General features: G+C 73.0%; 107 protein-coding genes and 2 pseudogenes (1 of these 109 only partly in view). 52 read left to right on the forward strand and 57 right to left on the reverse strand.

Features of this window, described 5'->3' with window-relative positions; genetic code table 11:
- On the reverse strand, window positions 1–839 hold an 839-nt coding region (locus AB0K12_RS29860; protein WP_364568333.1), incomplete at its 3' end, for a hypothetical protein.
- A 291-nt stretch (window positions 840–1,130) separates the two neighbouring features.
- On the opposite strand from AB0K12_RS29860, the gene AB0K12_RS29865 reads away from it, so the two are divergent.
- The 3 genes from AB0K12_RS29865 to AB0K12_RS29875 are packed head-to-tail and all read left to right on the forward strand — an operon-like array spanning window position 1,131 to window position 4,470.
- Window positions 1,131–1,841 carry a carotenoid biosynthesis protein gene (locus tag AB0K12_RS29865; protein ID WP_364568336.1) on the forward strand — a complete coding sequence of 237 codons (711 nt, stop codon included), beginning with the start codon at window positions 1,131–1,133 and terminating at the stop codon, window positions 1,839–1,841.
- A complete protein-coding gene (gene crtI, locus AB0K12_RS29870) occupies window positions 1,829–3,319 on the forward strand; it encodes a phytoene desaturase family protein (protein WP_364568339.1) in 1,491 nt (496 codons plus the stop codon). The genes AB0K12_RS29865 and crtI (AB0K12_RS29870) overlap by 13 nt, the downstream gene beginning before the upstream one ends.
- Window positions 3,316–4,470: a glycosyltransferase family 2 protein gene (locus AB0K12_RS29875; RefSeq protein ID WP_364568341.1), complete on the forward strand. Its 1,155-nt coding sequence runs from the start codon at window positions 3,316–3,318 to the stop codon at window positions 4,468–4,470. The genes crtI (AB0K12_RS29870) and AB0K12_RS29875 overlap by 4 nt, the downstream gene beginning before the upstream one ends.
- On the opposite strand, the gene AB0K12_RS29880 is transcribed toward AB0K12_RS29875, so the two are convergent.
- Window positions 4,421–5,017 carry a glycerol-3-phosphate acyltransferase gene (locus AB0K12_RS29880; protein WP_364568344.1) on the reverse strand — a complete coding sequence of 199 codons (597 nt, stop codon included), beginning with the start codon at window positions 5,015–5,017 and terminating at the stop codon, window positions 4,421–4,423. The genes AB0K12_RS29875 and AB0K12_RS29880 overlap by 50 nt on opposite strands.
- Here AB0K12_RS29880 and AB0K12_RS29885 point away from each other — a divergent pair.
- Window positions 4,992–5,699: a spheroidene monooxygenase gene (locus tag AB0K12_RS29885; protein WP_364568346.1), complete on the forward strand. Its 708-nt coding sequence runs from the start codon at window positions 4,992–4,994 to the stop codon at window positions 5,697–5,699. The two genes, AB0K12_RS29880 and AB0K12_RS29885, sit on opposite strands and share 26 nt — an antisense overlap.
- 5 nt (window positions 5,700–5,704) lie before the next feature.
- Here the strand turns inward: AB0K12_RS29885 and AB0K12_RS29890 are convergent, their stop codons facing one another.
- From AB0K12_RS29890 to AB0K12_RS29905, 4 genes are read right to left on the reverse strand one after another with little or no spacing between them, the layout of a single operon-like run.
- Window positions 5,705–6,655: a phosphate acyltransferase PlsX gene (locus tag AB0K12_RS29890; RefSeq protein ID WP_364568349.1), complete on the reverse strand. Its 951-nt coding sequence runs from the start codon at window positions 6,653–6,655 to the stop codon at window positions 5,705–5,707.
- Window positions 6,652–7,554: a phytoene/squalene synthase family protein gene (locus AB0K12_RS29895; protein ID WP_364568352.1), complete on the reverse strand. Its 903-nt coding sequence runs from the start codon at window positions 7,552–7,554 to the stop codon at window positions 6,652–6,654. Before AB0K12_RS29895 ends, AB0K12_RS29890 begins: the two co-directional genes overlap by 4 nt.
- Window positions 7,551–9,005, reverse strand: a complete 1,455-nt coding sequence (crtI, locus tag AB0K12_RS29900; protein WP_364568354.1) for a phytoene desaturase family protein — start codon at window positions 9,003–9,005, stop codon at window positions 7,551–7,553. Before crtI (AB0K12_RS29900) ends, AB0K12_RS29895 begins: the two co-directional genes overlap by 4 nt.
- On the reverse strand, window positions 9,002–10,228 hold the full coding sequence (locus tag AB0K12_RS29905; protein WP_364568356.1) for a polyprenyl synthetase family protein: 1,227 nt from the start codon (window positions 10,226–10,228) through the stop codon (window positions 9,002–9,004). Before AB0K12_RS29905 ends, crtI (AB0K12_RS29900) begins: the two co-directional genes overlap by 4 nt.
- A 244-nt stretch (window positions 10,229–10,472) precedes the next feature.
- Here AB0K12_RS29905 and AB0K12_RS29910 point away from each other — a divergent pair, with 244 nt between their 5' ends.
- Together AB0K12_RS29910 and AB0K12_RS29915 are read left to right on the forward strand one after the other, a co-directional pair.
- Window positions 10,473–10,814, forward strand: coding sequence for a metalloregulator ArsR/SmtB family transcription factor (locus tag AB0K12_RS29910; protein ID WP_345385380.1), 342 nt, complete (start codon window positions 10,473–10,475; stop codon window positions 10,812–10,814).
- 68 nt (window positions 10,815–10,882) lie between these two features.
- Window positions 10,883–12,535, forward strand: a complete 1,653-nt coding sequence (locus AB0K12_RS29915; RefSeq protein WP_364569043.1) for a SulP family inorganic anion transporter — start codon at window positions 10,883–10,885, stop codon at window positions 12,533–12,535.
- Between the two features lie 118 nt (window positions 12,536–12,653).
- Here the strand turns inward: AB0K12_RS29915 and AB0K12_RS29920 are convergent, their stop codons facing one another.
- The 4 genes from AB0K12_RS29920 to AB0K12_RS29935 form a co-directional block, all read right to left on the reverse strand.
- Window positions 12,654–14,327: an FAD-binding dehydrogenase gene (locus AB0K12_RS29920; RefSeq protein WP_364568359.1), complete on the reverse strand. Its 1,674-nt coding sequence runs from the start codon at window positions 14,325–14,327 to the stop codon at window positions 12,654–12,656.
- Between the two features lie 93 nt (window positions 14,328–14,420).
- On the reverse strand, window positions 14,421–14,996 hold the full coding sequence (locus tag AB0K12_RS29925; protein WP_364568362.1) for a transposase: 576 nt from the start codon (window positions 14,994–14,996) through the stop codon (window positions 14,421–14,423).
- Between the two features lie 71 nt (window positions 14,997–15,067).
- Window positions 15,068–16,243, reverse strand: coding sequence for a tartrate dehydrogenase (locus tag AB0K12_RS29930; protein WP_364568365.1), 1,176 nt, complete (start codon window positions 16,241–16,243; stop codon window positions 15,068–15,070).
- Window positions 16,240–16,959, reverse strand: a complete 720-nt coding sequence (locus AB0K12_RS29935) for a GntR family transcriptional regulator (RefSeq protein ID WP_364568368.1) — start codon at window positions 16,957–16,959, stop codon at window positions 16,240–16,242. Before AB0K12_RS29935 ends, AB0K12_RS29930 begins: the two co-directional genes overlap by 4 nt.
- Before the next feature lie 69 nt (window positions 16,960–17,028).
- Between AB0K12_RS29935 and AB0K12_RS29940 the strand changes: the two genes are divergently transcribed.
- Genes AB0K12_RS29940 through AB0K12_RS29955 form a run of 4 tightly spaced genes read left to right on the forward strand, consistent with a single transcriptional unit; the run spans window position 17,029 to window position 21,003 of the window.
- Window positions 17,029–18,351: an MFS transporter gene (locus AB0K12_RS29940; protein WP_364568371.1), complete on the forward strand. Its 1,323-nt coding sequence runs from the start codon at window positions 17,029–17,031 to the stop codon at window positions 18,349–18,351.
- Window positions 18,348–19,316, forward strand: a complete 969-nt coding sequence (locus tag AB0K12_RS29945) for an NAD(P)-dependent oxidoreductase (protein WP_364568374.1) — start codon at window positions 18,348–18,350, stop codon at window positions 19,314–19,316. Before AB0K12_RS29940 ends, AB0K12_RS29945 begins: the two co-directional genes overlap by 4 nt.
- The gene (locus AB0K12_RS29950; RefSeq protein WP_364568377.1) at window positions 19,313–20,686 is read left to right on the forward strand and encodes an acyclic terpene utilization AtuA family protein; all 1,374 of its coding nucleotides are present in this window, start codon (window positions 19,313–19,315) and stop codon (window positions 20,684–20,686) included. Before AB0K12_RS29945 ends, AB0K12_RS29950 begins: the two co-directional genes overlap by 4 nt.
- Complete coding sequence (locus tag AB0K12_RS29955) at window positions 20,683–21,003, forward strand: DUF4387 domain-containing protein (RefSeq protein WP_364568380.1); 321 nt, start codon at window positions 20,683–20,685, stop codon at window positions 21,001–21,003. Before AB0K12_RS29950 ends, AB0K12_RS29955 begins: the two co-directional genes overlap by 4 nt.
- Here AB0K12_RS29955 and AB0K12_RS29960 read toward each other — a convergent pair.
- From AB0K12_RS29960 to AB0K12_RS29980, 5 genes are read right to left on the reverse strand one after another with little or no spacing between them, the layout of a single operon-like run.
- Entirely contained in the window at window positions 20,973–21,530 is a 558-nt protein-coding gene (locus AB0K12_RS29960; RefSeq protein ID WP_364568383.1) for a DUF488 domain-containing protein, read from the reverse strand. The genes AB0K12_RS29955 and AB0K12_RS29960 overlap by 31 nt on opposite strands.
- 34 nt (window positions 21,531–21,564) lie before the next feature.
- Complete coding sequence (locus tag AB0K12_RS29965) at window positions 21,565–22,173, reverse strand: response regulator transcription factor (protein WP_364569046.1); 609 nt, start codon at window positions 22,171–22,173, stop codon at window positions 21,565–21,567.
- Window positions 22,173–23,267 carry a sensor histidine kinase gene (locus tag AB0K12_RS29970; RefSeq protein WP_364568386.1) on the reverse strand — a complete coding sequence of 365 codons (1,095 nt, stop codon included), beginning with the start codon at window positions 23,265–23,267 and terminating at the stop codon, window positions 22,173–22,175. Before AB0K12_RS29970 ends, AB0K12_RS29965 begins: the two co-directional genes overlap by 1 nt.
- 4 nt (window positions 23,268–23,271) lie before the next feature.
- Complete coding sequence (locus AB0K12_RS29975; protein WP_364568388.1) at window positions 23,272–23,961, reverse strand: ABC transporter permease; 690 nt, start codon at window positions 23,959–23,961, stop codon at window positions 23,272–23,274.
- The gene (locus AB0K12_RS29980; protein WP_364568391.1) at window positions 23,958–24,671 is read right to left on the reverse strand and encodes an ABC transporter ATP-binding protein; all 714 of its coding nucleotides are present in this window, start codon (window positions 24,669–24,671) and stop codon (window positions 23,958–23,960) included. Before AB0K12_RS29980 ends, AB0K12_RS29975 begins: the two co-directional genes overlap by 4 nt.
- Window positions 24,672–25,022: 351 nt before the next feature.
- Between AB0K12_RS29980 and AB0K12_RS29985 the strand changes: the two genes are divergently transcribed.
- The gene (locus AB0K12_RS29985; protein ID WP_364568394.1) at window positions 25,023–27,305 is read left to right on the forward strand and encodes a transglycosylase domain-containing protein; all 2,283 of its coding nucleotides are present in this window, start codon (window positions 25,023–25,025) and stop codon (window positions 27,303–27,305) included.
- 2 nt (window positions 27,306–27,307) lie between these two features.
- On the opposite strand, the gene AB0K12_RS29990 is transcribed toward AB0K12_RS29985, so the two are convergent.
- The gene (locus tag AB0K12_RS29990) at window positions 27,308–28,228 is read right to left on the reverse strand and encodes a LysR substrate-binding domain-containing protein (RefSeq protein WP_364568397.1); all 921 of its coding nucleotides are present in this window, start codon (window positions 28,226–28,228) and stop codon (window positions 27,308–27,310) included.
- An 80-nt stretch (window positions 28,229–28,308) separates the two neighbouring features.
- Here AB0K12_RS29990 and AB0K12_RS29995 point away from each other — a divergent pair, with 80 nt between their 5' ends.
- Window positions 28,309–29,010, forward strand: a complete 702-nt coding sequence (locus AB0K12_RS29995; protein ID WP_364569049.1) for an aspartate/glutamate racemase family protein — start codon at window positions 28,309–28,311, stop codon at window positions 29,008–29,010.
- Here the strand turns inward: AB0K12_RS29995 and AB0K12_RS30000 are convergent.
- Complete coding sequence (locus AB0K12_RS30000; protein WP_364568400.1) at window positions 29,007–32,030, reverse strand: BTAD domain-containing putative transcriptional regulator; 3,024 nt, start codon at window positions 32,028–32,030, stop codon at window positions 29,007–29,009. The two genes, AB0K12_RS29995 and AB0K12_RS30000, sit on opposite strands and share 4 nt — an antisense overlap.
- Before the next feature lie 300 nt (window positions 32,031–32,330).
- On the opposite strand from AB0K12_RS30000, the gene AB0K12_RS30005 reads away from it, so the two are divergent.
- Window positions 32,331–33,431, forward strand: coding sequence for a ThiF family adenylyltransferase (locus AB0K12_RS30005; protein ID WP_364568403.1), 1,101 nt, complete (start codon window positions 32,331–32,333; stop codon window positions 33,429–33,431).
- Window positions 33,428–34,618 (forward strand): hypothetical protein, encoded by a 1,191-nt coding sequence (locus AB0K12_RS30010; protein WP_364568406.1) that lies wholly within the window; start codon window positions 33,428–33,430, stop codon window positions 34,616–34,618. Before AB0K12_RS30005 ends, AB0K12_RS30010 begins: the two co-directional genes overlap by 4 nt.
- Before the next feature lie 19 nt (window positions 34,619–34,637).
- Here AB0K12_RS30010 and AB0K12_RS30015 read toward each other — a convergent pair whose 3' ends face one another.
- The 6 genes from AB0K12_RS30015 to paaZ form a co-directional block, all read right to left on the reverse strand.
- Window positions 34,638–36,056: a dihydrolipoamide acetyltransferase family protein gene (locus AB0K12_RS30015; RefSeq protein ID WP_364568409.1), complete on the reverse strand. Its 1,419-nt coding sequence runs from the start codon at window positions 36,054–36,056 to the stop codon at window positions 34,638–34,640.
- Complete coding sequence (locus AB0K12_RS30020; protein ID WP_364569052.1) at window positions 36,053–37,102, reverse strand: alpha-ketoacid dehydrogenase subunit beta; 1,050 nt, start codon at window positions 37,100–37,102, stop codon at window positions 36,053–36,055. Before AB0K12_RS30020 ends, AB0K12_RS30015 begins: the two co-directional genes overlap by 4 nt.
- Before the next feature lie 11 nt (window positions 37,103–37,113).
- Window positions 37,114–38,211 (reverse strand): pyruvate dehydrogenase (acetyl-transferring) E1 component subunit alpha, encoded by a 1,098-nt coding sequence (gene pdhA, locus AB0K12_RS30025; protein WP_364568412.1) that lies wholly within the window; start codon window positions 38,209–38,211, stop codon window positions 37,114–37,116.
- A 276-nt stretch (window positions 38,212–38,487) separates the two neighbouring features.
- Window positions 38,488–39,015: an Lrp/AsnC family transcriptional regulator gene (locus AB0K12_RS30030; RefSeq protein WP_364568415.1), complete on the reverse strand. Its 528-nt coding sequence runs from the start codon at window positions 39,013–39,015 to the stop codon at window positions 38,488–38,490.
- 168 nt (window positions 39,016–39,183) lie between these two features.
- Window positions 39,184–39,975 (reverse strand): enoyl-CoA hydratase-related protein, encoded by a 792-nt coding sequence (locus tag AB0K12_RS30035; protein ID WP_364568418.1) that lies wholly within the window; start codon window positions 39,973–39,975, stop codon window positions 39,184–39,186.
- Window positions 39,972–42,017 (reverse strand): phenylacetic acid degradation bifunctional protein PaaZ, encoded by a 2,046-nt coding sequence (paaZ, locus tag AB0K12_RS30040; RefSeq protein ID WP_364568421.1) that lies wholly within the window; start codon window positions 42,015–42,017, stop codon window positions 39,972–39,974. Before paaZ ends, AB0K12_RS30035 begins: the two co-directional genes overlap by 4 nt.
- Window positions 42,018–42,121: 104 nt before the next feature.
- On the opposite strand from paaZ, the gene paaA reads away from it, so the two are divergent.
- The 4 genes from paaA to paaD all read left to right on the forward strand — a co-directional run bounded on the left by paaA (window position 42,122) and on the right by paaD (window position 44,987).
- On the forward strand, window positions 42,122–43,084 hold the full coding sequence (gene paaA, locus AB0K12_RS30045) for a 1,2-phenylacetyl-CoA epoxidase subunit PaaA (protein WP_364568424.1): 963 nt from the start codon (window positions 42,122–42,124) through the stop codon (window positions 43,082–43,084).
- Complete coding sequence (gene paaB / locus AB0K12_RS30050; protein ID WP_355423729.1) at window positions 43,081–43,374, forward strand: 1,2-phenylacetyl-CoA epoxidase subunit PaaB; 294 nt, start codon at window positions 43,081–43,083, stop codon at window positions 43,372–43,374. Before paaA ends, paaB begins: the two co-directional genes overlap by 4 nt.
- A 12-nt stretch (window positions 43,375–43,386) precedes the next feature.
- Window positions 43,387–44,367: a 1,2-phenylacetyl-CoA epoxidase subunit PaaC gene (gene paaC, locus AB0K12_RS30055; RefSeq protein ID WP_364568428.1), complete on the forward strand. Its 981-nt coding sequence runs from the start codon at window positions 43,387–43,389 to the stop codon at window positions 44,365–44,367.
- A gap of 134 nt (window positions 44,368–44,501) precedes the next feature.
- The gene (gene paaD / locus AB0K12_RS30060) at window positions 44,502–44,987 is read left to right on the forward strand and encodes a 1,2-phenylacetyl-CoA epoxidase subunit PaaD (RefSeq protein ID WP_364569055.1); all 486 of its coding nucleotides are present in this window, start codon (window positions 44,502–44,504) and stop codon (window positions 44,985–44,987) included.
- A 16-nt stretch (window positions 44,988–45,003) separates the two neighbouring features.
- Here the strand turns inward: paaD and AB0K12_RS30065 are convergent.
- Window positions 45,004–45,924: pseudogene (locus tag AB0K12_RS30065) on the reverse strand (transposase).
- 149 nt (window positions 45,925–46,073) lie between these two features.
- Between AB0K12_RS30065 and paaE the strand changes: the two are divergent.
- The 3 genes from paaE to AB0K12_RS30080 are packed head-to-tail and all read left to right on the forward strand — an operon-like array spanning window position 46,074 to window position 48,828.
- The gene (paaE, locus tag AB0K12_RS30070) at window positions 46,074–47,156 is read left to right on the forward strand and encodes a 1,2-phenylacetyl-CoA epoxidase subunit PaaE (RefSeq protein WP_364568431.1); all 1,083 of its coding nucleotides are present in this window, start codon (window positions 46,074–46,076) and stop codon (window positions 47,154–47,156) included.
- Window positions 47,157–47,197: 41 nt separating this feature from the next.
- On the forward strand, window positions 47,198–47,953 hold the full coding sequence (locus tag AB0K12_RS30075) for an enoyl-CoA hydratase/isomerase family protein (protein WP_364568434.1): 756 nt from the start codon (window positions 47,198–47,200) through the stop codon (window positions 47,951–47,953).
- Window positions 47,950–48,828: a 3-hydroxyacyl-CoA dehydrogenase family protein gene (locus tag AB0K12_RS30080; protein ID WP_364568437.1), complete on the forward strand. Its 879-nt coding sequence runs from the start codon at window positions 47,950–47,952 to the stop codon at window positions 48,826–48,828. The genes AB0K12_RS30075 and AB0K12_RS30080 overlap by 4 nt, the downstream gene beginning before the upstream one ends.
- A gap of 37 nt (window positions 48,829–48,865) precedes the next feature.
- Here the strand turns inward: AB0K12_RS30080 and AB0K12_RS30085 are convergent, their stop codons facing one another.
- Window positions 48,866–49,495, reverse strand: a complete 630-nt coding sequence (locus AB0K12_RS30085; protein WP_364568440.1) for a TetR/AcrR family transcriptional regulator — start codon at window positions 49,493–49,495, stop codon at window positions 48,866–48,868.
- A 126-nt stretch (window positions 49,496–49,621) separates the two neighbouring features.
- Here AB0K12_RS30085 and AB0K12_RS30090 point away from each other — a divergent pair, with 126 nt between their 5' ends.
- Window positions 49,622–49,780 carry a hypothetical protein gene (locus AB0K12_RS30090; protein WP_364569063.1) on the forward strand — a complete coding sequence of 53 codons (159 nt, stop codon included), beginning with the start codon at window positions 49,622–49,624 and terminating at the stop codon, window positions 49,778–49,780.
- Window positions 49,774–49,956, forward strand: a pseudogene (locus AB0K12_RS30095) (TetR family transcriptional regulator); the annotation flags it as partial. The gene AB0K12_RS30090 and the pseudogene AB0K12_RS30095, both read left to right, overlap by 7 nt.
- Window positions 49,957–49,997: 41 nt before the next feature.
- On the opposite strand, the gene AB0K12_RS30100 reads toward AB0K12_RS30095, so the two are convergent.
- The 3 genes from AB0K12_RS30100 to AB0K12_RS30110 all read right to left on the reverse strand — a co-directional run bounded on the left by AB0K12_RS30100 (window position 49,998) and on the right by AB0K12_RS30110 (window position 52,049).
- Window positions 49,998–50,228, reverse strand: a complete 231-nt coding sequence (locus AB0K12_RS30100) for a hypothetical protein (RefSeq protein ID WP_364569066.1) — start codon at window positions 50,226–50,228, stop codon at window positions 49,998–50,000.
- Between the two features lie 112 nt (window positions 50,229–50,340).
- On the reverse strand, window positions 50,341–51,285 hold the full coding sequence (gene sigJ, locus AB0K12_RS30105; RefSeq protein ID WP_364568443.1) for an RNA polymerase sigma factor SigJ: 945 nt from the start codon (window positions 51,283–51,285) through the stop codon (window positions 50,341–50,343).
- Window positions 51,286–51,314: 29 nt separating this feature from the next.
- Window positions 51,315–52,049, reverse strand: coding sequence for an SDR family NAD(P)-dependent oxidoreductase (locus AB0K12_RS30110; RefSeq protein WP_364568446.1), 735 nt, complete (start codon window positions 52,047–52,049; stop codon window positions 51,315–51,317).
- A gap of 70 nt (window positions 52,050–52,119) precedes the next feature.
- On the opposite strand from AB0K12_RS30110, the gene AB0K12_RS30115 reads away from it, so the two are divergent.
- Entirely contained in the window at window positions 52,120–52,911 is a 792-nt protein-coding gene (locus AB0K12_RS30115; RefSeq protein WP_364568450.1) for an aminoglycoside phosphotransferase family protein, read from the forward strand.
- A gap of 70 nt (window positions 52,912–52,981) precedes the next feature.
- Window positions 52,982–54,148 carry an alpha/beta hydrolase gene (locus AB0K12_RS30120; RefSeq protein WP_364568452.1) on the forward strand — a complete coding sequence of 389 codons (1,167 nt, stop codon included), beginning with the start codon at window positions 52,982–52,984 and terminating at the stop codon, window positions 54,146–54,148.
- A gap of 61 nt (window positions 54,149–54,209) precedes the next feature.
- Here AB0K12_RS30120 and AB0K12_RS30125 read toward each other — a convergent pair whose 3' ends face one another.
- From AB0K12_RS30125 to AB0K12_RS30145, 5 genes are all read right to left on the reverse strand, one after another.
- The gene (locus AB0K12_RS30125; protein WP_364568454.1) at window positions 54,210–54,980 is read right to left on the reverse strand and encodes an alpha/beta fold hydrolase; all 771 of its coding nucleotides are present in this window, start codon (window positions 54,978–54,980) and stop codon (window positions 54,210–54,212) included.
- A 39-nt stretch (window positions 54,981–55,019) separates the two neighbouring features.
- Entirely contained in the window at window positions 55,020–56,183 is a 1,164-nt protein-coding gene (locus AB0K12_RS30130; protein WP_364568456.1) for a sigma-70 family RNA polymerase sigma factor, read from the reverse strand.
- Entirely contained in the window at window positions 56,180–56,512 is a 333-nt protein-coding gene (locus AB0K12_RS30135; RefSeq protein WP_364568458.1) for a YciI family protein, read from the reverse strand. Before AB0K12_RS30135 ends, AB0K12_RS30130 begins: the two co-directional genes overlap by 4 nt.
- 35 nt (window positions 56,513–56,547) lie before the next feature.
- Entirely contained in the window at window positions 56,548–57,573 is a 1,026-nt protein-coding gene (locus AB0K12_RS30140) for a hypothetical protein (protein WP_364568460.1), read from the reverse strand.
- A gap of 179 nt (window positions 57,574–57,752) precedes the next feature.
- Window positions 57,753–59,459, reverse strand: a complete 1,707-nt coding sequence (locus AB0K12_RS30145) for a potassium/proton antiporter (protein ID WP_364568463.1) — start codon at window positions 59,457–59,459, stop codon at window positions 57,753–57,755.
- 337 nt (window positions 59,460–59,796) lie between these two features.
- Here AB0K12_RS30145 and AB0K12_RS30150 point away from each other — a divergent pair, with 337 nt between their 5' ends.
- The gene (locus AB0K12_RS30150) at window positions 59,797–60,279 is read left to right on the forward strand and encodes a cation:proton antiporter regulatory subunit (RefSeq protein WP_364568466.1); all 483 of its coding nucleotides are present in this window, start codon (window positions 59,797–59,799) and stop codon (window positions 60,277–60,279) included.
- A gap of 13 nt (window positions 60,280–60,292) precedes the next feature.
- On the opposite strand, the gene AB0K12_RS30155 is transcribed toward AB0K12_RS30150, so the two are convergent.
- Both AB0K12_RS30155 and cseB read right to left on the reverse strand, forming a co-directional pair.
- Window positions 60,293–61,555, reverse strand: a complete 1,263-nt coding sequence (locus tag AB0K12_RS30155) for a HAMP domain-containing sensor histidine kinase (protein WP_364568469.1) — start codon at window positions 61,553–61,555, stop codon at window positions 60,293–60,295.
- Window positions 61,552–62,238 carry a two-component system response regulator CseB gene (gene cseB, locus AB0K12_RS30160; protein ID WP_364568472.1) on the reverse strand — a complete coding sequence of 229 codons (687 nt, stop codon included), beginning with the start codon at window positions 62,236–62,238 and terminating at the stop codon, window positions 61,552–61,554. The genes AB0K12_RS30155 and cseB overlap by 4 nt, the downstream gene beginning before the upstream one ends.
- Window positions 62,239–62,404: 166 nt before the next feature.
- Here cseB and AB0K12_RS30165 point away from each other — a divergent pair, with 166 nt between their 5' ends.
- Window positions 62,405–62,920 (forward strand): hypothetical protein, encoded by a 516-nt coding sequence (locus AB0K12_RS30165; RefSeq protein ID WP_364568475.1) that lies wholly within the window; start codon window positions 62,405–62,407, stop codon window positions 62,918–62,920.
- Between the two features lie 4 nt (window positions 62,921–62,924).
- Here the strand turns inward: AB0K12_RS30165 and AB0K12_RS30170 are convergent, their stop codons facing one another.
- Window positions 62,925–63,308, reverse strand: coding sequence for a VOC family protein (locus AB0K12_RS30170; RefSeq protein WP_364568478.1), 384 nt, complete (start codon window positions 63,306–63,308; stop codon window positions 62,925–62,927).
- A 196-nt stretch (window positions 63,309–63,504) separates the two neighbouring features.
- Here AB0K12_RS30170 and AB0K12_RS30175 point away from each other — a divergent pair, with 196 nt between their 5' ends.
- Window positions 63,505–63,930 (forward strand): VOC family protein, encoded by a 426-nt coding sequence (locus tag AB0K12_RS30175; protein WP_364568482.1) that lies wholly within the window; start codon window positions 63,505–63,507, stop codon window positions 63,928–63,930.
- Here AB0K12_RS30175 and AB0K12_RS30180 read toward each other — a convergent pair.
- A complete protein-coding gene (locus AB0K12_RS30180; RefSeq protein WP_364568485.1) occupies window positions 63,887–65,224 on the reverse strand; it encodes an RNA-guided endonuclease TnpB family protein in 1,338 nt (445 codons plus the stop codon). The genes AB0K12_RS30175 and AB0K12_RS30180 overlap by 44 nt on opposite strands.
- Window positions 65,225–65,341: 117 nt before the next feature.
- On the opposite strand from AB0K12_RS30180, the gene AB0K12_RS30185 reads away from it, so the two are divergent.
- From AB0K12_RS30185 to AB0K12_RS30195, 3 genes are all read left to right on the forward strand, one after another.
- Entirely contained in the window at window positions 65,342–66,376 is a 1,035-nt protein-coding gene (locus AB0K12_RS30185) for an aldo/keto reductase (protein WP_364568488.1), read from the forward strand.
- A gap of 229 nt (window positions 66,377–66,605) precedes the next feature.
- Window positions 66,606–68,270: an acetolactate synthase large subunit gene (locus AB0K12_RS30190; protein ID WP_364568491.1), complete on the forward strand. Its 1,665-nt coding sequence runs from the start codon at window positions 66,606–66,608 to the stop codon at window positions 68,268–68,270.
- A 10-nt stretch (window positions 68,271–68,280) separates the two neighbouring features.
- Window positions 68,281–69,252, forward strand: a complete 972-nt coding sequence (locus AB0K12_RS30195; RefSeq protein ID WP_364568494.1) for a tyrosine-type recombinase/integrase — start codon at window positions 68,281–68,283, stop codon at window positions 69,250–69,252.
- Window positions 69,253–69,333: 81 nt separating this feature from the next.
- Here the strand turns inward: AB0K12_RS30195 and AB0K12_RS30200 are convergent, their stop codons facing one another.
- A complete protein-coding gene (locus AB0K12_RS30200; protein ID WP_364568497.1) occupies window positions 69,334–69,729 on the reverse strand; it encodes a RidA family protein in 396 nt (131 codons plus the stop codon).
- A gap of 127 nt (window positions 69,730–69,856) precedes the next feature.
- Here AB0K12_RS30200 and AB0K12_RS30205 point away from each other — a divergent pair, with 127 nt between their 5' ends.
- A complete protein-coding gene (locus AB0K12_RS30205) occupies window positions 69,857–70,831 on the forward strand; it encodes a WYL domain-containing protein (protein WP_364568500.1) in 975 nt (324 codons plus the stop codon).
- An 18-nt stretch (window positions 70,832–70,849) separates the two neighbouring features.
- On the opposite strand, the gene AB0K12_RS30210 is transcribed toward AB0K12_RS30205, so the two are convergent.
- Together AB0K12_RS30210 and AB0K12_RS30215 are read right to left on the reverse strand one after the other, a co-directional pair.
- On the reverse strand, window positions 70,850–72,472 hold the full coding sequence (locus tag AB0K12_RS30210) for a SulP family inorganic anion transporter (protein ID WP_364568503.1): 1,623 nt from the start codon (window positions 72,470–72,472) through the stop codon (window positions 70,850–70,852).
- A gap of 407 nt (window positions 72,473–72,879) precedes the next feature.
- Window positions 72,880–73,482 (reverse strand): TetR family transcriptional regulator, encoded by a 603-nt coding sequence (locus AB0K12_RS30215; protein WP_364568505.1) that lies wholly within the window; start codon window positions 73,480–73,482, stop codon window positions 72,880–72,882.
- Window positions 73,483–73,549: 67 nt separating this feature from the next.
- On the opposite strand from AB0K12_RS30215, the gene AB0K12_RS30220 reads away from it, so the two are divergent.
- The 5 genes from AB0K12_RS30220 (at window position 73,550) to AB0K12_RS30240 (ending at window position 79,198) form a co-directional block, all read left to right on the forward strand.
- On the forward strand, window positions 73,550–75,526 hold the full coding sequence (locus AB0K12_RS30220) for an ATP-binding domain-containing protein (protein WP_364568508.1): 1,977 nt from the start codon (window positions 73,550–73,552) through the stop codon (window positions 75,524–75,526).
- A gap of 103 nt (window positions 75,527–75,629) precedes the next feature.
- Window positions 75,630–75,899, forward strand: a complete 270-nt coding sequence (locus AB0K12_RS30225; protein WP_364568511.1) for a hypothetical protein — start codon at window positions 75,630–75,632, stop codon at window positions 75,897–75,899.
- Window positions 75,900–75,949: 50 nt separating this feature from the next.
- On the forward strand, window positions 75,950–76,546 hold the full coding sequence (locus AB0K12_RS30230) for a CoA pyrophosphatase (RefSeq protein ID WP_364568514.1): 597 nt from the start codon (window positions 75,950–75,952) through the stop codon (window positions 76,544–76,546).
- Between the two features lie 336 nt (window positions 76,547–76,882).
- Window positions 76,883–77,542 (forward strand): lysophospholipid acyltransferase family protein, encoded by a 660-nt coding sequence (locus tag AB0K12_RS30235; protein WP_364568517.1) that lies wholly within the window; start codon window positions 76,883–76,885, stop codon window positions 77,540–77,542.
- 81 nt (window positions 77,543–77,623) lie between these two features.
- Window positions 77,624–79,198 (forward strand): penicillin-binding transpeptidase domain-containing protein, encoded by a 1,575-nt coding sequence (locus AB0K12_RS30240; protein ID WP_364568520.1) that lies wholly within the window; start codon window positions 77,624–77,626, stop codon window positions 79,196–79,198.
- A 12-nt stretch (window positions 79,199–79,210) separates the two neighbouring features.
- On the opposite strand, the gene AB0K12_RS30245 is transcribed toward AB0K12_RS30240, so the two are convergent.
- On the reverse strand, window positions 79,211–80,047 hold the full coding sequence (locus AB0K12_RS30245; protein WP_364568523.1) for an alpha/beta hydrolase: 837 nt from the start codon (window positions 80,045–80,047) through the stop codon (window positions 79,211–79,213).
- Window positions 80,048–80,185: 138 nt separating this feature from the next.
- The gene (locus tag AB0K12_RS30250) at window positions 80,186–80,833 is read right to left on the reverse strand and encodes a PadR family transcriptional regulator (RefSeq protein ID WP_364568525.1); all 648 of its coding nucleotides are present in this window, start codon (window positions 80,831–80,833) and stop codon (window positions 80,186–80,188) included.
- 144 nt (window positions 80,834–80,977) lie between these two features.
- Here AB0K12_RS30250 and AB0K12_RS30255 point away from each other — a divergent pair, with 144 nt between their 5' ends.
- A complete protein-coding gene (locus AB0K12_RS30255) occupies window positions 80,978–81,133 on the forward strand; it encodes a hypothetical protein (RefSeq protein ID WP_364568528.1) in 156 nt (51 codons plus the stop codon).
- A gap of 140 nt (window positions 81,134–81,273) precedes the next feature.
- On the opposite strand, the gene AB0K12_RS30260 is transcribed toward AB0K12_RS30255, so the two are convergent.
- On the reverse strand, window positions 81,274–81,555 hold the full coding sequence (locus AB0K12_RS30260) for a DUF3040 domain-containing protein (protein WP_364568531.1): 282 nt from the start codon (window positions 81,553–81,555) through the stop codon (window positions 81,274–81,276).
- Window positions 81,556–81,688: 133 nt separating this feature from the next.
- Between AB0K12_RS30260 and AB0K12_RS30265 the strand changes: the two genes are divergently transcribed.
- The 5 genes from AB0K12_RS30265 (at window position 81,689) to AB0K12_RS30285 (ending at window position 89,809) form a co-directional block, all read left to right on the forward strand.
- Window positions 81,689–82,729: an Rv2578c family radical SAM protein gene (locus tag AB0K12_RS30265; RefSeq protein WP_364568534.1), complete on the forward strand. Its 1,041-nt coding sequence runs from the start codon at window positions 81,689–81,691 to the stop codon at window positions 82,727–82,729.
- 143 nt (window positions 82,730–82,872) lie between these two features.
- Window positions 82,873–84,747 carry a translation factor GTPase family protein gene (locus AB0K12_RS30270; RefSeq protein ID WP_364568537.1) on the forward strand — a complete coding sequence of 625 codons (1,875 nt, stop codon included), beginning with the start codon at window positions 82,873–82,875 and terminating at the stop codon, window positions 84,745–84,747.
- A 157-nt stretch (window positions 84,748–84,904) separates the two neighbouring features.
- Window positions 84,905–85,027, forward strand: a complete 123-nt coding sequence (locus AB0K12_RS30275) for a hypothetical protein (protein ID WP_345385495.1) — start codon at window positions 84,905–84,907, stop codon at window positions 85,025–85,027.
- Between the two features lie 97 nt (window positions 85,028–85,124).
- Window positions 85,125–88,352, forward strand: coding sequence for a PDZ domain-containing protein (locus AB0K12_RS30280; protein ID WP_364568541.1), 3,228 nt, complete (start codon window positions 85,125–85,127; stop codon window positions 88,350–88,352).
- 158 nt (window positions 88,353–88,510) lie between these two features.
- Window positions 88,511–89,809: a glycosyltransferase family 4 protein gene (locus tag AB0K12_RS30285; protein ID WP_364568544.1), complete on the forward strand. Its 1,299-nt coding sequence runs from the start codon at window positions 88,511–88,513 to the stop codon at window positions 89,807–89,809.
- A gap of 146 nt (window positions 89,810–89,955) precedes the next feature.
- Here the strand turns inward: AB0K12_RS30285 and AB0K12_RS30290 are convergent, their stop codons facing one another.
- The 3 genes from AB0K12_RS30290 to AB0K12_RS30300 all read right to left on the reverse strand — a co-directional run bounded on the left by AB0K12_RS30290 (window position 89,956) and on the right by AB0K12_RS30300 (window position 91,763).
- Entirely contained in the window at window positions 89,956–90,876 is a 921-nt protein-coding gene (locus tag AB0K12_RS30290; protein WP_364568547.1) for a trypsin-like peptidase domain-containing protein, read from the reverse strand.
- Between the two features lie 75 nt (window positions 90,877–90,951).
- Window positions 90,952–91,311: a fluoride efflux transporter CrcB gene (gene crcB, locus AB0K12_RS30295; protein ID WP_364568550.1), complete on the reverse strand. Its 360-nt coding sequence runs from the start codon at window positions 91,309–91,311 to the stop codon at window positions 90,952–90,954.
- On the reverse strand, window positions 91,308–91,763 hold the full coding sequence (locus AB0K12_RS30300) for a CrcB family protein (protein WP_364568552.1): 456 nt from the start codon (window positions 91,761–91,763) through the stop codon (window positions 91,308–91,310). The genes crcB and AB0K12_RS30300 overlap by 4 nt, the downstream gene beginning before the upstream one ends.
- Window positions 91,764–91,835: 72 nt before the next feature.
- Between AB0K12_RS30300 and AB0K12_RS30305 the strand changes: the two genes are divergently transcribed.
- On the forward strand, window positions 91,836–92,549 hold the full coding sequence (locus AB0K12_RS30305) for an HNH endonuclease family protein (protein WP_364568555.1): 714 nt from the start codon (window positions 91,836–91,838) through the stop codon (window positions 92,547–92,549).
- Window position 92,550: 1 nt separating this feature from the next.
- On the opposite strand, the gene AB0K12_RS30310 is transcribed toward AB0K12_RS30305, so the two are convergent.
- Window positions 92,551–93,390 (reverse strand): GDSL-type esterase/lipase family protein, encoded by an 840-nt coding sequence (locus AB0K12_RS30310; protein ID WP_364568562.1) that lies wholly within the window; start codon window positions 93,388–93,390, stop codon window positions 92,551–92,553.
- A 218-nt stretch (window positions 93,391–93,608) separates the two neighbouring features.
- Between AB0K12_RS30310 and AB0K12_RS30315 the strand changes: the two genes are divergently transcribed.
- Window positions 93,609–94,838, forward strand: coding sequence for an isochorismate synthase (locus AB0K12_RS30315; protein ID WP_364568565.1), 1,230 nt, complete (start codon window positions 93,609–93,611; stop codon window positions 94,836–94,838).
- Between the two features lie 127 nt (window positions 94,839–94,965).
- On the opposite strand, the gene AB0K12_RS30320 is transcribed toward AB0K12_RS30315, so the two are convergent.
- Complete coding sequence (locus tag AB0K12_RS30320; protein ID WP_364568568.1) at window positions 94,966–95,586, reverse strand: YigZ family protein; 621 nt, start codon at window positions 95,584–95,586, stop codon at window positions 94,966–94,968.
- Between the two features lie 236 nt (window positions 95,587–95,822).
- Here AB0K12_RS30320 and AB0K12_RS30325 point away from each other — a divergent pair, with 236 nt between their 5' ends.
- The 5 genes from AB0K12_RS30325 to AB0K12_RS30345 all read left to right on the forward strand — a co-directional run bounded on the left by AB0K12_RS30325 (window position 95,823) and on the right by AB0K12_RS30345 (window position 100,787).
- Window positions 95,823–96,158, forward strand: coding sequence for a helix-turn-helix domain-containing protein (locus tag AB0K12_RS30325; RefSeq protein ID WP_364568571.1), 336 nt, complete (start codon window positions 95,823–95,825; stop codon window positions 96,156–96,158).
- Window positions 96,159–96,219: 61 nt separating this feature from the next.
- Complete coding sequence (locus AB0K12_RS30330) at window positions 96,220–96,558, forward strand: transposase (RefSeq protein ID WP_364568574.1); 339 nt, start codon at window positions 96,220–96,222, stop codon at window positions 96,556–96,558.
- Window positions 96,559–96,647: 89 nt separating this feature from the next.
- Window positions 96,648–96,965, forward strand: coding sequence for a hypothetical protein (locus tag AB0K12_RS30335; RefSeq protein WP_364568577.1), 318 nt, complete (start codon window positions 96,648–96,650; stop codon window positions 96,963–96,965).
- Window positions 96,966–97,137: 172 nt separating this feature from the next.
- Window positions 97,138–99,162 carry a hydantoinase/oxoprolinase family protein gene (locus AB0K12_RS30340; protein ID WP_364568580.1) on the forward strand — a complete coding sequence of 675 codons (2,025 nt, stop codon included), beginning with the start codon at window positions 97,138–97,140 and terminating at the stop codon, window positions 99,160–99,162.
- Window positions 99,159–100,787, forward strand: coding sequence for a hydantoinase B/oxoprolinase family protein (locus tag AB0K12_RS30345; RefSeq protein ID WP_364568583.1), 1,629 nt, complete (start codon window positions 99,159–99,161; stop codon window positions 100,785–100,787). The genes AB0K12_RS30340 and AB0K12_RS30345 overlap by 4 nt, the downstream gene beginning before the upstream one ends.
- An 85-nt stretch (window positions 100,788–100,872) precedes the next feature.
- Here AB0K12_RS30345 and AB0K12_RS30350 read toward each other — a convergent pair whose 3' ends face one another.
- The 9 genes from AB0K12_RS30350 to AB0K12_RS30390 form a co-directional block, all read right to left on the reverse strand.
- A complete protein-coding gene (locus AB0K12_RS30350; protein WP_364568586.1) occupies window positions 100,873–101,706 on the reverse strand; it encodes a metallophosphoesterase in 834 nt (277 codons plus the stop codon).
- Window positions 101,707–101,730: 24 nt separating this feature from the next.
- The gene (locus tag AB0K12_RS30355; protein WP_364568588.1) at window positions 101,731–103,227 is read right to left on the reverse strand and encodes a helix-turn-helix domain-containing protein; all 1,497 of its coding nucleotides are present in this window, start codon (window positions 103,225–103,227) and stop codon (window positions 101,731–101,733) included.
- On the reverse strand, window positions 103,224–104,258 hold the full coding sequence (locus AB0K12_RS30360) for a DUF917 domain-containing protein (protein WP_364568591.1): 1,035 nt from the start codon (window positions 104,256–104,258) through the stop codon (window positions 103,224–103,226). The genes AB0K12_RS30355 and AB0K12_RS30360 overlap by 4 nt, the downstream gene beginning before the upstream one ends.
- On the reverse strand, window positions 104,246–105,190 hold the full coding sequence (locus AB0K12_RS30365) for a hypothetical protein (protein ID WP_364568594.1): 945 nt from the start codon (window positions 105,188–105,190) through the stop codon (window positions 104,246–104,248). Before AB0K12_RS30365 ends, AB0K12_RS30360 begins: the two co-directional genes overlap by 13 nt.
- Window positions 105,187–106,494: an MFS transporter gene (locus tag AB0K12_RS30370; protein ID WP_364568597.1), complete on the reverse strand. Its 1,308-nt coding sequence runs from the start codon at window positions 106,492–106,494 to the stop codon at window positions 105,187–105,189. The genes AB0K12_RS30365 and AB0K12_RS30370 overlap by 4 nt, the downstream gene beginning before the upstream one ends.
- 327 nt (window positions 106,495–106,821) lie before the next feature.
- Entirely contained in the window at window positions 106,822–107,601 is a 780-nt protein-coding gene (locus tag AB0K12_RS30375; protein ID WP_364568600.1) for an ATP-binding cassette domain-containing protein, read from the reverse strand.
- Window positions 107,598–108,626, reverse strand: a complete 1,029-nt coding sequence (locus AB0K12_RS30380) for an ABC transporter permease (RefSeq protein WP_364568602.1) — start codon at window positions 108,624–108,626, stop codon at window positions 107,598–107,600. Before AB0K12_RS30380 ends, AB0K12_RS30375 begins: the two co-directional genes overlap by 4 nt.
- Complete coding sequence (locus tag AB0K12_RS30385) at window positions 108,623–109,600, reverse strand: sugar ABC transporter substrate-binding protein (RefSeq protein WP_364568604.1); 978 nt, start codon at window positions 109,598–109,600, stop codon at window positions 108,623–108,625. Before AB0K12_RS30385 ends, AB0K12_RS30380 begins: the two co-directional genes overlap by 4 nt.
- 94 nt (window positions 109,601–109,694) lie before the next feature.
- Window positions 109,695–110,633: a helix-turn-helix domain-containing protein gene (locus AB0K12_RS30390; protein WP_364568605.1), complete on the reverse strand. Its 939-nt coding sequence runs from the start codon at window positions 110,631–110,633 to the stop codon at window positions 109,695–109,697.
- A gap of 72 nt (window positions 110,634–110,705) precedes the next feature.
- Between AB0K12_RS30390 and AB0K12_RS30395 the strand changes: the two genes are divergently transcribed.
- Window positions 110,706–111,737: a saccharopine dehydrogenase NADP-binding domain-containing protein gene (locus AB0K12_RS30395; protein ID WP_364568608.1), complete on the forward strand. Its 1,032-nt coding sequence runs from the start codon at window positions 110,706–110,708 to the stop codon at window positions 111,735–111,737.
- Window positions 111,738–111,768: 31 nt separating this feature from the next.
- On the forward strand, window positions 111,769–111,942 hold the 5' portion of the coding sequence (locus AB0K12_RS30400) for a metalloregulator ArsR/SmtB family transcription factor (RefSeq protein ID WP_364568611.1). The gene runs 147 nt beyond the window's last position; 174 of the gene's 321 nt are visible here — the first part of the coding sequence; its start codon is at window positions 111,769–111,771; the stop codon falls past the right edge of the window.

The raw sequence follows: 111,942 nt of genomic DNA on the forward strand, positions 1-111,942 counted from the left end.
ATGTTCTTCACCTTGGGGTCGGACTCGGTCTCCATGAACGAGTGGTAGAGGTAGCACTCGTTGTACTCGTGGTTCATGAGCATCTCCCACCAGCTCTCGCCCGGGTCGACGAGCGACTCGTAGTGGGTGACGTGCTCTTCCTCGATGAGGCCGATCTCCTGGTAGAGCTGGCGGGCGATGGGCTCCATGTAGGTGGGGCCGACGTTCATGTAGAAGTTCATGGTCTGCTGCTCGGCCGCCATGATCGTCAGGGCGTGCAGTTTGGAGATCGGCGCGGCGGTGGAGCGGTCATAGGGCTCGCGCACGTTGTCGATCGGGTTGCGGTGGTGCATGAACGTCGGCCGGCCCGGCATGACCTCGGTGAGCTGGTCGACGATCTTCTCGGCCTTGCGGTGCTCGATCATCTCGTACAGGTTGGCGTAGCGGTAGAGGTGGTCGAAGTCCTCCAGGACGCCGAACTGGTACGCCTGCTGCAGGTAGGGGTCGGGCTCCATGCGGGCCACCCAGGCGGTCAGGTCGACCGCGACCTGCTCGTACGCGATCGTCGTCTCCAGCACCGAGGCGAGACCGGGCAGCAGCCAGTTGACCGCCTTCTGCTGCTGCGCCTCGATGTAGCGGACCCGGGCCAGCTGCTGCTTGATCTCCATGTCGGGACAGTGCCGGGCCAGGTGGTGGCTGAACATGATCGCCTCGACCTCGATGCCGTTCATCGTGATGATGCGGCACCGCGTGTACGGGTCGGCGTGGTCGGGATCGGTCGGCGTGACGTTCAGCTCCCGCCAGTTGCGCAGCTGCTTGTCCAGCGGGATGCCCCGCTCCTGCAGTGGGTTGAAGGTCATGTGCGTGCGCTCCTTCGCGCTGGGTTCGAGTGAGCAAACGTGGCTTGCCCGGCTACCCGAGGGCTTCCCGGCGCAATCTCTGCGCGCGCCCCGCTGAACCTCCGCGTTCGGTAATGATGCCCGGATACGGCCGGTACGGACGATCCTTGGCCCGCGCCGGATGATCCCTTGACGGGCGGCGGGGCAGGTCCATCCCCGGATACACCGCTACGGGAAGACCGCTACCGGAAGACCGCTACCGGAAGACAGGGCGTGGAAGGGACGACAGGTAGGGCAGTCAGGCCGGCCCGCGTGCTCGGCGCGCTGTCGTTGCTCGCCATGACGGCCGTGCAGGTGGTGTCAGGGCTGGACGCGCGGCCCCACCGGTACGTCACGGTCATCGTGGCGCTGCTCGCGGCGTCCGCGATCGCCTTCGCGGCGGAGACCTGGGGGGCGCGCAGGGCGGTGCGCGCCTTCGGGGCGGCGGTGCTGACCGGGTACGCGGCCGAGCTGACCGGCGTCCTGACGGGGTTCCCGTTCGGCTCCTACCGCTACACGGACGTGCTGTGGCCGCAGATCGGCGGCGTTCCCCTGGTGGTGACGCTGGCCTGGGGCGGCATGGGGCTGGCGGCGTACGCGGTGGGCGCGGCGCTCGCGACCGGCTGGGGCCGCGTGTGCGCGGGGGCGGGCGCGCTGACGGCGTGGGACCTGTTCCTCGACCCGCAGATGGTCAGGCTCGGGCTGTGGACGTGGGCCGAGGACGGCTTCTACCGCGGCATCCCGCTCACCAACTTCGCCGGCTGGCTGCTGGTGTCGGCGCTGGTCATGCTCGCCATCGGGCGCGTGGCCGGCGACCCGCCGCCGGTCGGCGGGCTGCTCGTGCTCTACACGGTCATGGCGGTGATGGAGACGGTCGCGTTCGCGGCGGTGTTCGTCCCCGCCGACCCGCTGGTGGCGGCGGCCGGCGGGCTCGCGATGGGCGCGTTCGCCGCGCCCGCCTGGAGGCGGTCATGGCAGAGGTGACGGTGATCGGCGGCGGCGTGGGCGGCATGGTGTGCGCGCTGCTGCTGGCCAGGCAGGGCCACGAGGTCCGCCTGTACGAGCAGTCGCCGCGGCTCGGCGGCAAGCTGGCCGAGCACCGCAGGGACGGCTTCACCTTCTCGCTCGGCCCTTCGCTGCTCACCATGCCCGGCCTCTTCCGCGAGCTGGGGCTGCGGCGGGAGCTGGTGGAGCCGGAGCCGCTGTGCCGCTACCGGTTCGCCGACGGGAGCGTGCTGGACGCGCGCCGGGACCCCGCGCTGATGGCCGCGGCCGTGGACCGGCTGGTGCCGGGCGAGGGGCGGGCGTGGCACGCCTTTCACGCCTGGGCCCAGGGCTGCCTGCGAGCGGCCGGCCGCACGGTCTTCGCCGGACCGCTGATCCGGTTGCGCGGCGGCGGGCGGTCGGCCGGGGAGGCGCGGCTGTCCGACCTGATGGCGGTGGCGCCGGGGCGGACGCTGGACGGGCTGGCCCGCCACTTCTTCCGCGATCCCCGCCTGCGCCAGTACGTCGGCCGCTACGCCACCTACGCCGGGTCGAGCCCGTACCGCGCGCCCGCCGCGCTGGGCTGCGTACCGGCGCTGGAGCACGGTCAGGGCGTCTGGTACGCGCCTGGCGGCCTCGCCCGGCTGGCCGACGACCTGGTCCTGCTGCTCAAGGCCGCGGGGGTGCAGGTGTTCCTGTCGGAGCCGGTCGCCGCCGTCGAGACGTCGGGCTCCCGCGTCACGGGGGTGCGGCTGGCGAGCGGGCGGCGGGTGCGGGCGGACGTCGTGGTGGCCAACACCGACGCCGCCGCCCTCTACGGGAGCCTGCTGCCCGACCGCCGCCGGCTGCGCGGCATCGCCCGGCTCGGCCTGTCGTCGTCGGCGCTGCTGGTGCTGGCCGGGGTGGAGGGCCGCACGCCAGGGCTGCCGCACCACTCGGTGCTGTTCTCGGGCGAGTACGAGCGGGAGTTCGCCGACATCTTCGACCGCCGGGTGCCGCCCCTGGATCCGACCATCTACGTCGGCTGCTCGGCGGTGGACGACGCCTCCCAGGCGCCATCGGGCTGCGAGAACTGGACGTTGCTCGTCAACGTCCCCGCCCGCAACCCGGCGCGCTGGCCGATGCGGGTGGACACGTACCGGGACCTGGTCCTTGAACGGCTGGCCGAGCGCGGCCACGACCTGTCCGGCCGGCTGCGCTTCGCCGACGTGTTCACCCCGGCCGACCTGCGCGACCGCTACGGCGCGTGGGGCGGCGCCATCTACGGCGCCGCGCACCACGGCCGCCTCGCCCCTTTCCGCCGCCCCGCCAACCGCGGCCCCCGGCGCGGCCTCTATCTGGTCGGCGGCTCCACCCACCCCGGCGGCGGCCTGCCGATGGTGACGATGGGCGCGAGAATCGTCGCCGGCCTGGTCGCACACGACTTCCCCGAAAGCACGCGAACCATCACCGATCCGGCCGCTGAGGGCGGGCGATGAGGGCGCTCACCGCCGAGCTGCCTCGGCGGCGGATGAGCAGGGCGCTCAGCGTCGCGCAGGCGGTTGCGGGGGCTGTTGTCGCGGTGCGGCTCGCGCGGGGACGGCGGCGGGTGGCGGCGCTCGCCCCGGTCACCAAGGCCGCTGGGACGATCTCCGTGGTGGTGCCGGCGCGCGACGAGGAAGAGCGCATCGGGCCCTGTCTGCGGGCCGCGCTCGCCGACCCCGCCGTGTCCGAGGTGATCGTGGTGGACGACGGCTCACGGGACGGCACCGCCAGGGTGGCCGCCGTGCTGGGCGCCAAGGTGATCACCGGGGCGCCGCTGCCGGACGGGTGGGTGGGCAAGCAGTGGGCGCTGCGCCAGGGCGTGTCCGCCGCCACCGGCGAGGTCGTGGTCACACTGGACGCCGACGCGCGGCCGGCGCCTGGGCTGTTCGGGGCGATGGCGGCCGCGCTCGAACGGTACGACCTGGTGAGCGCAGGCCCTCGGTTCGTCTGTGACGGGGTGCTGGAGCAGGCGCTGCACGCGTCGATGCTGGCGACGCTGGTCTACCGGTTCGGCCCCGTCGGGCCGGCGACCCCGCCACCGCCGCATCGCGCCGTCGCGAACGGCCAGTGCATGGCCTTCCGTCGCGGGCAGCTCGCCGCCGTGGACGCCTTCGCCCTCGTACGCGACCGTATGACCGACGACGTGGCCCTGGCCCGCTGCCTGGCCCGCCGCGGCTGGTCGGTGGGGTTCCTGGACGCGGGCGCGCTGCTGGAGGTGGACATGCACGACTCGGTCGCCGAGCTGTGGCGGGAGTGGGGACGCTCGCTGCCGCTGCGCGACGTGACCGGGCCGGGCCGGCAGGCGGCCGACCTGGCCGTCCTCTGGCTGACCTGCGCGCTGCCCGCGCTGCGGGTGATAGCGGGCCGCCCGGCCGGTCTGGATGCCGGGTTGCTGGCGATGCGGCTGCTGCTGGCGTACGCGCTGCGCGGCAGCTACCGGGACCCGGGCGCGGGCCTGCTGCTGTCGCCGCTGCTCGACCCGGCCGCCGCGGCCCGGCTGACCCAGGCGACGCTGCGCCCGGTCCGTACGTGGCGCGGCCGCACGTACCCGAAGCTCACCGGCGGCGCCCGGCGAGTGCGGCCTGAGCGAAGCGCAGCCCAATGAGGCACATCAGCCCACCGGTAGCCGCCACCATCTCGACGGGCGCGAACAGCAGCTGCAGCACCGGCACCCCGAACACCGCCACCCGCGCCCCCACCGCGAACGACCGCGCCGCCCACCCCGCCACCACCAGCACCGCGAGCCCCAGCAGGAACGCCGCAGGACAGATGACGGCCATCCCACCCGCGAACGTCAAGATCGACCGCCCGCCACGAAACCCGGCGAACACCGGCCACGCGTGCCCTGCCATCGCCGCCGCCGTGGCGAGGTACACCGGCACCACGCTGGCCCCCGTGACCGTGCCGACCCCGGTGACGTGGGCCCCGCTGACCAGGAGCGCGACCAGCGCGGCCAGCGTTCCCTTCAAGGTGTCCCCGGCGAAGACCGGCGCCGCCGCCCGCCGCCCGAGCTGCTCCTTGACGTTCCAGTACCCGGGGTTGCGGTCGCCCGAGCGGCGCGGATCGACGCCGTGCCCGCGCGCCACCAGCACCGCGACCGGCACAGAGCCGAGCAGGTAACCGGCGATGACCGCCACCAGCGCCTCACGCATCGCGTCGTTCCACCTCGTCCGGTACGCCGACGCGGGCGCGATGAGCCACATGGCCTTCGACCGGCCGCTGCTGCGCGCCACCCCAGGGCTGCGGTTCTGGCGGCTGCTCGGGACGGGACGCGGGCGGGCCATGTCGCTCGGCGCCGACCTGCGGCGGTGGGCGCTGTTCGCGGTCTGGCGCGGGGAGGCGGATCTGGAGGAGTTCCTGCGGACGTCCCCGATCGCCGCCCGCTGGCGGAAGGAGGCGCGCGAACGCTGGCAGGTTCGGCTGACCCCGCTGTCCTCCCGAGGCACCTGGTCCGGCCACGACCCGTTCCCCGCCACCGATCAGGCCGCTCGGAGCGGCGGGGCGGTGGCGGTGCTCACCCGGGCGTCGATCAGGCCCCGGCGGCTGGTCGCGTTCTACCGGTCGGTGCCGCCGGTGGAGGAGCTGCTGCGGCGGCAGGACGGCTGCCTGGCCTCGATCGGCATGGGCGAGTGGCCGGTGGCCAGGCAGGCGACGTTCTCGCTGTGGCGGGACGCGGACGCCATGCGCGCCTTCGCCTACCGGGGCGCCGCCCACCGCCAGGTCATCGGCCAGGTACGCGCCCACGACTGGTACGCGGAAGAGCTGTTCGCCCGCTTCACCCCCTACGCCAGCGAAGGCGCCTGGGACGGCGCCGACCCCCTGAGCCTTCCCTGAGGCGGTCATGGGACCGGCTCACGGGCTGTGCTGTCGTGCCGGGCCAGGTCGCGGGCGACGACGCAGGCGCGGGCGATGGTGGCAGGGGGTGAGGAACCGTGGGCGACCACGACCGTGCCGCGCAGCCCCAGCAGGGCCGCGCCGCCGTGCGTCTCCGGGTCGTAGCGGCGGGCCACCTCGGCCAGCCGCTCGTAGGACGCGACGCCGGCCTCGGCGACCATGGTCAGCGTCGTGCGTACGCAGCCTTCGACGTTCTTCAGCAGCACGTTGCCGGTGAAGCCGTCGGTGACGATCACGTCCACGACGCCCGCCAGCACGTCGTGGCCCTCGATGTTGCCGTGGAAGCGCAGCGGAAGGCCGGCCAGCAGCTCCTCGGCGCGGCGGGTCAGCCGGTTGCCCTTGCCCGGCTCGGCGCCGATCGACAGCAGCCCCACCAGCGGGTCCGGACGTCCGAGCACCGCCCGCGCGTATCCCGCGCCCAGCAGGGCGAACTGGGCCACCATCGCCGGGCTCGGGTCGGCGGTCGCGCCCGCGTCCACCAGCACGCTCCCGCCGCCGCGCAGCGCGGGCAGCACCACGGCGAGCGCGGGCCGCAGCACGCCGGGGGCGCGGCCGATCCAGCGTACCGCGCAGGACACCGCCGCCCCGGTGGACCCCGCCGTCACGAACGCGGCGCCCTCGCCCCGCCCGGCCAGGGCGCATCCCACGGCGAGGCTCGACCGGGTCAGCGCGGCGGCCCCTGCCCCGCTCCCGGCCATCGGCACGGCCTCGTCGGCGTGCGCGACCGGCAGCTCGCCGAGCGCCCCATGCCTGCGCAGCTCCGCGTTGATGACGTCGCTCGCCCCGACCAGCTCGACCGGCACCCCGTGCTCGCGCCACGCCAGCAGGGCCCCTTCTACCGTCGCGACGGGCCCGTGATCGCCGCCCATCGCGTCGAGCACCACCGGCGGGTTCATGGGAGCGTCACCTGGACGCGGCGTTCGGCGCGCGCGGCCTCGGCGGAGGCCAGGAGGTGGCGGGCGAAGATCGCGGCCTTGCGGTGGCGGGGGACCCGGACGCGGGCCGCCAGCACCTCGTACGATCGCCGCTCGATCTCGTCCAGGATGCCGCCGTAGAGCTCGAAGGCGGCCCGCACGCACGGTCGTGACGACGCGGTGAGCAGGCCGAGCCCCTGGGCGGCGGCGCGGTAGTGGTCGCGGGCGCGCTCCGCCTCGTAGGCGAGCAGCTCGCGGACGGCGGGCCCGGCATGGCGGGCGCCCAGCGCGTCCGGGCGGACGCCGAACTTGTCCAGGTCGGCCATCGGCAGGTAGACGCGGCCACGGGCATGGTCCTCGCGGACGTCGCGCAGGAAGTTCGTGAGCTGGAAGGCCAGGCCGAGCTGGCGGGCGGGCTCGCGGGCCGCCTCGGCACGGCCCGGCTCCGGCTCCAGCACGGGCAGCATCATCGTGCCGATCGCGGCGGCCGAGCCCGCCATGTAGCCGAGCAGGTCGTCGTAGGTGGCGTACCGGGTGACGGACAGGTCGGCGCGCATGGAGGCGAGGAAGACGGCGACGTCGTCGTGGCAGATGCCGAACGAGCGCACGGTGTGCAGGAACGCCGGCAGCACCGGGCCGTCGGCGGGCCCGTCGCCGGCCAGCCCCGCCTCGACCCGGGCGGTCAGCCGGTCGAGCGCGCGGGCGCGGTCGTCGGTCATCGTGAACGAGTCCACGATCTCGTCGGCGTACCGGGCGAAGCCGTACAGGGCGTGCACGTGCCGCCGCTTCCACTGTGGCAGCAGCCGGGTGGCCAGATAGTAGGAGCGGCCGTAGCGGGCGTGCAGGCGGCGGCAGCGCTCGTAGCCGGCGGTGAGCGTCACCGGTGCTCCTCCAGGATGCGTACGGCGGCGAGCCGCCCCGAGATCAGCACCGGCGGCACGCCGACCCCGGGCGCGGTGTACATGCCGGCGAAGTGCAGCCCGGGCACCCGGCGGGCCACGGCCGACGGGCGCAGCCAGGCGGTCTGGGTGACGCGGTGATCCAGCGCGAACGGGGTGCCGGCGCTGTGGCCCCGAGCGGCCCAGGCGGGCGGGTCGAGCACCAGCCTGGGCGCGTCCGCGAGGTCGCCGTAACCGAGCTGGGCCAGGCGCTCCAGCAGCCGCCCCTCCAGCTGGGGGCGCAACCTCCGCCAGTCGGTGCGGCGCAGGTTGGGCGCGGGTTCGAGGACGCTGAGCGTGGCGTGGCCGGGCGGCGCCGCCTCGCCGTCGGGGCGCGGGCAGGTGACCAGCAGGCTCGGGTCCGGCTGCGGCCGGCCCTCCTCCAGCGCGGTGAACGTCTGCCGCCAGTCCCGCCCGAAGTGCAGCGTGTGGTGCGCCTGGTCGGGCAGGACGCCGCCGAGGCCGGCGTGCAGCACCAGGCAGCTCGGCGAATGACGGGGCCGGCGCAGCCGCCAGTCGCCGGCCAGGGCGGGCAGCATCCGGCGGGCCGCCAGCCGGTCGCAGGCCACCACCACGTGGCGGGCGGGCAGCCGCTCGCCGTCCTCCAGCAGCACGCCGGTGACGCCGTCGCCGTCGGTCAGCACCTCCTGGGCGCGGATGCCGTACCGGGCGGTCGCGCCCAGCTTCTCCAGCAGGGACGCCAGGGCGAGCGGGATGGCGTGCATGCCGCCGCGCTCGGGGAAGTAGACGCCGCCGATCGTGTCCATGTGGGCGATGACCGCGTAGATGCCGAGGGCGCGCCGGGGTGACAGGCCGACGTACAGGGACTGGAAGGTGTGGGCCATGATCAGCCGCGGGTCGGTGAGGTGGCGGGCCGCCAGGCGGTCCAGCCGCCGGAACCCGCCCAGCGCGGCCAGCCGCAGCAGCGCGGCCGGCCTGGCGAGGGCGCGCAGCCTGGTCATGTCGGCGTCGATGAACGCCGGCCACTCCACCTTGAACAGCTCGCCGAGCAGCCGGCGGTAGCGGGCGTAGCGGGCCGCCTCGGCGGGGCCGCACAGCGTACGGACCTGCTCGGTCATCGCCTCCGGCGCCGCCCGCACGTCCAGCCGCGACCCGTCCTCGAACACCATCCGGTACGCCGGGTCGAGGCGGCGCAGCGGCACCCAGTCGCGCAGTTCCTCGCCGGCCGCGCCGAAGACGTCGGCGAGCACGTCCGGCATGGTCAGCACGGACGGCCCCGCGTCGAACCGGTACGGCCCCACCCTGGCGACGCCGCAGCATCCGCCGGGCTCCCCGGTGGCCTCGACCAGGGTGACCTCCCGCCCGTCCGCCGCCAGCCGCACCGCCGCCGCCAGCCCGCCGAGCCCGCCCCCGATGACCACGACCCCGCTCATCGCCCGTGCCCTTCCGGCCGCGTCGGGGTGACCGCCGGCTCGGTCGGCGCCGGCTCGGTCGCGGTCGCGGTGGCCGTCGCGGTGGCCGCCAGCTCGGTCAGGGCCTTCCTGGCCTCCGGTGGGAGGCCGGGCGGGTGGGCGAGGGCCGCGACCGCCTCGGCGGCGAGGCCGGCGATGCGCCGCTCCGCCGCGTCCAGGGCACCGCACTCGACGATCAACCGGCGGGCCGCCGCCACGCCGTCCGCGTCCTTGACGTCGTCGAGCGCGTCCGCGCCGCCGGTGCGCCTGCGGGCCTCGGCCAGCAGGTACGTCGCCTTGCCCTGGAGCAGGTCGGCCCCGGCGGGCTTGCCGGTCTCGGCCGGGTCGCCGAACACGCCGCTGACGTCGTCCCTGAGCTGGAACGCCTCCCCCAGCGGCAGCGCGTACGCGCTGAGCAGCCGGCGCGTCGGCGCGCACCCGCCCGCGACCGCATGCCCGAGCAGCAGCGGCCGCTCGACGGTGTACTTGCCCGACTTGTACAGCGAGATGAGCCGCGCCTGCTCCTCCTCGCCGCCATCGGGCCCGCCCTCCCCGGGCGCCTCACGACCGGCGCGGGTCCCGGAGGCGGGGGTGTCCGCCCCGCGTTCCTCGCAGTCGGCGCGAGGCCCGGAGGCGGGGGTGCCCGCGAGACGGGCGCCCGAGGTGCGGGTCAGGTCGAGGTACTGGCCGCCGATCGCTTCGACACGGAGCCTGGTGAGGTGGTCGAGGGCGGCGGGCAGGTGCGGGCCTGACTCCAGGAGCGCCGCGTCGACCCAGGTCAGCGCGAGCAGGGCGAGCAGCGTCGCCGCCGACTCGCCGAACCGGTCAGGGTCGCCCCGACGCCCCCTCGCCCGGTGCAGGCCGGCCAGTGCGACGTGGGCCGCAGGGCGGCCGCGCCGGGTGCCTGCTTCGTCCATCATGTCGTCGAGCAGCAGCGCCGCCGCGTGCACGAGCTCCACGGCGCACGCCGCGGGCAGCACGTCCTCGGGACGCTCCCCGCCCCCGGCCAGGTAGCCCCAGTAGACGAACTCGGGACGCAGCCGCTTGCCGCCCCCGAGCACGAAGGCGACGAGGTGCTCGCGTATCAGGCCGGTCTCCTCCTCGCCCAGGAAGGCGAGCCGGCCGAGCTGCCGTTCGAGCAGGCGCTCCAAGTGCCGGTCGACCAGCTCCTTCACGTGGCCGGTCCGCGCCGTCACCGTGTCCATGCACACAGCTCCTTGTCGCCGTTCGAATGTCTTCAGGAGGAGCTGACCTCATCACACAGAGTGATGACCCGAAGCAACACGGTAACCATCGGACGCCGGTTCCCCACCGGGACACGCCAGCAAAGGCGGCCAAGCATCCCTTATCGCCAGCCGACCCGAACCCGCGAAATTGCGAAATATCGCAATTCATTGGAAACTTATCCCTGTCCCCCGGTGACTCCCAGAGGAAAGGACGCGCGTGCCCATGTCGGTGCCCCTGTACGAAGCCAAAGCGGAGCTCTTCCGCCTGCTCGGGCACCCCGTACGCATCCGCGTCCTGGAGCTGCTGCAGGACGGCCCCAAACCGGTGCGCGATCTGCTGGCCGAGATCGAGGTCGAGCCCACCGGGCTCTCGCAGCACCTGGCCGTGCTGCGCCGCTCCGAGCTGGTCACCGCCCGCCGCGACGGCTCCACCGTGGTCTACGCGATGTCCGGCGGCGACGTGGCCGAGCTGCTGCGCGCGGCCCGGCACCTGCTCCAGGCCAAGCTGTCGGGCCGGCACGAGCTGCTGAACGAGCTGCTCGAGGCGGAGGCCGAGGAGAAGTGAGCGCCGTGCTTTCGTCGGGCTGGGCCCGCCTGCGCTCGATCCTGCCCGCCCGCTCCGACCTGGCCGCCATGGGCCGTCACCCGCGCCGCGACCTGCTGGCCGGGCTGACGGTGGCGATCGTGGCGCTGCCGCTCGCGCTGGGCTTCGGCATCTCCAGCGGGCTCGGCGCGGCGGCCGGTCTGGCCACCGCCGTGGTGGCCGGCGCGCTGGCCGCCGCGTTCGGCGGCTCCGCGCTGCAGGTGTCGGGCCCGACAGGCGCGATGACGGTGGTGCTCGTGCCGATCATGCACGCGCACGGCGCCTCGGGGGTGCTGACGGTCGGCGTGCTGGCCGGGGTGCTGCTGCTCGGCCTGGCGCTGGCGCGGGCGGGGCGATTCATGACGCTGGTGCCCGCCCCCGTGGTGGAGGGCTTCACGCTGGGCATCGCCTGCGTGATCGGGCTGCAGCAGGTGCCCGCCGCGCTCGGCGTGCCGACGCCCGAGGGCGACAAGGTGCTCGCCGTGGCCTGGGAGGCGGTGCTCGCCTTCGCCGCCCGCCCGGACTGGGCCGCTCTCGCCGTGTCCGTCACGGTCGCGGCGGTGATGCTGGTCGGCGGGCGGTGGCGGCCCTCGGTGCCGTTCTCGCTGCTGGCGGTGGCAGCCGCGACGATCGTCGCCGAGCTGGGGAGCCTGCCGGTGGCCCGCATCGGCAACCTGCCCGCCGGGCTGCCCGCCCCCTCTCTCGGCTTCCTCGACGTCCCGGCGCTGCCCTCGCTCATCGCGCCCGCGATCGCGGTCGCCGCGCTGGCCGCGCTGGAGTCGCTGCTGTCGGCCGCCGTCGCGGACGGCATGACCGTCAACCACAAGCACGACCCCGATCGGGAGCTGTTCGGGCAGGGGCTGGCCAACCTGGTGGCGCCGCTGTTCGGCGGGGTGCCTGCTACGGGGGCGATCGCGCGTACGGCGGTCAACGTGCGGGCGGGGGCCGCGTCCCGGCTGGCCTCGGTCGCGCACGCGGTGATCCTGGGCGTGATCGTGTTCACCGCCGCGGGGCTCGTGGCGCGGATCCCGCTGGCGGCGCTGGCGGGCGTGCTGCTGGCCACGGCGGTGCGGATGGTCGAGGTCGGCTCCGTACGCGCGATGCTGCGCTCCACCCGCTCCGACGGCGTCGTGCTGGCGCTGACGGCGGTCGCCACGCTCGCCCTCGACCTGGTCGCGGCGGTCATCCTCGGCCTGATCGTGGCGGGAGCGCTCGCGCTGCGCGCCATCGCGGGGAACGTGCGGCTCGACCCCGTGCCGCTCCACCCCGACCTGCCCGGCGATCACGACGCGCAGGAGCACGCGCTGCTCGCCGAGCACATCGTGGCCTACCGCCTCGACGGGCCGCTGTTCTTCGCCGCCGCGCACCGGTTCCTGCTGGAGCTGTCGGAGGTGGCCGACGTCTCGGTGGTGATCCTGCGCATGTCGCGGGTCACCACGATCGACGCCAGCGGCGCGCTGGTGCTGGGCGACGCGATCACCCGGCTCGAACGGCGCGGTGTCACGGTGCTGGTCTCCGGCATCCGCGACGACCACCACCGGCCGCTGCACGCGCATGGCGTCATCGCCCGCCTGGACGAGGCCGGCCAGGTCTTCGCCTCGACGCCCGAGGCCATCGCCGCGGCCCGCCACCGCCTCCGCGAGTCCGGCATCCTCCCACCGGAGCCGGACACGGCCCCCTCCCAGCCCGAGCCCGCCGGCTAGGCAGGGGGCCCTCGGCCGACCGGCCCGCCGACCACGCAAGGGGGCCCTCGGCCGACCGGCCCGCCGGCCGGGGCAGGGGGCCTCGGTCCGCGCCGGTGCCGAGGCCCGTGACCAGGTGTTACGCGATCGCATCGGCGGCGGCGCGGCCGGCCTGGCGGCCGGAGAAGAGGCAGCCGCCGAGGAAGGTGCCCTCCAGGGCGCTGTAGCCGTGGACGCCGCCGCCGCCGAACCCGGCCGCCTCGCCCACCGCGTACAGGCCGGGGACGGGTGAGCCGTCGGCGGCGAGCGCGCGGGAGTCGAGGTCGGTCTGGATGCCGCCGAGCGTCTTGCGGGTCAGGATGTGCAGCTTGACGCCGATGAGCGGCCCGGCCGCGGGGTCGAGCACGCGGTGCGGCACGGCGGTGCGGGTGAGCCGGTCGCCGAGGAAACGCCGCGAGTTGTGAATGCCCTGCACCTGCACGTCCTTGCTGTAGGGGTTGGCGATCTGCAGGTCGCGGGCCTCGATCTGGCGGCGCAGCTCGGCGGCGTCGAGCAGCGGCTTGTCGGTCAGGTCGTTCATCTTGGCGACGAGCTCTTCGAGAGTGGCGGCCACCACGAAGTCGGCGCCGTGCCGCTTGAACGCCTCGACCGGCGCGGGCGCCCCCTTGCCGAACACCCGGCTGCGCAGCACCGCCTTGCGGTCGCCGTTGGTGATGTCAGGGTTCTGCTCGGAGCCGGACAGCGCGAACTCCTTCTCGATCATCCGCTGGGTGAGGATGAACCACGAGTGGTCGTACGCGGCGATGTCGGGCGTGGTGCGCAAGTAGCGCAGGGTCGCGAGCGTGTCGTAGCCGGGCAGGCAGGGGTCGGGCAGGCGGCGGCCGAGCGCGTCGAACCACAGCGACGACGGCCCCGGCAGGATGCGGATGCCGTGGCCGGGCCAGATGGGGTCCCAGTTCTGGACGCCTTCGGTGTAGTGCCACATGCGGTCGCGGTTGACCATGCGGGCGCCGGCGTCGGCGGTGATGGCGAGCATGCGCCCGTCCACGTACGCCGGAACGCCCGTGATCATGCTCTGCGGCGGGGTGCCGAGCCGCTGCGGCCACGACTGGCGGACGAGGTCGAGGTTGGCCCCGATGCCGCCGCCGGCGACGATGACGGCCTGCGCGGTCAGCTCGAAGGCGCCGGTGACGTCGCGGTTGGAGGCGACCCCGCGCGGCGAGGAGTCGTCGGCCAGGACGCTGCCGCGCACCCCGGTGACGACGCCGTCCTGCACGATCAGCTCGTCCACCCGGTGGCGGTGGTGGAAGCGGAGCAGCCCGGCGCCGGCGGCCCGCTGCGCGGCGCGCACGAACGGCGCCACCACGCCGGTGCCGGTGCCCCAGGCCACGTGGAAGCGGGGCACGGAGTTGCCGTGGCCGTCGGCGCGCAGGCCGCCGCGCTCGGCCCAGCCGACCATGGGCGTCAGCTTGATGCCGTGGCCGTCGATCCAGGAGCGCTTCTCCCCCGCGGCCCACTCGACGTACGCGCGCGCCCACCGTGCCGCCCACAGGTCCTCGTCGTCGAGGCGGTCGAAGCGGGCGCTGCCCTGCCAGTCGTTCCAGGCCAGCTCGAAGGAGTCCTTCACGCGCAGCCGGCGCTGCTCCGGCGAGTCGACGAGGAACAGCCCGCCGAACGACCAGTACGCCTGCCCGCCCAGGTTGGCCGCGCTCTCCTGGTCGACCAGCGCCACCTTGCGTCCCCTGCTGGTCAGCTCGTGAGCCGCGACCAGCCCGGACAGGCCCGCGCCCACGACGATGACGTCCGCGTCCATGGCGGAACTCCTTTCTCCAGCACCCAGGCGGCGTGCTGCTGCTGTGGCGAGGAAATCGTGACTCGTCCGCTCCCTGAAGGGAGCGGCTTCTCGCTAAGCCGCTTCCGCAGCCTGGCGAAGGGCAAGCCCTGCCCTGAGGATGTTGATGGCCGCGTTCACGTCGGCGTGCGCGGCATGCGCGCACGCCGCACAGGCGAACGCGGCCTGAGTGACGCGGTTCTCCTTCACGCAATGCCCACAACGGGCACACGTGCGGGAGGTGCCGGCAGGGTTCACTGCGATCAGCTCTCGACCGGCGCTTTCAGCCGTGTACGCGAGGACCGTCAGGAACACCCCCCAGCCCGCGCCCAGAATGCTCCGGTTGAGGCCCGCCTTCTGCGCGACGTCGCGCCCGGGAGCGTCGATCGTGCCGGACACCGAGCGGGTCATGTTCCTGATACGCAGGTCCTCGTGCACGATCACGTCGTAGCCGCGCACCAGCACGAGCGCGGCCCTGTGCGCGTGGTCCAGGCGCTGGCGGCGGACCTTGCCATGCGATGCAGCGCTGCACCGTCCCGGCCGACACCGCGCCCGTGGCCACGGAGCAGGACGCGACCACAGCGTGCACCACACCACGGGGTATCCGAGGTCGTACGCCGCGCCCGGGGAAGTGCGCACCTGACGAGCCACACGATCATTATCACCGTGTTATCCATCTAACGCGCGACCAACGGAGATCTCTGATGCACGGACCTGACGCGTCATTGCACGCTCGGGCCTTGACAGCCCTCCCGCTCCCGATTCCCCCGTCCTCTGAAGGCGACGGTCCCCTCGGGAGAGGCTGATGGCGTATCGGGGCGGCGTTCCCTGACGCGGGCGGCGACGGCCTGGCCGAGCTCGACGGTGGTGCCGTGGCCGCCGAGGTCGGGGGTGAGCGGGGCGTCGGCGGGGCCGGCGGCGAGGACGTCCTCGATGGCGCGCAGCAGGTGGGCGCCGGCGTCGGGGTGGCCGAGGTGATCGAGCATCATCGAGGCGGACCAGATCTGCCCGATCGGGTCGGCGATGCCGCGGCCCGCGATGTCGGGGGCGGAGCCGTGGACGGGCTCGAACAAGCTCGGGTGGGCGCCGTCGGGGTTGATGTTGGCGCTCGGGGCGATGCCGATGGTGCCGGTGCAGGCGGGGCCGAGGTCGGACAGGATGTCGCCGAAGAGGTTGCTGGCCACGACGACGTCGTAGCGGTCGGGGTGCAGCACGAAGTTCGCGGCCAGCGCGTCGATGTGGCACTTGTCGTGCCTGACCTCGGGAAACTCGGCGGCCATCGCCTCGACGCGCTCGTCCCAGTAGGGCATGGAGATCGAGATGCCGTTGCTCTTGGTGGCCGAGGTGAGGTGGCGGGCGGGCCGCCGCTCGGCGAGCCTGAAGGCGTGGCGCAGGACGCGGTCGACGCCGACGCGGGTCATCACGGTCTCCTGCAGCACGGTCTCGCGCTCGGTGCCCTCGAAGATGCGGCCGCCGATCGAAGAGTATTCGCCCTCGGTGTTCTCCCTGACGACGAGGAAGTCGACGTCGCCTGGCTCGCGGCCGGCCAGCGGGCTGCGCACGCCGGGCATGAGCCGGCAGGGGCGCAGGTTGACGTACTGGTCGAACGTGCGCCTGAACTGCAGCAGGCTGCCCCAGAGCGACACGTGGTCGGGCACGACGTCGGGCCGGCCGACGGCGCCGAAGAAGAGGGCGTCGTAGGAGCCGAGGACGTCCTGCCAGTCGTCGGGCAGCATCGTGCCGTGGCGCTGCCAGTAGGCGGCGCTGGCGAAGTCGAAGTGGTCGAAGCGCAGGTCGAGCCCGAAGACGGCGGCGGTGGCCTCCAGCGCGCGCAGCCCTTCTGGGACGACCTCCGTGCCGATGCCGTCGCCGGGGATCACCGCGATGCGGTGGGTCATGCCTGCTCCTTTCGTGGCCGGGTGCGCAGCGCCGCGAGCCCGCCCTGGGCATCCTCGATGACCAGGCGCTCGGCGGTCGCGGAGTCGCGCTCGCGCAGGGCGCGGACCAGCGCGCGGTGGGTGGCGTAGCGGTCGAGGCCGAAGCGGTGGTCCTCGGCGATGCGCTCCAGGCGCAGGGCGCGGCGCTCGGAGCGGGAGAAGACCTGGGTCTGCTCCAGCAGCCTGATCAGCACCGGGTTGTGGGCGCAGGCGTTGACCGTGTCGTTGAACTCCTGCATGCGGTCGAGCAGCGCGCTCAGGTGGCGCTCGACGTCCTCGCCCTTGCCGTGCCGGGTGACGATGACGATGAGCAGGTCGTCGGCGGCGTCGAGGATCGCGTCGAGGGCGTCGAGCTGCTCGGGCGTGGCGTTCCTCGCGGCGAACCTGGCCACCAGGCCGCGCAGGCCGATCTCGACCTCGGCCAGGTCGTCGATGGCGCGCTCGGCGATCTCGGCGACGACGACCGTGCGGGGGCCGGTGCGCTCGATGAGGCCGTCCTGCTCCAGGCGGCGCAGCGCCTCGCGCACGGGGGTGGGGCTGACCGCTAGCCGCTCGGCCAGGCCGCGCTCGGTCACCTTCTGGCCGGGAGGCAGCGCGCCGCTGCCGATCGCCTCGCGCAGGGCCTGGTAGGCGTGGTCGGCCCGCGTCTCGGCACCGGTGGTGGCGTTGACCTTCATGCGATCACCCTAACATCGCTATGGCAAAACTAGATGCCATCGTTGACTTTTTTGCTATAGCAAGCCATCGTGACTCCTGCCCCCACCCCCGAGGAGGACGTCATGGCCGGCGTCACGCGAGCCGAAGGCCGTCCCACAAGCACCCCAAAAATCACCTTCTATGTGGCTCTAGCGGTCTTCGCGCAGGAGTCCACCTGGAACTTCTACGACAACCGCGTCCCCGAGCTGCTGCGCGACCACGTCGCCAGCGCCGCCGTGATCGGCCTGCTCATGGGCATGGACAACCTGCTCGGCGTCTTCATCCAGCCCTACATCGGCAACAGGTCCGACAACACCCGCACCTCCTGGGGGCGCCGCATCCCGTACCTGGCGGTGCTGATGCCGGTGGGTGCGGGGCTGTTCCTGCTCATCCCGCACGCCACCTCGCTCGGCTGGCTGATCCTGGTGATCTTCCTGTACGCACTGGTGATGAACAGCTTCCGGCCGGTCAGCGAGTCGCTCATGCCGGACTTCATCGCGCCCGAGCGCCGCAGCAGGGCCAACGCCGCTGTGAAGACCGCCTCCGCGCTGACCACGATCGTGGCCGCGCTGGTCAGCCTGCTGCTGGTGGACGACCATCCGAAGCTGGCCTTCGCCGTCCCCGCCGCACTCATGCTGATGGCGGCGGGCGTGCTGGTCTGGCGGGTGCGCGACAGCCACTCCCCCGCCTACCGGGCGGCGCTGGCCGAGGACGCCGAAGCGAGCAAGGCGGCGAACGGTGAGGCGGCCGTCAAAGTGCGGATGTGGTCGATCATCCGTGACGTCCTGGTCGATCCCGACCGGAGCCGGGTGCTGCTGATCGTCGCCGTGTTCGTCTTCGCCTCGGCCTGGTTCTCCTCGCGCTCACTGCTCACCCCGTACGGCGTGCAGGTGCTCGGGCTGTCCGACGGCGAGGCGGGCGGGCTGACGCTGCCGAGCGGCATCGCGTACATCGCGGCCGCCTTCCCCGCCGCGTTCCTCGCCGAGCGGTTCGGGCGGCTGCGGGTGATCGCCGCCGGGATCGCGGTCTTCACCCTGGCCCTGGCCTTCGCGTCCCTGTTCCGCGACCCCACGGTGACCGTGGTCGCGATGTGCGTGGCCGCGGCCGGGGCGGCGGCGTTCACCATCAACGCGGTCGTCGTGCTGTGGAACCTGGCGCCGTCGAGCCGCGTGCTCGGCACGTACAGCGGCCTCTACACGGTCGGCTGGGCGAGCGGCGGCATCGCCGGGCCCGGGCTCGTCGGCCTGGCCGTCGACCTCACCGGCTGGCACCTGCTGCTCCTGCACATCGCGATCCTGTCCGCCGTCGCCGCCGTGCTGGTCGTCCACATCGACCGGCGGCGGCGGACGGCGGGCCTCACGGAAGGCGCATGATGAGCACGATCCTGATCACCACCGACTACCTGGCGCCCGGCGACGAGGTGGACCTGTTCCTGCGCGCCGCCGGCCACGCCACCCGGCACCACCCGCTGCGCGGCCCCCGGAGTGAGGACGAGCTGGTCTCCATCCTGGCCGGCTGCGCGGGCGCGCTGATCGCCAACGAGCCGATGACGGCCGAGGTGTTCGCGCGAGCGCCCGCCCTGCGCGCGGTCGTCCGCACCGGCGTCGGGTACGACTCCGTGGACGTCGAGGCGGCCACCCGCGCGGGCGTCTCGGTGAGCAACCTGCCCGGCGTCAACGCGAACGCGGTCGCCGAGTACACGATGGGCCTGCTGCTGGCCCAGGCGCGCCGGCTGGTCCCCGTGGCGACCGGCGTCCAGGAGGGCCGCTGGCCCCGCGACGACGGCCACGAGCTGCGCGGCAAGACGCTCGGCCTGCTCGGCTACGGCGCGGCGGCCAGGGCCGTGGCGCCGCTCGCGCGGGCGTTCGGGATGAGCGTGCTCTGCACCTCCGGTGTCAAGGACGATCTCGACCCCTCCGTACGCTTCGTGGCCCTGCCCGAGCTGCTGGCCGAGTCGGACTTCCTGTCCGTGCACACGGCGCTCAGCCCCGCCACCAGGAACCTGCTCGACGCCGCCGCGCTCGCCCTGATGAAGCCCACCGCGCACCTCGTCAACACCGCCCGCGGCCCCATCGTGGACGAGGCGGCCCTGGCCGCCGCCGTGCGCGCGGGCCGGCTCGCCGGCGCGGCGCTCGACGTCGCCGAGACCGAGCCGCTCCCGCCCGGCAGCCCGCTGCGCGGCGTGCCCGGCATCACCGTCTACTCCCACCTGGCCGGGCAGACCGCCGAGGCGCGCAGGGCCGCGGGCGTCGACGGCGCCCGCGAACTCGTGGCCGCGCTGCGCGGACATCCCCGCTCCTCGCTCAACGCCCATGTGCTTACAGAAAGGACATCATGACGAGTATCGAGGCGATCAGGGTCCTGGCGCCCAGCGGAATGCTGGGGGCGGGATTCCCGCCGGAGTCCATCGACCGCGGGATCGAGCTCGGGGCCGACGTGATCGCCCTCGACGCAGGATCCACCGACTCGGGCCCCTATTACCTGGGCTCGGGCACGCCCAAGACGACCGCCGCGGCCGTCGCCCGCGACCTGCGGATCCTGCTGCGCGCCGCGGCCGGGGCGGGCATCCCGCTGATCGTCGGCTCGTGCGGCACCAGCGGCACCGACTCGGGGGTGGACTGGGTCGCCGGCATCGCCGGGACGATCCTGCGCGAGGAGGGCCTGAGCCTGAAGGTGGCCCGCGTCTACAGCGAGCAGCGGGCCGACGCGCTGAAGGAGCGGCTCAACGAGGGACGCGTCCACCCGCTGCCACCCATGGGCGACCTGGACGCCGCCACGCTCGACGACTGCACCCACATCGTCGGCATGATGGGGCACGAGCCCATCGTGGCGGCCCTGGAGGCGGGGGCGGACGTCGTGCTCGCCGGGCGGGCCACCGACACCGCGCTCGCGGCGGCGTACCCGCTGATGAAGGGCCTGCCCGCGGGACCGGCCTGGCACGCGGCCAAGATCGTGGAGTGCGGCGGGCAGTGCACCACGAACCCGCGCTCCGGCGGGGTGCTCGCGACCGTCGACCACGGCGGCTTCACGATCGAGCCGCTGGACCCGGCCGTGGCGTGCACGCCGACGTCGGTGGCGGCGCACATGCTGTACGAGACCGTGGACCCGCACCGGATGCGGGAGCCCGCGGGCACGCTGGTGGTGGACGAGGCCACGTACACGGCTCTGGACGAGCGCCGGGTGCGCGTGGAGGGGTCGCGCTTCGAGCCCGCCCCGCACACGATCAAGCTCGAAGGGGCCCGCGTCACCGGCTACGAGACCATGTCGTTCACCGCGATCCGCGACCCGCTCATCCTCGGCGACATCGACGCCTGGCTGGCGCTGCTGCACGAGGTGCTCACCGCCCGCGTACGCCAGACGCTCGGCCTCGACCCCGACGCCTACGTCGTGGACATCCGCCCCTACGGCTACAACGCCGTGCTGGGCGACCTCGACCCCTCGTCCGCACCGCCCCGCGAGGTCGGGGTGATGCTGCTGGTCAACGCGCCCGGCCAGGCGACGGCCACGGCCATCGCCAAGGTGGCGAACCCGCTGATGCTGCACCTGCCGGCGCCCGGCATGGACTACCTGCCGAGCCTGGCCTTCCCCACGTCGCCGGCCGAGACCGAGCGCGGCCCCGCGTACGCGTTCGTGCTCAACCACGTGGTGGCCGTGGACGATCCGACCGAGATGTTCCGCATCGAGCTGCCCGAGGGGGTCTCCCGATGACCGCCGACCGCAGGCCCACACTGGGCGACCTCGCCCTGGAGGTGCGCTCCAAGAACGCGGGCCCGTTCTGGGTGACGATGGAGCTGTTCATGCGCGACGCGGAGGGCTACGCGATCGTCGCCGACGAGGGTTTCCTCAACGAGGAGGTCATCGCCCGCCTCTACGCCCTCGTCCCGGCCGACGTGCGGATCTTCCGCATCCCGGCGCTGAACGTGGTGAAGATCTCCTTCCCCCGCCCGACCCCGCAGGGCAGCCCGCTGGATCGCGACATCCACGCGGGCCAGCATCACGTGCCGCTGGCGGCGCTGGTGCCCTGATCGCCGGACGGCGGGTAGGTCAGCAGCCCGTCGCGGACCCGCGCGTGCTCGTTGAGCTGCGCGGGTCGCACCGACGTGACCGAGATGAGGTGCACGACCTCGACGCCGGCCACGATCAGCGCATCGGTGATCAGCCGGCGGTGGCACCGCCATGGCACGGCCTCGCTGCACATGATCGCCGGTCGCTCGTGCTCGGCCAGCTGGAGCAGTTCGTCGAGGCCGCGCCGGAACTCGGGGGTGGCCATGTGGTCGGCGTAGTCGCGGAACGCCTTGACCTCCCACGCGCCGTTGGGGCTCGGGACGCCCCGCGGCGTGTGCCGCCGCCCGCCCAGCTCGCGTATCCACCGGTAGCCGATGTCGGGGGGCAGCGCGGCGGTGACGGCGGGCTGGTTCCACTGCGGGAACTTGCGCGACGACGGGTACGACCGGACGTCCACCAGGCAGGTGACGTCGTGGGCGCGCAGCATCTCCAGCACCTCGTCGAAGGTGCGGTTGGAGTGGCCGAGCGTGCGGACGCGGTTCGTCATCGTGTCGCCTCCCCCCGAGGAGCACACCTCCACGCTAGCGCGGGGGCCCGATCAGGCCGCGTTCCAGGGCCACGACCACGGCGGCCGCCCTGGTGTCCACGCCGAGCTTGGCGAAGACGTGCTTGAGGTGGGTCTTCACGGTCGTCTCGCTGATCAGCAGGGTCCGCGCGATCTCCTTGTTGGCCGCGCCCCGCGCGACCAGGCGCAGCACCTCCAGCTCGCGCGGGCTCGGGTCCTGCGCGGGCGGGCGGCCGATGAGGGCGGAGGCGACCGAGGGGGCGAGCACGGCGCCGCCCGCCGCCGCGGCCCGCACGGCGCGGTGCAGCTCGTCCCTGGGCGCGTCCTTGAGCAGGTAGCCGGCCACGCCCGCGGCCATGGCCCGCGCCACGTCGGCGTCGGTGTCGTACGTGGTCAGCACGATCACCTTGATCTCCGGGTGGTCGGCGCGCAGCCGCTGGACAGCGCCGAGGCCGTCGAGGCCGGGCATGCGCAGGTCCATCAGCACGATGTCCGGCCTGGACCGCCTGGCCATGGCCAGCGCCTCGAACCCGTCGCCCGCCTCGGCCACCACGTCGATGTCGTCGATGCCGTCGAACATGCCGCGCAGGCCGTCGCGGACCACCGGGTGGTCGTCCACGATCATCAGTTTGAGGGGATGCGCAGGCACAGGGCCGTCCCTTCTCCCGGGGCCGACTCGACCGTCAGCGTGCCGCCCACCCCGTCGGCCCGCTCGCGCATGGCGGCCAGGCCGTAGCCCCGCGTGCCTGCTCCGGGGTCGAAGCCGGTGCCGTCGTCGTACACGTCCAGCGTCACCTCGTCGTCCATGTAGGTCAGCGTGATCGCCACCCGGCCGGCGCGGGCGTGCTTGGCGGCGTTGGCCAGCCCTTCCTGCGCGGTGCGCAGCACGGTGGCGGTCACCTCGGGCGGCAGCGGCCTGGGGGTGCCCTCGACGGCCACGCCGGCGGTCGTGCCGTGGGCGCGTGACCACCGCGCGGCGACCTCCGCCAGCGCCGCCTCCAGCGAGGCGTCCTGGAGCGGGCCCGGGCGCAGCGCGTCGACCGAGCGGCGGGCCTCGCGGAGGTTGTCCCGTGCGAGGTCCTTGGCCAGGGCGATCCTGCGGCGTACGGCCGGCAGGTCGGGCGTGTCCTCGATGGCCTGCTCGGCGGCCTCCAGCTGGGTGATGATGCCGCTCAGGCCCTGGGCGATGGTGTCGTGGATCTCCCTGGCCAGCCTGGCCCGCTCCTCCAGGACGCCGACCGTGCGGTTCTGGGCGCTCTGGCGGGAGACGTACGCGACGAACAGCCCGATCGCCACCACCAGGCCCGAGCTGCCGGCGAGCTGCCACAGGGCGCCGGGGTCGTCGAGGTAGCCCCTGGCGGCGAACGTGCACAGGATCGTCGCCACCGCCCCCGCGTACGACCAGGGCGCGGGCAGCATCAGGTACGGCTGCGGCATCAGCCCGAAGATCACCACGTCGAACGAGCGGTCGGCCGTCACCAGCGCGACGTACAGCCCGCAGAGCACCGCGACGTGCAGGGCCATGGGGGTGAGCCGGCCGAGCCGCTCGGGCCTGCGCCCGACGAAGAACCAGTGCCAGCCGGCCAGCGCGGCGAGCAGCGCCAGCGGCAGCGGGCCAGGGGCGGAGCCGGCCCCGAACGACAGCACCAGGCCGAGCGCCAGGCAGGCGTAGAACAGCACGTGGAAGGCGCGCAGCCAGCGCGCCTCCCAGACGTTCACCTCGTCACTCCCATCGGAACAGCGCCGCGGCCGCAGCCGTGCCCGCGACGATTATCCCGGCCAGGATCATCATCGGGAAGAGCGCGGCGGTGCCGGACCAGGCGCTGGTGAGCGCGTCCACGCCGGGGGTCAGCGGCAGGAAGTCGCCGATCTGCCGCAGCGAGTCGGGCAGCGCCCTGCGCGGCACCGCCGCGCCCGCAAGGAAGATCATCGGGAACATGACCAGCATGCCGACCAGGTTCGCGCCCCTGGCGTTGCCGACGACGGCGGCGATGACGAAGCCGAGCGCGCACACCGTCACCGAGCAGAGGACGAACGCCAGCGCCAGCAGCGGCACGCTGCGCGGCGCCGTGGCCCCGAACGCGGTGATCGCGGTGACGACGAGCAGCGCCGACCCGGCGAGCGCGGCCGTCACCTGGGCCACGAGCTGGGCGCCGAGCAGCAGCAGCGGCGAGACCGGCGTGGTGGCCAAGCGCTTGAGCACCTTGCGCTCCCGGTAGGAGGCCACCACTCCCGGCAGCGCCCCCATGCCGCCGATGGCCGCGATCATCGCGACGTAGCCGGGCACCGCGCCGCTGTCGCCGCGCTTGAGCACCAGCAGCATCAGCGGGAAGGCCATCATGAAGAACACCGAGGCGGGGTCGCGCAGCAGCAGCCGCAGCTCCGTCGTGACCAGTGCGGTGAACGCTCTCATCGGTCCGCTCCTTCCAGCGCGAAGTACGCCTCTTCCAGCGACCCCGTGCGGGTGGCCGCCATGATCTCCTCAGGGGTGCCGGCCGCCTGGACGCGGCCGCGCGCGAGGATCGCGAGGCGGTCGCACAGCGCCTCGGTCTCGTCGAAGTAGTGGCTGACCAGCACCACCGTGGTGCCGGACGCCCGCAGGTCGGTCACCAGCCGCCAGGTCTCGCGTCTGGCCACCGGGTCGAGGCCGGTGGTCAGCTCGTCGAGCACCACCACCTCGGGGTCGCCGACCAGCGCCAGGGCCAGCATGAGCCGCTGCTTCTGGCCGCCCGACAGGTCGCCGTACGCCTGGCGCGCCAGCGGGCCCAGCCCCCAGCGCTCCATCACCTGCCGCCAGTCGGCGGGGGCGCGGTAGAAGGCGGCGTACGCCCGCAGCGCCTCGGCCACCTTCATCCGCTCCGGCAGCGCGCCCTCCTGCAGTTGCACGCCGATCCGCTGCGCCACGGCGCGGCGGCGGCGCGACGGGTCCTCCCCCAGCACCCGCACGCTGCCCCCGTCGGGCCTCCGCAGGCCGATGAGGCATTCGACGGTGGTCGTCTTGCCCGCCCCGTTGTGGCCGGCGATCCCGAAGATCTCACCGGCGTGCACCGTGAACGTCACGCCGTCCACGGCCGGGGTGCTCCCGTACACCTTGCGCAGGTCCTTGACCTCGATGGCTTCCATGCCTCAAGGCTCCCGCCGGCCCGCTCACGGCGGCATCGCCCGTCACGTCACCCGGCATCCTCCGTTCGGGTGAGTTGACACCTGGAGGGGTGACCGCTATTTCTTGGCTAACCGTTAGGGGTAGGCAAAATGTCGCATTTCTCCTGCGGATCTTGTCGCCGGATGAGTGAATAGGGACCTGTGAGTTACGACAGCTACGAACCGGAGCCGTCCGGACGGCCGGACGACGCCCAGGAGCGGCCCCGGCCCGCGGCGCGTCAGAGCAGGCGGCGGCGCCCGTCCAGCCGCCGCCCGTCCACCCCTCCTGCGTCCGCCCTTCCTGCGTCCACCCCTGGTGCGTCCACCTCTCGCGTGTCCGCCCCGAGCCGGGCGGACGCGGCCGGCGAGAAGCCGCGGCAGGGTGACGGCGGCGGGGGGCGGCGTACCGGGTGGCGGCGGTTCGTGCCCGGGTGGAAGGCCGTGGTGCTCGGCATCATGGTCCTGGTGACCGGCCTGTTCGGGATGATCATGGTGGCGTACGCGAACACGCCGCTGCCGACCGACACGCAGGAGCACGCCACCGAGCAGGGCAGCATCCTCTATTACCGGGACGGCAAGACCGAGCTGGCCAGGCTCGGCACCAAGCGCGAGATCGTCCCCATCTCGAAGATCCCCCGGCACGTCCAGGACGCCTTCATCGCCGCCGAGAACCGGTCGTTCCGCACCGACCCCGGCTTCTCGATCTCGGGCATCATGCGCGCGGCGTACAGCACGCTCACCGGCCAGCAGGTGCAGGGCGGCTCGACGATCACGCAGGAGATGGCGCGCGGCTACTACGACGGCCTCAGCCAGGAGCGGACCGTGCAGCGGAAGGTCAAGGAGATCTTCGTCTCGATCCGCGCCAACCAGGAGATGTCGAAGGACGAGATCCTCGCCAACTACCTCAACACCATCTACATCGGGCGGGGCGCGAACGGCATCCAGGCCGCCGCCCAGGCGTTCTTCGACAAGGACGTCGACGAGCTGACCCCCGCCGAGGGCGCCTACCTGGCCGGACGCACCCAGCAGCCGGACCGCTTCGACAAGGCCGAGCAGGACAAGAACTGGGCGCTGACGCGGGAGCGGTTCACGTACACCATCGACGGCATGGCGGAGGTCGACCCGGCGCGGTACGGCGACCTGCCCAAGACGGCGAAGTTCCCCAAGCTGGCCCGGCAGCAGAAGGTGGAGACCTTCAAGGGCGTCAAGGGCTACATGGTCGACATCGTCCAGCGGGAGCTGGCCTCGCGGGGCATCGACAAGAAGGCGCTGAGCATCAGCGGCTACCGGGTGACGACCACGTTCGACAGGAAGCTCATGCTGGCCGCGAAGAAGGCGGTGGAGAGCAACCTGCGCGCGCTCGGCGACAAGCACATCCGCGCGAACATGGCCGCCGTCGATCCGCGCAACGGCCGGGTGATCGCCTTCTACAGCGGCCACGACTACCTCAAGAGCTTCACCAACAACGCCTTCGACGCCTACAAGCAGGCGGCGTCGGCGTTCAAGCCGTACGTGCTGGCCGCCTGGCTGGAGCGGGGCTACAGCCTCAAGAGCCGCGTCTCCGGCAAGGGCCCGGTCACGCTGCCCGGCACCAAGCCGATCCGCAACTCCCACGACCTCGGCGCGGCCGTGACCATCGACCAGGCCACCGCCCAGTCGGTGAACACCGCGTTCGCCACCATGGCGCAGGAGGTGGGGCTCGAGCAGGTCGCGAAGATCGCCGAGGACGCCGGGATCAGCGAGAAGAACCTCGAAGAGGCGATCAAGACCCACGCGTACGGCATGTCCATCGGCGCCGGCCTGGTCACCCCCGTGCAGCAGGCGACGGGGTACGGCATCTTCGCCAACGGCGGCGTGCACCACGACGCGCACGTGGTCGTCGCGGTCAAGACGGCCGACGGGAAGACCGTGATGAAGGAGGTCGACCCTCCCAAGCCGGTCATCAGCCCGGAGAGCGCGGCCGACGCGACGTACGCGATGCAGCAGGTCGTCAGGGCGGGCACCGCCAGGGGCACCGCGCTGCCCGGCGGCCGGCCGATCGCCGGCAAGACCGGCACCAACAACGAGAACAAGGAGGCGTGGTTCGTCGGCTACACCCCGCAGCTGTCCACGGCGGTCGGGATGTACAAGGAGGTGCCGCAGACGAACCCGAAGACCGGCAAGGTCCTGCGGGATCCCAACGGGTACGTGCTGCAGCGCGAGGTCTCGCTGGGCGGCATCGAGGGGGCCGGCACACCCACCAGGATCTGGCGGGACTTCATGGCGGTGGCGATGGCCGGCAAGCCGGTCGAGCAGTTCCCGCCGCCCTCGTTCTCCGGGCAGGAGCACGACCTGGTGACCGCGCCCGACCCCAAGCCGACGAAGGACCCGTCGGACGAGCCCACCGACGGTCCTGACGACGGCGTGAACGACTCCGTGGACGACGGCGTCCCAGACGACGTGGACGACGGCATCGACGACGGCATCGACGACGCCCCCACCGACCCGGCCTGCGCGGACGACCCGGCCTGTTCCGGGCAGCCCGACGGCACGCCGACCGACCAGGGTGACGACCCGCTGAACGACAGCGGCGATCCCGCGCTGCCCGAGGACTCGCTGGGCGAGGCCGGCGGCTGAGGTCAGGCGGTTCGCCGGTCGGCCGTGGTGTCGAGCAGGGCCCGCAGGGCGCCGGCGACCGCCGGGATCTGGCCGGCCTCGCGGTGGTAGGTCAGGTGCAGGGTGCGCGGGCGGAGCTGGAGCGCCGGGCGTACGGCGACGCCGGGGTGGAGGGCGGCGTCCAGCGCGAGCTGGGGCAGCAGGCCGACGGCCAGGCCGCGGGCGATCAGCGCCTGGGCCGCCACATAGTCGTCGGTGCCGTGCCGCACGTCCGGCGCGAACCCGGCCGCGCCGCACGCCTCGCGCAGGTTCGCGGCGCACCGCTCGCAGCCGGCGATCCACTTCTCCCCTGCCAGCACTTTCAGGTCGACCGGCTCGCCGGGCGGGCCCGCATGGGGATGATCCTCAGGCAGCACGAGCCGCACGGGATCACCCCCGACCACCACCCGCACCAACCCGGGCCCCGCGCCCTGCTCCCCTGCGATCGGGGCGGCGGTGTGGGTGAAGGTGACGGCGACGTCCACCTCGCCGGCTTCCAGGAGCGCGAGGGCCTGGGGTGGCTCGGCCTCGCGCAGCCGTACGTCGATGCCCGCGTGGCGGCGGCCGAGCAGGCTGATGGCGTCGGGCACGATCGTCGCCCCCGCGGAAGGGAACACCGCCAGCCGCACCGTGCCGGCCCGCCGCTGGCCGAGCGCGTCGAGGTCCTCCTCGGCGGCCTGCAGCCGGGCGGCGATCGCGTCGGCGTGGCGCAGCAGCGCCCTGCCCGCCTCGGTGAGCTGCACCCCGCGCGGGCGGCGCAGCACGAGCGGCGCCCCCGCCTGTCGTTCGAGGTGGCGCAGGTGCTGGCTGACGGCAGGCTGCGTCCACCCGAGCGCCCTGGCGGCGCCCGCGATCGACCCGGTGCGGGCGATCTCCCGGAAGATGAGCAACCGGTTCGCGTCCATGCCTTAAGTATTACTTGGGTCAGCGCCAAGAAGTTCAAGCCTTCCTAAGAGCAGGAGCACGCGGCAAGGTGGGGCGCGTGATGCGAACCATCGGCCTGATCGGCGGCATGAGCTGGGAGTCCTCCGCCGAGTACTACAAGATCCTGAACGAGGAGACCCGCCGCCGCCTCGGCGGTCACCACTGCGCGAAGAGCGTGCTGCTGACCGTCGACTTCGCCGAGATCGAGGCGATGCAGCGCGAGGGCGCGTGGGACCGCGCAGGCGAGCTGCTGGCGGGCGCGGCCAAGAGCCTGGAGTCGGCGGGCGCCGACCTGGTGCTGCTGTGCACCAACACCATGCACCAGGTGGCGGACGCCGTCGAAGGCGCCGTCGGCGTGCCGTTCCTGCACCTCGTCGACGCCACCGCGCGCCGCGTCGCAGCGGCAGGTCTCACCAGGGTCGGCCTGCTCGGCACCCGCTTCACCATGGAGATGCCCTTCTACCGGGCGCGGATGCGCGATCACGGCATCGACGTCCTGGTGCCGGACGAGCCCGCCCGCACCCTCGTCCACGACGTCATCTACCAGGAGCTGACCCTGGGCCGGGTGGAGCCCGCCTCGCGGGAGGCGTACCGGGAGATCATCGCGGAGCTGGCCGGGCGCGGCGCGGAGGGCGTCATCCTCGGCTGCACCGAGATCACCCTGCTGGTGGGCCAGGACGACGGTCCCGTCCCGGTGTTCGACTCCACCCGGATCCACGTGGAGACCGCCCTCGACCTGGCCCTGAGCGAGCCGTCCGGCTAACCGAGCGCGGCGCGGGAGCGGGCCACCTGGTCGCGGGCGCGGGCCGTCCAGACCGGCTCGTTGAGCGGGTCGAGCCGGTCGAGGCAGGCGGTGAAGTGCTCCAGGGCGGCCCGCTCGTCGCCGCGACGGCGGCTGATCTCGCCCAGCGTGTACGCCACCATCGCCTGCCCCTGCGTGTCCCCGGCGTCCTCGAACATCTCGGCGCACCTGGCCAGCCGGGCGACGGCGGTGTCGTAGTGGCCGAGCGCGGCCTCGGCCTGGGCCAGCCGGCGCAGCGCCACCCGTTCGCCGTAGCTCCAGCGCAGCTCCCTGCTGAGGTCGATGGCGGCCCGGTAGTGGCCGATCGCCTCATCGGCGCGGCCCGTCTCGTAGCAGGCGATGCCGAGCGAGCGCAGGAACCGGGCCCGATGGACGGCGCTGTGAACGGCCCGGTGGACAGCACTGTGGACGGCGCTGTGGCCCTCGGCCATGGCCAGGGCCCGCCGCAGGGTCGCCGCCGCCGCGTCGTAGCGGGACAGGTAGAACTGGATCCCGGCGATCTCGGTCCAGGCGGCCAGCAGGCCGTGCTCGTCGCCGAGCGTCTCGAACCGCTCGGCGGCCATCGTGGCGGCGGCCAGCGCGGAGCCCAGGTCGGACTCCAGCGTGGCGGCGATCCCGAGCAGCGCGTACGCGGCGGCGTGCCGGTCGCCCGTCTCCGAGCCGCGCGCGAGGAGCAGCCTGAACTCCTCCGCGACCGCGCCCGCTCGCCTGCGGTCCACCTCGGCGTCGCCCCGGATCAGGCGCATCCTGATCTCGGTGGCGGTGTCGCCGGCCTCGGCGGCGGCCTCCGCGACCATGCCGAGCAGGCGTACGGCGTCGTCGTGGAAGCCGCGCACGATGAGGAACGGCGCCAGCGCCTGGGCGAGCAGGGCCGCCTCGCGGACGAGACCGGCGCGGGCCGCGGCCACGGCCAGCGCGACGAGCACGGCGCGTTCCGCGGCGAGCCAGGCGCCGCCCTCGGGGCAGGGCGGGGTCCTCGCGGGCAGGCCGGGCGGCGGCGGGGCGAAGGCAGGCGGCAGCTCGCGGGCCGCCTCCGTGGTGCGCGCGCACGCCTCGGCGGTGGCGCGGCGCAGCGCCGCCGTCCTGCTCCGCGCGCTCTCCTCGGTCGCGAACAGCTCGCCGGCGAAGCCGCGCAGCAGGTCGTGCATGCGGTAGCGGGGGCTGGCCGCGGCGTCGGCGTCACCGGCGGTGATCAGGCCGGCGGCGGCCAGCTCCTCCAGGGACGCGTCCACGTCGTGCGCGGAGACGCCGGCCAGCGCGGCCACCGTCCAGGCCGCCACCCCGTCCGCCGGCACCGAACCCAGCAGGCGGAACGCTCTGCGCGCGGGCTCGGACAGCGCGGCGTAGCTCGCCTCGAACGTGGCGCGCACGTCCAGGGGCCCCGAGCGCAGCTCGTTCAGCGGTGAGGCGGTGCGGAGCCGGCGCGCCAGCTCGGCCGGCGGCCAGGCGGGGCGGGTGGCCAGGCGGGCGCCGGCGATGCGCAGCGCCAGCGGCAGCCGCCCGCAGGAGCGCACTATCGCCTCGGCCGCCTCGGGGTCGCCGGCCATGCGCTCCGCCCCCGCCACGCCGGCCAGCAGGTCGCGGGCGTCGGCGAGCGGGGGCACGTCCAGCGCGTACGACGTCGCGCCGGGCAGTGCGGGCAGCGGGCCTCTGGAGGTGACGAGCACGGCGGACCTGGGCGTCCCGGGGATCAGCGGCTGCACCTGGTCCTCGGCGGCCGCGTCGTCGAGCAGCACGAGCACCGCGCGGTCGGCGAGCCTGGCCCGGTAGACCGCCGCCCGCTCCTCGACGCCGGTGGGCAGGGCGGCGAAGTCCACGCCGAGCACCCGCAGCAGCTCGGCCAGCAGGTCGGACGCGTCACGCGGAGCCGCCGACGCCCCTGCCAGCCGCACGAACAACTGCCCGTCGGGATACCGCTCGCGAAGCCGATGGGCGACGTGCACCGCCAGCGTGCTCTTGCCCACGCCCGGCTGCCCCGAGACGGTGACGATCGGCGGCGCACCCCCACCCCCCTTGAGCGCCGCGACCAGCTCAGCGCTCTCCCGCTCACGCCCGACGAATTCGGCGATGTCGGCCGGAAGAAGACAAACCCCCGCCCAGGCGGGCTCCCGGCTCAAGGAAACGCCCGCATCGCGGGAACGGACAACACCACCATCCTCGCCGAGGACGTGGCCGACAGCGGAGGAAACACCCTCACGACGGCCGGCAGCACCCCCAAGCTCACCGACTTCGCCAACGGCGCGGACGGTGCTCGAAGGCATGGGGTCGGCGTCGTTGAGAAGGGCGGTGTGGAGGGTGCGTAAGTCGTGGCCCGGCTCGATGCCCAGTTCAGCGACGAGGGTCGAGCGGGCGCGGCGGTACGCCTCCAACGCCTCGGCGCGGCGGCCGGCGCGGTGCAGTGCGAGCATCAGGCGGTGCCACAGGCGTTCGTTGAGCGGGGCGCTGTCCACCAGCGGGGCCAGCTCGCCCACGAGCTCGTCGTGCAGCCCGAGCCGCAGGCGGACGTCGATCCAGGCGAGCCTGGCGTTCTCGCGGCGTTCCTCCAGCTCGGCGATGCGGGCCTGGACGGTCGCCGCCAGCGGCACGTCCTCGGCGGGCCGGCCGCGCCACAGCGCCAGCGCCCGGCCGAACAGGCGGTGCGCGGCCGCCAGGTCGCCGCGGGCCGCCTCCAGCCGCGCCCGGTGCGCGGCCTCGTCGAAGGTGAGCAGGTCGAGCCGGTCGGGCTCGAGCCGCAGCAGGTAGCCGTACGGCGCCGACTCGACGCCGATCCCGGCGCGGCGCAGCGCGGTCACGTACTGCTGCAGGTTCGGCACGGCGGAGCGGGGCGGGTCGTCCCACACCGAGGCGATCAGCCGGTCCCTGGACAGGACGGTGCCCGGGTGGAGCAGGAAGACGCCGAGCACGGCGCGCGCCCTGGCGGCCAGCCGGATCGGCCGCCCCTCGTCGAGGACCCTGACCGGTCCGAGGATCGTGAAGTCCACCGTCCTCCCTGCCACGATCAGCCGTTTCGTCCTTCTCTATGGCGACTTTATGGGCTTTCTGTCGGCGAGAGGAGGAAGTTGATCGACGACATCCCGCCGGGAAGCCAGGAAGGAGGTGCCGTAGATGAAGATCGAGGTTCGCAAGGTCGAGGCCGTGAAGGCGACGCAGTTCATGACCTGAGGCATCGCCTCTCAGCCGGCCGGGAGGCGGTCCGCCGCCTCCCGGCGGCTCCATCCCGACGACCGATGACGGCCGGCCGCGGCCGATGACGAACGATCCGGTGGGAAACGATGCGGGTGATGGTGAAGGAATGCGCCTGGGAGTCCCTGGGCGACGAGCTCGTGGTCGTGCACGACCCGCGCGAGGCGTACACGCTGGCTGACCCGGGCGGGCGGGTCGCGGCGCTGCTCGATGAGCTGGCCAGGGGGCCGGCCACGGCGGAGGAGCTGAGCGCGGCGCTGACCGCGCGCGGCGTCCCGGTCTCGGCGGACGACGTGCGCGACGGCCTGGCCGGGCTCGACTCCCTGGGGCTGGTGGAGGACGCCGATGAGCGGCTGCTGGGCGATCCCGAGGCCGACGAGCGGCATTTCTCCAATCTGACGTTCTTCGGGGCGTTCGCCCGGCTGGGGACGTCGCGGGCGGAGTTCGTCCGGCGGCTGCGCGCGTCCCACGTGCTCGTGCTCGGCGCGGGCGGCGGCGGCTCGGCCCTCGTGCAGTGCCTGGCCGGGCTCGGCGTCGGCGCGCTGACGCTGGTGGACCGCGACGACATCGAGCCGCGCAACTTCGCCCGCCAGTTCCTCTACCGGCGCGCCGACGTCGGCCGGTCGAAGGTGGAGCGGGCGGCGGAGTGGGTCCGCGCGTACGACCCGGACATCGAGGTCCGCGCCGTGGACCGGTGGATCTCCGGCCCCGACGACCTCAAGGACCTGACGGGCGACGCCGACGTGATCGCCGGCGGCCTGGACGGCGCCCCCGACGCGAACCTCTGGGTCAACGAGGCCGCGTTGCGCGCGGGCGTCCCGCTGGTGGCCGGTGGCATGACGCGGACCCAGCTCATCTACTTCTCGGTCGATCCCGGCAGGAGCGCCTGCCTGCGCTGCGACGAGTCCGACCTGCCTGGCCCCGGCGAGCGGACGACGGCGGCGGTGGCCCAGCGGCTCACCCGCGGGCTGCGGCTGGCGAACGGGCTCACCGGCCCGATGGCGATGCAGGTCGGGTCGCTGGTCGCGTACGAGGTCATGCGGTATCTGACGAAGGTCGAGCCGCCGCGGGCGGCGGGGGCGCGGGTGGTGCTCGACCTGCTGGACGGGCTGGTCCCGGTATGGCGGCCGTTCCCCCGCGACCCCGGCTGCCCGGCGTGCGCGCTGGCCCCGCAGAACGACGGCAGGCGCCTCCCATGACCACCATACGGCTGCGCCCGCTCACGGTGGTCGGGGAGGGCGAGGAGGTGCTGGTCGGCGACCCGGCCACCGGCATGTTCGTGGCGATGCCCGCCGTGGGCGGCGTGGTGGTCGCGGCGCTGCTGCGCGGCGCGACCGAGGAGGAGGCCGCCGCCGAGGCCGCCGCGTTCGCCGGCGAGCCCGTCGATCTGCCCGCGTTCATGGCGACCCTGGCCGAGCTGGGGTTCCTGGATGACCGGCCGGACGACGAGCGCCAGGCCGTCAGGACCGCGCCGATCCAGATGCGGCGCTGGCTGGCGGGGGTGAGCCCGCGCGTGGCCCGTCCCTTCTTCGGGGAGGTCGCGTGGGCTTGTTACGTCGTGCTCGCGCTTTTCTGCCTGGCGGTCTTCATCACCTCGCCGTCGCTGCTGCCGGACCCGGCCGAGGACGCGTTCGTGCTGGACGACGTCGGGTTGAGCACGCTGCTGCTGATGCCCTTCGTGCTGGTCTCGACGGCGCTGCACGAAGGCGGGCACTGGCTGGCCGCCCGTGCGGCGGGGGTCACGGCCCGGTTCGGGGTGGACCGGCGGATGATGCTGCTCGTCCTGGAGACCGACCTGTCGCAGTTGTGGGCGGTGCCGCGCCGCCGCCGCTTCGGGCCGCTGCTCGGCGGGATGGCGGTGGACGTGGTCGTGCTCGCCGCGCTGCTGACCGCCCGCCTGCTGATCGAGAAGGGAGTGTGGTCGCCGGCGCCGGTGGTGGACGCGACGCTCGCCGCCTGGGTGTTCGTGAAGCTGGCGGGCCTGCTGTGGCAGTGCATGATCTTCCTGCGCACCGACCTGTACGGGGTGCTCGTCCACGCCCTCGGCTGCCGCGACCTGTGGCGGATCAAGACGTTGCTGCTGCGGCACGCGTTCGGCCGGCTCACCCGGGCGCAGGCGGCCGAGCTGGTGCGGGCCTCGCCCGCCGACCTCAGGGTGGGGCGGTGGTTCCGGTGGGTGTGGCTGGCGGGGTTCGCCGTGGTGCTGGCCTGGTTCGTGGTCTTCGTCCTGCCGGTGGTGGTGAGCGTGCTGGGGTGGGCGGCCGACCGGTTCGTGCTCGGGCCGCTCGACCCCGCCTTCTGGTACGCGCTGCTGTGCGTCGCCCTCCTGCTCGGCCCGTACGTGCTGGCGGCCGGCCTGGCGGTCCGCGAGCACGTACGGCGCTGACCCCCGGGGGCCGGCGGGGTCAGGTGTCGGCGAGCAGGATGGCCGGGTTCTCCACGCAGTCGGCGACGTGGCGCAGGAAGCCGCCCGCCGCTCCCCCGTCGCAGACCCGGTGGTCGAACGTCAGGGAGAGCTGGGTGATCTTGCGGGCGGTGACGACGCCCCCGTGCACCCACGGGCGGTCGATCACCCGGCCGACGCCCAGCAGCGCCGCCTCCGGGTGGTTGATGATCGGGGTGGAGCCGTCCACGCCGAAGACGCCGTAGTTGTTGAGCGTGAACGTGCCGCCCGTCAGCGACTCAGGCGGCAGCTTGCCCTCCCTGGCCAGGCCGGTGAGCCGGGTCAGCTCGGCGGCGAGCTGGGCGGTGGTCATCAGGTGGGCGTCGCGGACCACCGGGACGACGAGGCCGCGGTCGGTCTGGGCGGCGAAGCCGAGGTTGACGTGGCCGTACCTGACGATCTCCGAGCGGTCGGTGTCCACCGTCGAGTTCAGCTCGGGGAAGCGGCGCAGTCCGTCCACGCAGATGCGGGCCAGCAGGGCGAGCAGGCCGATGCCGAGCTGGGGGCGGGTGCGGCGGAGCGCGTCCCTGGCCGCGACCAGGTCGGTGGCGTCCACGTCCACCCAGGTCGTGGCGTCGGGGATCTCGGTGCGGCTGCGGCTCAGCTTCTCCGCCACGGCCCTGCGCACGCCGCGCAGCGGGATGCGCTCCAGCGGTCGCGGGGCGGCGGGGCTCGCCGCGCCCGCTCGCTCGATGGCCTGCTCGACGTCGCGGCGCAGGATCACCTCGCGGGGGCCGGTGGGGGTGACATGGGCGAGGTCGATGCCGTGCTCGCGGGCGATCCTGCGCACCAGCGGCGAGATGACCCGCGGCGCCTGGCCCGGCGTCCGGGAGTTCGCCGCCTCCTGCCTCAGCGGGCGCAGGCCCGCCGAGGACGTCTTGAGCGGGCGCGCGTCCGCAGCCGAGGGCTGAACCGGGCGCGCCTCTCCCGCGGCACTCTTGAGCGGCCGCGCGTCCTCGGCCGGCGCCTTGAGGGGGCGGGCGTCGGCGGCCGGCGCGTTGAGCTGGGCGGGGCGGCGACGGCGGCGGGAGGTCCCGTGGTGGCCGGTGCCGTAGCCGATGAGGACGTTGCCGCTGCCGGCCCGCTCCTCCTCGCGGTACCGGGACGCCGCCGGATCTTCGGCCGGTGCTGCGCCGCCGATCTCGATGAGGGGCTCACCCACCGACAGGACGGCGCCGGGTGCGGCGTGCAAGGCGAGGACGGTGCCGGCATACGGCACCGGCACCTCCACGGCCGCCTTGGCCGTCTCGACCTCGACCACGATCTGGTCCACCGCGACGGTGTCGCCGACGTCGACCTTCCAGTCGAGCACCTCGGCCTCGGTCAGCCCCTCGCCGAGGTCGGGCAGGCGGAACACCTGCCGCTCGCCGGTGACGGTCATGATGCCTCCCTGCTGAGGTGCAGCAGGTCGGGCCGGTCGTCGAACTGGAGCCGGTCCACCGCGTCGAGCACGCGGTCCACGTCGGGCAGATGGGTGTGCTCCAGTTTGGGCGGCGGGTACGGGATGTCGAAACCGGTCACCCGCAGCACGGGCGCGGCCAGGGAGTGGAAGCACCGCTCCTGTACGCGGGCCGCGATCTCGGCCCCCACCCCGGCGAACCCCTGCGCCTCCTGGATCACCACGCACCGCCCTGTCCTGCGTACGGACGACACCACGGTCTCGTCGTCGAACGGGACGATGCTCCGCAGGTCCACCACCTCCAGCGAGCGGCCCTCCGCGGCGGCCGTCTCGGCGGCCTGGAGGGCGACGGGCACGCCCGGCCCGTACGCGACGAGCGTGGCGTCGCTTCCCTCGCGCCGCACCACGGCCCGCCCGAAGCCGGGAGCGCGCCGCTCGGCGGCCGAGAAGTCGTCCTTGGCCCAGTACAGCTTCTTGGGCTCCATGAAGATCACCGGGTCGGGGTCGTCGATGGCGTCGCGGAGCAGCCAGTACGCGTCCTCGACGGTGGCGGGCGTGACGACCTTGAGCCCTGGGGTGTGGGCGTAGTACGCCTCGCTGGAGTCGCAGTGGTGCTCGACCCCGCCGATGCCGCCGGCGAACGGGATGCGGATCACCATCGGCAGCGACACCCGGCCGCGGGTGCGGTTGCGGGTCTTGGCGACGTGGGAGGCGATCTGCTCGAAGGCCGGGTAGGCGAACGCGTCGAACTGCATCTCGACGACGGGACGGAAGCCGCCCATCGCCATCCCGACCGCGAGACCGACGATGCCGGACTCGGCGAGCGGGGTGTCGAAGCAGCGTTCCTCGCCGAACTCTCCGGTCAGCCCGTCGGTGATACGGAACACGCCGCCGAGCGGCCCGACGTCCTCGCCGAAGACGAGCACCCGCTCGTCCTCGCGCAGCGCGTCGCGCAGGGCGGCGTTGAGTGCCTGTGCCATAGAGGTGGGCTTGGACGCGGCGACGGGTCCGGGTGCGGACACGGGCATGGCGGTCATCGTCACTCCTCCGTGGCGCTCAGCTCGGCCCGCAGCAGCTCGCGCTGCTCGCGCAGCTGCGGTGTGGGCTCGGCGAAGACGTGGTCGAACAGCTCGAACGGGTCGGTCTCCGGGTCGGCGTTCATGCGGTCGCGGACGCGGGCGGCGCACGCGTCGGCGGCCTGCGCGGCGGCTGCGACGCCGGCGTCGTCCAGCAGGCCCCGGCCGCGCAGGTAGGTCTCCAGGCGGGCCAGCGGGTCGGCCGACTCCCACCGCGCGACCTCCTCGGCGTCGCGGTAGCGGGTGGGGTCGTCGGCGTTGGTGTGCGGGTCCATCCGGTACGTGTGCGCCTCGACCAGGAACGGGCCACCGCCCGCGCGGGCCCGCCGGACGGCCTCGGTCAGCACCGACAGCACGGCGACCAGGTCGTTGCCGTCCACCTGCTCGGACGGCACCCCGTACCCGACGCCCTTGTACGCCAGCGCGGGCGCGGCGGTCTGCCTGGCCAGCGGCACCGAGATGGCGTACTTGTTGTTCTGCACCAGGAACACGACCGGGCAGCGCAGCACGCCGGCGTAGTTGAGCGCCTCGTGGAAGTCGCCCTCGCTGGTGCCGCCGTCGCCGATGAAGGCCAGCACGACCGCGTCCTCGCCCTTGCGGCGCAGCGCCTCGGCCATGCCGACCGCGTGGATGGTCTGGGTGGCGAGCGGCGTGCACTGGGGGGCGACGCGGACGGCGGCGGGGTCGTAACCGCAGTGCCAGTCGCCGCGCAGGAGGGTGAGCACCTCGACGGGGTCGAGGCCGCGGGAGACGAGGGCCACGCTGTCGCGGTAGGTGGGGAACAGCCAGTCGTCGTCGCGCAGCGCGAGCACCCCGCCGATCTGGCAGGCCTCCTGTCCCAGGCTGGAGGGGTAGACGGCGAGGCGGCCCTGCTTGGTCAGCGCGGTCGCCTGGCGGTCGAAGCGGCGGCCGATGACCATCCGGCGGTAGGCCTCCGTGAGCTGCTCGCCGGCCGGCATCGGGTACGCGGCGGGGGGATCGACGGCGGTGCCGTCCTCGGCGACGAAACGCACGGGGACGGGCGCGGGGAGGAGACCGTCGACCACCTGGGGATGAGACATGGCGACGCTCGCTTTCTCTGGACGGTGGACAAGAGAAGCGTCCGCGTAGCGAGCCATTCGTTCAAGACATCGGCGACTATAGGCGACAAATGGCCGCAAACCACGCTTCTCGCGGCCATTTGTCGATTTGACCGGAGAGGGAAGCGCGACCAGCCGGACATTTTGCCGCCGCCCGCGTCACCCCTGATCCTCCGGCCTCACACCCCGCCCCGCCGGCTCTCACACCCCGCCCCTCCGGTCCCAACCTGCCGCCCGGCCACGGCCACGTCGCCCTCACTACCCGCGGGCTCGGCTCCAGTGGGCGCCCTGGCCGCGGGCCTCGTCGAAGACGAGCCAGGTCCGGGTGGCGCGGACGCCCGGGATGTCCTGGATGCGTTCGAGCACGACGTGCCGCAGCGCCGCGTTGTCCGGCGTCCTGACCAGCGCCAGCACGTCGTAGTCGCCGCCGACCATGGCGAAGTGCTCGACGTAGGCGATCTCGCGCAGCCGGGCCGACACCTGCCGCCAGGAGTTCTGCTCGATGGTGATCGACACGTAGGCGCTGGTGCCCAGCCCCGCCTTGGCCGGCGCGATCTCGGCGGTGAAGCCGGTGATCACGCCGTCCTCCATGAGCCGGGTCAGCCGCGCGTACGCGCTGGCCCTGGAGATGTGCACGTGCTCGGCGAGGGTGCGCACGGACATGCGGCCGTCGCGCCGCAGCTCGGCGATGATCGCGCGGTCCACGTCGTCGAGCGCCGCGGCGGCCCGTTCAGGCCACTCCTCACCGGCCGGAACGCTCGACGCCGTGGACGGATGGCTCTCCATGCCCCTCACTCCTTGCCAAAGGTCTCCAGGTGGCCGCCTGCCGAAGCGCTGCCCCGGCGAGCGGCCGTCACTCAGCCCGCGGCCCCAGACGGCCGCCCATGCCGCGGCCCAGACGACGGCCCACGCGATGGCTCGGGCGGTGGCTCGGGCAGTGGCTCGGGCAGTGGCTCAGCGGCCGTCGAAGGCGGGGCGGCGTTTGGCCAGGAACGCCTCCACGGCGCCGGCGTGGTCGGCCGTCAGGCCCAGGCGGGCCTGGGCGCGCGCCTCGGCGGCCAGCGTCGCCCCGAGGTCCCGCCCCCACGACTCGGCGATGAGCCGCTTGGACTCGGCGTACGCGAGGGTGGGCCCGGCCGCGAGCCGTCCGGCCAGCTCGCGCGCGGCCGGAGCCAGCTCGTCCTGCGGAACCAGCCGCCCTGAGACGCCCCACTCCACGGCCTGCCGCGCCGTGAACGGCTCGGCGAGCAGCACGAGCTCCCTGGCCCGCGACTCGCCGACCGACCGGGTGAGCGTGGCCGACAGCCCGGAGTCGCAGGTCAGCCCGATCGCGCCGAACGCGGTGCCGAGCACCGCGTCCTCGGCGAACACCCGCAGGTCGCAGGCGAGCGCCAGGGCCAGCCCGGCACCCACGCAGGTGCCGCCGACGGCCGCGACGACCGGCTTGGGCATCGTGGCGAGCAGCCGCACCACGGGCGCGTAGTCCTCCTCGACGGTGTCGAACGCGTGCGCCGCGTCCTCGCGCAGCGCCGCCGCGTGCTCGGCCAGGTCCTGCCCGGCGCAGAACGCCGGTCCCGCCCCGGCCAGCAGCACCGCGCGGACGGACGCGTCACCGGCGACGTCCTCCAGCGCGAGGCGCAGCCGCAGCTTGGTCTTGGCGTCCAGCGCGTTGCGGCGCTCGGGCCTGTTCAGCGTGACGGTCGCCACGGCGCCGTCGCGTTCGAGGAGGACGGCGGCGCCGTTCACCGGGCGTCTCCGTCCCAGGTCTTGGCGACCAGGGTGAGCACGTCGTACGTGGCCACGGGCTGCCCCTCCTGGTTGGTGACGACGGCGTCCCAGCGCACCTCGCCGTAGTCGGCGTTGCTGCGCGGCGTGATCTGCTTGACGGTGAGCGTCACCGCGATGCTGTCACCGGCCTTGACCGGGGTGAGGAAGCGCAGCGCGTCCACGCCGAAGTTGGCCAGCACCGGGCCGGGCGCCGGGTCCACGAAGAGCCCGGCGGCCAGCGAGACGACCAGGTAGCCGTGCGCGACGATGCCGCCGAACAGCGGGTTGCGGGCGGCCGCCTCGGGATCGGTGTGGGCGTAGAAGGTGTCGCCGGTGAACTCGGCGAAGTGCTCGATGTCCTCCAGCGTCACCGTGCGCGGCGCGGAGGCGATCGTGTCGCCGATCCGCAGCTCGGCCAGCGACTTGCGGAAGGGGTGCACGTCGCTCGTGGCGCGGGCGGCGCCGGTCGTCCAGCGTCCTGTGACGGCGGTGAGCAGGTCCGGCGAGGCCTGGACGGCGGTGCGCTGCATGTGGTGCAGCACGCCGCGAATGCCGCCCAGCTCCTCGCCGCCGCCGGCCCGGCCTGGCCCGCCGTGGACGAGGACGGGCAGCGGCGAGCCGTGCCCGGTGGACTCCTTGGCGTCGTCGCGGTCGAGCACCAGCACCCGGCCGTGCCAGGGCGCGAGCCCGAGCACCACGGACCTCGCGACCTCGGGGTCGTGGGTGGCGACGGAGGCGACCAGGCTGCCGCGCCCGCGGGCGGCCAGGGCGACGGCCTCGTCCAGGCCGTCGTAGGCGAGCACGGTGCTGACCGGCCCGAACGGCTCGACGTCGTGCGGCTCGGTGGCGCCCGGCCTGGCCCGCAGCAGGAGCGGGGTCGTGAACGCGCCGCGCGTGGCGTCGCCGTCGAGCAGGGCGCCGCCCGCCGGCTCGCCGTACACGACGTCGGCGCTCGCGCGCAGGGCCTCGACGGCCTTGCGCACCTCCTCGCGCTGGGCGAGCCCGGCCAGCGCGCCCATGCGCACGTCGGGGTTGCGCGGGTCGCCGACGCTCACCTTGGCCAGGCGGGCGGCCAGCGCCTCCTCTACCTGCCCGGCCATGGCCGAGGGCACGAGCACCCGGCGGATGGCGGTGCACTTCTGCCCGGCCTTGACCGTCATCTCGGTGACGACGCCCTTGATGAACAGGTCGAACTCGGGGTCGTCCGCGCGCACGTCGGGGCCGAGGATGGAGCAGTTGAGCGAGTCGGCCTCGACGCCGAGCACGACGCCGCCGTCCAGCACGTTGGGGTGGCGGCGCAGGATGCCGGCCGTGTGGGCGGAGCCGGTGAAGGCGACGGAGTCCTGCACGGTCAGCTCGTCGAGCAGCCCGCCCGCGCTGCCCGCGAGGAGTTGCAGCGCGCCCTCCGGCAGGATGCCGGACTCGATGATCATGCGGACGGCCAGCTCGGTGAGGTACGCAGTCTGGCTCGCCGGCTTGACGATCGAGGGCAGGCCGGCGAGGAAGGCGGGGGCGAGCTTCTCCAGCATGCCCCAGACGGGGAAGTTGAAGGCGTTGATCTGCACGGCCACGCCCGGCCGCGAGGTGTAGAGGTGCTGGCCGACGAACGTGCCGCCCTTGCCGAGCCGTTCGAGGCCGCCGTCCAGGAAGACCGTGTCGTTGGGCAGCTCGCGCACGCCCTTGCTCGCGTAGCTGAACAGGGTGCCGATGCCGCCGTCCACGTCGATGGCGGTGTCGCGGGAGGTGGCGCCGGTGCGTACGGACAGGGCGTACAGCTCCTCCTTGCGCTCCAGCAGGTGTTTGGCGAGCGCCTTGAGCAGGGCGGCGCGCTCGTGGAAGGTGAGCGCGCGCACGGCGGGACCGCCGGTCCGCCTGGCGTACGCGACCATCGCGCCGACGTCGAGGCCGCGGCTGGAGATGCGCGCGACCTCCTCGCCCGTGGCCGCGTCGAGCAGCGGCTCTCCCTCGTCGGCCGCGCGGAACCACCGTCCCGCGGCATAGCTCTCCAACAGCGTGCTCACACTGTCTCCTCTCCCCGGGCGCGACCTTGCGCGGGCACCCCTCTGTGTGCGACCTTATTACTGACCGAGCGATAAGTAAATGAGCCCGAGGCGTCGGAGGAAAGATGACGACCACCCCAGCGGAGCCGGACCTCGAGGCCCGCCTGCAAGCCGGGTTCGACGCGACCATCGCCCGCCACGACCGCATCGAGCCGCGCGACTGGATGCCCGACTCCTACCGCAGGACGCTCATCCGCCAGATCGCCCAGCACGCCCACTCCGAGATCATCGGCATGCAGCCCGAGGGCAACTGGATCGGCCGCGCCCCCTCACTGCGCCGTAAGGCGATCCTGCTGGCCAAGGTGCAGGACGAGGCGGGGCACGGGCTCTATCTGTACTCCGCGTGCGAAACCTTGGGCGTCTCCCGGGCCGAGCTGACGGAGTTGCTGCTCAGCGGGAAGCAGAAATACTCCTCGATCTTCAACTATCCGACGCTCTCGTACGCCGACGTCGGCACCATCGGCTGGCTGGTGGACGGCGCCGCCATCTGCAACCAGGTGCCGCTGTGCCGCACCTCCTACGGCCCCTACGGCCGGGCGATGATCCGCATCTGCAAGGAGGAGTCGTTCCACCAGCGGCAGGGGTACGAGCTGCTGATGACGATGATGCGCGGCACCGACGAGCAGCGGGCCATGGTGCAGGAGTCGGTCGACCGGTTCTGGTGGCCGTCGCTGATGATGTTCGGGCCGCCCGACGCCCAGTCGCCCAACAGCGCGCGCTCGATGGCCTGGGGCATCAAGCGCAACTCCAACGACGAGCTGCGGCAGAAGTTCGTGGACATGACGGTCCCGCAGGCCGAGGCGCTCGGCGTCACGCTGCCCGACCCCGGCCTGCGCTGGAACGACGAGCGCGGCCACTACGACTTCGGCGAGCCCGACTGGGAGGAGTTCGCCGCCGTGCTGCGCGGCGACGGGCCGTGCAACGCCCAGCGCATGGCGCACCGCAGGGCCGCCCACGAGGAGGGCGCCTGGGTACGCGAGGCCGCCATCGCCTTCGCCGAGCGCTCACGGCAGGAGGTCGCCCGATGAGCACCGACCGCCGGGAATGGCCGCTGTACGAGGTGTTCGTCCGCGGCAAGCGCGGGCTCAACCACGTGCACGTCGGCTCGCTGCACGCGCCCGACGACCAGATGGCGCTGCGGCACGCCCGCGACGTCTACACCCGCCGCAACGAGGGCGTCAGCATCTGGGTCGTACGGGCGGACGCCATCACCGCCTCGTCTCCCGATGAGAAGGACCCGCTCTTCGCACCCAGCGGCGACAAGGTCTACCGGCATCCGACGTTCTACGAGATCCCGGGCGACGTCCCGCACATCTGATCGGACCTGCTCATGAGCGACGAACACCGCAGCGAACACCACAGCGGGCACAGCAGCGAACACGGGAACGAACACGGGAGCGAACACGGCAGCATCTTCGACGGCCTGATCGAGGGCGGCGACTCCGCTCAGTGGGCCTTCGGCACCGACTTCGAGGACCCGCTGGCCGGGGTCGACACCACCGTGCCCGAGGGGGTGGACCCGGACGCGCTGGCCGCGTACTGCCTCATGCTCGGCGACGACGCCCTGGTCCTGTCGCAGCGGCTGTCGGAGTGGTGCAGCCGCGCGCCCGACCTGGAGGAGGACATCGCGCTCGCCAACATGGCGCTCGACCTGCTCGGGCAGGCGCGGCTGCTGCTGGCACGGGCGGCGGCGGCCGACCCCGGCGTGGTGCCGGCCCTGCCCGACGGCTCGCCGGTGCCGGCCGAGGACGCGCTGGCGTTCTTCCGCGACGACCGCGACTTCCGCAACGTGCGGCTTTGTGAGGTGCCGAACGGGGACTTCGCGCACGTGGTGGTGCGGCTGCTGCTGTTCTCCGCGGCCCGGCTCGCCCTGTTCGAACGGCTGCGCGACAGCCGGGACCAGGTGCTCGCCGCCGTCGCGGTGAAGGGCGTCAAGGAGGTCGCCTACCACCGCGACTGGGCCGGGCGCTGGTTCCTCACGCTGGCGCGCGGCACCGAGGAGTCGCGCCGCAGACTGCTGGCCGCGCTCGACGCGCTGTGGCCGCTGCGGGCCGAGCTGGTCACCGCCCACCCGCTCGAACTGGTTCTGGCCGACGCCAGGGTGGGCGTGGACCCGTCGTCCCTGGCGGGCGAGGTGGACGCCGTCCTGGACCAGGTGCTCGCGGTGAGCGGCGTCGACCGTCCCCAGCGTGCGCCGCTGGCCGGCGTCGGCGGACGCACCGGCAGACACGGCCTGCACACCGAGGCCCTGAGCAGACTGCTCACCGAGATGCAGGTGGTTGCCCGCGCCCATCCGATGGGGCGCTGGTGACCCCCGCTCGGCCCCGCTCGGGCTCCACGCCGGGCGACGGGCCGCCCGCTGGGCGAGCGCGTGACGGCGCGGACGCGCGGGCAGACGCGCGGGCAGACGCGCGGGCAGACGCGCGGGCGGACGCGGCGGTCGAGGTGGCGAGGCAGGTGCGGGATCCTGAGATGCCGATGCTGACCCTCGCCGACCTCGGCGTGTTGCGCGGTGTCGAGGTGACGCGGGACGCCGGCGGCGGCGAGGTGGTGGTCGCCTCGATCACGCCGACCTACACCGGCTGCCCGGCCATGGCGACCATGCGCGACGACCTCGTGCACCGGCTCAACGACGCCGGGTTCGAGCGGGTGGAGGTGCGAGTGGTGCTGGACCCGCCGTGGTCCAGCGACTGGATCTCCGAACGCGGCCGGGCCGCCCTGCGCGACGCCGGGCTGTCGCCGCCCGGCCCCGCACCCCGGCGTACCGGGCCGGTGCTGCTGACCCTCGGCCCCAAGCGCGCGGCGCCGCGCTGCCCGCGCTGCGGCTCGGCGGACACCCGGCTCACCTCCGAGTTCGGCGCCACCGCCTGCAAGGCCCTCTACCGCTGCACCGGCTGCCTCGAACCGTTCGAGCACGTCAAGGAGATCTAGCGTTGACATCCTCCCCCTAGCAAACGAGGGGGAGTCCCACGGTCGCCCGTGAGGGTTCCTGCTTCACAGCCGGTCGCCCTGTCCGAGAGGACTCTCGTTGAGGTCTTACACCAGCTCCACAGGCGTTTCAGCTCTCCGCCAGCCCGGCGGCGAGCACGTTCCTGGCCGCGTTCACATCCCGGTCATGGACCGCGCCGCAGGCACACATCCATTCCCGGACGTTCAGCGACATCTTCTCCCGCAGGGCCCCGCACTGCGAGCACAGCTTGGAGGAGGGGAACCAGCGGTCCACCGCCACCACACTCCGTCCGTACCAGGCGGGGTTGACGATCTTCTCGCCGGTCGAGAGCGTCGCCGGCGCGGTGATGCCCGCATCCACACCGACGCTCCGCCCGGCGGGCGGGAGCGGGCTGATCTTCTCCTCGACCAGGAGGGACACGAACCAGCGCCCGGCCGCGTCCTTCGACACGGTGACCGTGGACGGCTGCGCACCCTCCGGCAGCCGACGCGACCACACGATCGCCAGCGGCGTGTCCATCTTCGCCAGCCACAACCGGCCCTCACGCCAGTGGAACGCCGAGCGGGTGTACTCCGCCGACACCCGGGACTTCTTCCGGGACTTGAACGTGGGGTACTTGGCGCGCCTGGCGAAGAAGTTCGCGAACGCCGCCTGAAGATGCCGCAGCGCCTGCTGAAGAGGGACCGACGACACCTCCGACAGGAAGTCGTACTCGCCGCTGCGCTTCCACTCCGTCAGGCGCGCGGAGGACTCCACATAGGAGACACAGCGGCCTTCCAAGCGGTAGGCGCGAGTGCGCTCCTCGAGTGCCTTGTTGTAGACAAGACGGACGCAGCCGAACGTCCGGGCAAGCTCGCCGGCCTGCTCGGAAGTCGGATAGAAGCGGTACTTGTAGGCCCGCTTCACGATCTGCGCCACGCCTCACATGCTACCGAACGATCAACCAACAGTCGCGCGTATGTTCGATACGCCGGTTCACCTGACAGCGAATCGGCCGCCCCTGTCCTGCCCCGCAGAAGTCCGATCCCTCCCCCGCCTGAAGGCGGGGGTTTCCACGGAGGTATCTGATGACCATGCCGGCGACCGCGCCGTCCAGGGCCGCCGTCTTCCACCCGCTGACCGTGGCGGCGGTGGACCGGCTGTGCGACGACGCCGCCGCGATCACCTTCGAGGTGCCGCCCGGGCTGCGCGACACGTACGCGTTCAAGGCCGGCCAGTCGCTCACCCTGCGCCGGATCGTCGACGGACGCGAGGAGCGGCGCTCGTACTCGATCTGCGCCCCGGCGGGCGCCGCGCCGCGCATCGGGGTCAGGGAGATCCCCGGCGGCCTGTTCTCCTCCTGGCTGGTCCACGACGTACGGCCGGGCACGGTCATCGAGGTGCAGCCGCCCACCGGCTCCTGGCGGGCCGACCCGGACGGCGGCGAGCGCCACCTGTGCGTGGCGGCCGGTTCGGGCATCACGCCGCTGCTGTCGATCGCCTCGACCGTGCTCGCCCACCCCAGCGCCCAGGTCTCCCTCCTGTACGGCAACCGCACCAGCCGCACGGTCATGTTCGCCGAGGAGCTGGGCGACCTGAAGAACCGCTACGGCCCCCGCCTCCAGGTCGTGCACGCGCTCTCCCGCGAGCCGCGCGACGTCGAGCTGCTGTCAGGAAGGCTCGACGGCGACCGGCTGCGCCGCCTGCTCACCTCGCTCGTCCCGGTCGAGGTGTTCGACCACGTGTGGCTCTGCGGGCCGCTGGAGATGATCGAGCAGGCCAGGCCGGTGCTCGCCGAGCTGGGCGTGCCCGCCGAGCGGGTGCACGTCGAGCTGTTCTACGCCGACGCGCCGCCGCCCCCGCCGCGCAGGGACGGCTCGGCCCCGCCGGGCGCCACCACGGAGCTGACGACCGTGCTCGACGGGCTGCGCACCACCTCGACCGTCTCCCGGGAGACGACGCTGCTCGACGGCGCCCAGGCCACCCGGGCGGACCTGCCGTTCGCCTGCAAGGGCGGCGTGTGCGGGACGTGCCGGGCCGTCGTACGGTCGGGCGAGGTGGACATGCGGCGCAACTACGCGCTCGAACCGTCCGAGCTGGCCGCCGGATTCGTCCTGACCTGTCAGACCTATCCGGTGGGCGAGCACGTCACCGTCGACTACGACGCCTGAACAGGAGCCCACGTGACAACTTCCACCTGCGGGGAGCGGGCATGAGCGGGCCGAGTCTTCTCATCGAGGAGGGCGCGGACCGGGTGGTGTGGCGGCTGAACCGGCCCGAGGTGCGCAACGCCATCGACCGCGAGCTGGTGGCCGCGCTGCACGAGGCGTGCGCCGCCGTCGAGGCGGACCCGAAGGTCGTCCTGCTCGTCGGCGAGGGCGGGACGTTCGCGGCCGGCGCCGACATCGCCCAGCTGCGTGAGCGAGGCCGCGAGGACGCGCTGCGCGGCATCAACTCGAAGATCTTCGACCGGGTCCACCGGCTGCCGATGCCCGCCATCGCCCTCCTCGACGGGTACGCGCTGGGCGGCGGCGCCGAGCTGGCCTACGCCTGCGACTTCCGCATCGGCACGCCCCGCACCAGGATCGGCAACCCGGAGACCGGCCTCGGCATCCTCGCCGCAGCCGGGGCGGCCTGGCGGCTGGCCGAGCTGGTGGGCGAGCCGCTGGCCAAGGAGATCCTGCTCGCCGGCCGCGTACTGACGGCCGAGGAGGCCAGGGACGTGCGGCTGCTGAACGAGGTCGCCGAGCCGGACGACCTGCTGGCGGCGGGGCACCGCCTGGCCGACCGCATCGCCGCCCAGGCCCCGCTCGCGACCCGCCTGATGAAGGCCGTCTTCCACGCGCCCCGCCAGGCGCACCCGTTCGTGGACGACGTGGCGCAGGCGGTGCTGTTCGAGACCGAGGAGAAGCACGCGCGCATGACGGCGTTCCTGGAACGCCGCGAGCGGAAAGGACCGCGCCCATGACCACCGACCACCCGGACCCCGCTCACCCGCCCACCGACCTGCCCGGTGACGTGGGCGTTTATGGTGGGGGGCGCATGGGGGCGGGGATCGCGCACGCCTTTCTCGTCGCCGGCAGTGCTGTCGTCGTCGTGGAGAGCAGCGAGGAGACGGCCGCCGCCGCCCGAGAACGCGTCGCGGGCAGCGTGGGCAAGGCCGCCGCCAAGGGCACGCTCGGTGAGCCGCAGGAGGCCGTGCTGGCACGGCTGCGGATCACGACCGACCCGGGCGACCTGGCGGGTTGTCAGCTGGTCGTGGAGGCCGTGCCCGAGGATGCCGCGCTCAAGGCGGAGGTGCTGGCCGTCGCCGAGAAGCGGGCGCCGGGCGCGGTGCTCGCCACGAACACCAGCAGCCTGTCGCTGACCGGGCTCGCCGCCGGGCTGGGCGCCCCTGGACGCTTTCTCGGCCTGCACTTCTTCAACCCGGTCCCGGTGAGCGACCTCGTCGAGATCGTCGCCGCGCCCACGACCGAGCCCGCGTTGCTGACCCGGGCCCAGGGCTGGGTGGCCGCGCTCGGCAAGACGCCCATCACCGTGACCGACTCGCCCGGCTTCGCCAGCAGCCGGCTCGGGGTGAGCCTGGCGCTGGAGGCCATGCGGATGCTCGAAGAGGGCGTGGCGAGCGCGGGCGACATCGACACCGCGATGACCCTCGGCTACCGGCACCCGGTGGGCCCGCTGCGCACCACGGACATCGTGGGCCTGGACGTGCGGCTGGCCATCGCCGAACACCTGGCCCGCGAGCTGGGCCCGCGCTTCGAGCCCCCGCAGATCCTGCGCGACCTGGTCGCCGCAGGCCACCTCGGCCGCAAGACCGGCCGGGGCTTCTACACCTGGTGACACCGCCCGGCAAGGCCCCCCTGGTCAGGCCGGCCGGTCAGGCCTCGTGCTTGGCCAGGCCGTCGAAGGCGATGGAGGTGATGGCGGCGGCGACCATCGCCTGGTCGTAGGCGCCGTCGGGGCGGTACCACTCGGCGAGCGAGTTGACCATGCCGAACAGCAGGCGGCTGACCAGCGCGGGCGGTACGTCGTCGCGCAGCGCGCCCTCGGCGACCGCGTCGGCCACCAGGGCGGCGAGCCGGTCGTCGAGCCAGCGGCGGCGTTCGAGCGCGGCCAGCTCGACCTCGCTGTTGCCCCGCACGCGCAGCAGCAGCGTGACCGACGGCTGGTGCGCGACGAGCACTTCGACGCTGCGCCGCACGACCTCGCGCAGCCGCTCGTACGCGCTGCGCCCGCCCAGCTCGCGGGACGCCTCGGTCACCACGGCGGTCAGCTCGTCGAGCGCGTCGTCGAGCGCCTGGCCGAGCAGCTGCTCCTTGCTGGTCACGTGGTGGTAGATGGCCGGCTTGGTCAGCCCGAGTTCCTTGGCCAGGTCGCCCATGCTGGTGGCGTCGTAGCCGCGGCGGTTGAACATCTCGACGGCGGCGCGCAGGATCGCGGACTGATCATAGCCGGGACGACCCCGCCGGCGGCGCGGGGCCGGTTCGGCCTGCTCAGTCGTGGTCACAAATGCAGCATCTCACGCGTCCGCCCCACACATCGCCGTGCCCGCCACGTACGGACACCGTGCTCGATCACTTGAGTTACTCACCCCCGCTTCACCCGCCGGCCCGACGCGCCGGACGCCGCCGGGGTGACCGCCATCTGCGACCTGCTCGGGGGGCGACCGCGACAGGTTCGCACCGCCAGGGGCCTGCTGGTGGCCCGGCACGAGACCACCGCCAAAATGATCGGCGAGATGATGCCGATGCCGCTGGCCGACCGCGGGCGCTGGGGGGCGCTGCGATGGTGACGTCCTCGGGGCCCGCGCCCGAGCGCCGCGGGGTGCGGGCCAGGGACACGCGCGAGGCGCTGCTCGACACGGCGGAGCGGCTGTTCTCCGAGCGGGGTGTCGGTGAGGTGTCCAACCGGCAGATCAGCGAGGCGGCGGGCCAGGCCAACAACTTCGCGGTCGGCTACCACTTCGGGTCGAAGGCCGGTTCAGTCCGGGCGATCGTCCGCCGCTACACCTACGACCTGGAGCGGCAGCGGCGGCTGCGGGCCGAGATGGGCGAGTCGGGTGAGCTGCGCGACTGGATCTCGTGCCTGGTCCGCCCGGCCACCGACCACCTGGCGGCGCTGGGCGTGCCGAGCGTGCGGGCCCAGTGCATGGCGCAGATCAACACCGTGCCCCCGATGCGGCAGATCGTCATCGACGAGGCCGTCTCCACGCCGTCCATGCGGACGAGCCTGGCCGGCATGTTCCGGCTGCTGCCCGGCCTCTGGACGGCTCCCGCCACCGCTCCGGCCCCACGCGGCCATGGAGGCCACCCGCCCCGCCTGACCCGCCTGACCCGCCTGACCTGTGAGGCGTCAGCGGTTCGGGAGGAGACCCACGTCGGAGACCGGGCCGAGGTGGTGCAGCTTGTCGGGGTTGGCGACCGAGTGGATCGCCTGCACGTACCCGTCCGCGATCGACAGCTCGACCACGCTCGCCACCCGTCCCTCGGCGTCGCGCAGGACCGCTCCCGGGCGGCCGTTGACCCAGGCGAGCCTGAGTGTGACGCCGAGCGCCCTGAACCGGCGCAGGCCGCCGAGGAGCAGCCGCGCGACCCGCAGGCGGTCGGTCGCGGGCAGCGAGAGCGCGGGCACCTTGCCGCCGCCGTCCCCGTGCAGCACCACGTCGGGGGCCAGCATGTCGAGCAGCGCGTCCAGGTCGCCGCCTGACGCGGCCTCGAAGAACCGCTGGGCCAGCTCGGCGCCCTCCGCCCGCCGCGCGGGGGCGAGCGGACCGCCGGGTTCCCGCGCCCCCTCGGCGATCCTGCGGCGCGCGCGGGCGAAGATCTGCCGGCAGTTCGCCTCGGTCTTGCCGGTGACGCGGGCCACGTCGGGGTAGCCGTACCCGAAGACCTCGCGCAGCATGAAGACCGCCCGCTCCACCGGCGAGAGCGCCTCCAGCAGCACGAGGAACGCCATCGACAGCGAGTCGGACAGCTCGGCGTGCTCGGCAGGCCCTGAGGCGGGGCCTGAGGTGAGCCCCGCACCGAGGCCGGGGACGACGACCGGCTCGGGCAGCCAGTCCCCCACGTACGTCTCCCGCCGCACCCGCGCCGACCGCAGGTGGTCGATGCCGAGCCGGGTCACGGCCGTCGTCAGGTACGCCTTCGGCTCGGCGACCGTGGTGCCCGCCTGGCGGGCCCTGGTGAGGCGGAGGTAGGCGTCCTGGACGATGTCCTCGGCGTCGCCGACGGATCCGGTCATCCCGTACGCGATGGAGAACAGCAGCGGCCGATAGCCCTCATCGTCCGCGCGCGACATATCTGCACCCTTCCCGAAATATCCGGCGCTCACCAGGCCACCGGTCCCAGGCGGTCGATGAAGACGCCGCTCGGCCCGTCGGCGTCGAGGGTGGCGAGCCTGATGATCGGGTCGCTGCCCTGGGTGACGGTGAGCGTGCCGGTGTGGTGGTTCATGTCAGTGGCGGTGTAGGCCCGGTTGGCGACCTCGCCGGGGGTGAGCACGTTGAACTTGATGTGCGGCAGCGCCTGCGCGTACCGGACGGTGATCATGTTGAGCGCGGCCTTCGACGAGCTGTACGCCAGCTCGTGCATCTTCGAGACCGGCTGGTCAGGGTCGGTGACCACGCCGAAGGAGCCGCCGCCGCTGCCGACGTTCACCACGCGCGGGTTGTCCGATGCCTCCAGCAGGGGCAGGAAGGCGTGGGTGACGCGGACCGGCCCGTAGACGTTGGTGTCGTAGACGGCGTGCAGCTCATCGGCCGTGGCCTGGGCGGGCGGCAGCACGTTGCCCGGCGCGCCCGCGTTGTTGACCAGCACGTCCACGTGATCGGTGTGCTCGCGGACCAGGCTCACGGCCGCCGCGACCGACTCGTCGGAGGTCACGTCCAAGGGAATCACCACGACCTCGATGCCGTCGGCGGCCAGTTTCTCGGCGGCCGCGCGGCCCCGCCCGGCGTCGCGGGAGCCGAGGAAGACCTGCCAGCCCATCTCGCCGAGCCGCCTGGCCGTCTCCAGGCCGAGTCCCTTGTTCGCACCGGTGATCACTACACTCGTTCGTTCCATGCACTCAAAGACGAGATGGCCCGCCCGGTTGTGACGGCTGTGAAGGAGGTCACATGGCTGAGGAGAGAGCGTGACGCTGCCGCCCGTACCGAAGCTCGACGTCCAGCGGGCCCTGCGCGACCTGCCCGTGCCGCTCGCCTACGAGGGGCCTTGTCCCGGCGGGCAGGTGGGCGCGGCCTACGTACGCTGGCCCGACGGTCGCCGGTCGGTCCTGACCCGGGGGCCCGACGTCGGCCCGCTGCTTGAGGCGGCGCGGGCGGCGGGGGTGCCGGCGCCCGCGTACGAGCTGGTCCACCCGCCCCTCCTGGTGCAGGAGCTGATGCCAGGGCGCGTCCCCGCGAAGGCCACGGCCGAGCTGGTCGAGCAGATGATCGAGATCAACCGGCGGTGCCGGGGCGTGCTCGCGGGCCGCTCCGACCTGCCGCCGCTGCGGTTGTTCCTGCTGGAGGACGGGCCCGGCTTCTGCCTGCACGGCTCGCTGCGCTCCTACGACGGCCGCACCCGCCGCCTGCTCGACCAGATCGAGGAGGTCGGCAGGGCGTTCCCCGGCGACGTCCTCGACGGCGACGACCTCGTGCACACCGACTTCCACCCGGAGAACGTCCTGGTCGACGCGGACGGCGCCGTCACCGGCGTGATCGACTGGGACGGCGCGACGCGCGGCGACGCCGGCTTCGACCTGTTCACGCTCCGCTTCGACCTCGCGCACCGGGCCCCCGACCTGCACGTGGACGTGCCCGAGCGGGTGGCGCTGCGCTGCTGGGCGCACATGAGCCTGCGCCAGGTGGACTGGGCGATCCGCCACTTCAGCGCCTCCGAGGTGACGCGGTGGCTGGAGGTGGCCGGGCGGCTCAGACCCTGACGAAAGTAAGGGTGCGTGCCCGTCTTTCGAGCATGTCGAGCGGCCTGGGCCCGTCCGTACCGTACTCACCATGATCAGAACCACCGTTGCCCTGCTCGCGCTCACCCTGCCTCTCGACCTGCCCCTCACCGCGTCGGCGCTCCCCGCGCAGGCCGCCAGGACGGCCGAGGTGACCTTCGCGATTCCCCGGCCGACCGGCGCGTACCAGGTCGGGCGGGACGTCCTGCACCTGAAGGACACCGATCGGCGCGACCCCTGGATGCCGTCGGCCCGCTCGCGCGAGCTGATGGTCTCGATGTACTACCCGGCACGTTCCGGCGGCGGCGCGGCCCCGTACATGACGACCGCGGAAGCCGCGGCGCTGCTCACGTCGCAGAAGCTGGACAAGGTGTTCAAGCCCGAGCAGATCACCGGCGTGCGCACCAACGCGCGGACCGGCGCCCGGCAGGCCGCCGGACGGCACCCCCTGGTGATGCTGTCGCCCGGGTTCTCGCTCAACCGGGCCACGCTGACCATGCTCGCCGAGGAGCTGGCCTCGCGCGGCAACGTCGTCGCGCTGGTGGACCACGCCTACGAGTCGTTCGGCACGACGTTCCCCGGCGGCCGCACCCTGACCTGCGCCGCGTGCGACGCGGTCGAGAAGGCCCCGTCCGACGCGGCGAGCAGGCGCATGCTGGCCAAGGTCGCCACGGGCCGGGCGGCCGACCTGTCGTTCGTGATCGACCGGGTCACCCGCGCCTCCGGGTGGAAGCGCGCGGCGATGATCGACAGGAAGCGCATCGGCGCGGCGGGCCACTCGATCGGCGGCAACGCCGCCGCCGCCCTCATGGCCGCCGACCGCCGGGTGCGCGCCGGGGTGAACATGGACGGCACGTTCTTCGCGCCCGTCCCCAAGAGCGGGCTCGCCAAGCGGCCGTTCCTCATGCTCGGCACGAAGGCGGGGCACTCCCCCGGCTCCACCGACACGTCCTGGCCGCGCGACTGGCGGCGGCTGGACGGCTGGAAGCGCTGGCTGACCGTGGCCGACTCCGGCCACTTCACCTTCATCGACCTGCCCGTGCTGGGCGCTCAGGCCGGGATCACCGACCCGGAGGCGCCGCTGCCGGGCAAGCGGTCGGGCGAGATCACCACCTCGTACGTGGGCGCCTTCTTCGACCGGCACCTCCAAGGCGCGAAGCGGCCGCTGCTCGACGGGCCGACCGCCGCCGATCCCGAGGTCACCTTCCAGAACCCGTGATCTCCGCGCGTTTCCCTTGACCGGAACGACTTCCTTGTCTGCCGCCCCCGCCCGAGCCGAGTCAGCCGAGGAAGCCGATCAGATGGGGTGCCAGGACCTCCCAGGAGACGTTGTGGTCCTGGCCGTCGAGCACCGTGTGCCGCGCTTCGGGCAGCGCGTCCAGCAGGGCGCGGGCGGCGGCGTCCGCCCAGGGGCCGGTGCGGGAGCCGGTCAGCACCAGGACGGGAGCGGTGACGGCGGCGAGGCCCGGCGGCAGGCCGCCGTCGCCGAGGACGGCGGCGTCGTACGCGAGCGTGGGCGCGATCTCTTCCATGGACGGCCACATGGGAGCGTGGCGCATGCCCTCGATCGCCTCGGGCGGCATCCCGACCGAGCGCAGGAACAGCGCCATGGCGTCCCCCGGCCGCCCGCCGTCCAGGCAGGCCGCCAGCTCGTCCGCGTACGCGCGGGCGCGGGCGGGCGCGCCGGGGTCGAGCTGGAACGGCGGCTCCCACAGCGCGAGCCCCGTGATCGGCAGGCCGGCCGCGGCGGCACGCAGCGCCAGCACCGCGCCCGACGAGTTCCCGAACACCGCCGCCGCGCCCCCTGCCGCCTTGATGACCGCCGCGAGGTCCTCGACCTCGCGCTCCACCGCGTAGGGCGAGGTGTCGCCGCTGTCGCCCCGGCCCCGCCGGTCATAGTTGATCACCGTACGCTCGCCGGCCAGCAGCCGGGCCAGCGGCTCGTGGACGCCCCTCGTGCAGGACGCCCCGCTCACCAGCACGACGGGCTCCCCTTCGCCCATGACGTCGAACGCCATGGGGGTGCCGTCGGCCGAACGGGTGGTCTTCATGGTCATGCCTTTCGTAGAGGACGACTGTTTCCGCCCTGCCTACGAACGGTCGGCGCGGGCGGCGTGGAGCACGTGGTGGCCGTCGAGGCGGGCTCCGAGCGGCTCGATCATGGCCAGGCCACGGGCGGGGTCGGCCATGCCGGCGGCGATGGCCCTGTTGAGGCGGACGATGTCGGAGGGGACGTGGCGTTCGAGCGCGCCGTACAGGGCGGCGATCTCCGTCCAGGGCGTCTCGGCGAACGACGGCGCGGTCGCGTGGCAGGCGGCTATGGCGGCCTGGATCCGGTACGGCCCCGCGCCCGTGCCGCCCTGCCGCAGCACGTCGTCGAGCAGCGCCACGCCCTCGTCGATCTGCTCGCGCCGCCACCGTGAACGGTCCTGCTCCTCCAGCGGCACCAGCTCCCCGCCGTCCTCGCGGGCCGCGCTCCTGGCGTCGTGCAGGAGCATCAGCGCCAGCAGCCCGCCCGCCTCAGGCTCGCCCGGCAGCAGCCTGTGCACGAGCCGCGCCAGCCGGATCGCCTCGTCCGTGAGCGACCGCCTGATCGGCTCGTCGCCCGCGCCGGCCGCGTACCCCTCGGAGAAGAGCAGGTAGAGCACGCCGAGCACGGCCGGCAGCCGCTCCGGCAACTCCTCGGCCGGCGGCACCTGAAAGGGCAGCCCCGCGTCGCGGATCGCACGCTTGGCGCGGGTGATCCGCTTGGACATCGTGCCCTCGGACACGAGAAACGCCCGCGCGATCTCCGCCGTCGTGAGTCCGGCCAGCGTCCGCAGGGTGAGCGCCACCCGCGCCTCGAACGGCAGGCGCGGATGACAGCACGTGAAGATCAACCGCAACCGATCGTCCTCGACGACGGTCCCCGGGCCGCCGCCGCGCGAACCGGCAGGTCCGCCGGAATCGGGCAGGATGGTGGCGTGCAGGGCGGCCAGTTCGCGGAGCTTCGCGGCGCCTGTCGAGGCGCGGCGGAGGCGGTCGATCGCCTTGTTGCGGGCCGTCGTGGTGAGCCAGGCGCCGGGGGCCGGCGGCACGCCGTCCGCCGGCCACCGGGTCAGCGCCTGGGTGAAGGCGTCCTGGGCGCACTCCTCCGCGAGGTCCCAGTCGCCGGTCTGCCGGATCAGGGTCGCCACGACGCGGCCCCACTCCTCGCCGAACAGGGCCGCCACCGTCTCTTGGACGCCCGCCGGCGCCGGTTCCTGTGGTGTCACGGTTGCAGGGCGCGGAGTTCTATCGTGCCGTGGCGGGCCACCGGGTGGGTCCGCGCGGCCTCCATGGCCTCCTCGCGGGACGCGCACTCGATCAGGCTGAACCCGGCGACGACCTCCTTCGACTCGACGAAGGGGCCGTCGGTCATCAGCACCTCGCCGTCGCGCACCCGCACCGTGGTGGCGTCGGCCGGGGGTTCGAGGCCCCCGGTCGCGATCAGCCCGTCGCCGCGCGCCGCGGCCCACGCCTTGCAGTCGGGCAGGAAGCCCGGATTGGCCAGCATCGCCTGGTAGGACTCTTCGTCCCCGCAGACCAGCAGCAGGTACTTCATCCGGTCAGCCTAGAACCCCCGGCCGCCCGACGGGGTCAGCGGAAATCGGAGATGCGCAGCACCGCCAGCATGTCCTTGGCGCGGGAGCCGTCCGTCGAGAAGGACGCCTCGGCGCCGACCCAGCCGCGGAACGCCCCCGAGTCGTCGATGATCTGCATGAGCGGCTTGACGTGCGAGTTCCCGGTGTAGCAGAACTGGCCCCGCTCCATCGCCAGGCAGGTGCACCAGTGCCAGAGCGTGTCGCGGCGGTCGGTCTTGGAGATCATCGTCAGGTAGTACTGGATGGAGGAGATGTTGGCCTTCGTCCCGCCACCGTACCTGGGGCAGCCGCCCTCTTTCTGGCAGGCGCTGTTGGACGAGGGCTGCAGGTACGTCAGGCACGAGGTGGTGCCGGAGCACTGGCGGAACGACGAGAGCCCGAACGGCTGGTTGGCCGACCTGACCAGCTTGCCGCCCGCCCAGCTCGTCAGGTCCTGCCTGAGCGAGCTGGGGAACGCCTTCACCGAGCTCATCGCGCGGCGAGTGGCGTAGGAGGCGTTGCTGCCGTAGCCGTAGCCGTGCGTGGCGAGCGTGCTGCGCTTGAGGTCGAGGCGGGCGAGCTTGCCGTCGGGCGACTTGCGGACGTACCACTGCTCGGTCCAGGTCTGGGCGATCTTCCACGTGATGGTGAGCACGTCGCCCGCCACCGAGTACGTCCCGGTGCGGCGCTCGCTCGGGCCGCCGGTGAAGCCGCCGGCGGTGAGCACCTTGCACCCGCGCACCCGGGTGGACTTGCCGCCGGCCTTGGTGCTGCAGCTCGCGTCGGGGGCGGTGCCGGTGCTCTGCCTGGCCTTCGGGCTCCGCTGCCACCACAGGTAGAAGCCGGCGTTCACGGTGCCGTTCCTGGCGAAGGTGTAGTTGCCCAGGCGTAGCCAGTTCTGCTGGGAGGCGGCCTTCAGGTGGCCCTGCGAGACCACGAACGTCGACTTGCCGCCCGGCAGGGCCGTGGCGGCGGCCGCCGGTCCGGATGGGAGAAGGGTGAGGCCGAGCAAGAAGGTGAGGATCGCGGCTGCGATGCGCATGTGGCGTCTCCGGGGGGATTACAAGGCGTGTCCGGCTCAGCACGACACCGTAATAGGCCCGGACCGGATATGTCATCGAAACACCGTCACGAGTCCCGCTCGTCACACTCCCCCGGCCCCCGCCCGCCCTCTGTGAGAATGGCGGGCGGGCCCCAACCCCGCGTCTCGGGCAGGCGGGCTCATGTGACGGCGGGGTCGGACTCCGATTCCGTGCCGGGGAGCAGGTCGTCGCCCGGTTCCGGAGGTGGGGGCGCGACCGGGCGGACGTGGCGCCGGCGGCCGCCGGCGAGGCGGGTGCGCCAGCGCAGGCCCGCCCGCCGCCGGCCGGGCGCCGGTGTGGCGGCGGGGGCGGGACGCGGCTCCGGGGACGTCGCGGGTGCGTCGCCGTTGTCGGGCTCGCCGTCCTCGCCGTGCCAGTGGGCGAGGCGGCCGCCCCTGCCGACGGCGCGCAGCCGCCGCTCGACCTCGGTACGGGTGGCGGGCGTGGTGACGATGAGCACCTCGTCGCCCTCCCGCAGCCGGGTGTCCGGCTCGGGGACGAGCGTGTCGCCGCCCCGGATGACGAGGGTGACGATCGACGGCTTCGGCAGCCGCAGCTCGAAGATCTCCACGCCGTGCAGCTTCGAGCCCGGCGGGACTGTCAGCGTGAGCAGCTCGGCCGCGAGGACGTCGAGCGGCGCGGCCTCGATCTCGACCTCCTTGGCCTGGTGCGGCTGGATGACCTTGAGCAGCCTGGCCACCAGCGGCAGCGTGGGGCCCTGCACCAGGGTGTAGAGGATGACCAGGACGAACACGATGTTCAGCAGGTGCCGGCTGCCCGGCACATCGGCCACGATCGGGTAGGTGGCCAGCACGATGGGCACCGCGCCGCGCATCCCGGCCCAGGCGATGAACGCCTGATGCCGCCAGCCCGTACGGAAGAAGGTCAGGCACGCGGCCACGGACACCGGCCTGGCGACCAGCATCAGCACCAGGCCGATGACGATGGCGGGGATCAGCGCGCTGAGCAGCTCGTGCGGGGTGACCAGCAGGCCGAGCATGACGAACAGGCCGATCTGCGCCAGCCAGCCGATGCCGTCGGCGAACGACCGGGTGGCGGCGCGGTGCGGCAGGACGGCGTTGCCGAGGACGAGCCCGGCCAGGTAGGCGGCGATGAACCCGGAGGCGTGCACGGTCCCGGCCGCGGCGAAGGCGATGATGCCCATGCCCACGGTGGCCAGCGGGTACAGGCCGGTGGCGGGCAGCGCGACGTAGCGCAGGGCGAGCGTGCCCGCCCAGGCGCAGGCCAGCCCGATCGCGGCGCCGACCGCCAGCTCGTACGAGATCTGCGTGGCGATCGAGGCGGGGTCGGGCAGGTCGGTGAACGCCGTCGAGAACACCAGCACCAGGATGACCGTCGGCGCGTCGTTGAAGCCCGACTCGGCCTCCACCATCCCGGCCACGCGGCGCGGCAGCGGCAGCGCGCGCAGCACGGAGAACACGGCGGCGGCGTCCGTGGAGGACACGATCGCGCCCAGCAGCAGCGAGAGCTGCCAGTTCAGGCCGAGCAGGAAGTGCGCGCCCGCGGCGGTGATCGTCACGCTGACCGCCACGCCGAGCGTGGCCAGCAGTCCCGCCGGCACCATCAGCCGTCTGATGTCGGACCACCGGGTGCTCAGACCGCCCTCGACCAGGATGATGCCCAGCGCCGACGTCCCCAGGGTCTGCGCGAGCTGCGCGTCGTCGAAGTCGATGCCCAGCACGTCCTCGCCGAGCAGCACCCCGAGCGCGAGGAACAGCAGCAGGCCGGGCAGACCGAGCCGGCTGGCCGTGCGCGCCGCGGCGATGCTCGCCAGCAACACCAGACCACCGGCCAGTAAAACGCCGTAAAGCTGCTGCAGACTCATCGTGAACCCCCACATGGCATCGTTGAAGCAGTTATGTGGCGATCATTACTCATTGCTCGCAAATCATGCTGAATCGGCTGACTCCTCCTGTCGCAGGAACGGCTCCTCCATCTTCACGGGCGGACCGGCCGGTGGGGGGGCGGCGCGGCCGGTGCATTCGCGTGTCGATGGGCGCGGGGTCTGTCGTACCCCGAAAAGACGCCCGAAGCTCCGGAAGTCGCACCTGCCGTCCACTTACGCGAATCTGTCATCCTCGGAAAGGATCGTTCTGGGACGCCGGCGCCACGCGCCGGAGCGTTCCCGAACGGTGCGGCGCAGGACGGACGTGAGGTGGCCGGTGGAGATCGAACAGACAGCGTTGCCAGGGATCGGACTGCGGCACGAGTTCACGACCAGCTCAGGGCGGCGCGTCGCCGTCGTCTCCCACCGCACCGGCCGCCGCGACCTGGTGATCTACGATCCACACGACCCCGACCAGGCGTGCGAGACCGTCACGCTCAACGACGACGAGGCCGACGCGCTGGCCGGGCTGCTCGGCGCGCCGCGCATCATCCGGCGGCTCGACGACCTGCACCGGGAGGTGGAGGGGCTGGTCAGCGAGAAGCTGCCGATCGGCACCGCGTCGCCCTACGCGGGGCGGCCGATGGGCGACGCGCAGGTCCGCACCCGTACGGGGGCCTCCATCGTGGCGGTGGTGCGCAAGGCGCAGATCGTCGCCAGCCCGGCGCCCGGCTTCGTGCTGGACGCGGGCGACGTGGTGGTCGTGGTGGGCAGCGCCGACAGCGTCCAGGCGGTCGCCGGCATCCTCGCCGGCGGCTGAGCACGCCAAGGCGTCAGCCTTCGGGCGGGTGGTGTTCCTCGGACCTAGGCAGGCGCAGGATGGCGATGGCGCCGCCGCCGGCGGCGTTGGTGAGGGTCAGCTCGGCGCCGATCACACGGGCCTGGCCGGCGGCGATCGTGAGCCCGAGCCCGTGGCCGTGCCCGCGTTCCGCGGCACCCGTACGAAAGCGGCGCGGCCCCTCGGCCAGGAGTTCAGGCGGGAACCCCGGCCCCCGGTCGCGGACCTCGATCACCTGATCGGCGGCGACGATCTCGACCGGCGGGGCGCCGTGGCGGTGGGCGTTGAGCACGAGGTTGGCGAGGATGCGGTCCAGGCGGCGCGGGTCGGTCCTCGCCTCGGGCCGCCCCTCGGCCAGCACCCGCGCCTCGACGCCCACCCGGGCGGCCGACTCCGCGGCCAGCTCGGCCAGCGGCACGCGGACGCGATCGGCGACCTCGGCGCCGGTGTCCAGGCGGGAGACCTCCAGCAGGTCCTCCACCAGCGAGCGCAGCACCTGGACGCGGTCGCGTACCAGCTCGGCCGCCTGGCCCTCCTCCAGCAGCCCGGCGGCGGCGACCAGCCCCATCAGCGGGGTGCGCAGGTCGTGGGCGACGTCGGCGGTGAAGCGCTGCTCGGCCTGGAGCCGGTGCTGCAGCGCCGCCGCCATGGAGTCCACGGCGGCCGAGATGTCGGCGATCTCGTCCCGGCCGGGCCGGCGCGGCGGGCCGGTGGTGATGCGGGCGTCCAGGTCGCCGTCGGCGATGCGCCGTGCGGTACGCGCGACGCGCCGCAGCCGCCGGTTGGCCAGCTCGGCGAGGCCCACCGAGACCGGCACCACCCCGGCCAGGGCGAGCAGCGCGGCCTTGATCATGTCGCGGTCGAGCGCGTGCAGGCTGAGCAGGTCGGAGCCCATCGAGATCTGCGCCAGCACGGCGTTCTCGCCGTCGCCGTACGGCTGGACCGCCCACATCCAGGGCTCGTCGCGGTGGTCGGTGCCGTACCAGGTGACACGCCGGCCGGGCCGCAACTGGGCGGCGAGTTCGCGGGGCAGCCCGGCTACGCTCACCAGGTTCGTGGCCGGGTCGGCCAGCGCCTGGTCGAGCGCGATCTCGGCCTCGCCGCGTCCCGTCGCGAGCGAGCGGTCCCAGGTGGCCTGGTGCACCAGCAGCCCGACCACGAGGGCGACGACGGCGCAGGCGAGCGTGACGAGGGCGGCGATCTTCCAGCGCAGCGAGGCGGGGTTGGCGATCCGCCAGGTCGGCGCGGCCCGGTTCACGTGGCGCTCAGCTTGTAGCCGAACCCGCGTACGGTCTCGATGCGGTCCGTGCCGATCTTCCTGCGCAGCCGCTGGACGCACAGGTCGACCACGCGGCTGTCGCCGTCCCAGCCGTAGTCCCAGACCGTGCGCAGCAGCGTGGCCCGTTCCAGCACGATCCCGGGATGCGCAGCGAACTCCAGCAGCAGCCGCAGCTCGGTCGGCGTCAGCTCGACCCGCTCGCCGGCGCGCCTGACCTCCAGAGCGGCGGTGTCGACGGTCAGGTCACCGAACGTGAGCGGGGCAGGCCGCCCGCCGGCGGGCTCGGGCTCCGGCCGGGCGGCGGCGGCCCTGCGCAGCAGCGAGCGGATCCTGGCCACCAGCACCGGCAGGTCGATCGGCTTCACCACGTAGTCATCGGCGCCGCCCTCCAGCCCGGCCACGATGTCGAGGCCGTCGCCGCGGGCCGACAGCATGAGGATCGGCACCTGGCTGGACTCCCTGACCCTGCGGCACAGGCTGATGCCGTCGAGCCCGGGCAGCATGACGTCCAGCAGCAGCAGGTCGTGGCCGCCCGCCAGGGCCGCCTCCAGCCCGCTCAGCCCGTCGGCGGCGGTGCTCACGCGGTAGCCGTAGCGCTCAAGGGCCAGGCCGACCGACTCGCGGATGACGGCGTCGTCCTCGACGAGCAGCAGGGATGTCATGAAAAAGCACGATATCCAGCGAAGTGCACTGTTCTCGGCATCGGCTGCCGCTCGGCCCCGTATCGGCGGTGTATCGGCCGTGTATCACCGGTCTCCCCCGCCCGGGCGGCCATGCTCCCCCGGCAGGGGGAGGCGCCACCGCCGCCGCAACCGGGAGCCTGTCCCCATGACCATGACCTCCACGGCGATCCGCCCGGTGCCGCGCTGGGCGGTACGGGCCGCGCACGCGATCGCCCTCGTCACCGTGCCGTCAGGACTGTGGCGGGTCGCCCTGGTGACAGGATTGCCCATCGGGTACGTCGCCGGCCGGCCTCCCATCCCCGCCGGCGAGTCCGCGTACATCATCGGCCTCAGCGTCGTCAGCGAGCTGGCCGCCCTGCTGACGATCGGGCTGGTGAAGCCCTGGGGCGAGGTGCCGCCCCGGTGGGTGCCGCTGGTGGGCGGCCGGCGCATGCGCCCGCGCGCCGTACTCGCCGCCGCCTACACCGGGGCCACGCTGATCACGCTCTTCTGCGGGTACGCGGCGCTGGCCGCGATCCTGAGGCTCGGCTCGGGTTTCCCGTTCCTGTCGGCCACCGGGCACGCGATCCTGATCGTCTGTTACCTGCCGCTGCTGGCGTGGGGGCCGCTGACGTACGCGGTGGCGTACTCCTACCAGCGCCGTCACCGGCCCGTCCGGTGAGCCGTCAGAGCGGGTCGAGGCGGCGCCTGAGCAGGCAGAAGACGTTGCCCTCCGGGTCGGCGAGCACGTGCCACGGCTCCTCGCCGCTCTGGCCCACGTCGGCGCGGCGGGCGCCGAGCTTCAGCAGGCGTTCGAGCTCGGCGTCCTGATCGCGGTCGGTGGCGTTGACGTCGATGTGCAGACGGTACGTGTGCGCCGGAGGCAGGTCTCCCTGGGGGCTGAGGATGATCGTCGGCTGCGCCCCGCCGAACCCCTCACGCGGCCCGATCTCAATGGCGCCGTCGTCCTCCCGGTCGAGCACCACGAAGTCCAGCACCTCGCACCAGAACCGCGCCAGCAGCTCGGGATCGCGGCACGCGAGCACCAGTTCGCTGATCCGTGACGCCACGCGACAACACCCACCTTCGGTCAGAGACCCCCGAACAGTCCGTTTCCTGGCCTTCGGGCATCAAACGGTCCGGGGATCGTAGCGGAGCGGCCCGCGCGGACGCGACTGGAATTGCGGCGGAAGTAGCGGCCACACCCTGTCCGCTACCCCTGGAACGGTGGTCACACCAGCAAGAACGAGCGACGAAGGAACGTCCATGTCCATCGATGTTGTGACCCACCTGAACTTCCGGGGCGACGCCCGCGCGGCGCTCACCTTCTACCAGTCGGTGTTCGGCGGCGACCTGGCCGTGATCACCTACAAGGACGCCGGGAACGTGACGGAGGAGGCCGAGGCCGACCAGGTGATGTGGGGGCAGGTGAGCGCGGGCAACGGCTTCCGCGTGATGGCCTACGACGTGCCGGGGCACCTGCCGTACGAGCCGGGCGAGAAGCCGTTCTTCGTCTCGGTCAGAGGCGGGGACGTCGAGGAGATCACCGGCTATTGGGAGAGGCTCTCCGACGGCGCCACCGTCGTGCAGCCGCTGGGGCCCGCCCAGTGGGCGACGGTCTACGGGATGGTGAAGGACCGCTTCGGCGTCACGTGGGTGCTGGACGTCCTCCCCCCTTACGACCCCTCCTGACCACGGCTTCCAGGGCGGCGGACGTCCCCCCGCCGCCTTCTTCATCTTCACGAAGGACACGAGTGTTGACATCCTCCCCGCGGCTGGAGCCGGGGGTTCCGACCCTCACGGGTAGGGTTTCCTGCTTCTCCGCCGGTCGCCCGCCGGGCCTGCGCCCTTGAGGTCTTACACCGGCTCCACAGGCGTTTCGCCTCTCCACCAGCCCGGCGGCGAGGATGTTGATCGCGGCGTTGACGTCCCGGTCATGCATCGCGCCGCAGGCGCAACCCCATTCCCGCACGTTCAGCGGCATCTTCTCCTGCAAGGTGCCGCACGCCGAGCACAGCTTCGAGGAGGGAAACCACCGGCCCACGACCAGCAACTCCCGCCCATACCACCGGGCCTTGCACTCCAGCATGCCGCGCATCTGACGCCACGAGGCGTCGCAGATGGCACGGGCGAGCGAATGGTTCTTCACCAAGGTGCGAACGGTGAGGTCCTCGATCACGACCGTTTGGTTCTCACAGACGAGACGAGTGGTGAGCTTGTGCAGAAAATCGGTACGCCGGTCGGCGATGCGGGCATGGACACGGGCGACCTTCAGCCGGGCCTTGGCCCGGTTCGCACTGCCCTTGACCTTGCGTGCCAGGGCGCGCTGGGCTCTGGCCAGCCTGCGGCGGCCGGCGCGCTCATGCCTGGGGTTGACGATCTTCTCCCCGGTGGACAGCGCGGCCAGGGACGTGATCCCCGCATCCACGCCCACCGACTGCTCCACCGGGGCAAGCGAGGCGATCTTATCCTCGACCAGCAGGGAGACGAACCAGCGCCCCGCCGCGTCCTTCGACACGGTCACCGTGGACGGCTCGGCCCCCTCGGGCAGCGGACGCGACCACACGATGGCCAGCGGCGTGTCCATCTTCGCCAGCGTCAACCGGCCCTCACGCCAGCGGAACGCCGATCGGGTGTACTCGGCCGACAGCCGGGACTTCTTCTTGCTCTTGAACGTGGGGTACGTGGCGCGCCTGGCGAAGAAGTTCGCGAACGCCGCCTGAAGATGCCGCAACGCCTGCTGAAGAGGGACCGACGACACCTCCGACAGGAAGTCGAACTCGCCGCTGCGCTTCCACTCCGTCAGGCGCGCAGAGGACTCCACATAGGAGACACGGCGGCCTTCCAGCCGGTAGGCGCGAGTGCGCTCCTCAAGTGCCTTGTTGTAGACGAGACGGACGCAGCCGAACGTCCGGGCAAGCTCAGAGGCTTGCCCGGGAGTCGGATAGAAGCGGTACTTGTAGGCCCGCTTCACAACCTGCGCCACGGTTCACTTCTACCATGCGATCGGCTCAATATCGAGAGCATGTTCGATAAGTGCGGCATCGTGCCGCGTTTCCTCCCCGGGGCTGAAGCCTGGGGTATCCACGCTCAAGGAGTTTTGATGAGAACGCGACCCCTGGGCCGTACCGGCATCCAGGTCTCGCCCTTCGCGCTGGGCACGATGATGTTCGGGCGGACGGGCAACCCCGATCACGACGCGTGCGTCCGCATGATCCACCGGGCGCTGGACGCGGGCGTGAACGTCATCGACACCGCCGACGTGTACGGGCCCGGCGGCGAGTCCGAGGAGATCGTCGGCAAGGCTCTCCAGGGCAGGCGGGCCGACGTCGTGCTGGCCACGAAGGTCAACGGCGTCATGGGCGAGGGGCCCAACCGGGGCGGGAGCTCGCGGCGGTGGATCGTGGCCGAGGTCGAGGAGTCGCTGCGGCGGCTGCGTACCGACCACATCGACCTCTACCAGATCCACCACCCCGACCCTGACACCGACATCGAGGAGACGCTGTCCGCCCTGACGGATCTGGTGCGGGCCGGGAAGGTGCGGGCGTTCGGCCTGTCCAACACGCCCGCGTCGGAGATCGTCGAGGCCCAGTGGACGGCGGAGCGGCGCGGGCTGCACCGGCCGCGGACGGAGCAGGCCACGTACTCCGTGCTCAACCGCGGCATCGAGCGCGAGGTGCTGCCCGCGTGCCGTCGCCACGGCATGGGGGCGCTGGTGTGGAGCCCGCTCGCGATGGGCCTGCTCACGGGCCGCTACCGCAAGGGCGGTTCCGGGCCTTCGGGGGCGCGGCTGCACTGGGTGCCCCGGCACATGACCGACGAGCGCAAGCTCGACGCCGTCGAGCGGCTCATCCCGCTCGCCGAGGAGGCCGGGCTGTCGCTGACGCACCTGGCGATGGCGTTCGCGATCGCCCACCCCGGGGTCAGCTCGGCGATCATCGGCCCCCGGACGATGGAGCAACTCGACGACCTCCTGGCCGGCGCCTCGGTCACCCTGGACGACGACCTGCTCGACCGCATCGACGAGATCGTCCCCCCAGGCACCGACCTCGGCCCCATCGACGTCGCCCACCCCCCGCCCGCCCTCACGGACGTCACCCTCCGCCGCCGCCCCAAGCCTGACCGCCCAGCCGCCTGAGGCATGTGGGCACCCGCCCTGAACCGGCGCGCTGCCTGAGGCCGGTCAGTTCGGGGTTCGGCGTTCGCGGTCCAGGGCACGGCTCCACTGTGCTCCCTGGTGAGAAGCGGGTTCCAGGCGCTGTCAATGCCATGACGACCGGTCACAGGCCCGGGCGGAGGGCGCGGAATGAACCGGCGGCGAGGCGTGCTGTGAGGGGTGCAGTCACAGAGGGAAGAAGGCGTTTCGCATGTCAGCGCAGGCCACGCGACGGACGGCGGCCCAGCTCATCGTGCAGGCTCTGGAGGCGGAGGGCGTCGAATACGTCTTCGGCATCCCGGGCGAGGAGAACATCCATTTCGTCGACGCGCTCAACGACTCCTCCATCCGCTATGTCCTCGTCCGCCACGAGCAGGGCGCGGCGTTCATGGCGGAGATCTACGGCAGGCTGACCGGCAAGGCCGGCGTCGCCTCGGCCACGCTCGGCCCCGGCGCGATCAACCTGCAGCTCGGCGTGGCCGACGCCACGACCAACAGCACGCCGGTGGTGGCGATCACGGCGCAGGTGGGGCTCGACCGCATCTACAAGGAGTCGCACCAGGTGGTGGACCTGGTGTCGCTGTTCAGGCCGATCACGAAGTGGTCGGAGCTGGCGCCGTCGCCGCAGGCGCTGCCCGAGCTGATCCGCAAGGCGTTCAAGACCGCGCAGACCGAGCGGCCGGGCGCCGTCTACCTGGCCATCCCCGAGGACGTCGAGTCGGCGCCGCTGCCCGAGGGGCTCGCGCCGCTGCCGCTCAACGTCGTACGCCCCCAGGACCCCTCACCTTCGCAGGTCGCCCGCGCCGCCGAGATCCTCGCCACCGCGCGCCGCCCGATCGTGCTGGCCGGCCACGGCGCCACCAGGGCGGGCGCGTCCGACGCGCTGGTGCGGTTCTCGGAGAAGCTGGGGCTGCCGGTGGCGACCACGTTCAACGGCAAGGGCGTCTTCCCCGACGACCACCGGCACGCGCTCGGCGCGGTCGGCTTCATGCGCCACGACTACGTGAACTTCGGCTTCGACGAGGCCGACGTGCTCATCACGGTCGGCTACGAGCTGCAGGAGTTCGACCCGGTCAAGATCAACCCGGCCCGCGACAAGAAGATCATCCACGTGCACCGGTTCCCCGCCGAGGTGGACGACCACTACCCGGTGGCGGTCGGCGTGCACGGCGACATCCCGCGCTCGCTGCACGCGCTCGGCGACGCCGTCCACCGCCGCTTCACCATGAACGGCACCGGCGAGAAGATCCGCCGCATGCTGCGCGAGGAGCTGGAGCAGGGGCGCGAGGAGAACGGGTTCCCGCTGTCGCCCCGCCGCGTGGTGAGCGACATCCGCGAGGCCATGGGCCGCGAGGACATCGTGCTGGCCGACACGGGCGCGGTGAAGATGTGGATGGCCCGCATGTACCCGACGTACGAGCCGAACACGATGCTGGTCTCCAACGGGCTGTCGTCGATGGGGTTCTCGGTGCCGGGCGCGCTGGCCGCCAAGCTGGCCCACCCGCGGCGCAAGGTGCTGGCGGCGACCGGCGACGGGGCGTTCCTGATGAACTCGCAGGAGCTGGAGACCGCCGTGCGTGAGCGCATCCCGTTCGTGGTGCTGGTGTGGGAGGACGGCGCGTACGGGCTCATCGAGTGGAAGATGGACCTCGAGCTGGGCCGCGACTCCCACGTGGCCTTCGGCAACCCCGACTTCGTCAAGTACGCCGAGAGCTTCGGCGCCCGCGGCTACCGGATCTCCAGCGCGGACGAGCTGCTGCCGACGCTGCGCAAGGCGCTGACCGACGACGTGGTGTCGGTGATCGCGGTGCCCGTCGACTACTCGGCGAACCTCGGCCTGACCGACAAGCTGGGCGAGCTGACCGGACCCTTCTAAGATCGTCCGGGTGAGCCTGCCCGCCGTATCCGCCGCGGGGGCGCCGCCGGTCGAGCCGGCGCGCGACCCGTACCACGTCTATCTCGACTCCCTGACCAGCCCCGAGTCGCGCCGCACGATGCGCGGCTGCCTCGACCGGCTGGCCCGCCTGCTGACCGGCGACGAGCACGCCACGGGCGCGGGCCAGCCGTGGCATCTGCTGCGGTACGAGCACACCGTGCGCATCCGTACGATGCTCACCGATCAGGGCTGGTCGGCGGCTTACGTCAACAAGCACCTGGTGGCGCTGCGCCGGGTGCTGAAGGAGGCGTGGCGGCTCGGGCAGACCAGCGCCGAGGACCTGGCGCGCGCCTCCGACCTGGCTCCGGTGCGGCAGAGCCGGCTGCCCGCCGGGCACCACGTGCCGCCCGAGGTGGTGGGGGCGGCGCTGGCGGCGTGCGACGACTCCCCGGCGGGCAAGCGAGACGCGGCGCTGATCGCGGTGCTCTACTCGACCGGGTGCCGCCGCGCCGAGCTGGGCGGGCTGTCGCTGGCCGACTACGACCCGGGCGCGCGCTCGCTGCGGGTGCGCGGCAAGCGCGACAAGGAGCGCCTGGTCTACCTGACCGCCGACGCGATCGGGCTGGTGGAGCGGTGGCTGGCGGTGCGCGGCACCGCGCCGGGGGCGCTGTTCAGCCCGATCAGCACCGCCGGGCGGCTGCGGATGCGCGACGGGCGGCCGGTGGGGCTGACCGGGCAGGGCATCTCCGACATCCTGACCCGCCGGTTCGGGGCGGCCGGCGCGGCTCGCCGCACGCCGCACGACTTCCGCCGCACGTTCATCGGCGAGCTGCTCGACGCCGGCGTCGACCTCGCCACCGCCCAGGCCCTGGTCGGCCACGCCAGCCCCGCGACCACGGCCCGCTACGACCGCCGCCCCGAACGCACCCGCCGCGAAGCCGTCGACCGCCTCACCCTCCCCAAACCCCGCCCCCTAGCCTGAACCGCGCTTTCCCCCTGGACGGGCCGGGTGGCTTGGGGCGGTCGAGGCCGCGCCCGCCGGGGCTGGGCGGGCGCGGGAGGGTCAGGAGGCGGCGGTGGCCTCCAGTTCGACCAGGAGGCCGGGGAGGGCCAGGCGGGTGACGCCGAGCATCGTGGTGGCCGGTGCCACGCCCGCCGCGCCGAGCCGGCCCGCCAGGACGCCGTAGTGCTCGAAGAGGCGGTCGACGTCGGTGGTGTAGACGTTCAGCCGGACGACGTCCGCCAGCGACATGCCGGCCTCGGCGAGCACCGCCTCCAGGTTGTCGAGGCTGAGCGCGAGCTGCGCGCCCATGTCATCAGCGTGCTGCGGCTTGCCGTCGGCGTCCATGGCGGTCTGCCCGGAGCAGTGCAGCGTCCTGGTCTCCCCCGAGACGATCTCGCCCTGGTTGTAGCCCAGGTTCAGCGACCACGGCCACGGGTTGACCGCCGTGCGTTCCATCGTGGAGTCAGCTCCTTCTACAAGATCGGCCGACGCGTGTGAGCGCCGGCGCGGTTGTTCGCGTCGGTGATCAGCTTCCCGGCAAATCACGACATCTTGTGTCGTGTATCTCTGTAGGGTTCTCGGCGTGCGTGCCGACCGCTTGGTCTCCCTGGTGTTGCTGCTGCGGCAGCACGGCCGGATGTCCGCCGCCGCGCTGGCCCGCGAGCTGGAGGTGTCCACGCGTACGGTGCTGCGGGACATCGAGGCGCTGTCCGCCGCCGGCGTCCCCGTCTATGCCGAACGCGGCCGGCACGGCGGCTTCGCGCTGCTGCCCGGCTTCCGTACCGAGCTGACCGGCCTGAATCATGACGAGGCCCTCGCCCTGCTGGTCGCCGGGTCGCGGCGCGGCGCGCAGGCGTTCGGGCTGGGCTCGGCGCTCGCCTCGGCGATGCTCAAGGTGGTGGACGCACTGCCCGACAGCTACCGCGACACCGCGGCGGGCGCGGCGGAACGCCTGCTCATCGAGCCGGAGACCGACCTGCTCGCGCGCCGTCAGCCCTCCGACGAGGTGCCTGACACGGTGGTGGCGACGGTGCTGCGGGCGGTGTTCGGCGGGCGACGGCTGCGCCTGCGCTACGCGCCGCCCGACCGGGAGCCGTCGTGGCGCACGGTGGACCCGATCGGGCTGGTCACCGTGCGCGGGCGGGGCTACCTGCTGGCGACCCGCTCGGGGGAGGACCGTACGTACCGGCTGTCGCGGGTGCTGGCCGTCGAGGAACTGGACGAGCCCGCGCAGCGGCCCGACCGGGTGGACCTGGACCGGGCGTGGCAGGAGCGCAGCACCCGGTTCCGGCATGGCGACGACCAGGTCGGCGTGGTCGTACGGGTGCACCCCGAGCGGCGCGAGGAACTGGTGGGCACCGCCCTGTCCGTACGCAGCGAGGAGACCGGCGAGGACGGGTGGCTGCGGCTGGAGGTGAGCTTCCAGGACCGCAGGCACGCCGTCTGGGCGCTGTGGCAGCTCGCGGCCGGCGCGGAGGCCCTGGAGCCGCAATGGCTACGGGACGCCCTCCACGCCCGCGCCACCGCCATCGCCACCCGCTACCAGCACCAAACCTGACCCGCCCTCGCGGAGAGGTCACCCGGCCAGGCGGGGGACGATGCCGGTGGTGTGGAGGCGTTCGCGGGCCGCCGCGATGGCCTCGTCGGTGGTGGCGAACACGCGGCCCGCCTGGTGCAGCCGGGCGATCACGCCGAGCGCCTCGAGCGGCCGGTGGTGCCCGTCGGGGATGCCGGACACGTACACGGCGATGCCGCGCTGCTCCAGCCGGGCGACGGCGTCACCGAGCACGAGCGCGCCGCTGGCGTCGATGGTGCTGACCCGGCTCATGCGCAGCACCACCACCGACACGCCGGTCACCGCCGACACCTCCAGCAGGAAGCGGTGGGCGGCGGCGAAGAACAGCGGCCCCTCCAGGCGGTAGGTGACGATGTGCTCGGCCAGCAGGGCATGCTCCTCCACGGTGTGCTGCGGCTGCAGGTCGTGGCGGAGCGGCTCCTGGTCGAAGCGGACGTTCCCGGCGATGGCCCGCAAGGCCAGCGCCCCGGCCACGACCAGCCCGAGGATGACGGCCCACACGGTGTCGAGGGTCAGCGTGGCCACGGCGGTGAGCACGAGCACCACGGCGTCGGCGCGGGTGGAGCGGACCATCGCGCGTACGGCGCCGACCTCGATCATGCGGACGGCCGTGGCGAGCAGCACCCCGGCCAGCGCGGCGAGCGGGATGCGGGCGACCAGGCCGGCGGCGGTGCAGACGAGGGCGCCCAGGATGAGCGCGTGGGCCAGCGCGGCCAGCCGTGACCTGGCGCCCGAGCGCACGTTGACGGCGGTGCGCACGGTGGCGCCGGTGCCCGGCATGCCGCCGAACATCGGGGCGACGAGGTTGGCGACGCCCTGGCCGAACAGCTCGCGGTCGGGGTCGTGGCGGGTGCGCCCGGTCATGCCGTCGGCGACGGTCGCCGACAGCAGCGACTCCAGCGCCGCCAGCGCGGCCACGGCGACGGCGGGCGCGAGCAGGGACGGCAGCGCGGCCAGGTCGAGGAAGCCGAGCGAGGGCACCGGCAGCCCGGCGGGCAGGGCGCCGATGCGGGCCAGCGGCAGCCCGGCCAGGTCGGCGACGATGGTGACGGCGGCAACTGCGACCAGCGAGAACGGCACGGCGGGCCGCAGCGCGGCCCCGGCCAGCAGGACGACGGCGACGGCGAGCGTGGTGCCGAGTGCCCACCAGTGCGGCGTGGCGAGGAAGGCGGCGACGGCGTGCCAGGCGATGACGGCCACCTTGTCGCTGTCGTACGCGGGCACGCCCAGCGCGTACGGAAGCTGCTGCAACGCGATCACGCAGGCCATGCCGACGGTGAACCCCGCGACGACGGGAGCGGGAACCATGGCCACGTGGCGGCCGGCCCCGGCCAGGGCGAGCCCGAGGAGCAGCAGACCGGCCAGCAGGCCGACGGTGAACACGCCGGTGGCGCCGTGGGCGCTCATGATCGGCATGAGGATGACGGTCATCGCGCCGCTCGCCCCCGACACCTGCACCGCGGATCCGCCGAACAGCGCCGCCAGCGCCCCGGCCACCACGGCCGTGGCCAGCCCCGAGGCGGCGCCCAGCCCGGAGGAGACGCCGAACCCGAGCGCGAGCGGCAGCGCCACGACGGCCACGGTCAACCCGGCCATCAGGTCGGTACGCGGACTACCACGCATCTCCGCCAGATCGCCACGCCGCGGCGACAACGCCCGAACGCGCCGAAACACCGCGGATTCCCCGCAATATGCCAGCATGCGCCCGAACATCCCGCCAGGCCGGTGCGGCAGCGCGGACCGCACGCGGCCGAACAGTCCGGCGGACAGGCGGCGGGATCGCGCGGTGCGGTCGCCGCCCCCAGGCTCGGCCGTCACGTCGAGTTACCGATCAGATCGCTGCTGTGACGGCATCGGCGCGCGAAAGAACCGCTCACCCTCACTCCCTCCGAGTGCCCGACAACCCCGCGAATGTCCCGAATTGCAGAAGTTTGCAATCGGTCAAGAGGTCGTCAGAATATCAACTACACCCCCTCTCACCTGCTTAAACTTCGCCCCCATCGGGCATCGCGCGAGCAAGCTCCCGGCGATCATCCGGGCAACAGGGAGAAGGCGCGCTCGGCCGCCCGCACCGCATCGGCCTCCACCTCGGCCAGCGGCCGGCCGTCGGCCAGCATCGCCCAGTTGCGCCGTGCCAGCACCCGCTGAGTGGACACCAGCAGCCCGGCCAGCAGGGTCGCGGTCAGCTCGTCGGAGGTCTCGGCCAGCGCCCCGGCGAGCAGCTCCTCGTCGCGCGCCATGTGCTGGTGCAGCCGGGCCAGCAGGCCGGGCGCGGTGAAGAAGACCATCCGGTGGTACGCCACCACCTCGGGCTCGTCATTGAGCCCCGTCACGGGGTCACGCCTGGCCAGCCCGTCGAGGAAGTGCCGGCGCAACGCCCGCACGGGCGACTCCCCCGAGGCCCGCTCGCGCACGACCCGGGCGGACTCCCCCAGGTGGTCGGCGATGCGGTGCAGGACCAGGTCCTCCTTGGTCGGGAAGTACTTGAACAGCGTCGGCTTGGACACCCCCGCCGCCGCCGCGACCTCCGTCACGGGCACCTCGTCGAAGCCGCGCTCCAGGAAGAGCGTGATGGCGGCCGAGGAGATGGCCTCGCGCACCCGCTGCCGCTGCAGCTCCCGCAGTCCCGTCATGAGACCCACCCTAGCAAGAGTGTTAACCTGGTTAATATCTTAACCGAGTTAACACTTTGGAGGTGTGATGGCGACGCTCGACGAGGAGCGCGCGTACGTCGAACGCTGCAAGGACGGCCTGCGCAGGATGCTCCAGGACGCGCGGGACAACGTCATCGTCGGCGAGACCGTGGCCGGCGACCGCTACAGCGCAGAACGGCTGGGACGCCACCTCAAGAGCCTGGCCAAGGAGCTGAGCGAGGCGCCCGACGGCCCGCCGTTCTTCGGCCGGCTCGACTTCGGCCATGACTCGGGCGAGCACCGGGGACGCGCGTACCACATCGGCCGCCGCCACATCGCGGGCGAGCACGGCGGGACGCCCGTGGTGGTCGACTGGCGCGCGCCGGTCGCGCGGGCCTTCTACCGGGCAAGCGCCCGCGACCCGCAGGGCGTCGCCGTACGCCGCCGCTTCGGCTGGTCGGGCCTCACCCTGACGAGCTTCGAGGACGAGCGGCTCGGCCAGGGCGAGGAGGGCGAGAGCAGGATCCTCGCCGCCGAGATCGAACGCCCCCGCGTCGGCCCCATGCGCGACATCGTCGCCACCATCCAGCCGGAGCAGGACGACCTCGTCCGCGCCGGCCTCGACACCTCGCTGTGCGTCCAGGGCGCGCCGGGCACCGGAAAGACCGCCGTCGGCCTGCACCGCGCCGCGTACCTGCTCTACGCCCACCGCCGCAGGCTCGAACGGTCGGGCGTGCTCGTCCTCGGCCCCAACCGCGCCTTCCTCGGCTACATCTCCGCCGTCCTGCCCGCGCTCGGCGAGATGGACGTCGAGCAGACCACCCTCGAACGGCTGCTCGCCACCGTCCCCGTCACCGCCGCCGACGCCCCCGCCACGGCCGCCGTCAAGCACGACGTCCGCATGGCCGAGGTACTGCGCAGAGCCCTCTACGGGCGCATCGGCAAGCCGGTCGAGCCGGTCGCCGTCCCCGACGGCTCCTACCGCTGGCGGGTCTACGAGGACGAGCTGCGCCGCATCGTGGACGACACCCGCCGCGCGTCCCTGCCGTACGCGGTCGGCCGCGAACGCGTGCGCGCCCGCGTCGTCGCGGCCATCCACCGGCAGGCCGAGTCGCGCGGCGCCACCCCGAACGCCGCCTGGCTGCGCAAGATCGGCCGCGCCGTCACGACCTGGCTCGACACCGTCTGGCCGGCCGCCAAACCCGTCCAGGTCCTGTACGAGGTCCTGCGCGGCCCCACCGGCGACGCCCCCGATCCCGCCCGCGGCCTGCTCACCGACACCGAACGTGAGGCGCTCACCTGGGCGAAGCCGCCCCGGAGCGTGAAGACCGCGAAGTGGTCGGCGGCCGACCTCGTGCTGCTCGACGAGATCGCCGGGCTCATCGACCGGCCGCGCGGCTACGGCCACGTCATCGTGGACGAGGCCCAGGACCTGTCGCCGATGGAGTGCAGGGCCGTCGCCAGGCGCAGCGAGCACGGCTCGCTCACCGTGCTGGGCGACCTGGCCCAGGGCACCACCCCGTGGGCGGCCACCTCATGGGAGGACCGCCTGGCCCTGCTCGGCAAGCCGGACGGCCAGGTCGTCGCGCTGACCACCGGCTTCCGGGTGCCGGCCGCCGTGGTGGACCTCGCCAACCGGCTGCTGGCCGCGCTGGAGGTGCGGGTGCCCGAGACGCGCTCGTACCGGTCGGACGGGCGGCTGCGCGTCACCCCCGTCACCGGCATGGGTAAAGGCGTGGTCGCGGCGGTGCGCGAGGCCATGACGTTCGAGGGGTCGATCGGGGTCATCGCCGCCGACGCCGACGTCCCCGCACTCACCGCCGCGCTCAGGGACGAGGGGCTCGACGTGGGCGAGCGCCTCAGCGTCATGCCCGCCACGCTGTGCAAGGGCCTGGAGTACGACCACGTCGTCGTCGCCGAACCGGCCGCCATCGCCGAGGCCGAGCGGCGCGGGCTCAACCGCCTGTACGTCGCGCTCACCCGCGCCGTCTCCCGCCTCGACGTCCTGCACGCCCGCCCGCTCCCTCCGCAACTCACGGCTTGAGAGGGGCGGATGCCGGGAACGAACACACCGTCACCGCTTGAGAGAAGCCGGCCCTTGACATCCTCCCCCGCCCGCAGGCGGGGGGTTTCCTCGGAGGTTTCTGATGACCTCACCTCATGACCCGCCCGACGGCGCCCCGCGCACTCCCCCCGACGCCCAGCCGCGCCCCGGCGACCAGATGCTGTCCATCATCGGGTTCGCCTGCGCGGCCATGGCCCTGCTGTTCATCCCCATCCTGTTCGGGCTGGCCGGAGTGGTGCTCGGCATCGTCGGGCACACCCGCGGCGAGCCGCTCGGCCGGTGGGCCGCCACCGCCGCGGGCGCGGCCATGCTGATCGGCATCCTGCTCGGCATCCTCTTGACCACCACCTGACCCGGTCCAGGCGCCGTAACAGGCACCGTGAGGCGTGAGATCCTTGACGGATGCTTCCGCCCATCGACGAGCTGCGTCCGCAGGTCACCGCCCGGCTGGCCGCTTTCAGGCGGCGGGAGGTCCCGGTCGCCGACGGGCTGCGCAGGGCCGGGGTCACGGTGTGCGTGCTGGAGGACGCCCGCCGCAGCCCGTACGTCGTGGTGATCCGCCGTGCGGCGGCCGGGCGCAACGCCGGTCAGTGGGCGCTGCCCGGCGGGCGGGCAGACGACGGCGAGCGGCCCGAGGCGGCGGCGCTGCGCGAGCTGGCCGAGGAGACCGCCGTCACCGGGGTCGAGGTGGCCGGGCTGCTCGACGACTTCGTCACCGACTCGGGGTTCGTGATCACGCCGGTGGTGGCGTTCGGCGGGCGGCAGGAGCCGGTGGGCGATCCCCGGGAGGTGGCGTCGGTGCACGCCGTCCCCTTGGAGCGCTTCCTCGCGCCGGGGGTGCCGCGCTGGCGGGGCGACCTGCTGCAGATGCCGCTGGGGCCGTCCATCGTGATCCACGCGCCGACGGGGGCGATCCTGTGGCAGTTCGCCGAGGTGGCGCTGCGGGGCCGTGAGCAGCGCGTCTTCGACGTCGCCCAGCCCCGCTGGACCCGCACCTGACCGATCTTCGCACACCGCCCGATTCCGGGTGATTCAGGACGGTACGGAGCGCCTGGTCAGGGCCTCGGGAACCCCTCCCAACAGGGGCCCAAGAGCGTGCCACGATTACCTTTAGGGCTCCCTGGTGTGCTTAACTCAAGATTGCCGATGTGGTTTGTGTCCCCCGGGCCGCAAATTACCGCCTTCACGGAATACCGTTCGGCTGGAGCCGTGTTGTGCACCTCGCCGAGGAGGCGACCGCCACATCGGCCTAACAGCTTTCCCAGGCGCCCCGCACACCCGCGGGGCGCCTGCTTTATTGTGGGGTGGCCGTCAGCCGATCATCAGGAGAGCTCGTTGCTTTACCACGTGGCCAAGTTCGCCTCGACGCCACTCGTCCATGCGATGTGCCGTCCGCACATCTCCGGCGCCGCCCACGTGCCACGCACCGGACCGGCGATCCTGGCCGCCAACCACCTGTCGGTGCTCGACTCGTTCCTGCTGCCCGCGCTGCTGCCACGGCACGTGACGTTCACGGCCAAGAACGAATACTTCTCCGGCAACCCCGTCTCGGGCTTCTTCATGCGTCTGGGCCGCAGCCTGCCGATCGACCGCGAGAGCGCGCACGCCGCGCAGGCCATGCTGGACGAGGCCGCCGCGCTGCTGGAGCGGGGCGAGCTGTTCGGCATCCACCCCGAGGGCACCCGCTCCCCCGACGGCCGCCTCTACCGCGGCAAGATCGGCGTGGCCTGGCTGGCGCTGCGCACCGGCGCCCCGGTGCTGCCCGTGGCGCTCAGCGGCACCGAGAAGGTGATGCCGTTCGGCGCGAAGGTGCCGCGGCCCGCGCCCATCGGCATCGCCATCGGCGCTCCCCTGCGCTTCACCGGCGACCACACCAAGGCGCAGGACCGGCGCCGGGTCACCGACGAGATCATGGCCGCCATCCAGAAGCTTTCCGGCCAGGAGTACGTCCCGAAGTACGCGGCCAGCGTCAAAGCTGAGAATGGTATGTCCTGATTGGGAGCTCCCGCTAGTCTCGGAAGCTGTCGTCGAGGAGCAGGGGGCTGATCAGTGGCGCGGGGCCGTACCATCGCGATCGTGTCCGTGGCGTCGGTGCTCGCGGTGGGGGCCGCGGCCGGGGGCGCCTACTACGTGCTGCACACCCGCGGCACGCCGGCCGAGACCGCGCAGCGGTTCGCTGCGGCGTGGCAGGCGGGCGACAAGGGCGCGATGACGAAAGAGCTGGCCAAGGCGCAGCCGCTCACCGCCTACGACCAGCAGCGCAGCGCGCTCGCCGTCGAGTCCACCGCGATCGAGCTGGGCCGGGTCACCGAGGGCGACGGCCGGGCCAGCGTCCCCTACACCGCCAAGCTCGAGCTGAAGAACATCGGTGAGTGGACCTACGAAGGCAAGATCGATCTGGTGGTGGCCGACCGTACGTGGAAGGTTGACTGGAAGCCCTCGACGCTGCATCCGTCGCTGACCTCCGGCGCCGAGTTCTCGCTGAAGACCCGCTGGCCTGAGCGCGCCGCGATCACCGACGCCGAGGGCTCGCGCATCGACGACGGCACGGTCGGCGGGTCGGTGCAGCAGCTCGTGGGCTACCTGGTCAAGGCCACCAAGAAGGACGTCGCCAAGCTCGGCTCGTCCTACAAGGTCGGCCAGGCGGTCGGGAGCCACGGGCTGCAGGCGACGTTCCAGAAGCAGCTGGCCGGCACGCCCACGACCGAGATCAAGCTCGGCGACAAGACGCTGAAGACCATCGAGGGCGCCGAGGGCGAGCCCGTGCAGACCAGCCTCGACCCGCGCGCCCAGGCCGCCGCGGTGACGGCGGTCAAGGACATGAAGAAGCCTACCTCGCTGGTCGCGATCAAGGCGTCGACCGGCGAGATCCTGGCCGTGGTCAACAACGTGGGCGGGTTCAACCGGGCGCTCGACGGCCGCTACCCGCCGGGCTCGACGTTCAAGGCGGTGACCGCGATCGGGCTGCTCGCCGCCGGCATGTCGCCGCAGGACAAGGTCACCTGCCCCATGTACGCCACCGTCGGCGGCCTGAAGGTCCGCAACTCCGACAAGGAGGAGTTCGGCTCCATCTCGTTCCTCGACTCCTTCGCCCACTCGTGCAACACCACGTTCGCGCCGCTCGCCCAGTCGAAGCTGGGGGCCGCGAAGCTGCTCGACGCGGCCGAGGATGTCGGCTTCAACCAGCCGCTGACCATCGGCGTGCCGGCCACCAAGGCCAGCTTCCCCAAGGCGCAGTCCGACGCCGAGCTGGCGGCGGAGTCGTTCGGGCAGGCCAGGATCACCGCGAGCCCGCTGTCGATGGCCTCGGTCGCCGCCGCCATCGCCGACGGCACCTGGCGCCCGCCGACGCTGGTGCCGTCGATGAAGCAGAAGCTGTCGGAGCGCGAGCTGCCCGCCAAGGTGAAGGCGGGGATGCACCAGATGATGTCGGCCGTGGTGACCAAGGGCACCGCCCGCTCGGCCGGCCTGCCCGCGGGCACCCACGGCAAGACCGGCACGGCCGAGTTCGGCACCGGCGAGAAGCTGGAGTCGCACGCCTGGTTCATGGGCTTCAAGGGCGACGTGGCGTTCGCGGTGGTCGTCGAGGGCGGAGGCGGCGGCGGCGCGGTCGCCGCCCCGGTCGCCGCCACGTTCCTGAAGAACTACTGATCGGCCCGCTCGTCACCGGTCCTTGAGGAAGCGGTGGATCTCCTCGGCCGCGCGGCCGGGGCGGCCGCGGTCGGCGGTGTTGGAGGTGGCGCTGTGGTCGAGGCCCTCCATGAGCACCTTGGTGGCGTGCGGCAGCACCTCCTCGAGGCCGGCGAGGGCCGCGCGCAGGTAGGGGCGGGTCCTGGTGCCGCCGAGCAGCAGCACCTCCTGCCGCACGGCCCGATACATCTCCAGGTCGCCCGCCGCCTCCCTGGCGAGCTGGAGATCCTGCCGCAAGGTCGGCGCCAGCTCGGCGAACGTCGCGCCCGGGCCTTTCAGCATCCTGCGGGTGAGCAGCTCCAGCAGCTTGCGCGGCACCAGGTTGAAGACGGGCGGGCCGAGCTCGGCCGCCTTCATGCCGGTGACCAGCGCTGCGGGCACGTTCCCCGCGGTGAGCTCCTGGTCGAGGCGGCTCAGGTGGACGTCCAGGGCGGCGCCGTCGGGGAGCAGCGGCGGCTCGAAGACGACGGCCCCGTGCAGGTCGGGACGGACGAGCAGGGTGCGCAGCGTGATGATCGCCCCTGAGCTGACGCCCGCGACGTAGCGGGCGCCGGTGGCCTCGATGAGCGCCGCGAGGTCGGCCACCTCCCGTTCCAGCCCGTACGCGGGGCCGGCCGGGCCGCTGGCGCCCCTGCCGCGCCGGTCGGGCAGGTAGCAGGTGAAGTCGGCCGACAGGGCCTGCGCGAGGTCGAGCTGGCTGCGGCCGGTCTGCATGGCGCCGTGCAGGATCACCAGCCCTGGGCCGCGGCCGACCTGATGGTAGCCGATCGTCGCGCCGTCATCGGACGTCACGGCGCCTGTGGTGGTCATGATCATGAGGGCTCCCTCATCGGTCGGTGAAGGGGAGCCCGGCTATCGTTGTCGATGCCATCTCGTGGCCGGGGCTCCGCTTCGGGTGCGAGATCCGCCCGGCGGCGGTGTTGCAGCACCGCCGCCGGGCCTGTCCGGTCAGTCGTCCTGCGTGCCTCTGGCGGCCAGGTCCTCCAGCCCGTCCGGCAGGTCGCCCGTACGGTGGTAGGCCCGCCACTCCTCGATCCCGGGGAACGTGCCCCCGTCCAGCTCCGCCACCAGCGAACGCACCCAGGCGGCCTGGGCTTCGCGCATCGCCAGTGCGTACTCCGACTCGACGACGAAGAGGCGCGGCAGCTCGGCCCGCTCCTCCTCCAGCGCCCGCCGGTCGGCCCCGATCCGCTCCTCCAGCCGGGCCAGCCGCTCCCGCAGCAGCGCGCCGACCTCGTCGGGACCGAGCCCGCCCATCACGGACAGGCCGGCCTCGAACGCCGTCGGCAACCTCTCGGGCGTGGACAGCAGCTCGCGCGTCCAGTCGGCGGCCTCGCGGCGGCCGGCGTCGGTAATGCGGTAGACGGTCCGCTCGGGCCGCGCGCCCTGCCGTCCGCTCTCCACCGCCTCAAGGAAGCCGTGTCTGTGCAGGTTGCGGACGACGGTGTAGAGCGAGCCCCACTTGATGGGCATGTCCTGGTCCTTGTCCCTGGCGCGCAGGACGGAGGCCATCTCGTACGGGTGCATGGGGCGCCGGCCGACGACGGTGAGCACGGCCAGCGCCAGCAGGTTCGTCACCGGTCGCCGCTTGGCCACGATGCGCTCCTCGCCTCGAATACTCGTCTGCGAGTATACGCATGCGAGTATTCGAGGAACAAGGCCCCCATCGGCCTGTGCGCGCGGTTCGATACGTTCGTCCTGAGTCCTGACGCACCCCGAGCGAGAGCGAGACGAGCACCGATGAGCCGCCGGCACCGCTACCGGACCGCCGTGACCTGGACCGGCGACGTGGAGACGGCGACCGCCCTGCACGCCGACGCCGCCAAGGCCTGCTTCATCGCCGCCTCGGTCAACTTCCCCGTCCGCCACGAGCCCACGGTCCGCGTCGCCGGCTGATGCGAAATCTCCGCCGCGCGTGATTGCGCGGCTTTTCCGGGCAGACCCCATCCCGTGATCGCCGGAAGCACACAAGGAGAGGCGACGAGCACGGAGGCTCGACGCCGGAGATCTTCGTGTGGGCCGTCCGCGGCCAGGGCTCAGAACATGGTGGACAGAGCCATGGCGGCGGCGGCTTCGTGGCGGAGAACCATGATCAGCAATGTGGCGACCAAGGTGGCGATCAACACCCAGCTGATCAAAATGATGACCGTCGAGCGGCGTGGTCTGCGCTTGGGACCCGATTGCCCCGTGGACCTCGCCTCGCTGCGACGAACCCGCTCGTTGAACGACTCAAGCCGCGCCACAAGTCTCGGATCGTCGTCGACGAGGTGCCGCTCGATCTGGGCCAGCATCCGCTCCTCGTCCTGCGACCAGGCCATAGGTGCACCTCCCGAACGCAAGCTCCGTGGCGTCTTTCTGCCCAACCATGAAGATCATTAGCCCCAAGCTGACCATGTAATTGCGACGTCTTTTGGTTTGCGATCAAGCTCGAATACTTGTTCTAATCATGGGATGCGCTGGGACAACCTGCGCCTGGCCGACCCCGGCCGGGACGATCCGGCCGTGCCGCTGTTCGCTCGCGGCGCGGTCACCCGAACGTTCGACACGCCTGAGTTCCGCGGCATGACCTTCTACGAGATTCAGGCCCGATCCATCGTCAACCGCGTGCCCGCCGCGAGCCGGGTGCCGTTCGAGTACACGATCAACCCCTATCGCGGGTGCACCCACCGCTGTATTTACTGTTTTGCCCGAAAAACGCACGAATATCTTGATTTGGATGCCGGGGCGGACTTCGACTCGAAGATCGTGGTCAAGGTCAACGCCGCCGAGCTGGCCCGCAAAGAGCTGGCCTCACCGCGCTGGGGCGGCCACCACATCGCCATGGGCACCAACGTCGACTGCTACCAGCGCGCCGAGGGCCGCTACAAGCTGATGCGCGGCATCCTCGCCGCGCTGCGCGACGCCGCCAACCCGTTCTCCATCCTCACCAAGGGCACCCTGATCCTGCGCGACCTCGACCTGCTCACCGGGGCCGCCGAGGTGACCGAGGTGGGCGCGAACGTGTCGGTCGGGTTCGTCGATCCTGAGATGTGGCGCGCGGTCGAGCCGGGCACGCCGCACCCGGGCCGGCGGCTGGAGACGTGCGCGACGCTCAACGACAACGGCATCGCGTGCGGGGTCCTGATGGCCCCGATCCTCCCCTACCTCACCGACTCGCCCGCCCAGCTCGACCGCACGGTCAAGGAGATCGCCGCCGCCGGCGCCACCCACATCTCGCCCATCGTGCTGCATCTGCGTCCTGGGGCGCGGGAGTGGTGGCTGTCGTGGCTGTCTCGCGAGCACCCGCGGCTGGTGCCGCGCTACCTGGAGCTCTACGGCCGCGGCTCCTACGCGCCGAAGGCGTACCAGCAGCGGGTCGCCGGCATGGTGAAAGAGCTGGCCCGGCGCCACGGCGTCGGCCGCGCCACCCCTGCCGTGGCCCGCCGCCTCCCACCGGCCCGCCCTGCCACTCCCCCTGAGCCGCCCGAGCCCGAGCAGCTCCGCCTGCTCTAGCGGGAAAAAGGGTTGGCGGCAGCCGTCCGGCGGATGGCAGGATGGCGGGCACCCCGGCGTCGAAGATCAGGAGTTCGGAATGAGGTGCCTCGGAGTCTCCCAGCGCCCTATTGGCTCGAGAGTTTCCCGAGGGTTCCTCAACCGTGCACATCCTGAACATCGGCATCCTCGCGCACGTGGATGCGGGCAAGACCAGCCTGACTGAGCGGCTGCTGTTCGAGACCGGCGTCATCGACCGGCTCGGCAGCGTCGACACCGGCAGCACCCAGACCGACACCGGCGAGATCGAGCGGCGGCGCGGCATCACCATCCGCACCGCCGTCGCCTCCTTCACACTCGGCGAGCTGCGGGTCAACCTCGTGGACACGCCGGGGCACGCCGACTTCGTGGCCGAGGTCGAGCGGGCGCTCGGCGTGCTTGACGGCGCCGTGCTGGTGCTGTCGGCCGTCGAAGGGGTGCAGCCGCACACCCGGGTCCTCATGAAGACCCTGCGCAGGCTGCGGCTGCCGACGCTGATCTTCGTCAACAAGATCGACCGGGCCGGCGCGCGCGAGCACGAGCTGCTGGCCGAGATGCGGCGGCGGTTGTCGCCGTCCTGCGTGCCGATCACCACCGTCGAGGGCATCGGCGGGCGCGCGGCCGTCACCCGGCCGCTCCCCTCGCTCCGGCCGGCCGCCGAGGTGCTCGCCGAACGCGACGACGACCTCCTGGAGCTGCTGGTCGAGGGTGGTGAGCCGGGCGCCGGCCAGGTGCGTGCGGCGCTGGCCCGCCAGTGCGGCGCCGGTGAGGCGTATCCGGTGCTGTTCGGCTCGGCGATCACCGGGCAGGGCGTGCCCGAGCTGCTCGACGGCATCGCCGCACTGCTTCCCGCCGTGCCCCAGCCCGCCGAGGGCGGGCGGCCGAGCGGTCCTGTGTTCGCGGTCGAACGGGGCCCGTCCGGGGAGAAGGCGGCGTACGTACGGGTGCGCGAGGGCGTGCTGCGCACCCGCGAGAAGATCGGCTTCTACCGGGACGGGACGCACGCCTACCACGGGCGGCTGACCGCGCTCGCCGTGGCGGGCGCGCCGCAGCGGCGCACGGCGCTGGCGGGCGACATCGTCAGGGTCTGGGGCGTGCCCGAGGTCCGGGTCGGCGATCACCTGGGCGGTCCTGGGCCGTCGGGGCGGGCCCACTTCACCCCGCCGAGCCTGGAGACGGTGGTCAGGGCCCGCGTGCCGGGGGAGGAACCGCGCGTGCACGCGGCGCTGCTCGCGCTGGCCGAGCAGGACCCGCTGATCGGCACGCGCACGGTGGCGGGCGGCGAGACGTCGGTCCTGCTGTACGGCGAGGTGCAGAAGGAGGTCATCGGCGAGACCCTGGCCAGGGAGTACGGGGTGGAGACGGCGTTCGAGCCGAGCCGCCCCGTCTACTTCGAGCGGCCCGCGGGCACCGGCGAGGCGCTGGAGGAGATCCAGCGCCACGGGCCCAACGAGCACATGGCGACGGTGGGGCTGCGGGTGGACCCGGCGCCGCACGGCTCGGGGGTGGGCTACCGGCTGGAGGTGGCGCTCGGGTCGCTGCCGCTGGCCTTCCACCGGGCGATCGAGGAGAGCGTGCGCGCGGCACTGCACGAGGGGCCGCACGGCTGGCCCGTGACCGACGTGACGGTGACGCTGACCAGGACCGGCTACAGCGCGCCGGAGACCGTGGCGGCCGACTTCCGTGGCCGTACCCGGATCGTGCTGGCGCGGGCGCTGCGCCGGGCGGGCACGATCGTGCATGAGCCGTGCCACCGGTTCGAGGTGGAGGTGCCGCTGGAGACCTTCGGCCCGGTCACGGCGCAGCTCGCGGCGCTGGGCGGCGAGCTGCGCGACACGGCGCGGCGCGCGGACACGTGGGTGCTGGGCGGGGAGATCCCGGCGGCGGCGGTGCACGTCTTCGAGCGGCGGCTGCCCGGGTTGTCGCACGGCGAGGGCGTGTGGTGGTCGGAGGCGTCCGGCGACCGGCCGGTCCGCCAAGGGGTCGTGAGCGGCCGCTGACGGACGTCGGTGAGCGAATTCGAGAGCTGCATGCCCGAGTAGCTAAGGGGTTACGAAGAGTACATAAGAGGCATGTCGGGTTTCGTCGTTCGATGGGTATTAAGGGGCTTGGTGTACCAATCAGGTGCATCACGTCCGTACAGGGGGGATGATCTCCATGGCAGACACGAAGAAGAAACCCACGGCCAAGTCCGGCAAGTCCAAGAAGCAGGCCATCAAGACCAGCCGGCAGGCCAAGGAGACCAAGCGGGAAGGCACCAAGCCGACCGGCGAAGAGTGATCTTCCGGGCAGCCCTCCCAGGCTGCCCGTCCGGTGAGCTGATCGGACGGCCGAGGCGGGGGGCCTCGACCGTCCGATCGACTGTGGAGCTGCGCCCATGTCGGCTTACCTGCGCTTCCCCGCCGTGTTCCAGGACGTGGTGGTGTTCGCCGCCGAGGACGACCTGTGGATGGTCTCCGCCCAGGGCGGACGGGCGTTCCGGCTGACCGCGGGGCTGGCCGAGGCCGGCTACCCGCGCATCTCACCGCGCGGCGACCAGCTCGCGTTCGTGGGGCGCGAGGAGGGTCCTGAAGAGGTGTACGTGATGCCGGCCGGCGGCGGCGCGGCCCGCAGGGTGACCTTCCACGGCGCCCGCTGCACGGTGACCGGCTGGGACCTGGACGGCCGCATCCTGTACGCCAGCGACCAGGGCCAGCCCTTCGAGGGACGCAAGTGGCTGCACCGCGTGGCGCCGGGCGGGGTGCCGGAGCGGCTGCCGTACGGGCCGGCGAACTCGATCGCGTACGCGCCCGGCGGCATGATCGTGCTGGGCCGCAACACCGCCGACCCCGCCCGCTGGAAGCGCTACCGCGGCGGCACGGTCGGCGACCTGTGGATCGACCCGCGCGGCGACGGCGAGTTCCGCCGCCTGATCCGGCTGCCCGGCAACCTGGCCTCGCCCTGCTGGAGCGACGGCCGGGTGTGCTTCATCTCCGACCATGAGGGCGTCGGCAACGTCTACTCGTGCACCCCCGACGGTGACGATCTGCGCAAGCACACCCATCACGACGACTATTACGCCCGTAACCTGTCGGGCGACGGGCACCGTCTGGTCTACCACGCCGGCGCCGACCTGTACCTGCTGGAGCCGGGCGAGCCTGCGCGCCGGCTGGAGGTGCGGCTGGCCAGTTCCAGGACGCAGCGCAACCGCAGGTTCGTGGACGCCGCCGAGTTCCTCGACAGCGCCACCCTCGCCCCCGACGGCAGCGCGGTGGCCCTCACGACGCGCGGCAAGGCGTACGCGATGGGGAACTGGGAGGGCCCCGTGCGGCGGCACGGCTCCACCGACGGGGTCCGCTACCGCTTCCTGACCTGGCTGAACGACGGCGTCAGGCTCATCGCGGCGGCCAGCGACGACGGCGACGAGGAGCGCCTGGTCGTCCTGGAGCCGACCGACGCCGGCGCGAGCGCCGGCCGGGAGGCGAAGCCGGACGCGGGCGCAGGAGCGGGCGCGGGCGCGGGGGCGGGCGCGGGGGCAGGGGTCGAGGTGGCGCGGCTGGGGCGGATCAACGAGCTGGTGCCCGACCCGGCGCACGACCGGGTGGCGATCGTCAACCACCGCCACGAGCTCTACCTGCTCGACCTGTCCCAGGGCCGGTCGGTGCTGGTGGAGGCCAACCCGCACGGCGCGCCGGAGGATCCTGCCTGGTCGCCGGACGGGCGGTGGCTGGCGTACGCGAGCCCGCTCAACGCCCAGACCACCGCGATCAGGCTGCACCACCCGGAGACCGGCCGCACGGTGCAGGCCAGCGAGCCGGTGCTGAAGGACTCGATGCCGGCCTTCGACCCGGATGGCCGCTACCTGTACTTCATCGGGCAGCGCGTCTTCTCGCCGGTCTATGACCAGCTCCAGTTCGACCTGGGTTTCCCGCTGGGCACCCGGCCGTACGCGGTGGCGCTGCGCGCGGACGTGCCCGACCCGTTCGTCCCCCGGCGGCACCCGCTGACGGACAAGGACGACAAGGACGACGAGGACGACGAGGACGACGAGGACGACGAGGACGACGAAGAGGAAGAGCACGAGGAGCCGCTGCGGGTGGACCTGGACGGGCTGGCCGGCCGGGTGACCGCGTTCCCGCTGCCGGAGGGCCGCTACGAGCAGGTGGCCGGGCTGCGCAAGGACAAGGCGCTCCTGCTCACCAGCCCCTTGGAGGGCGACGGCACGCTGCACCTGTTCGACTTCGCCAAGGGCGAGAGCGAGACGTTCGCCGAGGGCGTCACCGCGTTCGAGCTGGGCCGCGACCACCGCACGCTGCTGTACCGCGCGGACGACCGGCTGCGCGTGGTCAAGGCCGGCGAGGTGCCGGGCGACGGCGACACGCCGGGGCGCGACAGCGGCTGGATCGACCTGTCGCGGGTCAAGGTGCCGGTCTGCCCTGAGGCGGAGTGGCGGCAGATGTTCCGCGAGGCGTGGCGGCTGCAGCTGGAGAACTTCTGGACCGAGGACATGGCGGGCGTGGACTGGGCGGCCGTGTACGACCGCTACCAGCCGCTGGTCGACCGGGTCACCACCCGCGGCGAGTTCTCCGACCTGCTGTGGGAGCTGCACGGCGAGCTGGCCACCAGCCATGCCTTCGAGAGCGGCGGCGAGTACCGCCCAGGGCCCGACTACAGCCAGGGCAAGCTGGGCGTGGACTGGGACCACCGGGACGGCGTCTACCACATCCGCTCGATCATGACCGGCGACCGGTGGGACCCGAAGGCGACCTCGCCGCTGAACCGGCTCGGCCTCGACGTACGGCCGGGCGACGCGGTGCTGGCGATCAACGGCGCGCCGATCGGCACGGCGGCCACTCCGAACGAGCGGCTGGTCAACCAGGCGGGCGAGGAGGTCGAGCTGACGGTGCGGCGCGGCGAGCGGGTGTTCGCCGTCACCGTACGCGCGCTCGCCGATGAGCGCCCGGCCCGCTACCGCGACTGGGTGAACCTCAACAGGGCCCGCTGCCACCGGCGCTCCGGCGGCCGGGTGGGCTACCTGCATGTGCCCGACATGGGGGCCGAGGGGTTCGGGGAGTTCCACCGGGGTTTCCTGGCCGAGTACGACCGGCACGCGCTCATCGTGGACGTGCGCTTCAACGGCGGCGGGCACGTCTCGGCGCTGCTGCTGGAGAAGCTGGCCAGGCGGCGGCTGGGCTACGACTACCCGCGGTGGGGCGACGCGGAGCCGTACCCGCCGGAGTCGCCGCGCGGCCCGCTGGTGGCGATCACCAACGAGTGGGCGGGCTCCGACGGCGACATCTTCAGCCACACCTTCAAGCTGCTCGGCCTCGGCCCGCTGGTGGGCAGGCGCACGTGGGGCGGCGTGATCGGCATCTGGCCGCGCCACCAGCTCGCGGACGGGACGGTGACGACGCAGCCGGAGTTCTCGTTCGCGTTCGACGACGTGGGCTGGCAGGTGGAGAACTACGGCACCGATCCCGACATCGAGGTGGACATCACCCCGCAGGACTACGCGAGAGGTGTGGACACGCAGCTGGAGACGGCCATCGACACCGCTCTCGAGCTGCTGGCCGAGCATCCGCCGCACACCCCGGATCCCCGGCACCGGCCCGGAATGCAACCTTAGTCACTTCCCCGGCGTCTAATGATCATAGGTGGGGAAAGCGCACAGGGGATGAAGGACGTGTACCCCGCCGAACACGACCGAGCCGGTGGTGAGGCTGACGCCCTCACCACCGGCGATGTGTATGTACAGCTTTTTGACGCTGATAGGAGACATGACAGGTGCGCGCACTGGCACGCAAGGGCAAGTCGGCGATGGTCCGGCTCTATCGGGGGTACGACCGGCGCAAGGCACGCACCGCGCCGCCGCCATCGACCAGGCGGATCCGCATCCTCCTCCTGCACGCGCACGGGATGGGCGGTACGATCAGGACCGTGTTCAACCTGGCCGGTTACCTGGCCGACGAGCACGAGGTCGAGATCGTCTCCGTCCTGAAAGAGGCCGAGCAGCCGTTCTTCCCGGTCGACCCGCGGGTGACGTTCCGCTATCTGGACGATCGTCTCAACCCCGGGCACGACCCCGTACGCGCGATGTTGTCGAAGCTGCCGAGCCGGCTGATCCCCAAGGAGGAGTCGGCGTACCACCGGTTCAACCTGTGGACCGACCTCAAGCTGGCCCGGTTCATCCGCTCGCTGGACGACGGCGTGCTGATGGCCACCCGTCCCGGGCTGAATCTCGCGGTCGCCCAGTTAGCGCCACCGGGCGTCATCACGATCGGGCAGGAGCACGTGGCCCTGGCCACCCAGCCGGAGCCGGTGCAGGAGCTGATCAAGTGGCGCTACCGCCGCCTGGACGCGCTGGTCACGCTCACCAAGGCCGACCTGAAGGACTACCAGGACACGCTGGAGAAGGCGCCGCGCAAGCTGGTGCGCATCCCGAACGCGGTGCCGCCGATGAGCGGCGAGGTGTCCAAGCTCGACGCCAAGGTGGCCGTCGCGGTCGGCAGGATGACCCGGATCAAGGGCTTCCACCGGCTGATCACCGCCTGGGAGACGGTCGCGCAGGCACACCCCGACTGGAAGCTGCGCATCTTCGGGGCCGGGCCGCAGAAGGAGAACCTGGCCAGGCAGATCGCGGAGGCCGGTCTGGAGGGCAAGGTCGAGCTGCCGGGGCCCACCACCGACGTCGGGGCCGAGCTGGAGAAGGCGTCGATCTACGTGATGAGCTCGCGTCATGAGGGCTTCCCCATGACGATCCTGGAGGCCATGGCGAAGGGGCTGGCCATCGTCAGCTTCAACAGCCCGCACGGACCGAAGGAGATGATCAAGAACGAGGTGGACGGGCTGCTGGTCAAGCCGCGCACCAACGCGAACCTGGCCGCCGCCGTCATCCGGGTCATCGAGGACGAGCAGCTGCGGCGTGACCTGGCGGCGGGGGCGCTGGAGAAGGCGCAGACGTACGACGTGGACGTGATCGGCCAGAAGTGGGACAAGCTCCTCGCCGACCTCCTGGCCCACCGCGAGACCCGCTACCGCAAACGACTGGCCGCCCGGCAACCGGCATCGACCACCGCCACGTGAGCTCGGAGGGGTGGTAGCGGGGCCCCGCCACCGTCAGGGGCTCCCGAGCGCCCAGCGCAGGATCAGGCAGCGCACGATCAGGCAGCGCACGATCAGGCAGCGCACGATCGCCGGGAGGCCCGAAGCCGCCGCCTGGCCTCCTGCGGTCAGACGCCGGTGCCGGTGAGTTCCACCGGCTCGGCGATGACGTCCACCAGAGCGCCGTTGCGGTGCACGGTGATGGGGAGCGGGCGGCCGATGGCGTCGGCGAACATCAGCCGCTGGAGGCTCTGCGCGTCGCCCACCGGGGTACGGCCCGCGCTCAGCACCAGGTCGCCCGCCCGCAGCCCGGCGCGTTGCGCGGGTGAGCCGGGCACCACCTCGACCACGCGCAGCGCGCCGTCCTGCCCGGTGCGCCGGCGCAGCGGCTCGGGGAGCGGCGCCGGCGAGGTCACCAGGCCGAGGAACGCCCGCCTGACCCGGCCGTCCCTGATCAGCGCGGCGATGATGGACCTGGTGGTCACGTTGACCGGCACGGCCAGGCCGACGCCGACCCCGGCGACGGCCGTGTTGATGCCGACCACCCGCGCCTGCGCGTCGGCCAGCGCGCCGCCCGAGTTGCCGGGGTTGAGCGCGGCGTCGGTCTGGATGACGTCCTCGATCAGCCGCATGCCGGCCCCGCCGTGGGCGGGCAGCGAGCGGCCGAGACCGGACACCACGCCGGCGGTGACCGACCCGGCCAGCCCGAGCGGGTTTCCGACGGCCACCACGAGCTGACCCACCACGAGGTCGTCGCTGTCGCCCAGCTCGGCGGGCGGCGGGGTGGGGGTCTGCGCCCTGATGACGGCGAGATCTGACAGCGGGTCGCGGCCGACCACCTCGAACCCGCCGGAGCCGCCGTCGGCGAACGCGACGGTGCCGGACCGTGCGGTGCCGACGACGTGCGCGTTGGTCAGCAGGAACCCGTCGGCGGTGAACACCACCGCCGACCCGCTCCCCCGGCCGGCCCGCACACTGGCCACTTTCGGCAGCAACTCGGCCGCCACGGACGACACGACGCGAGAGTAGGCGTCGAGGGGATCCGCCATCACGCCCTCCAGGAGATGATTACGTGCTTACACGCTAACTCCCGAAGCGCGCCTCGCGGGCACGGCTGAAAGCGGTCAGGGCACGGCCTGGGCGACGGCCATGCCGCAGTAGGCGGCGCCGAGGCCGGCGACCACGCTGGCCAGCGCGTTGGCGATCGCGTGGAAGCGGGCGCCCTCCTCGGCCAGCCGGACCGTCTCGTAGCCGAGCGTCGAGTACGTCGTCAGCGCCCCGCAGAACCCCGTGCCCGCCAGCGCCATCACCCCGCCGTCCGCGGGCAGCGCGGCCAGGAAGCCCAGCAGCGCGGACCCGGCGACGTTGACGCTCAGCGTCCCCCAGGGGAAGACGGTCTCGTGCCGCGCCTGCACGGCCCGGTCCGCCAGGTAGCGCAGCGGCGCCCCGACGGCCGCCCCGATCACGATCAGCAGCACCGTCATCGGGTTCGCCCTCCGGCCACCCGGCGGGTGAGCCACATGCCGGAGGCGACCGCCAGCAGCGCCGCCGCCATGGTGGCCGCCAGGTAGACCAGCGCCGTCACCGGCGCGGCGGCGGCGACCGTACGCTGCGTGTCCACCACGTACGTGGAGAACGTGGTGTAGCCGCCCAGCACCCCCACCCCCAGGAACGGCCGCATCAGCCGGTGGGGCGTGCGGACCTCCGTGATGACCACCATGAGCACCCCGATGAGCAGGCAGCCCGACACGTTGGCGAGGAACGTCGCCCACGGGAAGCCGCCGGGCGGCGTCGGCAACAAGGTCTGCAGCCCGTGGCGGGCCAGCGCGCCCAGCGCCCCGCCGGCCGCGATCACGGCGATGACCGGCCAGTGGAGCTCGGCGCGCTGGGCCGGGACGTGAAGATCGACGTCAGGATCGATGGGACGATCAGTCACATAACCCTCCCCGTGTCGAAATACCGCGCGCCGGGAATCTCTCTAGACAACCCGGAGCTCATGGAGGTCTGCTTGAGCACCAAGGACGCCATCGCCGTCCTCGCCGGAGCCATCATCGTCGCTTCCTTCGTCGGCACCGCCCGAACCCCGCCCGCCACCGCGGCCAGCCCGCTGGGCAACGTCAGCGGCACGCTGCCCGGCCTGGCCCCCATCATCTCGGACGCGGAGAAGGCCGAGGCACGCGGGATCATCAAACGCCTGCGCACGAAGGGCTTCGGCCCCAACACCGGCTACGCCCGCACCCGCTACGGCGGCAACTGGGCCGACTCGGCCACGGGCGTCCCGTACGCGCGCAACGGCTGCCGCACCCGTGACGACCTGCTGGCCCGCGACGGGCGGAACGTGAAGTACCGCAAGGGCTCCGACTGCGAGGTCGTCTCCATGGAGCTGACCGACCCCTACACCGGCCGGGTGATCCACTGGCACAAGGACAACGCCGACGAGGTGCAGGTCGATCACGTGGTGCCGCTCAACTACGGCTGGCGGATGGGCGCGCCGCGCTGGTCGATGTCCAAGCGGCTCGACTTCGCCAACGACCCGCTCAACCTGCTGCCCGTGGACGGGCAGGCCAACGAGCAGAAGGACGCCTCGGGGCCGGCGAGCTGGCTGCCCCCGAGACGCGGCATCCGCTGCGCCTACGTGACCCGCTTCGCGCAGGTCGCGCTCAAGTACGACGTGCCGGTCCGCCCGGCCGACAAGAAGATCATGCTGAAGCAGTGCCGGTAGCTCAGCGCGGGTCGAGCCAGCGGAAACCCCGCCGGTACGTCTGCTCGGCCAGCACCCGCTGCCCCTCCGAGTTCGGGTGGAAGTAGTCCCAGCGGCTGACGTGCTCCAGCGTGAACGGGTAGGAGAACACCGCTCCCCCGTCGGTGCGGCAGCCGGGCCCGTACGCGGCGCACGCCGCGGCGGCGGCCCTGTTGTAGGCGATGACGCGGGCCCGCACCCTGGCCCGGCGCTGGTCGTCGGCGCGGCGGGTGGAGGCGGGGTTGTCCAGCATCGACTGGCAGATGCGGCCGGCGCCCCAGAACGTCCTGGCCAGGGCGCTGGACTTGCCGACCTGCCACAGCCGCCGCAGGTCGGGAACGCTGGCGAAGAACACCCTGGCCCCCGGCATGCCGGCGCGCAGCTCGGCCAGCGCGGCGTCGATGCGGCGGCGGTAGGTGGCGACCGGGGTCATCTGCTGCTCGGTGCGGACGCAGGCGTCCTGGGTGCCTATGAGGATCGTCACATAGTCGGCCTTGGCCTCGACCGCCTTCTTCACCTGGCCGAGCAGGTCGGCGCTGGTCGCGCCGGGCTTGGCGAAGTTCAGGTTGTTCTCCTGGAGCGTTCCAGACAGCTTCGACAGGCGCAGGTAGTGGCTGTTGACGTCCTTGTTGTCGCCGGACGACCAGGAGCGGGCAGTGCAGGAGACGTACCAGCCGCAGGCGTTGAACCCGGTCGAGATGGAGTCGCCGAGCGCGGCCATGACCTGCGGCACGGGCTGGGCGAGGGGGGCGGCCCGCACGGCCGTACCCGAGGCGGTGAGAACGACGGCGGCGGCGAGCACGGAGCCCAGGCGAGCGATCATGGGCACCAAGGTAGGGACGCGATGACCGGCCTGCCACGATCTCGAGGCGCGTACTGCCTGTTCAGGACCATCTTCATAGGGCGGCTTGACAGCGGGGGCCGGCTGGGGGAGTGCTCAACAGCGGGCGGCGGCCGGTTCTTTCCCGGTTCTTGACGGGTAACAGTGCATTCACGGGGGTCCGAGTCGAACGTGTTCAGTTCCCGCATAGAGTGTCTTGAGTGAGTGTCGCGCTCGGAACAACCCGCCCGCTGCCGGTTCGCACCACCCCTGTAGGCGACCCCGGTGACCTGCTGGCGTCCCTCCCCCACACGGCCCCCTACGCCTGGGTCAGGAACGGAGAGGGCCTCGTCGGATGGGGTGAGGCCGCCAGGGTGGCCGTCCCTCCGGGGCCAGGACGGTTCGCTTGGGCCCGCAAGTGGCTGGCCACCGTCTTCGGTGAGGCGCAGGTCGACGACTCCGTACGCACGCCGGGCTCCGGGGCGGTCGCCTTCGGCAGCTTCACCTTCGACGAGGACGCCCACGGCTCCGTGCTGGTGGTCCCCCGGGCCGTGCTGGCCCGCAGAGCCGGCCGGGCATGGCTGACCACCGTCGGCGAGTCGCCGCTGGAGAGGTTCACGCCCATCCGCGACCCCGGACGCATCAGCTACGGCGACGGCAGCCTGTCCGCGCCCGAGTGGGAGCACGTGGTGGCGCAGGCCGCCAAGCGCATCCGCGAGGGCGAGCTGGAGAAGGTGGTGCTGGCGCGCGACCTGGTCGCCACCGCCGAACGGCCGATCGACGTGCGGCTGCTGCTGTCGCGGCTGTCCGCCCGCTACCCCGAGTGCTACACGTTCTCGGTCGCGGGGCTCGTCGGCGCCACGCCCGAGCTGCTCATCCGCCGCACGGGGCAGGAGATCGAGTCGCTGGTGCTGGCCGGCACCACCCCGAGGGGCACCGGCCCGGCCGACGACCTCGCCCGCGGCGCCGCGCTGCTCGCCTCGGCCAAGGACCGGCACGAGCACGAGTGCGCGATCGCCTCCGTACGCCAGACGCTGGCCCCGCTGTGCTCGTCCCTGACCACGCCCGACGAGCCCGAGCTGCTGATGCTGCCCAACGTGCAGCACCTGGCCAGCCACGTCACCGGGCGGCTGGCCGACGGGGCTTCCGTGCTCGACGTGGTCGCCGCCATGCATCCGACGGCGGCCGTCGGCGGCACCCCGACCTCGACGGCGATCCAGGTCATCCGCGAGCTGGAGGGCATGGACCGCGCCGGTTACGCCGGTCCCGTCGGCTGGATCGACGCGCACGGCGACGGCGAGTGGGGCATCGCGCTCCGCTCGGGCCTCGTCCAGGGCCGCCGGGCCCGTCTGTTCGCGGGCGGCGGCATCATGGGCGACTCCGACCCGGCCGCCGAGCTGGCCGAGGCCCAGGCGAAGTTCCGCGTCATGCAGTACGCCCTGGAGGGCTGACCGCCCGGGCCCGCCGCACGAAGCCGGAACGCACGGGGCCCTTGAGGGCCGGTGGCGCCGGCCGACGGGGACCGCGAGGGCCAGCGCGGCGAGGCCGGGTTCGCCGGGCGAGCTTGGGCGGGCGGGGTCAGGCGGGCAGGTGGAGGGGGCCGCCGAGGTCGACGCGGGCGCGGCCGGCCGTCAGCGTGGCGACCCAGTCGGTGAACGCCGCCACCTCGTCCTCCCCCACCGCGACGGCGAAGGTCACCTCGCCCGCGTACGTCACGTCGCGCACCGCGTGACGGGAGGCGCGCAGGTCGTTCTCCACCCGCCCGGCCTGGTCGTGCGCGACGGCGACGTGGACGAGCCTGGCCGGCACCATCCGCACCGGCTCGGCCCGGTCGAGCGTCTCGGTGACGGCCGAGCCGTAGGCGCGCACGAGCCCGCCCGCGCCCAGCAGGGTGCCGCCGAAGTAGCGGGTCACCACCGCCACGATGTCGCTGAACCCCCGCCCCACCAGCGCCTGCACCATGGGCGTGCCCGCGGTGCCGCCCGGCTCGCCGTCGTCGTCGCCCTTCTGGATGCGCTCGCCGATGACGTAGGCGGTGCAGTTGTGGGTGGCGTCGGGGTAGAGCCTGCGGCGCTCGGCGATGAACGCGGCGGCCTCGTCGACGCTGCGCGCCGGGGCCAGCGCGCAGATGAAGCGCGAGCGCCGCGCCTCGGTCTCGTGCTCGACGACGGTGTTCAGGGTGAGGTAGGGGGCTGGCACATCCGACAGGGTAGTCCCCCGCCGCGCGGCCCCGGCGAGAGCTACCGGATTGTCGGCAGTGCTCCGGGCTTCAGCCCGGAGGTGAAGCCGACTGCCCCGCGTAGCGGGGCAAGAACAGCCGATTCGCCGCCAGGCGGACCGGCGACTCCCTTGAGTGAGTTCACCAGCCTGGACAGGGCGACCTGCCCGTTCTGATATCGCTGTGTCCGGCCATAAGCCAAGAGTAGGATCGGTGGGTGCGGTTGCGTTACTCCTACCGGGTGGACCCGACGCCCGCTCAGCGGATCGCGCTGGCGAAGGCGTTCGGGTGTGCCCGCGTGGTGTTCAACGACGCGGTCGCACTGCGCAACCACGCCCACACCCACGCTCTGCCGTTCATCACCGATGCGGAGCTGTCCCGCACGGTGATCACTGAGGCGAAGAAGCGCCCTGACCGGGCCTGGCTCGCCGAGGTGTCGGCGGTGGTGCTCCAGCAGGCGCTGGCTGATGCCACCACGCCGCAACTTTTTCTCCTCGGTCACCGGCAAACGCCGCGGGCCCAAACTCGGACCGCCACGTTTCCGTTCTCGTAAGGACAACCGGCAGACGATCCGCTTCACCAGGAACGCCCGCTTCAAGGTGGTCCCGGGCGGGATGTTGACCCTGCCGAAGATCGGTGACGTCGCGAGCTTCGCAGGGATGCTGGAGTACAAAGCGAAGCTGTACGGCAGGACGTTCCACCGGATCAGCCGCTGGTTCCCCTCCTCCAAGCTGTGCTCGGCATGTGGAACCATCCAGCCATCCATGCCGCTGAACGTCCGACAGTGGACCTGCGCCTGCGGCACGACCCACGACCGGGACCTCAACGCCGCGATCAACATCCTCGCCGCCGGACGGGCGGAGAGGCTCAACGCCTGTGGAGGGCCGGTAAGACCACCACTCGTGGTGGCACAGCCCGACGAAGCAGGAAGCCACGGAAGTGCCGCCGCGTGAACAGCGGCACAGACCACAATCCTTGGGCATCAGCCCGAGGAGCGCGTCAACATGCCGTCAGGTCGTCAGGAAGGACCGGGAGGGGTCTCATGGACAGTCCCAACGACACCGCGACCGCCGTCATGCCCTACGCGACGGCGGCGATCGACGCCTACGGCACCGGCGTGCTGGCCAGGACCCGCGAGCTGGCCGCCGACACGGAGGTGGCGAGGGGCGCGCGCATCCTGCAGCGGGTCTTCGGCCGCGGCGACGCCGCCTCCCGCGAGGTGATCGGCCGGGTGGCGGGCGCCAAGCCCGACGACGAGACCTGCCGCACCGCGCTGAGGCTGGCGCTCGCGGCAGAGCTCCGCGCCGACCCCCTGCTGCGCTTCGAGGTGGCGGCCATGCTCCCCCGCGCGCCCGCCTGACGGGGGGCGCAGCGAGCGAGGCCCCCGCCTTCCGACCGGGAGCGTGAACGGCCTCCCCCGCACCCCCGTCTCCGCCCCGGCCGGAGGGGCGGTGCGGGGTGCACGGGCGCGGAGTGGTGGGTGTGCGGGACGCACAGCACGGCGGCGCGGGCTTCCGCGTACGGTGCGGCACATGAGTTATCGCGTCGCCATGGACATCGGCGGCACCTTCACCGACGTCGTCTGCTACGACGACAGGACGGGTGCCGTCACCGCCTCGAAGGCGCCCACCACGCCGGGAGACCTCGCCGAGGGCGTCTTCGCCGCGCTCGGACGGGTGATGGACGACCCGTCGGAGATCTCGTTCTTCGTGCACGGCACCACGCAGGGCCTCAACGCGCTGCTGGAGCGCAAGGGCGCGAGGGTGCTGCTGCTGGCGAGCGGCGGCGGGCGCGACGTCTACCGGATCGCGCGCGGCAACCGCGACCGCATGTTCGACCTGCGCTACCGCAAGCCGGAGCCGCTGGTGCCGCGCCGCGACGTGATGGAGGCGGGCGGCCGGCTGGACTACCGGGGCCGCGAGCTGCAGCCGCTCGACGAGGAGTCGGTACGCGCGGCGGCCCGGCGGGCGCGGGCCGAGGGGTTCGACGCGGTGTCGGTGTGCCTGCTGTTCTCCTACGTCAACCCGGACCACGAGCTGCGGGCGGGCCGGATCCTGCGCGAGGAGCTGCGCGACGATGTGCTCGTGGTGCTCTCGCACGAGGTGGCGCGCGAGTGGCGCGAGTACGAGCGCACCTCGTCGGCGGTGCTGGAGGCGTACACGGGGCCGGTGGTGCGGCGCTACCTCGCGGGGATCGAGCGGCGCTTCTCCGAGCGCGGGCTGGGCGTGCCCGTGCACGTCATGCAGTCGTCGGGCGGGCTGGTCAACGCCTCGTACGCGATGCGCAGGCCGCTGCAGACGCTGCTCTCAGGGCCGGTCGGCGGGACGATGGGCGGCGTGGCGGCGGCGCGGCTGCTGGGCCGCGACAACGCGATCTGCATCGACATGGGCGGCACCTCGTTCGACGTGTCGCTCGTGGTGGACGGCCGGCCCGACGTGAGCGCGGAGGCGAGCATCGAGGGTCATCCGGTGCTGATGCCGATCGTCAACCTGCACACGATAGGCGCGGGCGGCGGCTCGATCGCGTACGCCGAGGCGGGCGCGCTGCGCGTCGGCCCCGAGTCGGCGGGTGCCGATCCCGGGCCCGCCTGCTACGGCAGGGGCGGCACGCAGGCCACGGTCACCGACGCGAACGTGGCGCTCGGGCGGGTGGATCCTGCCTGGTTCGCGGGCGGGCTGATGACGCTGGACGCCGAGGCCGCGGGGGCGGCGGTGGCGGAGCTGGCGGGGCGGCTGCGGCTGGACCCGCTGGAGCTGGCCGAGGGCGTCTGCGCGGTGGCCAACGCGAAGATGGCGCAGGCCATCCGCACGCTCACGGTGGAGCACGGGGTGGAGCCGCGCGAGTTCGCGCTGGTGGCCTTCGGTGGTGCGGGGCCGATGCACGCCGCGTTCATCGCGCGGGAGCTGGGCATCTCCGAGGTGGTCGTGCCGCGCTTCCCTGGCGCGTTCTCCGCCTGGGGCATGCTGGAGGCGGACGTGCGCAGGGACCTGACGGACCCGTACTTCCGGCCGCAGGACGTCCTCGACGGCGGCGACATGTCGCGGCGGCTGGTGGCCCTGGAGCGGGAGGCGCTCGACGCCCTCGACGCGCAGGGCGTGCCCGAGGAGCGGCGCCGCGTGGAGCACGCGGTGGACATGCGCTACGAGGGCCAGGACTACACGCTGACCATCCCGCTGCGCGACGCCACCGAGCCCGCCCAGGCCGGGTTCCTGGAGTGCGTGGCCGCCCGCTACGCCGAGGCGCACACGAGCCGCTACGGGCACGCCACCCCGGAGGCGCCGGTGGAGTTCGTCATGCTGCGCAGCACCGGGTTCGGTTCCTTCCCCCGCACCGCCGCCCCCGCGGTGGACGCCGCCGCGCCTCAGGAGATCGGCGTACGGGATGTGATCTTCGACGGCGAGGTGCACCGCACCCCCGTGCTGCGCCGCGCCGGCCTGGACGGCGAGCTGGCCGGGCCGGCGATCGTGGTGGAGGAGACCGCGACCACGGTCGTCCCGCCCGGCTGCCTGGCGAGCGTGGACGACAACGGCTTCCTCATCATGAAGGTGAACACGTGATCGACCCCGTCACCACCGAGATCATCCGCTGCGCGCTGCTGCAGGCGGCGGAGGACATGAACACCACCCTCGTCCGCAGCTCCTACACCCCCGTCATCTACGAGGCCAAGGACTGCGCGGTCGCGCTGCTCGACCGCGATCACAACGTCCTCGGCCAGTCGTCCGGGCTGCCGATCTTCCTCGGCAACCTGGAGGTGTGCACCCGCGAGACCGAGCGCCTGTACGGGGCCGAGGTGTGGCGGGAGGGCGACGTGTGGGTGCTCAACGACTCCTACATCGGCGGCACCCACCTCAACGACGTCACCGTTTACGGGCCGATCTTCGCGGGCGGCGAGCTGGCCGGGTTCGCCGCGTCGCGCGCCCACTGGCTGGACGTCGGCTCCAAGGACCCCGGCGGTTCCATGGACTCCACGTCGATCTTCCAGGAGGGCCTGCGGATGGGCCCCGTCAAGGTGTACGAGGGTGGGGAGCCCTGCCGTGACCTGCACGAGCTCATCGCCCGCAACGTGCGCTTCCCCCACGCCACGCTGGGCGACCTGCGCGCCCAGGTGAGCTGCGCGATGACCGGGCAGCGGCGGCTGAAGGAGATCGTCGACCGGTGGGGCCTCGCCACGCTGGCCGAGGCGCGCGAGCAGATCTTCGCCCAGACCGAGCGCATGGAACGCGCGGCCATCGCGGCCATCCCCGACGGCGTCTACCGGGCCTCGGGCTTCCTCGACAACGACGGCATCGACCTGGACACGCCGCTGCCGGTCACGGTGGCGGTCACGGTGGCGGGCGAGAGCATGCACGTGGACCTCACCGACTGCGCCGACCAGGCGACCGGCCCGGTCAACTGCGGCGCCGCGCAGGCGGTGGCCGCCGTGCGGGTCGGCTACAAGCTGCTGGTCTCCGGCGACGTGCCTTTGAACGGCGGCTCGTTCCGGCCGCTGTCGGTGCGCACCAGGCCGGGCTCGATGCTGGCCGCCGAGTCGCCGGCCGCCTGCCAGTACTACTACTCCCACCTGGGGCTGCTCATCGACCTGGTGGTCAAGGCGCTGGCGCCGGTGCTGCCGGGCAAGGCGGCCGCCGCGTCGTACGGCGACTCGATGATCGTGCAGTTCACCGGCACCGACCCGCGCACCGGCAAGCTGTATGTCTCCCAGGAGGCCACCGTCGGCGGCTGGGGCGCCTGGGAGGGCGGCGACGGCGAGAGCTGCCTGATCAACAACGTCAACGGGTCGCTGCGTGACATGCCGATCGAGGTGCTGGAGACGTTGTTCCCCGTCCGCGTCACCCGCTACGAGGTGCGCCCCGATACCGGCGGCGCGGGGCGCTGGCGGGGCGGCAACGGCGTGGTGCGCGAGTACGAGTTCTGCGGCGACACCTCGCTGTCGCTGTGGTTCGAGCGGTCGGTGACGCCCGCGTGGGGCCTGGCGGGCGGCGCGGACGGCGCGCCGCCGCGCGTCACGCTCAACCCCGGCACGCCGGGCGAGCGGCGCATGCTCAAGGTCAATGCGCTGCCCGTCAAGGCCGGTGACGTGCTGCGCTGCGAGTCGGGCGGTGGCGGCGGCTACGGGCCGCCCGAGGAGCGCGCGCCCGAGGCGGTGGCGGAGGACCGCGCGGAAGGCATGGTCACCGGATGAGACCCGCCCGCCGTCCCGGTGCTTTCCCCTGGCATCGGAGCGGCGGGCCTCCCCCTTCTACGCCTCCCCTTCTACGCCTCCCTTTCTACGCCTCCGGCAGCACGTCACGCAGCAGCCGCCGGCCGCCGGGACGGCGTTTCCACTCGCGCGGGTAGCCGAGCGACACCTCCTCGAAGCGCACGCCGTCGTGGCGGGTGACGCGCGGGATGTGCAGGTGGCCGTAGATCATCGCGGCCGTGGGGTGGCGTACGTGCCAGCCGGCCGTGGCCGTGGTGCCGCACCACTGGGCGAACTCGGGGTAGCGCAGGATGTTGGTCGGCTCGCGTACCAGGGGGTAGTGGTTGACGAAGACCAGCGGCACGTCGTCGTCCAGCTCGGCCAGCCGGCGCTCGGTGCGCGCCACGCGGTCGCGGCACCAGGCGTCGCGGGTGGGGTGGGGGTCGGGGTGGAGCAGGTATTCGTCGGTGCAGACCACGCCGGTGCCGTGGGCGTAGGCGAGCGCGCTCTCCTTGGTGGTGTGGCCTTCGGGGAGGAACGTGTAGTCGTACAGGAGGAAGAGCGGCACGATCCGCACGGGGCCGCCCGCGCCCCGCCATAACGGATAGTCGTCCTCCGGCGTGACGACGCCCAGCTCACGGCACATGCGTACCAGCTCGTCGTAGCGGGCCACGCCGCGCAGCTCGGGCGGGTCGCCGGGCGGCGTCCACAGCTCGTGGTTGCCCGGCACCCACACCACCCGCTCGAACCGGCCGGCCAGCAGGCCCAGCGCCCACCTGATGTCGGCCAGCCGCTCGCCCACGTCGCCGGCCACCAGCAGCCAGTCGCCGGGCGCGAGCGGTTTCAGCTCCTCCACGATGGCGCGGTTCTCGGGGTAGGCGACGTGCAGGTCGCTGACGGCGAGCAGTCTGGCGTCCGGCAATGGGGGTCTCCTTTCCTGCTGCTCCTATGAGGATGTCACGTCCGGTGTCCCCGGTGATCGCAGCAGCACGTGGCAGGCGAGCTGCAGGGCGAGCCTGGCGGGGGCGTCGTCGAGGTCGAAGCCGGCCGCCTTGATGCGTTCGAGCCTGGTCGTGATCGTGTTGCGGTGCACGCCCAGCCGGTCGGCGGCGCGCAGCGCGCCGCCCTCGTCCAGCACCGCGGCCAGTGTCTCCAGCAGCGTGCCGTCCTTGTCGACGGCCAGCAGCGGGCGCAGCACGACCTCCGCGGGCGCCCGCAGCCCGCCGACCGGCAGCGCGCCCAGCAGCTCGGCGGGGCCCATGCGGTCGGCCCGCGCCACCGTGCCGGGCGCGGCCACGAAGGCCGCCGCCTGCGCGCCGAGCAGCGACTCCTCCGCCGCGGCGAGCCCGTCCACCTGGGCTCCGACGCCCGCGGCGGCCGGCCACGGCATCGCGGGGAGGCAGCGCAGCAGCCGTTCCGCGACGTCCTGCGGCGGCAGCGCCGACCAGCCCGCCCAGCCGCCGGCCCGCACCAGCACCGGCACCTGACCGAGCGCGGCGGCGATCAGCGTGCCGGCGGGCGCCGGGTCGGTAGGCGCCTCGTCCAGCGGGCGCACGTGGTAGGCGGTCAGCGGGCCCCGCACCGCCCAGCCCAGCGCGACCGCCGCCACTTCTTCCTCCTCCTCGATCGGCGCGCCCGGCCGCTTCGCCTCCCGCAGCAGCCGCTCGGCCAGCGACGCCTGCAGTGCGAAGTCGTGCGAGGCGCGCAGCCGCTCGCCGGCCGCCCACGCGGTCAGCGGCGCCACCGCGAGCCCGAGCACCGTGCGCACCACGGCGGGCCAGCCGGGCGAGCGGGACGAGCCCGCCGCCACCAGCCGGCCCAGCGCCTCGCCCGCCAGGTCGGGCACCTCCACCTCGGCCGACCACCGGCCGCGCCCGGTCTGCGGGTCGAGGGCGTCGCGGCGGCCCGCGAGCGGCAGGCCGTAGCGGTCGAGGAAGGCTACGGAGGTGCCGGGCAGCTCGGCGTTCAGCACGCCCAGCACCCGCCGCGGCGAGGTGCCCGCCTCGGCCAGCCGGGTCGCGCAGCGCGCCACGAGCTGGGTGCGGGCCGCGTCGGGACGTGCCGCCGCCGACGCCACGCGTACCGCGACGAGCAGCGGGTCGTCGTCCACGAAGACCAGCGTGACGCCGAGCCGCTCGGCCAGCACCTCGCCCGAGCCCTCGCTGAGCCCGCCCGACGGCGCGATGACGCACGCGGCGGCCTGCTCCCAGGCCCGGCGCATGGCCATCTCGACCGCCCAGCCGCCACCGGCCGCCGCCCCGCTCAGCACGACCGCCGTGTGCGGCGTGACCGTGGCGAAGACGGCCGGCTCGTCCACGATGCGCACGCCGCGTACGGGATGCTCGCCCGCGCCGTACATGCGGGCCCCCGCCAGCGGTCCCGCGTTGACCAGCTCGGCCACCGTGACGGGGGCCTCCCAGCCGGCCGTCCGCACGCCGCTCACAGCGGGATCCCGAACGCGCGCGGCCCGCCGAGCGCGAGGCCCCGCTCCGTGTGCCACACCGGCGCCGCCCGCATCACCATGATCTCCACCTCCAGGCCGGGCTCGGCCTTGTCCACGTCCACCACCATGCCGTCGAGCAGCGAGATCATGCAGATCTGGTCGGGCACGACGGCCACCACGGCGCCGTCGGCCAGCGCCAGCACCACCTCGTTGTGCGCCTCCAGCCGGACCAGCCGGCCGAGGCCCTCGGTCTCCCTGATGACGATGGACGACGGCAGCGACGGCAGCCCCATGTCGGAGCCGTGCCCGGTGCTGCCCTCCACCGCGAGTATCCGGCCCCGGCACAGCGTGCGCGCGCCGTACGGGGCCGCCGCCGCGCGCGGCACGCCCGGCTCGCCCGCCCGCATGAGCAGGCTCACCGTGCCGGGCACCACCACCCGCGCGAGGTCGCGGGCCGTCATCGGGTAGCAGGCGGCCACCGCCCAGCCGCCCACCGACAGCACGACGGGCCGCAGCAGCTCCTCGACCCGGTCGGCCGCCGTCTCCAGCACCACCAGCTCCCCCGAGCCGCCGGCCAGCGCGAGCGGCGCCGCGCTCACCCCGCCCAGCGTGTACGTCGTCTGCTCCACCAGCGGGAACACCCGCCCCGTCCCGTCGCCGTCCACCAGCGGCACGCCCAGCGCGGCCGCCGCGATCAGCGGGACCAGCGCGTTCTCCGCGGCCAGGTTGAGCGCCACGACCGCGCCCACCCGCTCACCCAGCCGCCGCTCCAGCGCCCGCACCGCCCGCTCGGGCTCGTCACCGGCGGGCAGCTGCTCGCCCAGCGCGGTCGTCGAGCCGACGAGGCTGACCGCCACGCACACCGTCTCTTCCGGCAGCTCGCCGGCCGCCGCCAGCTCCACGCCGCCGCCGACCACCGAGTGCGCCCAGTCCAGCGCCAGGTTGTACGACGACTCCGCCGCCCCCGTCGCGAGCACCCGCGACCCGGCGGAGAAGCGGTCGAGACCGGCGGGGTCGATCAGCCGGACCACAGCTGACCGCCCGCCGTCACCCGCACCCGGTAGAGCCCGTCGGGCAGGTACGACAGCGGGTTCACCGTCGTCTCCGCGATGCGGGCCGACCCCGGCGCAGCGCCCGCGCTCACCACCCTGGTCAGCGCCTCGTCCCTGGCGTCCTGCAGCATGCGGTCCAGCTCGGCCCTGCCGCGGGCCTGCACGATCCGCTCCACCTGGGCGGCCGGCTCGCCCAGCAGCGCCCCGTACGCCGCCGCCACCCCGTCGGGCACGTCGGGGCCCAGCTCGGCGCGGCCCCGGGCGCGGCTCGCCGTCGCGCCCAGGTCGCAGGCCAGCGGGAAGCGCCGGAAGTAGTGCGCCGACACGACCCCGCCACCGGAACGCGCGAAGTAGGCGGGCACGCCGGGCAGCTCCCTGGCGACGTCGTCGGCGATGCGGTCGGCCTCGGCCGACAGGGCGGCGTTGCGGATGGTCTCGGCCTCGCGCTCGCGCAGCCCCGGGTGGCCGAACTCGTACGACAGGGTGATGCGCGCGCCCGGCACCTCGGCGGCGATGATCGCGGCCACCTCCAGCTCGTGCTCGGGCAGGACCGGCGAGCCCGTGGCGGTCACCGCGAAGTCGAGCAGCCCGCACTCCGCCGCGAACCGGCGTACGGCCTCGGTGTCGAGCGGCGCGAGCCGCCGCCCCGTCACGCTGTGCCCGCCGCGCACGATGGTCGCCACGCCGGGGTCGGCCACCGGCCGCAGCGCCTCGGGGCAGCGCCGGCCCACCCGGATCGCGGCCACCGGCGCCACCGGCGCGCCCGTCAGGTCGAGCGCCACGCACACGCGCGCCGCCGTGCGGGCCGCCGCGCGCGACACCGGCCACACCGGCCCGCCCTCGTCCGCCGCCACCAGCATCGGGGGCGGGCCAGGCCCGCCCGCCGTCTCCAGCGCGACGCCGAGTATCACTCCAGCTCGCGCCCTTCCGTCTCGGGCAGCGGCAGCGCCAGCAGCGCCGTGGCCACCATGAACGCGTTGATGATCAGCATGGTAACGGTGAAGCCGGTGGCGCCCGCGAGCAACGCGCCCACCGCGGAGGGCGCCACGGTGGTGGCGACGAGCTGCGCGGCCGTGGCCCACGAGTAGCCGGTGCCGCGCAGGGCGGTCGGGTAGAACTCGCCGTTCCAGGTGTTCCACACGCCCCAGGCGCCGAGGCTGAAGAACGACAGCACGAAGTTGCCGAGGTAGAGGCCGGTCGTGGAGGAGGCGGTGGCGAACCACAGGCCGCCGAGGGCGGCGGCGACCACGTACACGAGGAAGACCTTCTTGCGGCCGTAGCGGCCGGTCAGCCAGGAGGCGCTGACGTAGCCGGGGATCATCATGAGCGCGCTCAGCGCCGCGAACCCGAGCGAGGCCGACAGCGTCAGCCCGCGCTCCTGCAGCAGCGTCGGCAGCCATGTCTGCAGCCCCCAGTAGCCCCAGTTGAAGACGAAGTTGAGCGCCAGCATGACCAGCGTGATCCGGCCGAGCCCGCCCTTGAACAGGTCGAGCGGCCGCCCGACCCGCTCGCTCGCCACGGTGAACGTGGCATCGGCGTCGGGGCTGCCCAGCTCGCGCAGCACCGCCCGCGCCTCCTCCTGCCGCCCGCGCGCGGCCAGCCAGTACGGCGACTCGGGCACCCAGGCCCGCACCGCGAACGCCCACAGCCCTGCCACCGCGCTGGCGATCACCACGACGTGCCAGCCGAGGTCGCCGAGCAGCACGGACGCGCCGATGGCGGCCAGCATGCCGATGGGCCACCCGATCGACAGGTAGACCGCGGCCCGCCCCCTGTGCCGGGTCGGCAGCAGCTCCAGGAAGAACGGGAACGTGATCGTGTAGACGCCGGCCAGCGCCAGCCCCGACGCCACCCGCAGCGCCACCAGGGCCTCCGCGCTGGTGGCGAAGGCCGAGGCCAGCGCGAGCACCCCGTACGCGAGCAGCGACCAGAACGCGGTCGGCCGGCGCCCGATCCTGTCGGCCACCGGCCCCCAGACCAGCACGCCGGGGATCATGCCGAACGCCACCGCCGACAGCACCACGCCGATGCCCGCCTCGCCGATGCCCAGCTGAGCGCCGAGGTCGCCGGAGACGTAGACGAGCGCGAGCTGCTCCCACGACTCGATGACGAACGCGACGAAGAGCGCGAGCGCGATGAGCACGTGCCGGCGGGTGAACGGCATGCGGTCGAACGCCGCGCCGATGGGCAGCGCCCGCGCTTGGGTGGCGGTCATGGATGCTCCTCGGAGGGGGGCGGAATGCTGGCGGCACCTTACGTCCGGCCTGTGCCGGCGCGGCTGTGCGCGCCGCCCTGCCCGGCCCCGCGACCTGTGCGGACCGCCCTCCAGGAGCGGTCCGCCGCATCGGTCGCCCGGGTAATAACGGCCCCGGGGGTGGCCCCTGCCACAGGGTCATGCCGGCCGCCCTACCGCGGAGCTTCCAGCCACCGGCGGAGCTTGCCGCTGGCGGTCGTTGCCATGGCGATCACCTGCGCCTCTCGTGTTCGGCATGCCAGAAGATGTCTCTGCCTGTCTTTTCCTCCAGGCGATCGCCCTATCGCGTTAAATGTCTCCCAAATGTGGGTCGCGGCGCAGCTCGTGCTCCAGCTCCTCCAGCTCCGCGCCGCCCGCCATGAGCGCGGTCAGCTCCTGCGGGGTGATGTCCGCCCTGCCGTACTCGCCGATCGCGGCCCCCCGGTTGAGCAGCAGGAACCGGTCGCCCACCGGGTAGGCGTGGTGCGGGTTGTGGGTGATGAAGACGACGCCGAGCCCCCGGTCGCGGGCGCGGGCGATGTAGCGCAGCACCACCCCCGCCTGCTTGACGCCGAGCGCCGAGGTGGGCTCGTCGAGGATGAGCACGCGGGCGCCGAAGTGGACCGCCCTGGCGATGGCGACCGACTGGCGCTCGCCGCCCGACAGCGTGCCGACCGGCTGGTCCACGTCGCGGATGTCGATGCCCATCGCGCGCAGCTCGTCCCGCGCCACCCTGCGGGCCTTGGCCACGTCGAAGGCCAGGCCCTTGCGCGGCTCCGAGCCGAGGAAGAAGTTCCGCCAGACCGACATGAGCGGGATCATCGCGAGGTCCTGGTAGACGGTGGCGATGCCGCGGTCGAGCGCGTCGCGGGGGCCGGTCAGCCGCACCTCCTCACCGTCCACCACGTACGCGCCCGCGTCGTGCTGGTGCACCCCCGACAGGATCTTGATCAGCGTGGACTTGCCCGCGCCGTTGTCGCCCAGCACGCAGACCACCTGGCCGGCCGCCACGCTCATCGACACCTCGCGCAGCGCCAGCACCGAGCCGAACGTCTTGCCGATGCCGCGGGTCTCCAGGATCGGGGTCAATGCCGCACCTCCTCGGCGTAGCGCCGGACCAGCCGGTTGGCCAGCGTCGCCAGCAGCAGCATCGCGCCCAGGAAGAAGGTGAACCAGTCGGCGTCCCAGCCGAGGAACACGATGCCCTTGTCGGCCATCCCGAAGATCAGCGCGCCGATGGCGGCGCCGATCGCGGAGCCGTACCCGCCGGTGAGCAGGCAGCCGCCGATGACGGCCGCGATGATGTAGATGAACTCCTGGCCGATGCCGATGTTGGCCTGCACCGACGTGTAGCGCAGCGCCAGCATCGAGCCGACCAGCCAGGCGGCGAACGCCGTCGTCATGAACAGCGCGATCTTCGTACGGGCGGCGGGCACGCCCACCGCGCGCGCCGCCTGCTCGTTGCCCCCGACCGCGAAGATCCAGTTGCCCGCCCGCGACCGCATGAGCACCCACGTCGCCACCGCCGTCACCACGATCCACCACAGGATCGCCACCCGGAACGAGGTGCCGCCCACGTCGATCGTGCCGGCGAAGATCGCGTTGGCCACCTCGAAGCCCTCGGCCCTGCGCAGGCCGCTGACCTGAACGGTGCCGGTGATCGCCTTGGTGACGCCCAGGTTGACGCCCTGCAGCATGAGGAACGTGCCCAGCGTGACGATGAAGCTGGGCAGCCGGGTCCTGGTGACCACGAGCCCGTTGACGAACCCGACCGCCAGCGCCACGACCAGCCCCACGAGCATGGCCGTCCAGACGTCGAAGCCGAACCTGGTGGCCAGCGTCACCAGCACGAGCCCGCTCGTCCCGGTGAGCACGCCCGCCGACAGGTCGAACTCGCCGCCGATCATCAGCAGCGCCACCGCGACCGCCATGATGCCCAGCGTCGCGGCCGGGTCGAGCCAGTTGGCGATGCCGTCGGGCGAGCGGAACACCGGCGACTGCGCGGCGAAGAACGCGAAGACCACCACCAGCCCGACCACCGCGCCGAGCTCCGGCCTGATGAGCAGGCGGCGGGCCGGTCCGACCCGGGCCACCCGCTCGTCCGCCACCGTCATCGCGTGCCCGCCTCCGCCAGCTCGGCCACCTGCGCCGCGTTGTCCTTGGTGACGAACCCCGGCCCGGTGTTGACCGGCAGGCCGCCGCCGACCGTGTTGAGGTTGGACTTGTAGAGGGTGAGGAACGTGATCGGCAGGTAGCCCTGGAGGTATTGCTGCTGGTCCACGGCGAACAGGATCTCGCCGTCGTTGATCGCGCTCACCACGTCCGCCGACAGGTCGAACGTGGCCAGCTTGGCCTGCGAGCCGGCGTCCCTGATGGCGTCCCTGGCGGCGACCGCGACGGCCGGGTTCAGCGCCAGCACGCCGTTGACCTGCTGGTCGGTCTGGAGCTTGGCGGCGACCTTGGAGGTGACGTCGGCGAGGTTGCTGACGTTGACCTGCAGCCGCTCGACCGTGCCGCCGAGCGTCTCCTCCGCGCCCTTGCAGCGCTGGTCGAGCCCGACGTTGCCGGCCTCGTGGATCACGCACAGCAGCTTGGTGACGCCGGCCGCCTTGAGCTGCTCGCCCGCGCCGCGCCCTGCGACGTCCTCCGACTGGCCGACGTGGGTGAGCGCGCCGAACTCCTTGGAGGAGTCGGCGCCTGAGTTGATGGTGACCACCGGGATCTTGGCGGCGACGGCCTTGCCGATGGACTCCTTGAGCGCGTCGGGGTTGGCCATGGACACGACGATGCCGTCCACCTTCTCCGAGACGGCCTGGTCGATGAGCTGCGACTGCCTGGCCGGGTCGTCGTCGCCCTGGTAGCTGACGGTGACGCCGTACTGCTTGCCCGCGGCCTCGGCGCCGTTCTTGACGACGTCCCAGAAGGAGTCGCCGGCGGCGGCGTGGGTGATGACGGCGTAGCGGCCGTCGCCCGCCTGCGCCGCCGTGGCGGGCGGCGGGCTGCCGCTCTCACCGCCTCCGCCGCCTGAGGAGCAGCCGCTGAGGGCGAGCGCTCCCAGCAGGGCCAGCACGATCGGGGTACGTCTCACGAGACACCTCCAGAACCATCGGGCTCGCCCTGGTTGTACCTCAATATCAACTCTATGTATAGACATGCTGACTAATGCCGTCAGCTCGCGGGGCCTATGCCCTGGTACGCGCCCTGAACGTGCGCCGGTAGGCGTCGGGGGCCACGCCGACCGTGCGGCCGAAGTGGCGGCGCAGCGTCGTCGCGGTGCCCATGCCGGTGGCCGCCGCGATGCGCTCCACGCTGTCGTCGGTGACCTCCAGGAGCTCCTGGGCGCGGCGGACGCGCTGGGTCAGCAGCCAGCGCAGCGGCGTGGTGCCGGTGACCGCCCTGAAGTGGCGGCCCAGGTTGCGGGCGCTCATGTTGGCCCTGCGGGCCAGGTCCTCGACCGTCAGCGGCTGGTCGAGCCTGGCCAGCACCCACGGGAACAGCTCGCCGAGCGGGTGGTCGCCGCGCTCCGGCACCGGCGTGGTGACGAACTGGGCCTGGCCGCCCTCCCGGTGCGGGGGCACGACCAGGCGGCGGGCCACCGCGTTGGCGGCCGACGAGCCGTGGTCGCGGCGTACGAGGTGCAGGCACAGGTCGAGGGCGGCGGCCTTGCCCGCCGAGGTGAGCACGCTGCCGTTGTCGACGTACAGAACGTCGGGGTGCACCTCGACGCGGGGGTGGCGGTCGGCCAGCACACCGGTGTGCGCCCAGTGCGTGGTGGCCCGCCGCCCGTCCAGCAGCCCGGCGGCGGCCAGCACGAACGCGCCCGTGCACAGCGAGGCCACCCTGGCGCCCGCCTCGTGGGCCGCGCGCACCGCCGCGACCAGGTCGGCGGGCGGGTCGACGTCGATGTCCGCCCAGCCGGGGACGATCACGGTGCCGGCCCGGGCCAGCGCGTCGAGGCCGCGCTCGGGCTCCACCAGGAACCGGCCGACCCTGACCGCCTCCTGGCCGCACAGGACCAGCTCGTACCAGTCCTCGGCCGGGCCGCCGCCGAAGACCTCGTACGCCAGCGACAGCTCCAGGTGCAGCATGCCGTCGGTGACGGCCAGCGCGACGGTGTGCATGTCCGAAAGTGTACGGGTGACGGCGTTCCCGACACTCGTGCCCGGCGATCACTGTCACCAGGATGGTCACCGATGACGAACGAGGAGGACATCATGGCGGTGGCGGTCTACGGCGCGTACGGGCACACCGGGCGTTTCGTGCTGGCGGAGCTGAAGGAGCGGGGGCTCGTCCCGATCGCCTCGGGGCGCGACACGATCAAGCTGAAGGAGCTGGCGGCGGCCGATCCGGGGCTGCTCACCCGGCAGGCGTCCGCCGACGATCCGGACGCCCTTGACCGGGTGCTTGAGGGCGCCACGGCGGTGATCAACTGCGCCGGGCCCTTCGCCACGACGGCGGCGCCCTTGATCGAGGCGGCGCTGCGGGCGGGCATCCCGTACGTGGACGTGGCGGCCGAGATCGAGGCCAACCTGGACACGTTCGCGGACTTCGCCGAGCGCGCCCGCGCGGCCGGCACCGTGGTGCTGCCCGCGATGGCCTTCTACGGCGGCCTCGGCGACCTGCTCGCGACGGCCGCGATGCGCGAGTGGACGGCGGCCGACGAGGCGCACGTCGCGTACGGGCTGAGCGGCTGGCGGCCCACCGAGGGCACCCGCCTGGCCGGCGCGGTCTCCCGGGAGCGGCGCGGCGGCCTGCGCGTGCGCTACACCGGCGGGCGCATCGAGTACCACGACGACCAGCCGCCCGCGCTCGACTGGGACTTCCCCGAGCCGCTCGGCACCCGGGCGGTGATCGGTGAGTTCTCCATGGCCGACATCGTCACCATCCCCAGCCACCTGCGGATTCCCGAGGTGCGTTCGTACATGGCGGCCGAGGCGGCCCGCGAGCTGGCCGCCCCCGCGGCGGCGGACGAGCGCGGCAGGCCGGCGGAGACGTTCCTGGTGGACGTGGTCGTCCGCGCGGGCGGCCAGGAGCGGCGGGCGGTGGCCCGTGGCCGCGACATCTACGCAGTCAGCGCGCCGCTCGCGGTGGAGGCGGTCGAGCGCATCCTGGCGGGGCGGGTCAGGACCACCGGCGTCGCGTCGGCGGGCGCGCTCTTCGACGCCGCGGACTTCCTGCGCGCCCTCGCCCCGCACCTCTCCTTCGAGCTCGGGCCGGTAGCATAACGATACTTTTCGCTCTGCCATTGGACCGCTCATGACCGCATCGCCACCCGACCTGGTCGAGGTGTTCAAGGCGCTCGCCAACCCCGTGCGCCTGCAGGTGCTGTCGTGGCTGCGCGACCCCGAGCGGCACTTCCCGGTGGCCGGCGGCATCGCCGACCCGCACGAGGCCGGCGTGTGCGTCAGCCACATCCAGGCCAAGACCGGG

This window comes from Nonomuraea sp. NPDC049419, from assembly GCF_040676995.1.
In the GTDB taxonomy this organism is placed as follows: Bacteria; Actinomycetota; Actinomycetes; order Streptosporangiales; family Streptosporangiaceae; genus Nonomuraea; species Nonomuraea salmonea.

Bases quoted from the DNA above. Each gene is read 5' to 3' on its own strand.
- AB0K12_RS29945 (WP_364568374.1), top strand. From the start codon at position 18,348: ATGATGAGCACGATCCTGATCACCACCGACTACCTGGCGCCCGGCGAC.
- AB0K12_RS30255 (WP_364568528.1), top strand. From the start codon at position 80,978: ATGAGCCGCCGGCACCGCTACCGGACCGCCGTGACCTGGACCGGCGAC.
- AB0K12_RS29915 (WP_364569043.1), top strand. From the start codon at position 10,883: ATGGGCCGTCACCCGCGCCGCGACCTGCTGGCCGGGCTGACGGTGGCG.
- AB0K12_RS30020 (WP_364569052.1), bottom strand. From the start codon at position 37,102: ATGCCCGTGTCCGCACCCGGACCCGTCGCCGCGTCCAAGCCCACCTCT.
- AB0K12_RS29905 (WP_364568356.1), bottom strand. From the start codon at position 10,228: ATGGACACGGTGACGGCGCGGACCGGCCACGTGAAGGAGCTGGTCGAC.
- AB0K12_RS30245 (WP_364568523.1), bottom strand. From the start codon at position 80,047: ATGACCACCACAGGCGCCGTGACGTCCGATGACGGCGCGACGATCGGC.
- AB0K12_RS30175 (WP_364568482.1), top strand. From the start codon at position 63,505: ATGTCCATCGATGTTGTGACCCACCTGAACTTCCGGGGCGACGCCCGC.
- AB0K12_RS30225 (WP_364568511.1), top strand. From the start codon at position 75,630: ATGACCTCACCTCATGACCCGCCCGACGGCGCCCCGCGCACTCCCCCC.
- AB0K12_RS30145 (WP_364568463.1), bottom strand. From the start codon at position 59,459: ATGAGTCTGCAGCAGCTTTACGGCGTTTTACTGGCCGGTGGTCTGGTG.
- AB0K12_RS29885 (WP_364568346.1), top strand. From the start codon at position 4,992: ATGACCGCCACCAGCGCCTCACGCATCGCGTCGTTCCACCTCGTCCGG.
- AB0K12_RS30140 (WP_364568460.1), bottom strand. From the start codon at position 57,573: ATGCGCATCGCAGCCGCGATCCTCACCTTCTTGCTCGGCCTCACCCTT.
- AB0K12_RS30390 (WP_364568605.1), bottom strand. From the start codon at position 110,633: ATGCACACCGTCGCGCTGGCCGTCACCGACGGCATGCTGCACCTGGAG.
- AB0K12_RS29875 (WP_364568341.1), top strand. From the start codon at position 3,316: ATGAGGGCGCTCACCGCCGAGCTGCCTCGGCGGCGGATGAGCAGGGCG.
- AB0K12_RS29910 (WP_345385380.1), top strand. From the start codon at position 10,473: ATGTCGGTGCCCCTGTACGAAGCCAAAGCGGAGCTCTTCCGCCTGCTC.
- AB0K12_RS30280 (WP_364568541.1), top strand. From the start codon at position 85,125: ATGTCGGCTTACCTGCGCTTCCCCGCCGTGTTCCAGGACGTGGTGGTG.
- AB0K12_RS29950 (WP_364568377.1), top strand. From the start codon at position 19,313: ATGACGAGTATCGAGGCGATCAGGGTCCTGGCGCCCAGCGGAATGCTG.
- AB0K12_RS30200 (WP_364568497.1), bottom strand. From the start codon at position 69,729: ATGGAACGCACGGCGGTCAACCCGTGGCCGTGGTCGCTGAACCTGGGC.
- sigJ (WP_364568443.1), bottom strand. From the start codon at position 51,285: ATGTCGCGCGCGGACGATGAGGGCTATCGGCCGCTGCTGTTCTCCATC.
- AB0K12_RS29955 (WP_364568380.1), top strand. From the start codon at position 20,683: ATGACCGCCGACCGCAGGCCCACACTGGGCGACCTCGCCCTGGAGGTG.
- AB0K12_RS30260 (WP_364568531.1), bottom strand. From the start codon at position 81,555: ATGGCCTGGTCGCAGGACGAGGAGCGGATGCTGGCCCAGATCGAGCGG.
- AB0K12_RS30125 (WP_364568454.1), bottom strand. From the start codon at position 54,980: ATGAAGACCACCCGTTCGGCCGACGGCACCCCCATGGCGTTCGACGTC.
- pdhA (WP_364568412.1), bottom strand. From the start codon at position 38,211: ATGTCTCATCCCCAGGTGGTCGACGGTCTCCTCCCCGCGCCCGTCCCC.
- AB0K12_RS29880 (WP_364568344.1), bottom strand. From the start codon at position 5,017: ATGCGTGAGGCGCTGGTGGCGGTCATCGCCGGTTACCTGCTCGGCTCT.
- AB0K12_RS30185 (WP_364568488.1), top strand. From the start codon at position 65,342: ATGAGAACGCGACCCCTGGGCCGTACCGGCATCCAGGTCTCGCCCTTC.
- cseB (WP_364568472.1), bottom strand. From the start codon at position 62,238: ATGACATCCCTGCTGCTCGTCGAGGACGACGCCGTCATCCGCGAGTCG.
- paaE (WP_364568431.1), top strand. From the start codon at position 46,074: ATGACCATGCCGGCGACCGCGCCGTCCAGGGCCGCCGTCTTCCACCCG.
- AB0K12_RS29990 (WP_364568397.1), bottom strand. From the start codon at position 28,228: ATGGACGCGAACCGGTTGCTCATCTTCCGGGAGATCGCCCGCACCGGG.
- AB0K12_RS29890 (WP_364568349.1), bottom strand. From the start codon at position 6,655: ATGAACCCGCCGGTGGTGCTCGACGCGATGGGCGGCGATCACGGGCCC.
- AB0K12_RS30380 (WP_364568602.1), bottom strand. From the start codon at position 108,626: ATGACGGTGGCGGACGAGCGGGTGGCCCGGGTCGGACCGGCCCGCCGC.
- AB0K12_RS30100 (WP_364569066.1), bottom strand. From the start codon at position 50,228: ATGCCGGCCAGGCTCGTCCGCATGGACGGCGTGGAGACGGCCTCGTCG.
- crtI (WP_364568354.1), bottom strand. From the start codon at position 9,005: ATGAGCGGGGTCGTGGTCATCGGGGGCGGGCTCGGCGGGCTGGCGGCG.
- AB0K12_RS30005 (WP_364568403.1), top strand. From the start codon at position 32,331: ATGGTGAAGGAATGCGCCTGGGAGTCCCTGGGCGACGAGCTCGTGGTC.
- AB0K12_RS30330 (WP_364568574.1), top strand. From the start codon at position 96,220: ATGTTGACCCTGCCGAAGATCGGTGACGTCGCGAGCTTCGCAGGGATG.
- AB0K12_RS30190 (WP_364568491.1), top strand. From the start codon at position 66,606: ATGTCAGCGCAGGCCACGCGACGGACGGCGGCCCAGCTCATCGTGCAG.
- AB0K12_RS30120 (WP_364568452.1), top strand. From the start codon at position 52,982: ATGATCAGAACCACCGTTGCCCTGCTCGCGCTCACCCTGCCTCTCGAC.
- AB0K12_RS30220 (WP_364568508.1), top strand. From the start codon at position 73,550: ATGGCGACGCTCGACGAGGAGCGCGCGTACGTCGAACGCTGCAAGGAC.
- AB0K12_RS30310 (WP_364568562.1), bottom strand. From the start codon at position 93,390: ATGATCGCTCGCCTGGGCTCCGTGCTCGCCGCCGCCGTCGTTCTCACC.
- AB0K12_RS29935 (WP_364568368.1), bottom strand. From the start codon at position 16,959: ATGAAGGTCAACGCCACCACCGGTGCCGAGACGCGGGCCGACCACGCC.
- AB0K12_RS30165 (WP_364568475.1), top strand. From the start codon at position 62,405: ATGACCATGACCTCCACGGCGATCCGCCCGGTGCCGCGCTGGGCGGTA.
- AB0K12_RS30230 (WP_364568514.1), top strand. From the start codon at position 75,950: ATGCTTCCGCCCATCGACGAGCTGCGTCCGCAGGTCACCGCCCGGCTG.
- AB0K12_RS29965 (WP_364569046.1), bottom strand. From the start codon at position 22,173: ATGATCGTGGACGACCACCCGGTGGTCCGCGACGGCCTGCGCGGCATG.
- AB0K12_RS30265 (WP_364568534.1), top strand. From the start codon at position 81,689: ATGCGCTGGGACAACCTGCGCCTGGCCGACCCCGGCCGGGACGATCCG.
- AB0K12_RS29975 (WP_364568388.1), bottom strand. From the start codon at position 23,961: ATGAGAGCGTTCACCGCACTGGTCACGACGGAGCTGCGGCTGCTGCTG.
- AB0K12_RS30015 (WP_364568409.1), bottom strand. From the start codon at position 36,056: ATGACCGTCACCGGCGAGCGGCAGGTGTTCCGCCTGCCCGACCTCGGC.
- AB0K12_RS29995 (WP_364569049.1), top strand. From the start codon at position 28,309: ATGCGAACCATCGGCCTGATCGGCGGCATGAGCTGGGAGTCCTCCGCC.
- crtI (WP_364568339.1), top strand. From the start codon at position 1,829: ATGGCAGAGGTGACGGTGATCGGCGGCGGCGTGGGCGGCATGGTGTGC.
- paaB (WP_355423729.1), top strand. From the start codon at position 43,081: ATGAGCACCGACCGCCGGGAATGGCCGCTGTACGAGGTGTTCGTCCGC.
- AB0K12_RS30335 (WP_364568577.1), top strand. From the start codon at position 96,648: ATGGACAGTCCCAACGACACCGCGACCGCCGTCATGCCCTACGCGACG.
- paaA (WP_364568424.1), top strand. From the start codon at position 42,122: ATGACGACCACCCCAGCGGAGCCGGACCTCGAGGCCCGCCTGCAAGCC.
- crcB (WP_364568550.1), bottom strand. From the start codon at position 91,311: ATGACGGTGCTGCTGATCGTGATCGGGGCGGCCGTCGGGGCGCCGCTG.
- AB0K12_RS30075 (WP_364568434.1), top strand. From the start codon at position 47,198: ATGAGCGGGCCGAGTCTTCTCATCGAGGAGGGCGCGGACCGGGTGGTG.
- AB0K12_RS30395 (WP_364568608.1), top strand. From the start codon at position 110,706: ATGACGAACGAGGAGGACATCATGGCGGTGGCGGTCTACGGCGCGTAC.
- paaC (WP_364568428.1), top strand. From the start codon at position 43,387: ATGAGCGACGAACACCGCAGCGAACACCACAGCGGGCACAGCAGCGAA.
- AB0K12_RS30080 (WP_364568437.1), top strand. From the start codon at position 47,950: ATGACCACCGACCACCCGGACCCCGCTCACCCGCCCACCGACCTGCCC.
- AB0K12_RS30135 (WP_364568458.1), bottom strand. From the start codon at position 56,512: ATGAAGTACCTGCTGCTGGTCTGCGGGGACGAAGAGTCCTACCAGGCG.
- AB0K12_RS29960 (WP_364568383.1), bottom strand. From the start codon at position 21,530: ATGACGAACCGCGTCCGCACGCTCGGCCACTCCAACCGCACCTTCGAC.
- AB0K12_RS30290 (WP_364568547.1), bottom strand. From the start codon at position 90,876: ATGGCGGATCCCCTCGACGCCTACTCTCGCGTCGTGTCGTCCGTGGCG.
- AB0K12_RS30340 (WP_364568580.1), top strand. From the start codon at position 97,138: ATGAGTTATCGCGTCGCCATGGACATCGGCGGCACCTTCACCGACGTC.
- AB0K12_RS30215 (WP_364568505.1), bottom strand. From the start codon at position 73,482: ATGACGGGACTGCGGGAGCTGCAGCGGCAGCGGGTGCGCGAGGCCATC.
- AB0K12_RS30110 (WP_364568446.1), bottom strand. From the start codon at position 52,049: ATGGAACGAACGAGTGTAGTGATCACCGGTGCGAACAAGGGACTCGGC.
- AB0K12_RS30370 (WP_364568597.1), bottom strand. From the start codon at position 106,494: ATGACCGCCACCCAAGCGCGGGCGCTGCCCATCGGCGCGGCGTTCGAC.
- AB0K12_RS29930 (WP_364568365.1), bottom strand. From the start codon at position 16,243: ATGACCCACCGCATCGCGGTGATCCCCGGCGACGGCATCGGCACGGAG.
- AB0K12_RS29920 (WP_364568359.1), bottom strand. From the start codon at position 14,327: ATGGACGCGGACGTCATCGTCGTGGGCGCGGGCCTGTCCGGGCTGGTC.
- AB0K12_RS30210 (WP_364568503.1), bottom strand. From the start codon at position 72,472: ATGCGTGGTAGTCCGCGTACCGACCTGATGGCCGGGTTGACCGTGGCC.
- AB0K12_RS30275 (WP_345385495.1), top strand. From the start codon at position 84,905: ATGGCAGACACGAAGAAGAAACCCACGGCCAAGTCCGGCAAGTCCAAG.
- AB0K12_RS30010 (WP_364568406.1), top strand. From the start codon at position 33,428: ATGACCACCATACGGCTGCGCCCGCTCACGGTGGTCGGGGAGGGCGAG.
- AB0K12_RS29980 (WP_364568391.1), bottom strand. From the start codon at position 24,671: ATGGAAGCCATCGAGGTCAAGGACCTGCGCAAGGTGTACGGGAGCACC.
- AB0K12_RS30030 (WP_364568415.1), bottom strand. From the start codon at position 39,015: ATGGAGAGCCATCCGTCCACGGCGTCGAGCGTTCCGGCCGGTGAGGAG.